102 protein-coding genes, 1 other RNA gene and 1 pseudogene (1 of these 104 running past the window's edge) are annotated in these 115,343 nt (G+C 50.9%); 96 read left to right on the top strand and 8 right to left on the bottom strand.

Translation table 11 applies throughout. The annotated features are described in order from the left end of the window. The 17 genes from BMW43_RS05075 to hpf all read left to right on the top strand — a co-directional run. On the top strand, positions 1-237 hold the 3' end of the coding sequence (locus tag BMW43_RS05075; RefSeq protein WP_091744432.1) for a UDP-3-O-(3-hydroxymyristoyl)glucosamine N-acyltransferase. It extends 621 nt beyond the left edge of the window; the window shows 237 of its 858 coding nt (coding positions 622-858); its start codon lies off the left edge, out of view; the stop codon is at positions 235-237. A 16-nt stretch (positions 238-253) separates the two neighbouring features. Further along, positions 254-466 carry a phosphopantetheine-binding protein gene (locus BMW43_RS05070; protein ID WP_091744430.1) on the top strand — a complete coding sequence of 71 codons (213 nt, stop codon included), beginning with the start codon at positions 254-256 and terminating at the stop codon, positions 464-466. 1 nt (position 467) lies between these two features. Then, positions 468-1,205, top strand: a complete 738-nt coding sequence (locus BMW43_RS05065) for an SDR family NAD(P)-dependent oxidoreductase (RefSeq protein WP_091744428.1) — start codon at positions 468-470, stop codon at positions 1,203-1,205. Between the two features lie 22 nt (positions 1,206-1,227). After that, positions 1,228-2,256, top strand: coding sequence for a 3-oxoacyl-ACP synthase III family protein (locus BMW43_RS05060; RefSeq protein WP_091744426.1), 1,029 nt, complete (start codon positions 1,228-1,230; stop codon positions 2,254-2,256). 67 nt (positions 2,257-2,323) lie between these two features. Then, on the top strand, positions 2,324-5,257 hold the full coding sequence (locus BMW43_RS05055) for a bifunctional diguanylate cyclase/phosphodiesterase (RefSeq protein ID WP_091744424.1): 2,934 nt from the start codon (positions 2,324-2,326) through the stop codon (positions 5,255-5,257). 196 nt (positions 5,258-5,453) lie between these two features. Next, on the top strand, positions 5,454-6,695 hold the full coding sequence (locus tag BMW43_RS05050; protein WP_091744664.1) for a DegT/DnrJ/EryC1/StrS family aminotransferase: 1,242 nt from the start codon (positions 5,454-5,456) through the stop codon (positions 6,693-6,695). A gap of 5 nt (positions 6,696-6,700) precedes the next feature. Then, entirely contained in the window at positions 6,701-7,279 is a 579-nt protein-coding gene (locus tag BMW43_RS05045) for an acyltransferase (protein WP_091744422.1), read from the top strand. After that, on the top strand, positions 7,276-8,586 hold the full coding sequence (locus BMW43_RS05040) for a nucleotide sugar dehydrogenase (RefSeq protein WP_091744420.1): 1,311 nt from the start codon (positions 7,276-7,278) through the stop codon (positions 8,584-8,586). The genes BMW43_RS05045 and BMW43_RS05040 overlap by 4 nt, the downstream gene beginning before the upstream one ends. A gap of 15 nt (positions 8,587-8,601) precedes the next feature. After that, positions 8,602-9,726 (top strand): Gfo/Idh/MocA family protein, encoded by a 1,125-nt coding sequence (locus BMW43_RS05035; RefSeq protein ID WP_091744418.1) that lies wholly within the window; start codon positions 8,602-8,604, stop codon positions 9,724-9,726. A gap of 400 nt (positions 9,727-10,126) precedes the next feature. Next, positions 10,127-10,423 carry a zinc-ribbon domain containing protein gene (locus BMW43_RS05030; RefSeq protein WP_091744416.1) on the top strand — a complete coding sequence of 99 codons (297 nt, stop codon included), beginning with the start codon at positions 10,127-10,129 and terminating at the stop codon, positions 10,421-10,423. Between the two features lie 320 nt (positions 10,424-10,743). After that, entirely contained in the window at positions 10,744-11,520 is a 777-nt protein-coding gene (locus tag BMW43_RS05025; RefSeq protein WP_091744662.1) for a basic amino acid ABC transporter substrate-binding protein, read from the top strand. A gap of 190 nt (positions 11,521-11,710) precedes the next feature. Continuing rightward, positions 11,711-12,490 (top strand): basic amino acid ABC transporter substrate-binding protein, encoded by a 780-nt coding sequence (locus BMW43_RS05020; protein WP_091744414.1) that lies wholly within the window; start codon positions 11,711-11,713, stop codon positions 12,488-12,490. A 174-nt stretch (positions 12,491-12,664) separates the two neighbouring features. After that, positions 12,665-13,330 carry an amino acid ABC transporter permease gene (locus BMW43_RS05015; protein ID WP_091744412.1) on the top strand — a complete coding sequence of 222 codons (666 nt, stop codon included), beginning with the start codon at positions 12,665-12,667 and terminating at the stop codon, positions 13,328-13,330. Continuing rightward, entirely contained in the window at positions 13,317-14,036 is a 720-nt protein-coding gene (locus BMW43_RS05010) for an amino acid ABC transporter ATP-binding protein (protein ID WP_091744411.1), read from the top strand. The genes BMW43_RS05015 and BMW43_RS05010 overlap by 14 nt, the downstream gene beginning before the upstream one ends. A gap of 114 nt (positions 14,037-14,150) precedes the next feature. Beyond that, positions 14,151-14,348, top strand: coding sequence for a cold shock domain-containing protein (locus BMW43_RS05005; protein WP_091744409.1), 198 nt, complete (start codon positions 14,151-14,153; stop codon positions 14,346-14,348). Between the two features lie 399 nt (positions 14,349-14,747). Next, on the top strand, positions 14,748-15,557 hold the full coding sequence (locus BMW43_RS05000) for a polysaccharide deacetylase family protein (protein ID WP_091744407.1): 810 nt from the start codon (positions 14,748-14,750) through the stop codon (positions 15,555-15,557). Between the two features lie 83 nt (positions 15,558-15,640). Next, on the top strand, positions 15,641-16,180 hold the full coding sequence (hpf, locus tag BMW43_RS04995) for a ribosome hibernation-promoting factor, HPF/YfiA family (protein WP_091744405.1): 540 nt from the start codon (positions 15,641-15,643) through the stop codon (positions 16,178-16,180). Positions 16,181-16,352: 172 nt separating this feature from the next. On the opposite strand, the gene BMW43_RS04990 is transcribed toward hpf, so the two are convergent. Then, positions 16,353-16,583, bottom strand: a complete 231-nt coding sequence (locus BMW43_RS04990; protein ID WP_091744403.1) for a hypothetical protein — start codon at positions 16,581-16,583, stop codon at positions 16,353-16,355. 176 nt (positions 16,584-16,759) lie between these two features. Between BMW43_RS04990 and BMW43_RS04985 the strand changes: the two genes are divergently transcribed. From BMW43_RS04985 to uvrA, 16 genes are all read left to right on the top strand, one after another. Continuing rightward, complete coding sequence (locus tag BMW43_RS04985) at positions 16,760-18,019, top strand: [FeFe] hydrogenase, group A (protein ID WP_091744401.1); 1,260 nt, start codon at positions 16,760-16,762, stop codon at positions 18,017-18,019. A 21-nt stretch (positions 18,020-18,040) separates the two neighbouring features. Beyond that, entirely contained in the window at positions 18,041-18,352 is a 312-nt protein-coding gene (locus tag BMW43_RS04980; RefSeq protein WP_091744399.1) for an iron hydrogenase small subunit, read from the top strand. A gap of 12 nt (positions 18,353-18,364) precedes the next feature. Beyond that, entirely contained in the window at positions 18,365-19,060 is a 696-nt protein-coding gene (locus tag BMW43_RS04975; protein WP_177173465.1) for a cytochrome b/b6 domain-containing protein, read from the top strand. A 478-nt stretch (positions 19,061-19,538) separates the two neighbouring features. Continuing rightward, positions 19,539-22,073, top strand: a complete 2,535-nt coding sequence (secA, locus tag BMW43_RS04970; RefSeq protein WP_091744395.1) for a preprotein translocase subunit SecA — start codon at positions 19,539-19,541, stop codon at positions 22,071-22,073. A 176-nt stretch (positions 22,074-22,249) separates the two neighbouring features. Beyond that, positions 22,250-23,348 (top strand): peptide chain release factor 2 gene (prfB, locus tag BMW43_RS04965; RefSeq protein WP_177173464.1). Its coding sequence is split into 2 segments (ribosomal slippage): positions 22,250-22,321 and positions 22,323-23,348, totalling 1,098 coding nucleotides; the frame shifts between segments, so codons are not numbered across the junction. A gap of 24 nt (positions 23,349-23,372) precedes the next feature. After that, complete coding sequence (locus tag BMW43_RS04960) at positions 23,373-24,068, top strand: LmeA family phospholipid-binding protein (RefSeq protein WP_091744391.1); 696 nt, start codon at positions 23,373-23,375, stop codon at positions 24,066-24,068. 115 nt (positions 24,069-24,183) lie between these two features. After that, a complete protein-coding gene (locus BMW43_RS04955; RefSeq protein ID WP_091744389.1) occupies positions 24,184-26,244 on the top strand; it encodes a DUF5693 family protein in 2,061 nt (686 codons plus the stop codon). Between the two features lies 1 nt (position 26,245). Next, the gene (gene csaB, locus BMW43_RS04950; RefSeq protein ID WP_091744660.1) at positions 26,246-27,346 is read left to right on the top strand and encodes a polysaccharide pyruvyl transferase CsaB; all 1,101 of its coding nucleotides are present in this window, start codon (positions 26,246-26,248) and stop codon (positions 27,344-27,346) included. A gap of 4 nt (positions 27,347-27,350) precedes the next feature. Further along, complete coding sequence (locus tag BMW43_RS04945; RefSeq protein WP_091744387.1) at positions 27,351-28,184, top strand: YitT family protein; 834 nt, start codon at positions 27,351-27,353, stop codon at positions 28,182-28,184. An 84-nt stretch (positions 28,185-28,268) separates the two neighbouring features. Next, positions 28,269-29,006 carry a site-2 protease family protein gene (locus tag BMW43_RS04940; RefSeq protein WP_091744385.1) on the top strand — a complete coding sequence of 246 codons (738 nt, stop codon included), beginning with the start codon at positions 28,269-28,271 and terminating at the stop codon, positions 29,004-29,006. A gap of 335 nt (positions 29,007-29,341) precedes the next feature. Beyond that, entirely contained in the window at positions 29,342-30,028 is a 687-nt protein-coding gene (ftsE, locus tag BMW43_RS04935) for a cell division ATP-binding protein FtsE (RefSeq protein ID WP_091744658.1), read from the top strand. Then, entirely contained in the window at positions 30,018-30,905 is an 888-nt protein-coding gene (gene ftsX, locus BMW43_RS04930; protein WP_091744383.1) for a permease-like cell division protein FtsX, read from the top strand. Before ftsE ends, ftsX begins: the two co-directional genes overlap by 11 nt. Before the next feature lie 90 nt (positions 30,906-30,995). Then, complete coding sequence (locus BMW43_RS04925) at positions 30,996-32,129, top strand: murein hydrolase activator EnvC family protein (protein WP_091744381.1); 1,134 nt, start codon at positions 30,996-30,998, stop codon at positions 32,127-32,129. A 144-nt stretch (positions 32,130-32,273) separates the two neighbouring features. Then, a complete protein-coding gene (locus BMW43_RS04920; RefSeq protein WP_091744379.1) occupies positions 32,274-33,416 on the top strand; it encodes a S41 family peptidase in 1,143 nt (380 codons plus the stop codon). A gap of 247 nt (positions 33,417-33,663) precedes the next feature. Next, on the top strand, positions 33,664-35,721 hold the full coding sequence (uvrB, locus tag BMW43_RS04915) for an excinuclease ABC subunit UvrB (RefSeq protein WP_091744377.1): 2,058 nt from the start codon (positions 33,664-33,666) through the stop codon (positions 35,719-35,721). Positions 35,722-35,848: 127 nt separating this feature from the next. Next, on the top strand, positions 35,849-38,695 hold the full coding sequence (uvrA, locus tag BMW43_RS04910) for an excinuclease ABC subunit UvrA (RefSeq protein WP_091744375.1): 2,847 nt from the start codon (positions 35,849-35,851) through the stop codon (positions 38,693-38,695). A 341-nt stretch (positions 38,696-39,036) separates the two neighbouring features. Here the strand turns inward: uvrA and BMW43_RS04905 are convergent, their stop codons facing one another. Continuing rightward, on the bottom strand, positions 39,037-40,374 hold the full coding sequence (locus BMW43_RS04905) for an acetyl-CoA carboxylase biotin carboxylase subunit (protein WP_091744373.1): 1,338 nt from the start codon (positions 40,372-40,374) through the stop codon (positions 39,037-39,039). Positions 40,375-40,617: 243 nt separating this feature from the next. Here BMW43_RS04905 and uvrC point away from each other — a divergent pair, with 243 nt between their 5' ends. The 5 genes from uvrC (at position 40,618) to rd (ending at position 45,054) form a co-directional block, all read left to right on the top strand. Further along, on the top strand, positions 40,618-42,432 hold the full coding sequence (gene uvrC / locus BMW43_RS04900; RefSeq protein ID WP_091744371.1) for an excinuclease ABC subunit UvrC: 1,815 nt from the start codon (positions 40,618-40,620) through the stop codon (positions 42,430-42,432). 288 nt (positions 42,433-42,720) lie between these two features. After that, positions 42,721-43,122 carry a hypothetical protein gene (locus tag BMW43_RS21470; RefSeq protein ID WP_245732229.1) on the top strand — a complete coding sequence of 134 codons (402 nt, stop codon included), beginning with the start codon at positions 42,721-42,723 and terminating at the stop codon, positions 43,120-43,122. 235 nt (positions 43,123-43,357) lie between these two features. Further along, the gene (locus tag BMW43_RS04890; protein ID WP_091744369.1) at positions 43,358-43,912 is read left to right on the top strand and encodes a LemA family protein; all 555 of its coding nucleotides are present in this window, start codon (positions 43,358-43,360) and stop codon (positions 43,910-43,912) included. 106 nt (positions 43,913-44,018) lie between these two features. After that, on the top strand, positions 44,019-44,792 hold the full coding sequence (locus BMW43_RS04885; RefSeq protein ID WP_091744367.1) for a TPM domain-containing protein: 774 nt from the start codon (positions 44,019-44,021) through the stop codon (positions 44,790-44,792). A 103-nt stretch (positions 44,793-44,895) separates the two neighbouring features. Then, positions 44,896-45,054 (top strand): rubredoxin, encoded by a 159-nt coding sequence (rd, locus tag BMW43_RS04880; RefSeq protein WP_091744365.1) that lies wholly within the window; start codon positions 44,896-44,898, stop codon positions 45,052-45,054. Between the two features lie 44 nt (positions 45,055-45,098). On the opposite strand, the gene BMW43_RS04875 is transcribed toward rd, so the two are convergent. Continuing rightward, complete coding sequence (locus BMW43_RS04875) at positions 45,099-45,638, bottom strand: DUF3231 family protein (RefSeq protein ID WP_091744363.1); 540 nt, start codon at positions 45,636-45,638, stop codon at positions 45,099-45,101. Positions 45,639-45,811: 173 nt separating this feature from the next. Here BMW43_RS04875 and BMW43_RS04870 point away from each other — a divergent pair, with 173 nt between their 5' ends. From BMW43_RS04870 to ilvB, 26 genes and pseudogenes are all read left to right on the top strand, one after another. Beyond that, positions 45,812-46,375 (top strand): methylated-DNA--[protein]-cysteine S-methyltransferase, encoded by a 564-nt coding sequence (locus BMW43_RS04870; protein WP_091744361.1) that lies wholly within the window; start codon positions 45,812-45,814, stop codon positions 46,373-46,375. Between the two features lie 81 nt (positions 46,376-46,456). After that, positions 46,457-46,840, top strand: coding sequence for a hypothetical protein (locus BMW43_RS04865; protein ID WP_091744359.1), 384 nt, complete (start codon positions 46,457-46,459; stop codon positions 46,838-46,840). A gap of 2 nt (positions 46,841-46,842) precedes the next feature. Next, positions 46,843-47,649 carry a Cof-type HAD-IIB family hydrolase gene (locus tag BMW43_RS04860; RefSeq protein WP_245732228.1) on the top strand — a complete coding sequence of 269 codons (807 nt, stop codon included), beginning with the start codon at positions 46,843-46,845 and terminating at the stop codon, positions 47,647-47,649. Between the two features lie 236 nt (positions 47,650-47,885). After that, positions 47,886-48,617, top strand: coding sequence for a phosphatase (locus tag BMW43_RS04855; RefSeq protein ID WP_091744357.1), 732 nt, complete (start codon positions 47,886-47,888; stop codon positions 48,615-48,617). A 44-nt stretch (positions 48,618-48,661) separates the two neighbouring features. Further along, on the top strand, positions 48,662-49,579 hold the full coding sequence (gene rapZ, locus BMW43_RS04850; RefSeq protein ID WP_091744355.1) for an RNase adapter RapZ: 918 nt from the start codon (positions 48,662-48,664) through the stop codon (positions 49,577-49,579). 34 nt (positions 49,580-49,613) lie between these two features. After that, positions 49,614-50,978 carry a gluconeogenesis morphogenetic factor MgfK gene (gene mgfK, locus BMW43_RS04845; protein ID WP_091744353.1) on the top strand — a complete coding sequence of 455 codons (1,365 nt, stop codon included), beginning with the start codon at positions 49,614-49,616 and terminating at the stop codon, positions 50,976-50,978. Between the two features lie 16 nt (positions 50,979-50,994). Then, the gene (whiA, locus tag BMW43_RS04840) at positions 50,995-51,957 is read left to right on the top strand and encodes a DNA-binding protein WhiA (RefSeq protein WP_091744351.1); all 963 of its coding nucleotides are present in this window, start codon (positions 50,995-50,997) and stop codon (positions 51,955-51,957) included. Continuing rightward, positions 51,941-52,702 carry a polysaccharide deacetylase family protein gene (locus BMW43_RS04835; RefSeq protein ID WP_091744349.1) on the top strand — a complete coding sequence of 254 codons (762 nt, stop codon included), beginning with the start codon at positions 51,941-51,943 and terminating at the stop codon, positions 52,700-52,702. The genes whiA and BMW43_RS04835 overlap by 17 nt, the downstream gene beginning before the upstream one ends. A gap of 101 nt (positions 52,703-52,803) precedes the next feature. Continuing rightward, entirely contained in the window at positions 52,804-54,075 is a 1,272-nt protein-coding gene (locus tag BMW43_RS04830) for a cytochrome c biogenesis ResB family protein (protein WP_091744347.1), read from the top strand. A gap of 4 nt (positions 54,076-54,079) precedes the next feature. Then, positions 54,080-54,907 carry a c-type cytochrome biogenesis protein CcsB gene (ccsB, locus tag BMW43_RS04825; protein ID WP_091744345.1) on the top strand — a complete coding sequence of 276 codons (828 nt, stop codon included), beginning with the start codon at positions 54,080-54,082 and terminating at the stop codon, positions 54,905-54,907. A gap of 53 nt (positions 54,908-54,960) precedes the next feature. Next, positions 54,961-55,431, top strand: a complete 471-nt coding sequence (locus BMW43_RS04820) for a cytochrome c3 family protein (RefSeq protein ID WP_091744343.1) — start codon at positions 54,961-54,963, stop codon at positions 55,429-55,431. Further along, the gene (locus tag BMW43_RS04815) at positions 55,428-56,711 is read left to right on the top strand and encodes an ammonia-forming cytochrome c nitrite reductase subunit c552 (RefSeq protein WP_091744341.1); all 1,284 of its coding nucleotides are present in this window, start codon (positions 55,428-55,430) and stop codon (positions 56,709-56,711) included. Before BMW43_RS04820 ends, BMW43_RS04815 begins: the two co-directional genes overlap by 4 nt. Before the next feature lie 237 nt (positions 56,712-56,948). Then, a complete protein-coding gene (locus BMW43_RS04810; protein WP_245732227.1) occupies positions 56,949-58,034 on the top strand; it encodes a copper amine oxidase in 1,086 nt (361 codons plus the stop codon). Positions 58,035-58,172: 138 nt separating this feature from the next. Then, positions 58,173-58,313: a six-cysteine ranthipeptide SCIFF gene (scfA, locus tag BMW43_RS04805; RefSeq protein WP_091744339.1), complete on the top strand. Its 141-nt coding sequence runs from the start codon at positions 58,173-58,175 to the stop codon at positions 58,311-58,313. 115 nt (positions 58,314-58,428) lie between these two features. After that, entirely contained in the window at positions 58,429-59,802 is a 1,374-nt protein-coding gene (scfB, locus tag BMW43_RS04800) for a thioether cross-link-forming SCIFF peptide maturase (protein WP_091744337.1), read from the top strand. A 452-nt stretch (positions 59,803-60,254) separates the two neighbouring features. After that, positions 60,255-61,682, top strand: a complete 1,428-nt coding sequence (rpoN, locus tag BMW43_RS04790; protein ID WP_091744333.1) for an RNA polymerase factor sigma-54 — start codon at positions 60,255-60,257, stop codon at positions 61,680-61,682. A gap of 439 nt (positions 61,683-62,121) precedes the next feature. Next, positions 62,122-62,742: a TetR/AcrR family transcriptional regulator gene (locus tag BMW43_RS04785; RefSeq protein WP_091744331.1), complete on the top strand. Its 621-nt coding sequence runs from the start codon at positions 62,122-62,124 to the stop codon at positions 62,740-62,742. A gap of 33 nt (positions 62,743-62,775) precedes the next feature. Beyond that, positions 62,776-63,834 carry an HlyD family secretion protein gene (locus BMW43_RS04780; protein WP_091744329.1) on the top strand — a complete coding sequence of 353 codons (1,059 nt, stop codon included), beginning with the start codon at positions 62,776-62,778 and terminating at the stop codon, positions 63,832-63,834. Beyond that, complete coding sequence (locus BMW43_RS04775) at positions 63,827-65,392, top strand: DHA2 family efflux MFS transporter permease subunit (protein ID WP_091744327.1); 1,566 nt, start codon at positions 63,827-63,829, stop codon at positions 65,390-65,392. Before BMW43_RS04780 ends, BMW43_RS04775 begins: the two co-directional genes overlap by 8 nt. Before the next feature lie 214 nt (positions 65,393-65,606). Then, entirely contained in the window at positions 65,607-68,102 is a 2,496-nt protein-coding gene (locus tag BMW43_RS04770; RefSeq protein ID WP_091744325.1) for an ATP-binding protein, read from the top strand. Continuing rightward, positions 68,077-68,418 (top strand): annotated as a pseudogene (locus tag BMW43_RS22000) (response regulator); the annotation flags it as partial. The gene BMW43_RS04770 and the pseudogene BMW43_RS22000, both read left to right, overlap by 26 nt. A 625-nt stretch (positions 68,419-69,043) precedes the next feature. Continuing rightward, the gene (locus BMW43_RS04760) at positions 69,044-69,730 is read left to right on the top strand and encodes an MgtC/SapB family protein (protein WP_091744652.1); all 687 of its coding nucleotides are present in this window, start codon (positions 69,044-69,046) and stop codon (positions 69,728-69,730) included. A 359-nt stretch (positions 69,731-70,089) separates the two neighbouring features. Beyond that, positions 70,090-70,614, top strand: coding sequence for an acetolactate synthase small subunit (gene ilvN / locus BMW43_RS04755; protein ID WP_091744321.1), 525 nt, complete (start codon positions 70,090-70,092; stop codon positions 70,612-70,614). Next, positions 70,595-71,587, top strand: a complete 993-nt coding sequence (gene ilvC / locus BMW43_RS04750) for a ketol-acid reductoisomerase (protein ID WP_091744319.1) — start codon at positions 70,595-70,597, stop codon at positions 71,585-71,587. The genes ilvN and ilvC overlap by 20 nt, the downstream gene beginning before the upstream one ends. 289 nt (positions 71,588-71,876) lie before the next feature. Continuing rightward, the gene (locus BMW43_RS04745; RefSeq protein ID WP_091744317.1) at positions 71,877-73,427 is read left to right on the top strand and encodes a 2-isopropylmalate synthase; all 1,551 of its coding nucleotides are present in this window, start codon (positions 71,877-71,879) and stop codon (positions 73,425-73,427) included. Between the two features lie 180 nt (positions 73,428-73,607). Further along, a complete protein-coding gene (gene ilvB / locus BMW43_RS04740) occupies positions 73,608-75,275 on the top strand; it encodes a biosynthetic-type acetolactate synthase large subunit (protein WP_245732226.1) in 1,668 nt (555 codons plus the stop codon). Between the two features lie 387 nt (positions 75,276-75,662). Here ilvB and dhaM read toward each other — a convergent pair whose 3' ends face one another. From dhaM to dhaK, 3 genes are read right to left on the bottom strand one after another with little or no spacing between them, the layout of a single operon-like run. Next, entirely contained in the window at positions 75,663-76,058 is a 396-nt protein-coding gene (dhaM, locus tag BMW43_RS04735) for a dihydroxyacetone kinase phosphoryl donor subunit DhaM (protein ID WP_091744314.1), read from the bottom strand. A 1-nt stretch (position 76,059) separates the two neighbouring features. After that, positions 76,060-76,701, bottom strand: coding sequence for a dihydroxyacetone kinase subunit DhaL (gene dhaL / locus BMW43_RS04730; RefSeq protein WP_091744312.1), 642 nt, complete (start codon positions 76,699-76,701; stop codon positions 76,060-76,062). Positions 76,702-76,717: 16 nt separating this feature from the next. Continuing rightward, a complete protein-coding gene (dhaK, locus tag BMW43_RS04725) occupies positions 76,718-77,713 on the bottom strand; it encodes a dihydroxyacetone kinase subunit DhaK (RefSeq protein WP_091744310.1) in 996 nt (331 codons plus the stop codon). 682 nt (positions 77,714-78,395) lie between these two features. On the opposite strand from dhaK, the gene BMW43_RS04720 reads away from it, so the two are divergent. The 25 genes from BMW43_RS04720 to manZ all read left to right on the top strand — a co-directional run bounded on the left by BMW43_RS04720 (position 78,396) and on the right by manZ (position 107,970). Then, positions 78,396-78,995: a glycerol-3-phosphate responsive antiterminator gene (locus BMW43_RS04720; RefSeq protein ID WP_091744308.1), complete on the top strand. Its 600-nt coding sequence runs from the start codon at positions 78,396-78,398 to the stop codon at positions 78,993-78,995. Between the two features lie 785 nt (positions 78,996-79,780). Beyond that, entirely contained in the window at positions 79,781-80,509 is a 729-nt protein-coding gene (locus BMW43_RS04710; RefSeq protein ID WP_091744304.1) for an MIP/aquaporin family protein, read from the top strand. Between the two features lie 92 nt (positions 80,510-80,601). Then, positions 80,602-82,104, top strand: a complete 1,503-nt coding sequence (gene glpK, locus BMW43_RS04705; protein WP_091744302.1) for a glycerol kinase GlpK — start codon at positions 80,602-80,604, stop codon at positions 82,102-82,104. 663 nt (positions 82,105-82,767) lie between these two features. Then, complete coding sequence (gene glpA, locus BMW43_RS04700; protein ID WP_091744300.1) at positions 82,768-84,372, top strand: anaerobic glycerol-3-phosphate dehydrogenase subunit GlpA; 1,605 nt, start codon at positions 82,768-82,770, stop codon at positions 84,370-84,372. Then, positions 84,369-85,616, top strand: a complete 1,248-nt coding sequence (glpB, locus tag BMW43_RS04695; protein WP_091744298.1) for an anaerobic glycerol-3-phosphate dehydrogenase subunit GlpB — start codon at positions 84,369-84,371, stop codon at positions 85,614-85,616. Before glpA ends, glpB begins: the two co-directional genes overlap by 4 nt. A 19-nt stretch (positions 85,617-85,635) precedes the next feature. Beyond that, positions 85,636-86,832 (top strand): anaerobic glycerol-3-phosphate dehydrogenase subunit C, encoded by a 1,197-nt coding sequence (locus tag BMW43_RS04690; protein ID WP_091744296.1) that lies wholly within the window; start codon positions 85,636-85,638, stop codon positions 86,830-86,832. A 302-nt stretch (positions 86,833-87,134) separates the two neighbouring features. After that, positions 87,135-88,160 carry a sugar-binding transcriptional regulator gene (locus tag BMW43_RS04685; RefSeq protein WP_143050567.1) on the top strand — a complete coding sequence of 342 codons (1,026 nt, stop codon included), beginning with the start codon at positions 87,135-87,137 and terminating at the stop codon, positions 88,158-88,160. Positions 88,161-88,225: 65 nt separating this feature from the next. Then, positions 88,226-89,239 (top strand): type I glyceraldehyde-3-phosphate dehydrogenase, encoded by a 1,014-nt coding sequence (gap, locus tag BMW43_RS04680; RefSeq protein WP_091744294.1) that lies wholly within the window; start codon positions 88,226-88,228, stop codon positions 89,237-89,239. A 110-nt stretch (positions 89,240-89,349) separates the two neighbouring features. Then, complete coding sequence (locus BMW43_RS04675) at positions 89,350-90,534, top strand: phosphoglycerate kinase (protein ID WP_091744292.1); 1,185 nt, start codon at positions 89,350-89,352, stop codon at positions 90,532-90,534. 69 nt (positions 90,535-90,603) lie between these two features. Then, positions 90,604-91,353, top strand: a complete 750-nt coding sequence (gene tpiA / locus BMW43_RS04670; RefSeq protein WP_091744648.1) for a triose-phosphate isomerase — start codon at positions 90,604-90,606, stop codon at positions 91,351-91,353. Positions 91,354-91,382: 29 nt separating this feature from the next. Beyond that, a complete protein-coding gene (gpmI, locus tag BMW43_RS04665; protein ID WP_091744290.1) occupies positions 91,383-92,921 on the top strand; it encodes a 2,3-bisphosphoglycerate-independent phosphoglycerate mutase in 1,539 nt (512 codons plus the stop codon). Positions 92,922-92,981: 60 nt separating this feature from the next. After that, complete coding sequence (gene eno / locus BMW43_RS04660) at positions 92,982-94,277, top strand: phosphopyruvate hydratase (protein ID WP_091744288.1); 1,296 nt, start codon at positions 92,982-92,984, stop codon at positions 94,275-94,277. 149 nt (positions 94,278-94,426) lie between these two features. After that, positions 94,427-94,654 carry a preprotein translocase subunit SecG gene (gene secG / locus BMW43_RS04655; RefSeq protein ID WP_091744646.1) on the top strand — a complete coding sequence of 76 codons (228 nt, stop codon included), beginning with the start codon at positions 94,427-94,429 and terminating at the stop codon, positions 94,652-94,654. A gap of 240 nt (positions 94,655-94,894) precedes the next feature. Further along, on the top strand, positions 94,895-95,617 hold the full coding sequence (locus tag BMW43_RS04650) for an alpha/beta hydrolase (RefSeq protein ID WP_439331448.1): 723 nt from the start codon (positions 94,895-94,897) through the stop codon (positions 95,615-95,617). A 48-nt stretch (positions 95,618-95,665) separates the two neighbouring features. After that, a complete protein-coding gene (locus BMW43_RS04645) occupies positions 95,666-96,073 on the top strand; it encodes a PaaI family thioesterase (RefSeq protein WP_091744284.1) in 408 nt (135 codons plus the stop codon). Positions 96,074-96,077: 4 nt separating this feature from the next. Continuing rightward, positions 96,078-98,372 carry a ribonuclease R gene (rnr, locus tag BMW43_RS04640; RefSeq protein WP_091744282.1) on the top strand — a complete coding sequence of 765 codons (2,295 nt, stop codon included), beginning with the start codon at positions 96,078-96,080 and terminating at the stop codon, positions 98,370-98,372. A gap of 188 nt (positions 98,373-98,560) precedes the next feature. Then, positions 98,561-99,337: a DeoR/GlpR family DNA-binding transcription regulator gene (locus BMW43_RS04635; protein ID WP_091744281.1), complete on the top strand. Its 777-nt coding sequence runs from the start codon at positions 98,561-98,563 to the stop codon at positions 99,335-99,337. Beyond that, the gene (gene pfkB, locus BMW43_RS04630) at positions 99,334-100,272 is read left to right on the top strand and encodes a 1-phosphofructokinase (protein ID WP_091744279.1); all 939 of its coding nucleotides are present in this window, start codon (positions 99,334-99,336) and stop codon (positions 100,270-100,272) included. The genes BMW43_RS04635 and pfkB overlap by 4 nt, the downstream gene beginning before the upstream one ends. A gap of 49 nt (positions 100,273-100,321) precedes the next feature. Then, positions 100,322-100,777: a PTS sugar transporter subunit IIA gene (locus BMW43_RS04625; RefSeq protein WP_091744277.1), complete on the top strand. Its 456-nt coding sequence runs from the start codon at positions 100,322-100,324 to the stop codon at positions 100,775-100,777. Positions 100,778-100,824: 47 nt separating this feature from the next. Further along, entirely contained in the window at positions 100,825-102,192 is a 1,368-nt protein-coding gene (locus BMW43_RS04620) for a PTS fructose transporter subunit IIC (RefSeq protein ID WP_091744275.1), read from the top strand. Positions 102,193-102,457: 265 nt separating this feature from the next. Then, positions 102,458-105,253, top strand: a complete 2,796-nt coding sequence (locus tag BMW43_RS04615) for a sigma-54-dependent transcriptional regulator (RefSeq protein WP_091744273.1) — start codon at positions 102,458-102,460, stop codon at positions 105,251-105,253. Positions 105,254-105,411: 158 nt separating this feature from the next. Next, the gene (locus BMW43_RS04610) at positions 105,412-105,834 is read left to right on the top strand and encodes a PTS sugar transporter subunit IIA (RefSeq protein WP_091744271.1); all 423 of its coding nucleotides are present in this window, start codon (positions 105,412-105,414) and stop codon (positions 105,832-105,834) included. Beyond that, a complete protein-coding gene (locus tag BMW43_RS04605; protein WP_091744269.1) occupies positions 105,834-106,325 on the top strand; it encodes a mannose/fructose/sorbose PTS transporter subunit IIB in 492 nt (163 codons plus the stop codon). Before BMW43_RS04610 ends, BMW43_RS04605 begins: the two co-directional genes overlap by 1 nt. 40 nt (positions 106,326-106,365) lie before the next feature. Then, positions 106,366-107,133 (top strand): PTS mannose/fructose/sorbose transporter subunit IIC, encoded by a 768-nt coding sequence (locus BMW43_RS04600; protein ID WP_091744267.1) that lies wholly within the window; start codon positions 106,366-106,368, stop codon positions 107,131-107,133. A gap of 15 nt (positions 107,134-107,148) precedes the next feature. Further along, positions 107,149-107,970 carry a PTS mannose transporter subunit IID gene (gene manZ / locus BMW43_RS04595; protein WP_091744265.1) on the top strand — a complete coding sequence of 274 codons (822 nt, stop codon included), beginning with the start codon at positions 107,149-107,151 and terminating at the stop codon, positions 107,968-107,970. A 264-nt stretch (positions 107,971-108,234) separates the two neighbouring features. Here manZ and BMW43_RS04590 read toward each other — a convergent pair whose 3' ends face one another. Then, positions 108,235-108,933, bottom strand: coding sequence for a DinB family protein (locus BMW43_RS04590; RefSeq protein ID WP_091744263.1), 699 nt, complete (start codon positions 108,931-108,933; stop codon positions 108,235-108,237). A 318-nt stretch (positions 108,934-109,251) separates the two neighbouring features. Here BMW43_RS04590 and mgrA point away from each other — a divergent pair, with 318 nt between their 5' ends. The 6 genes from mgrA to BMW43_RS21670 all read left to right on the top strand — a co-directional run bounded on the left by mgrA (position 109,252) and on the right by BMW43_RS21670 (position 112,983). Next, positions 109,252-110,259 carry an L-glyceraldehyde 3-phosphate reductase gene (gene mgrA, locus BMW43_RS04585; protein WP_091744262.1) on the top strand — a complete coding sequence of 336 codons (1,008 nt, stop codon included), beginning with the start codon at positions 109,252-109,254 and terminating at the stop codon, positions 110,257-110,259. Positions 110,260-110,541: 282 nt separating this feature from the next. Continuing rightward, positions 110,542-111,009: a PTS sugar transporter subunit IIA gene (locus tag BMW43_RS04580; protein ID WP_091744260.1), complete on the top strand. Its 468-nt coding sequence runs from the start codon at positions 110,542-110,544 to the stop codon at positions 111,007-111,009. A 77-nt stretch (positions 111,010-111,086) separates the two neighbouring features. Next, on the top strand, positions 111,087-111,560 hold the full coding sequence (gene smpB / locus BMW43_RS04575) for an SsrA-binding protein SmpB (RefSeq protein ID WP_091744258.1): 474 nt from the start codon (positions 111,087-111,089) through the stop codon (positions 111,558-111,560). 169 nt (positions 111,561-111,729) lie between these two features. Then, positions 111,730-112,077: a transfer-messenger RNA gene (ssrA, locus tag BMW43_RS04570) on the top strand. A 418-nt stretch (positions 112,078-112,495) separates the two neighbouring features. After that, positions 112,496-112,708, top strand: coding sequence for a Uma2 family endonuclease (locus BMW43_RS21795; protein ID WP_091744256.1), 213 nt, complete (start codon positions 112,496-112,498; stop codon positions 112,706-112,708). Between the two features lie 140 nt (positions 112,709-112,848). Further along, positions 112,849-112,983: a hypothetical protein gene (locus tag BMW43_RS21670; RefSeq protein WP_281246114.1), complete on the top strand. Its 135-nt coding sequence runs from the start codon at positions 112,849-112,851 to the stop codon at positions 112,981-112,983. A gap of 128 nt (positions 112,984-113,111) precedes the next feature. Here BMW43_RS21670 and BMW43_RS04560 read toward each other — a convergent pair whose 3' ends face one another. Continuing rightward, positions 113,112-114,446, bottom strand: coding sequence for a DUF6076 domain-containing protein (locus tag BMW43_RS04560; RefSeq protein WP_143050565.1), 1,335 nt, complete (start codon positions 114,444-114,446; stop codon positions 113,112-113,114). A 461-nt stretch (positions 114,447-114,907) separates the two neighbouring features. On the opposite strand from BMW43_RS04560, the gene BMW43_RS04555 reads away from it, so the two are divergent. After that, positions 114,908-115,093 (top strand): hypothetical protein, encoded by a 186-nt coding sequence (locus tag BMW43_RS04555; protein WP_091744252.1) that lies wholly within the window; start codon positions 114,908-114,910, stop codon positions 115,091-115,093. The last annotated feature ends 250 nt before the right edge of the window (positions 115,094-115,343 follow it).

The raw sequence follows: 115,343 nt of genomic DNA, 5'->3' as shown, positions 1-115,343 counted from the left end.
TTAGTGCATATTGCACATGCATGCAGAATCGGTAGAAGATGTCTTTTGGCTGCGGGTGTGATTGTTGCAGGATCTAGTATAGTCGGAGATGATGTTTGGATCGGTCCGGGTGCAATTATTTCTAATCAAATTTCAATAGGAAAAGAGAGTTTTGTCAGTTTAGGAAGTGTTGTTATAAAAAATATGCCGCAAAACTCTTATGGAATAGGTAATCCGTGTAGATTTGCGATAAAATGATCCTTGGAGGAATGTAATGGAAAAATTTCTAAACCATCTAGTAGGTATTTTAGATACTGAGATGGATATTAAAATGGAAACGCAGCTTAATGAAATTGAAGAGTGGGATTCTCTTAGCATAGTTAGTTTTGCTGCTATGGTAGATATTCAATACAATAAAAAGGTAACTGTATCTCAAATAAAACAGGCGAAAACGGTTTATAATTTAGCACAATTGGTATTTGAATAATATGGACGAAATAATATTTAATTTTAAAAATAAAAATTTTCTTGTTACAGGGGCATCTTCAGGAATTGGCAGGCAAATTACAAAAGAATTAGCGATGGCTGGAGCAAAGATTTTAGCTTTAGCAAGGGATGAGGGGAAACTAAAAGCATTACAAGAAGAAATATTTGGAGATATTTGTATTAATTCTGTTGATGTTACTAACTATGATAGGGTAGAAAAGTGCATAGATGTTTTTGTGACGCAACATGGCAAACTTCACGGCAGCGTACATGCAGCAGGGATTATAGATTTCACGCCTCTACGTGCTTTTAATATGGAGCAGGCCAAAAAAATTATGGATACGAGCTTTTGGGCTGGTATTAATGTACTGCAACTTGCAACAAAAAGGAAGTATGCGGAAGACTGCTCATCACATGTGCAAATATCTTCAGTTAATGCTTATCGAGGCCAAAGAGGATTAAGTGCATATGGGGCTGTTAAGGCTGCTACACCTGCTGCTATTAGAGCTATTGCCAAGGAAATTGCTTCTAGAGGGCATAGGGTAAATTCGGTGAGTCCAGGTTTGGTTAATACAGATATGACGCGACAAAATTTGCTCTCCGATAATCTATTGGAGAACTATCTTTTAGGTATGGGAAATCCAGAGGATGTTTCTGGTTTGGTACTATTTCTGCTCAGTAATCGAGCGCGATGGATTACTGGTGCTGATTTTATAGTTGATGGAGGGTATTTGGCCTAATTAACTAAAGGTGTGATAAATTATGAGTAATCAAGCGTATATTAAAGCTATAGCGAGTTACTTGCCAGAAAAAATAGAATTTAACAATCCTATTAGCCGGTTAACAAAAAAAACCGGGATATATGAGAGACATATTGCAAACATAGACGAATGCGCATCAGATATGGCTGTCAGAGCTGCTGAAAATTTATTTTCCCAGACAGATACTTCAAGGGATAACATCGATTTTATTATTTTGTGCACACAGTCACCTGACTATTTCTTACCGACGACTGCCTGCCTATTACAACATAGGCTAGGATTATCTAAGAAATGTGGTGCCTTCGACTTTAACCTGGGATGTTCAGGCTATATTTATGGTTTGTCTATTGCTAAAGGTCTTATAGAAACAGATCAAGCTAGGAATGTATTATTGTTAACAGCAGAAACTTACAGCAAGTTTATTCATCCGGAAGATTCGACTGTGCGCCCCTTATTTGGTGATGGTGCAACAGCTACACTTATCTCTACTGCACCGACCGTACAAACTGGATTACATTCCTTTGTGTTTGGTACAGATGGTGGTGGTGGGGAACATTTAATTGTTCCTGCTGGTGCTGTTAGAAATCCTGCTTTTAAGACACCTCAAATTAACCAGGTGGACGAGGCTGGAAATCAGAGAACTAACTACCATTTATTTATGAATGGTGGGGCAATTAGTAACTTTGCATTAGAAGTGGTACCGGATACTGTAGAAAAGATTTTGGAAAAAAGCCAATTAACTAAAAAAAATATTGATCTTTATATTTTTCATCAGGCAAATACCTTTATGCTGAAATTTCTTCAAGAAAAATGTGGTTTGGAGGATTCGTTTTATTGGAATGATCCTAAAAACTGTGGCAATACAGTTTCTTCATCTATTCCACTAGCTATTGATCAATTTCTTCATAGTAAACCAGAGCTTCCCATTTTGAAAAGAGTTATGTTGCTCGGATTTGGAGTTGGGCTTTCCTGGGGCGGTTGTATTGCTGATTTATCTGCTATGGCTAGCAGCAAGAATTTTAATGTCTGATTCTATAAGGGTACCCTTTTAGTTTTGTAAAAGTTAGTCTATTGAAGATAGAAACCGGAGAAAGTCTATGTTTCAAACGGTACGGGAAAAATTATTTTTAAGCTTTTTACTGATCGCCCTGGTACCCTTACTGATTTTTGGTGTCAGTACTTATTTGCATATTACCAAGTCTTTGGAAAATGAGCTGCAATTGACTACCGGCAAGGATGTGGACCAGGCCAATCAATTTATTGTAAATATGCTGCAAAGCGTGAAAGAGGATGCCCGGATGTTTGCTGCGAACCCATTGGTAAGACAGGGGGAGCATGAGTTGCCGGTTTTTTACGATAAACAGGAGGATGTCGTGCTTGGCTATAACAAGCCGAATGGGACGGTGGCCAGCCGGATTTTTGCCGAATTTGAGCGCTATGCCTGGACTCATCCGAATGTGGCCTATGTCTATCTGGGAACCGAAGATGGCGGGTATCTTCAGTGGCCTCAAAAGAAAGTGGGAAAAGCCGGCTATAATCCTAAGTACCGGCCCTGGTATAAGCAAGCGTTGCAGAACCCCGGACAGGTTATGCTTTCCGAGCCGTATCCTTCTTTTCTCGGTGACAATTTTATCATTAGCACCACCACGACCGTGAACAATGAACAGGGACAGCTTATTGGAGTTATGGGAATTGACATAAGTCTGACCCAGCTATCCGAATTTGTGGGAGAGTCCAACAAAAACAATCAAAACCCATTGTTTTTGTTTACTCAAGACGGAATTATCCTGACCCATCCTAATCCTGATATGCATTTTCAGCATATCTCGAAGCTGGATATTGGAACCCGTTTGGGTGAGGAAGACCGGGATTATGACTGGCACCGCCTGGTCAGAGACCGGGAGGGGTTCTTTGCAACAACCATGCAGGGTAGAGACGTGCTCATTCACTTCCAGACCTCCCCGGATACAGGGTGGAAGCTGGCGACCGTTACCGATAAAGCCGAGCTAATGGCTAAAAATCGGCAGGTTGCTATTAATATCAGTCTGGCTGTTTTGCTGTTGCTCATTTTAATGGTTTGGACGATCCCCTTCATTACCCGTTTCCTGACCAGGCCGTTGGATGAAATTGTGGCTCATTTGAAAGAATTACAGAAGGGTAATTTTATCGCAACACTGTCGTCGGTTATTCTGCGACGGGAGGATGAAATCGGTGAAGTGGCTCAGGCCATGGATGTCATGCAAAAAGAACGCTATCAGGCCGAAGAAGAGCTAAAGAAGAGCAACGAAGAGCTGGCTGGCTTATTTGAGCAGCTTACCAGCACGGAAGAGGAACTGCGGGCCCAGTTTGAAGAGTTGTGGGATAAACAAAAGAAAATTGAGAAAAGTGAAGAACGTTATCGTTTGGCTACGGAAGGTGCCAATGATGCGATTTGGGACTGGGATATCCGGACAAATCAGATGGTTATCTCCAAACGCTGGCTGGATCAATTGCCCTGGTCGGTTGAGGAGGATGTGGACGTGGCTAAGCTATGGTGGCAAAGCATTCATCCTAATGACCTGGCCCAGGCCGATGCCTGCTTACGGGAGCATCTAGCCGGGCAAACTGCCGTGTATCTTTGTGAATACCGGATTAAGGACAAACGGGGGCAGAATTTGTGGGTTATGGCCCGCGGTAAGGCCTTATTTGATGAGAACGGAACGGCTGTACGCATGGCGGGCTCGTTCACCAATATCACCGAGCACAAAATGCGGGAATTGCAGATTCAGCATATGGCCTATTATGATTCCTTGACCGGTTTGCCCAACCGGGTGGCTATTGTGGAGCAACTGGCGGCTGAGACAAAGCAGCAAGCAGCTCAAGGGGCCATCTTATTTATTGATTTAGATAACTTTAAATTGGTCAATGATTCCTTCGGCTATGCGCAAGGTGACCGGCTGCTGGTCGATGTGGCCCGGCAGCTCCAGGTGATTGCCGGGGAGCATTTTGTGGCCCGGCTGGGCGGCGATGAATTTATTATCTTGCTGAAAGGCATTGTGAAACCCGCCGTAGTGGAGTCGCTGGCCAAGCAGATAACCCAGGCAATTGATCAGCCTTTTGGTGCTGATGATAACTATTTTATGGTGACTTCCAGTGTCGGGATTGCCCTGTATCCTCAAGATGGCAATCAGCCTGATAAATTAATGCGAAGTGCCGATATCGCTCTCCATCAGGCTAAGCGGAAGGGGAAATCCTGCTATCAGTGGTTTCAGGAACGTTTTGAACAGCAGATGCTGGCCCGCTTATACATGGAAAAAGGTCTGCGCGAGGCAATTGCCAACAATCATCTGGTACTTCACTATCAGCCTATTGTTGATTTGGTGACAGGTACGGCGGTAGGCCTGGAAGCACTGGTTCGCTGGCAGCATCCTGAACGGGGACTTGCCTTTCCCGATCAGTTTATGTCGGTAGCCGAAGAGAGCGGGCTGATTGTCGATATGGGACAATGGGTGCTGCGCGCCGCCTGCCAGTTTGGCAAAGAGTTGCTGGACAATGGAAAGGAGCTTAACCTGGCGGTTAACGTATCGGTGAAGGAACTGCTGCAGGCTGATTTTGTTGATCAAGTAGCTCTGGTTTTATCCGAAACGGCTTTTCCCAGCCGTTATTTGGAATTGGAGATTGTGGAGACGCTATTAATTGAGAACTTTTCTGTGGCCATTCCTAAGCTGCGGGCGTTACGGTCGATAGGAGTACAAATTTCACTGGACGATTTTGGTACCGGCTATAGTTCGTTGCATTACTTAACGGAGTTACCGATTGATATCATTAAAATTGACCGTTCTTTTCTGGCCGGTGCTATGGAAAGCAATAAACAGGCCGCCATTGTGGAAACCATGGTAGCCTTGGCTCACCGGCTGCAGTTGACGGTGGTGGCTGAAGGCGTGGAAACCGAGGAGCAACGGCAATTTCTTAAACAGTTGTGCTGTGATAAGGTGCAGGGGTATCTGATCAGCAAACCCGTAGACCAGGCTAAAGTGTACGAACTGATTTGATGGGCAGCCGGAGGAAAGGAATGTACAGCAACCAACCGGGAGCGTGATGCTCCTGGTTTTGCCATTTAACAGGAAGGATAGATTGTTCGATATAATAAACGGGGGTATCAAGGAATTACCATAAAAAAGTCGAATTATGACTCAATAGGAAATGCTCGGCAGTATGGGCCGGTTAAATAAAGGAGCTTTTGATAAGATGCGCATACCGTTAGTGGATTTACAGCAGCAGACGCAGGCTATTAAACCGCAGGTACTGGACAAGATTGTGGCCTTGCTGGATAGCACGTCTTTTATCATGGGGAAGGAAGTGCAAAATCTGGAACAGCAGTTTGCCGGTCTGGCCGGTACGGAGCAGGCCATTGCCTGCAACAGCGGCACCGACGCGCTGGTGCTTATCTTGGAAGCGATGGGAATCGGAGCCGGCGATGAAGTGATTACGACGCCGTTTACCTTTTTTGCCACAGCCGAGAGTATTTCACGGGTAGGAGCTATCCCCGTTTTTGCCGATGTGGATCGTGAAACGTTTAACCTGGATACCAACCGGGTAGCGGAAAAAATAACAGCCAAGACAAAAGCCATTTTGCCGGTACATATTTTTGGTCAGCCTGTAGATATGGAACCGCTTCTGCAAATAGCCCGACAACATAAACTGAAAGTGATTGAGGATGCCTGTCAGGCGGTAGGTGCCAGCTACACGCTGGCGGACGGGACGGTAAAGGCCGTCGGTTCCTTGGGCGATGCGGCCGCCTTTTCCTTCTATCCCACCAAGAATTTAGGTGCCTTTGGCGATGGCGGCATGATGACAACGAATAATTCGGAGCTGGCCCAGATTGTAAGGGCTTTACGGGTACATGGCAGCGGGATGAGCGGTAAAGCGGCCTATGAACTTTTAACGGGTGAAACGGTTGACTTGGGACTTGAACGGCAAAATCAGACGGACGCTACCGTTTATGACCCGACTAAGTATTTTAATTTTCTGATCGGAATGAATAGCCGGTTGGATGCCTTGCAGGCAGCTATTCTGACTGTCAAGCTGGAAAAGCTGCGGCAATGGAACGACCGGCGGTGTCAGCTTAGCCGGCGCTATACTTCCTTGTTGGAAGACTGCGGGCTATTGGCTAAAGTCGTCCCCCAACAGAGCTTGCCGCAGGCAGAGTCAGTATATCACCTGTATGTGGTTGTCTGCGAGGAACGGGATGGTTTGGCGGCATTTTTACAAAGTAAAGGCATTGCTACAGGCATTTATTATCCGGTTCCTTTGCATCTGCAAAAGGTATACCAAATGGGGCGGTACAAGCTTGGCTACAAGCCAGGCGATCTGCCTGTCAGTGAGTGGCTTAGTCAGCGGACGATGGCGCTGCCCTTGTTCCCGGAAATGACAGTGGAGCAGCAAGACTACGTTATCGCGGCAATTAGACAATTTTATACGGAGAGGTAAAGAGAATGGAACAGAATTATTTTGTACATGAGTCCAGCTATGTAGATCAGCCCTGCCGGATCGGCAGTGGCACAAAGATATGGCATTTCACTCACGTCATGGCTAATTCGGTGATTGGTGAAAACTGCAATATTGGACAGAATGTGGTGATCTCGCCGGAAGTCGTATTGGGGAACAACGTAAAGATTCAAAATAATGTGTCGGTGTATACCGGGGTGGTTTGTGAAGATGATGTGTTCCTCGGGCCTTCCTGTGTGTTCACCAATGTGATTAACCCGCGCAGTCATGTCAGTCGTAGGGCTGAATATAAGGAAACTTTGCTTTGCCGCGGTGCCTCTATCGGAGCCAATGCGACCATTGTCTGTGGTCACCGGATCGGACGGTACGCCTTTATCGGCGCTGGTGCGGTAGTCACCAAAGATGTTCCCGACTATGCTCTCTTGGTTGGCAATCCGGCCAGGCAGCGAGGCTGGGTTTGCCAGTGTGGCGAAAAACTTTCCTTTCAAGAAACAACGGCAGTCTGCCAGGCTTGTGGTGCACAATATCACCTGGAAGCGGGCTGTGTGAAAGAAGTGAGTATATGAAAAAGCAAAGTATATTGACTAAAATTAAAGAAAAAACAGCTCATTTAGGGGTAATCGGCTTAGGCTATGTAGGACTGCCGTTGGCAGTGGAAAAGGCAAAGGCCGGCTATACTACCATTGGCTTCGATGTACAGGACCAGAAAGTGGACATGGTCAACCGGGGCGAAAACTATATTGGTGATATTGTGCCTGATGAGCTGCGCCAGGTGGTAAAGGCGGGCAAGCTGAAGGCCACCAGGGACTTTTCTTTTATCCGGGAAGTTGATTGTGTGGCTATTTGTGTCCCTACGCCGCTTGATATTTATCAGCAGCCCGACATTTCCTATGTGGTGCAGTCCACGGCGGCCTTGGCCGAATACCTGCATCCCGGCATGCTGATTGTTCTGGAAAGCACTACCTATCCCGGTACGACGGAGGAAGTGGTAAAGCCGCTGCTGGAGGAGTCCGGGTTGATTGTCGGGGAGGATATTTTTCTGGCCTTTTCGCCGGAACGGGTTGATCCGGGCAATCAATTCTATAATACCAAGAACACTCCGAAGGTGGTTGGCGGGATTACCCCAGCTTGCACCGAAGTGGCTGCGGCACTTTATGAAAGCATTTTGGAAGGGAAAGTCCACCGCGTTTCCAGTCCGGCCGTGGCGGAGATGGAAAAGATTCTGGAAAACACTTACCGGAATATCAATATCGGTTTAGCCAATGAAATGGCTATTCTCTGCCATAAGATGGGGATTGACGTTTGGGAGGTCATTGACGCCGCCAGAAGCAAACCCTACGGCTTTCAGGCCTTTTATCCGGGGCCGGGCGTCGGCGGGCACTGCATACCGATCGACCCGTTTTATCTGACCTGGAAGGCCCGGGAATACGGCTATCATACCCGCCTGATCGAAACGGCGGGAGAAATAAACAATTACATGCCGGAATTTGTGCTGGAGCGTAGCATGAAGCTGCTGAACCGCTCCGGCAAGGCTTTAAAGAATGCCCGTATTCTGGTATTAGGTGTGGCTTATAAGCAGGACATTGATGACTGCCGCCAGTCGCCGGCGCTGGATGTGATCGCTCTGCTGGAACGGTACGGGGCCAATGTCGTTTATCACGATCCTTATGTTGCCAGCTTTACTTACAAAGGGAAAGACTATCAATCTACGGAGCTGACGGCGAAGAATTTGCAAGCTGCCGATTTGGTGTTGCTTACTACCATGCATACCGGCTTTGATTATGACTTCATTCAGAGCCATGCTGCCCTGATCTTTGATACTAAAAATGCCTTTAAAGCTGTGATGGAACGGGACAATATTGAGAGATTATAGGATGGGAAGGATACTATGGAAAAGCTAAGCTTTGCCGTTGTTGGCTGTGGCCGGATTTCTTACAAGCATATTGAGGCATTGGTGAAGAATGAACTGCAGGCCGTACTGACCGCGGTGTGTGACGAACTGGTTGATCGGGCGGAAAACAAAGCCGGCGAGTATGTAACGGCCCTGCGACAGGAAGAAAAGCAGCCAGCCTTGCCTGCGGTATATACCGATTATCGGCAACTGTTGGCAGAGTGTCCGATGGATGTGGTGGTGATCGCCACCGAATCGGGGAAACACGCTGAGCAGGCGTTAGCCGCCCTGGAAGCAGGCAAGCATGTCATTGTGGAAAAACCGATGGCCCTGTCGGTGTCTGATGCCGACAGGATGATTGCCACTGCTGCCGCGAAAGGCGTCAAACTTTGCGTGTCCCATCAAAATCGCTTCAATCTGCCGGTGCAGAAGCTGCGTCAGGCGGTGGAAGCCGGCCGTTTTGGCCGGATTATCGCCGGCAATGCCCGGATATTGTGGAACCGCAACCAAGGCTATTACGAACAGGCACCCTGGCGGGGAACTTATGACCAGGACGGCGGTTGTCTGATGAACCAGTGCATCCATAATATTGATCTGCTGCAATGGATGCTGGGTGGTGATATGCAGGAAATACAGGCTATGCTCGGCAACTATATTCACCCCTATATTGAAGCTGAGGATTATGGCAGCATTCAGATCCGTTTTCAAAACGGCGCAATCGGCAATGTGGAGGGTACTGTCTGCGTGTATCCCCGCAATTTGGAAGAAACACTGACGGTGCTGGGAGAAAAAGGTACTGTCGTGATTGGTGGGGCGGCGCTTAATGAGGTGAAGGTCTGGCAGTTTGCCGATGGACTGGATGATTTGGCCCAGGTGCAGGCTGCGTGCAATAAACAGATTGAGAGTGTCTATGGCTGGGGCCATGCGCCGTTGTATGCCGATATGATCGACAGCATTCATACCGGCCGGGAGCCACTGGTTAATGGTGCGGAAGGTAAAAAAGGCATGGCCATTATCCTGCATGCTTATCGGGCAGCTCAGCAGGGAAGGGCCGTTACCTACGGTTCTCAGCGTGAACAACTGGTTTGTGCTGCCATGAAGGGAAGTTTGCCTAAACTTTAAGAATGTTCCTAAAATTTAGTTAGATTCAATATTTTCCCTTGCTTTTTTGCGCTATGGAATCTATAATCGTAGGTAAAGATCTCTTGCTTAGGTCTGTGGTTGAAAGTCGATGCCAGTCGCAGGCGAAACGATCCACGTAAGGAGTTTAAATAAGCTCTGAGCATGGTGCGGCTTAGGGGTAAGACCTGCCGGATGAAAGCTGGGAGGCAGGTGAGTACTCACTCTCACCGTTTCATGCTTTATCCGAGAGGAGTAGTAGTGAGGGGATTGAATTCCTAGTAGCGAACCTTCCGGCAGGCGAGTGTGGGGTCAAAGACCAGGTCGGCTAAGCAAGAGCTTTTTACAGAGCCTGCATAAGGTGTGCGGCTTTAAAAAACAAAAGGGTGAGGGGATATCTCTAATGGCGTTCCAGGACAAAACTCTAAAATGCAAGGACTGTGGGTGTGACTTTATCTTTACGACCGGTGAACAAGAGTTTTATGCAGAAAAAGGGTTTGAAAATGAACCGGCGCGTTGCCGCGATTGCCGCGATGCGAAGAAAAGAAGCCGCGAAGGCGGCGAAAGCCAAGGAGCTCAACGGGAAATGCATGAAGCCGTATGTGCAGAATGCGGTGTAACTACAAAAGTACCGTTTAAACCTCGCAATGATCGTCCTATTTACTGCCGCGATTGCTTTAACGCAAAGAAATCATATTAATCTAACGACATTACGCCCGGCTATAGCAGCCGGGCTTTTTATATTATGGCTTTTAGCCGGTGGGATTCGTGTTTGCCGATGTCCTATAAAAATCTTCTATTATGAAGGTGAAATATGGATGGTTAATTGTTAGAAAGAAACAAATTGACCTAGTTGATTTTGTGATAGTTGTAATGTTGTAAACCGGTATTCGAAATATAATGCCGGTTTATTCATTTTTTTCGTAAAAAGTGATTGCGTAATAATACGGACAAATGTATTATCATAGTATGCACTTGTGTGACAAGCAACAGGGCGCTAATTAGGGGGAGGGAATGGATTTGTCGAAGAAATTGATTGCAGGTTTGATGTTAGGAATGTTCGTACTGGCCTTAGGGCTTGCGGGCTGTGGCGGCCAGAAGCCGGCGGAACCGGCTAAGCAAACCGTGTTAAAGGTAGGCTCCGATACTGCTTACGCACCATTTGAGTTTCAGGATGAAAAGAGCAAGGAATATGTCGGCTTTGACATGGAATTAATCCAGGCTATTGGCAAACAGATTGGAGCCAAGGTAGAAGTGCAGAGCATGAACTTTGACGGTTTGATTCCGGCCTTGGAAGCAGGCAATATTGATGCCGCTATTTCCGCCATGACCATTACGGAAGAACGCGCCCAGAAGGTGAATTTCAGCAAACCCTATTATAAATCAGGGTTGACGATTGTTGTAAAGAGTGACAACAGTGCTATCAAAGGCTTTAAAGATCTGGAAGGCAAGAAGATTGCCGTACAAATCGGTACGACCGGTGCTGACGAAGCTAAGAAGGTAAAAGACGCTCAGATCCGCGAATTTAATACGGCGCCTGAAGCGTTCATGGAATTGAAAGCCGGCGGTGTAGATGCCGTAATCAATGACCGGCCGGTTAATGACTATTACATCAAGGAAGCCGGCGGTAAAGACGCCAAACAAGTGGGTGATCCACTGACTTCGGAAGACTATGGCATTGCCGTGGCCAAGAAGAACACCGAATTGGCTGAAAAAATCAATAAGGCTATTGATGAACTCAAGAAAAACGGCGAGTTTGATAAAATCTATCAAAAATGGTTTGGTACAAAATCCTAATATTTCGAGAGAGCCCGGCTACGTGCCGGGCTTTTTTTAATTAAAGGAGAAAAAAGGAAAAGTCCATTCTACAGAGAAAAGTAGCGTCTTTTTGCGGGAAAAGTCTTGCCTAAATATACATTAACCTGTATAATTATAACTATGTGGTGAGCGTTTAATTCTACATAATATTGAAACGGGAGGGACCAATGTGTCTAAAAAAACAATTGTATATTTAGTCGTGGCTGCTTTGGTGGCGCTGTTCGGTCTCGCTGGCTGCGGCGGACAGAAGCCGGCGGCCAACGAAGGCAAGGCTACTGTCTTAAAAGTGGGAACGGAGCCAAGTTTTGCACCGTTTGAGTTTCAGGATGAAAAGAGCAAGGACTATGTAGGTTTCGATATGGACCTGATCAGAGCGATCGGCAAACAAATGGGTGCGGAAGTGGAAATTCAGAGCATGGGCTTTGACGGTTTGATTCCGGCTTTGGAGGCAGGCAATATCGACGTGGCTGTTTCCGGTATGACGATCACCGAGGAACGGGCTCAAAAGGTGAATTTCTCCAAACCGTATTACAAATCCGGTTTGACCGTTGTGGTTAAAACAGGCAATAATACAATTAAAGGCTTTGGTGACCTGGAAGGTAAGAAGATTGGCGCTCAGATCGGTACGACCGGGGCGGAAGAAGCCAAGAAGATAAAAAATGCGCAGGTTCGTGAATTCAATACCCCCCCCGAAGCGTTTATGGAATTAAAAGCCGGCGGTGTGGATGCTGTGATCAATGATAAACCGGTCAATGATTATTTCATGAAAGAAACCGGCAGCAAGGATGCCCAACAGGTCGGTGAACCGCTGACTGCCGAGGATTATGGTATAGCCATGTCCAAGAAAAACACCGAGCTTGCTGATAAGATCAACAAAGCGTTGGATGAACTGAAACAGAATGGCGAGTATGACAAAATTTATGAAAAATGGTTTGGTAAAAAACCGTAATCATTGAAAAAAATACGAGCTGTTTATTGCAAAGGCGCAATTATTTCCATTGCGCCTTTTTGCGCGTTTTAGGGACAGAAAAGCATTGACACATTTTGACGGACATGTATATAATTTATTGCAGAATGTACATAAAGTACGGACTTTTATTATTGATGAGCAAGGGTGGAGAACATGAATTTTGATTTTAATTTGGTGGTAAACTCCTTTCCGCTGCTGTTGCTAGGGGCTGGCGTAACGCTGCAGATCAGCCTGCTCAGTGTCGGCTTTGGTTTTTTCATCGGGATGTTTGTCGGCATGGCCCGTCTGTCGAAAATTTGGGCGGTCAAGACGTTGTCCTTGATTTATGTTGACTTTATCAGAGGAACGCCGTTACTGGTTCAGATTTTTATTATTTATTTTGCACTGCCTATCGTGGCAGGGCAGCGGATTGACCCGTTTGTTGCGGCGATAACGGCCTGTAGTATCAACAGCGGGGCCTATGTGGCGGAAATATTCCGGGCCGGTATTCAGTCGATCGACCGTGGACAGATGGAAGCCGGTCGCTCGCTGGGCATGACCTGGGGTCAGACGATGCGTTACATTATCCTGCCGCAGGCTTTTAAGCGCATTATTCCGCCGTTGGGCAACGAGTTTATTGCCATGCTGAAAGACTCCTCCCTGGTCTCCGTAATCGGCTTTGAAGAATTAACCCGCCGCGGCCAGCTGATTATTGCCCGCACGTACGGTTCGTTTGAGATTTGGCTGACAGTGGCGTTTATTTATTTAATTATGACCCTGACGATTTCCCGCCTGGTGGATTATCTGGAGCGGAGGTATAAGATTGATGATAAACATTAAACAGGTGCATAAAAAATTCGGCAAGCTTCACGTTTTAAAGGGCATTGACGCCCACGTAAAAGAACGGGAAGTGGTTGTGATTATCGGACCCAGCGGTTCCGGTAAAAGCACGCTGCTGCGCTGCATTAATTATTTGGAACAGCCTACGGAAGGCGAAATTATCGTGGATAAAATCCCTTTGACCAATGAGGCTAACATCAACAAGGTGCGGGAAGAAGTGGGCATGGTGTTTCAGCGCTTCAACCTGTTTCCCCATATGACGGTGTTGGAAAATATTATGCTGGCGCCGGTTAAGGTACGTAAGACGGCCAAAGAAGATGCCCGGCAAATTGCGCTGGATCTCTTGGTTAAAGTGGGTCTGGCGGACAAAGCCGATGCCTATCCGGAGCAGCTTTCCGGCGGACAGCAGCAGCGGGTGGCGATTGCCCGAGCGCTGGCCATGCGCCCGAAGGTCATGCTATTCGACGAGCCGACCTCGGCGCTGGATCCGGAAATGATCAATGAGGTGCTGGACGTTATGAAGGCGCTGGCCCGTGAGGGAATGACTATGGTGGTGGTTACCCATGAAATGGGCTTTGCCCGTGAAGTCGGTGACCGGGTTATCTTCATGGACGAAGGCCGGATTGTGGAAGAAGGCACGCCGGAGGCCTTTTTTAACGGTGCTAAGGAAGAGCGTACTAAAACCTTTTTATCGAAGATTTTGTAATTTCTGAAAGAAATTGGCCTTATTGGCCTAGCTTATTGACAGATATAACCATCTATGTTATAATTCATCCTGTGGTCAAAGAGACCTGTAGTTTATTTTAGGAGGAGTTTCACAATGATTGGTAAAGTTAAATGGTTTAGTGCAGAAAAAGGCTATGGCTTCATCGAAAGAGAAGATGGCGGCGACGTTTTCGTTCATTTTTCTGCTATTCAAGACCAGGGCTTTAAAACCTTGGCCGAAGGTCAACAAGTTGAGTTTGATATTGTAGACGGAGCTCGCGGACCTCAAGCGGCTAACGTTCTTAAAGCATAATTTTCTTGTTAACCAATACCCGGCATGTTTTTACATGCCGGGTTTATTAATTTTTACTAGTAGTTTGTCAGCCTTAAAAACGGTGGAATAATGGCCAGGCTATTTTTCGCAGCACAAGGCGGAGAAAGAAGGTATACCGAGAGTATGCTGACTGACGACAACGAAGTGATGGGGAAAATATACCGTCAGTATTTACTGGATTAAGACTGATAAAGTACTGGTAGTTCGCCAACTTTAAAAGCGCAGGTTAAATTTACGGAGATTTTGCTCAAGGCAAGATGGTGAGACTCGGCTATCAATAGCGGTAAGCCGACGACACCAGAGCTTTGCGGCAAAAAATCCGTAAGGATATTGTAGCTTTAGAGTTTGTGGATCACTCGGATAAAGGAGCTGGAGAGATTGTTGAAGCGAACTTTGCAAATGGGTTTGTTGTTATGTGTAGCACTTATTTTTTTTACCGGTACGGCTCTGGCAGCGTACCAAAACGGTATTCCTATCCTGCTCTACCATCATATTGAACGCGTGCCCGGCGAGGATCCGGAACTGGGTGTTTCGCCTGCCGCGTTTGATGAGCAGTTGGCAAAGCTGAAAGCTGCCGGGTTTACCACCATCTCGCTGGATGCCTTCTACGCCTATATGCGGCACCAGCCGGTCAAGCTGCCGGAGAAGCCGCTGCTGATTACCTTCGATGACGGCTATGAGGATAACTACACCGAGGCGGCGCCACTGCTGCAGAAATATGGCTTTCAGGCCGTATTGTTTATGGTTGGCGTTAATGTTGACAAGCCTGACCGCTTGTCTGCCGTCCAAATTCGTGACATGAATAAGCAAGGCTGGAACATCGCCGCTCATACCATGACTCATCCTGACTTGACCAGACTGGACAAAAAGTCGCTGGCCCGGGAACTGGGCGGCAGTAAACGGACAATAGAACGGTTAACCCGTCAACCGGCCGGTTTTCTAGCCTACCCTGGCGGTTTTTACGATCTGCCTGTATACCAGGCGACTCAGGCGGCCGGCTATCAGGGGGCATTTACCGTACTGACCGGGCTGAATCACCCGGACCGGGATAACCTATACCTTTTGCGACGCATTCCTATTTTTAAGTCGACCGATTTTGACACCATTCTAGCCCGGTTGATTGCCAACCAGCCTAAAGCCTCCTTATTCGACTACAGTGAGGAGCTTCCCAAGGAACAACAAAAATAATGTGCAATCCAGAGTTTTCCGACAGGAATTTTTCCATCAATGGGGAATACTACTTATATGACTCAGGAAAGGGGATGGGGTAAATGGCAATAAATGTACGAGGTAAAAACATTGAAATTACGCCGGCCTTAAAAGAGTACGTAGCGAAACGTGTCGGTAAAGTGACGAAGTATTTTGAAACACTAGGTGAAATTACTGTTGTCCTCACTGTGGAAAAGGGACGTCATATCGTGGAAGTGACCGTGCCGATTAACGGCATGTTGCTCAGAGGAGAAGAAGCCACCGCCGATATGTATGCCTCGATTGATCTGGTAATTGAAAAATTAGAAAAACAAATTGAAAAATATAAAACTAAACTGGCCCGCAAACTGCGTGGCGGAATCTTCAAAGGCGAATTTGCAGCAGCAGCTCCGGCGGTACCGGACGCGGTGGAACACGAAGAACTTAAGGTAGTGAAAACCAAACGTTTTGCCGTGAAACCGATGAATGTGGAAGAAGCCATTCTGCAGATGAATCTGATTAATCACGACTTCTATGTGTTCAGCAATGCGCAGACCGAGGAAGTCAACGTTATCTACCGCCGCAAGGACGGAAGATACGGCTTGATTGAGCCGGAATTCTAAGAAATCAGCAGTTCTCAACTGAATCATATTATTGGAAGAGACTGTACCTTCTGGTAGTATAAAAAATCCCCGTCAGTTCCACTCGGAACCGGCGGGGATTTATCGCGTTTATTATGGAATTATCAGATAATTTGCAAATTTTTTTAGTCGTTCACCTATTGAAAAACACGCCCTAAGGATTTAGCGGTGACGGACTGCTGGTTACCGGTGTTTGACTGCGGCGGGATAAAATGATTTCCGCCAAAGTTGCGGCTTCCAGCTCCCGGGCCTTCTGGGCGAAGTCCTGGCGGGTGATTAGGTTCTTTTCGATCAGCAGCTCCAGCAGGACAGAGATGGACAGAGTGTTTTTATAGTCTATTTCTTTCAAATCCGCCAACTGACCGATCATCTCCAATTTTTTCATAAAACAGACCACCTTTATGCATTTTTTTCTTTATTGGGTGCGTCAAATTGTGATAAAATACATGTGTGTATATTGTATTCAAAATTTTGTTTTTACAATATGGAAAACGGGTCGCAATAATACAATTCTATACTAGTATAGCCAAATTTGGATGTATTTAAACGGGGGGCCTGCCAGTGACTGGATTTCAGAAAAGTGAACATACGGAGATCATTCAGATTGACCGTAAAAAATGTAAGGGATGCGATTCGTGCAAGCAGTTTTGCCCGACCAATTCCATTGAGGGTAAGTACGGCACGACGCATCATGTCAATAATGAAACCTGTATTTCCTGTGGACAATGTTTGATCAACTGTCCCTTCGGGGCCATCCAGGATCTGGTGGACCCGGTAGATACGGTCATCGCCAAGCTGAGGGACCCGGCGGTGACAGTGGTGGCCTCCAATGCGCCGTCGGTCAGAGTGGCTATCGGTGAGGAATTCGGAATGCCTCCCGGCACACTGGCGACGGAGAAACTTTATGGCGCTATGAAACAGGCCGGCTTCAAAGTGATTGACACCAACTTCGCTGCCGATAACACCATCATGGAAGAAGGCATGGAACTGGTGGCCAAGATTCGCCAACAGGTACTGGGCGAACCGTCGGAGCATCCCTTGGGGCCGCTGCCCCAGTTTACCTCCTGTTGTCCGGCCTGGGTGCGGTTTACCGAACTGAATTATCCTGAAATCTTACCGCACCTTTCGTCAGCCAAATCACCGCTGATGATGGCCGGGGCGGTCGCCAAAACCTACGGGGCCAGAGATATCTGGCAGGTTAAACCTGATAACATGTATGTAGTAGGCATCATGCCCTGTACGGCGAAAAAATTCGAAGCATCCCGTCCGGAATTTCACAGTGCCGCCGACTATTGGCAAACACAAGGCGCCACTTCAGAATATCCCGATGTTGATACCGTACTGACAACAAGGGATTTGGCACGGTTGTTCCGTAAATTGCATATTGACTTCGCGGCAATAACAGAGTGGTCCGATGAAGATAATCCCCTGGCACAGTATAGCGGCGCAGGTGCTATATTTGGTGTGACCGGGGGCGTTATGGAGGCGGCACTACGGACCGCCTCCTTTGTTATTACCGGCAAGGAAATGACCAATCTGGAGTATACGCCGGTCCGCGGCCTGCAGGGCGTCAAGGAGGCGGAAGTGGTACTGACTGATGCCAAGACCGGCAAGGACATCCATCTTAAGGTAGCTGTCGTCCATGGTATCAAAGCTAATCTTCGGCCGGTTGCCGAGGCGGTGGCGGCGGGAACCTCGCCTTACCATTTCATTGAGGTTATGAACTGTCCCGGCGGTTGCATCAATGGCGGCGGACAGCCGATCAACCCGATGGGAACTTCCTGGATAGACAAGTATCGGGCCTTGTTGCCCTGGACCTAAGCTGAAGGAGAAGGTGTTACGATGGCACGGTATGATTATGTGGAAAAAACGGTAAAAATAACGCGGCGGGAGTTTCTGGCCGCCACCGGTGTGGCCAGTGCATTTCTGTGGAGCGGTGCCTATGTGGTCACCGATTTGGTGCAGGACCGGAGCAAATATATCAAACTGCGCACCCAGGGACTGTATAAGGATGATGTAAAGGCCAAGGTACGGCAAAGCCATAACAACCAGGCGCTGACCAATATGTATGACAAGTTTGCCGGTAAGCCGCTGGGGCCTTTAGCGGAAGAACTCTTTCATACCCGGTATATTGACCGGGCTAAATTGGTATAGGGGGGAAGTGTGGTGAACCATCATAAGGAAGAACATGCCCGGGTATTAAAACATCGCTGGCCGTCGCGGCTGTTTCACTGGGGTCTGGTGATCGGTTTTTTGCCGGCAGCCATAACCGGCCTGATTATCTGGCAGAAGCCCGGCAGTGAGGAATTTGTCAATTTGGCCATGCGGATTCATATTGTCAGTGCGGCCATTCTGACTATATCGGCCTTTACGTTTATGTTTACCGGTTTTGACCGCATTGTGGCCTTTTTTCGGCTGGTCTTGTCCTGGAGCCGTCATGATCTGGAGTGGCTGAAAATTGGTGGCGGCTATCTTCACAAAATTCTACTCGGCCGGGAAGTACCGGTGATGCCGATGGATAAGCTGAATTCGGGTCAGAAGTTGATGGGAGTAATTATGCTGGTCGGTGGTGCCTTCCTGACGGCTAGCGGCTGGCTGCTGTACTCGTTTATTCCCTTTTTTCCCAAGCTGTTTGTCTATTGGGTCGAATTCGGTCATCTGTGGATCGGGTTGGCAATGACGGCCTGCCTGGTGGGGCATATGTTTCTGGGCATCTACAATCAGGGCGAATTTAAAGCTATGTTTGGCGACGGGACCCAGCCGCTTTCTGAAGTGAAACACCACAATCCTCTGTGGGTGGCTCACAAAATCGAACGGGTAACGGGCAAAACTACAGAGGAACCCATGGAAAAGGGAGCCTAATCTTCCTGGCGGTTTAGCGATAGCTAAGCTGCCTTTCTTATTGTTAGGGCTTGTCTGTAAAGCTGTAGTTTACCAATAAACATTAGTACCTTATCAACCCTAATCTGTGAATACTGACGGTCTATTTTCTGCAAGCCTTCGTTGTCGTCAGTCGGCATACTAACGTTATGCCCCCTTCCTCCGCCTTGTCTCGCGAAAAATAGCCGCGCCATTATTCTTACAGTTTTAGGATTGACAAGGTACTAGGCTAAATTATTTTCATCGGATGGCCTATAGCGGTATATAATAAGCATGAGGTTTATTAGAAAAAATAAATTAATGGATAGAAAACAGCCAGTCTGTTTTTGACAGAGTGTCAATAGTCTGGTAAAATTTTATAATAGCGTGTATTGTATAATAGACGCACTATGGCAATGAACAAATCACTGCCACTGTCATAAAAAGATAAGGGAAGCGCTGTATAAGGAGCTGGTAATAATTGTTTAAGTTTCTTAAGAATATCTTTGGTGATGATAACGAAAGAGAAATTAAGCGTATGACGAAATATGTGGAGCAGGTCAATGGTTTGGAAACCGGGCTGCAGAGCCTGAGTGATTCCTCACTGTCGGCGAAAACCGGCGAATTCAAACGGCGCCTGGAAGATGGCGAGAGCCTGGACGATCTGCTGCCAGAAGCCTTTGCCGTAGTGCGGGAAGCGTCCCGCCGGGTATTGGGTATGCGTCATTTCGACGTCCAGCTGTTGGGCGGCATTACGCTTCATGGCGGTAACATCGCTGAAATGCGTACCGGTGAAGGCAAGACGCTGGTGGCTACGCTGCCGGTGTATTTAAACGCGCTGACCGGTAAGGGTGTTCATGTTGTTACGGTCAATGATTATCTGGCCCGCCGCGACAGCGAGTGGATGGCCAAGGTCTATAATTTCCTGGGACTGTCGGTGGGACTCATCGTGCATGGACTGGATTTTGCCCAGCGCCGTGCTGCCTATGCCGCCGATATTACCTATGGTACCAATAATGAATTCGGTTTCGACTATTTGCGGGACAACATGGTTATCCATGCCGATCAAATGGTACAGCGGCCGCTCCATTACGCCATTGTCGACGAAGTGGACAGCATTTTGGTCGATGAGGCGCGGACGCCGCTGATTATTTCCGGACCGGGGGAAAAATCCACCGACCTTTACTATGTGCTGGCCAAGGTAGTGCCTAAATTAAAGGAAACGGAAGATTACACTGTTGACGAAAAGGCCCATACTGTGGCGCCGACCGAAAGCGGTATTGCCAAGGCGGAAAAGCTGTTAAACATTAAAAATATGTATGAAAGTGAAAACATTGAATACTCCCACCATTTCAACCAGGCCCTGAAGGCTCACGGCTTGATGAAGCGGGACCGCGATTATGTGGTCAAGGACGGGGAAGTGGTCATTGTTGACGAATTTACCGGACGGCTTATGTTCGGCCGCCGTTACTCCGACGGGCTGCACCAGGCCATTGAGGCCAAGGAGGGCGTGAAAATCGAGCGGGAAAGTCAGACGCTGGCCTCGATTACCTTCCAGAACTACTTCCGTATGTATGAAAAGCTGGCCGGCATGACCGGTACGGCCAAGACGGAGGAAACTGAGTTCCGTAAGATTTACCGGCTGGATGTGCTGGTTATTCCGACTAATAAGCCGGTCAGCCGGCAGGATTTGCCGGATGTGATCTATAAAACGAAACGGGCCAAGTATAAGGCCGTTATTGAAGAAATCGCCCAATTGAACGCGAAAGGACAGCCGGTGCTGGTCGGCACCACCTCCATTGAGCAATCGGAGGACTTAAGCCAGCAGCTTAAGCGGCGTGGCATCATCCATAATGTGCTGAATGCCAAATATCATGAGCTGGAAGCGCAGATCATTGTCCAGGCCGGACAGCGCAATGCCGTGACCATCGCCACCAATATGGCCGGCCGCGGTACCGATATCGTGCTGGGTGAGGGCGTTCCCGAGCTGGGCGGCCTACATATTATCGGTACTGAGCGCCATGAAAGCCGACGCATTGATAATCAGCTCCGCGGCCGGGCCGGTCGTCAGGGCGACCCCGGCTCATCCCGCTTCTACCTGTCCTTAGAGGACGATCTGATGCGGTTGTTCGGGGCCGATAACATCGCCGGTATCATGGATAAGCTTGGTATGGAAGAGGATGAGCCCATTGAGCATTCGCTGATCACCAGATCGATTGAGCAGGCCCAGAAGAAAGTGGAAGGCCGCAACTTCGATATCCGGAAACATGTGCTCGAATATGACGATGTCATGAATCAGCAGCGCGAAGTGATTTATGGTCAGCGCCGTTCGATTCTGACCGGTGAAAACATGCGGGAAAATATTTTCCACATGATTGAGAAGCTGGCCGACCGGGGCATGGAGCTATATGCCGACGAGAAGCTTTTCCCGGAAGAATGGGACTATGTCGGGTTGATTGAATATATGGAAGGTCTGTTTGCCCCGCCGGGAACTCTGACGGAAGAACATCTCGCCAAGTTTAGCCGGGATGAGCTGCGGGAAGAACTGCTCAAAACAGCCACCGATGCCTACAATGCCCGGGAAGCCCTGTTTGGCGAAGACAACATGCGGGAACTGGAAAAAGTGGTCATGCTGAAAGTGGTGGACAGCAAGTGGATGGAGCACCTGGACGCCATGGATATGCTGCGTGAGGGTATCGGACTCAGGGCTTACGGCCAGCGCGATCCGCTGATCGAATATAAGATTGAGGCCTATGATATGTTCCAGCAGATGATTGATAATATCCAGGAGGATATTGTGAAATACATCTATCGCGTGAATATTGTCACCCAGCCGGAGGACCATCTGCAGCAGGCTCATGAAAGCCACGAAGAAATCTCGGCTGTAAAATCGGCCGGTGAGTCAGCCGGTGAATCGGCCGGCCATGAACCGCAGGCTGTTAAGGACGCTGTGGGACGCAATGATCTGTGCCCCTGCGGTTCAGGCAAAAAATATAAAAAATGCTGCGGTAAATAACCGCTAAACGAAAAGCTCCCACTTAACTGTAGTGGGAGTCTGCGCTGCCGCCCGTCTTTTCCCGTTTGCGGGGAAAGGCGGTTGTGCCGCTTTTAAACGGAGTTGCCGAAAAACATAAATTATTATTAGCGGCCCTGCCCGGCTTGCCCGGCAGGCGCTACAGGAGTTGAGATAACTTGCTATTGGAAGATTTACGGGTACAGATACAGGATTTAGGCAAGAAACTGGATGAAATGAGGGCTTCTCTTTGACGTAGCCGGTAAACAGGACCGGATTGCCGAACTGGAGAATCAGATCAGCGCTCCCGGTTTTTGGGATACGCCGGAAAAGGCCCAGACGGTCATGCAGCAATTGACTGGCCTGAAAGACAGCGTGGGGCAGTATGAGAACTTGCAAAGCCGTTATAGCGACATGTCGGTTTTATGGCAGCTGGGCATGGAGGAACAGGACGAAAGTGTCTATCCCGATGTGGTAGAGACAATCAAAGCGCTGAATCGTGATATTGAACATTTGGAGCTTTCCCTGATGCTGTCCGGTGAATATGACGGCAACAATGCCATTTTGACACTCCATGCCGGAGCGGGTGGCACCGAGGCCCAGGACTGGGTGCAGATGCTGCTCAGAATGTATGTGCGTTGGGCCGAGAAGAATGGCTACAAAGTGGAAACTATGGATTTTCTGGCCGGCGATGAAGCGGGGGTTAAAAGCGTTACGCTGCTGATTTCCGGCCGCAACGCCTATGGTTATTTGAAAGCCGAAAAGGGCGTGCACCGGCTGGTACGGATCTCGCCGTTTGATGCCAGCGGCCGCCGCCATACTTCGTTCGCTGCTGCCGATGTCATGCCGGAAGTGGACGATACGGTAGAAATCAACATCAATCCGGTCGATCTGCGGGTGGATACCTTCCGGGCCGGCGGTGCCGGTGGCCAGCACATCAATAAAACCGACTCGGCCGTCCGGATGACTCATTTGCCGACAGGGGTTGTCGTGCAGTGCCAAAGCGAACGGTCCCAGATCCAGAACCGCGAACAGTGTATGCGCCTCTTGCGGGCTAAGCTGTTTGAGCTGGAACGGCAAAAGCAGAGCGTTAAGAAAGCGGAACTGGGTGGCGAATACCAGGCGATCGAATGGGGCAGCCAGATCAGATCCTATGTGTTCCATCCTTATAATCTGGTGAAAGACCACCGGACTAATACGGAAACAGGCAATACCCAGGCTGTCATGGACGGCGAGCTGGATTTGTTTATTGAAGCGTATTTACGGAGCGGTTTGTAAAGAATAACAAGGGGGCTTTTGTCTATGTCCAAGCGCCTTGCAGCGATAATTCTGAGCCTTTTGCTGGTGCTGGCTGTGACCGGTGAATGGCTGTTGCCTTCTCTTTTATCCCAGGCGGTTTCGCACGGCCTGATGGATGTACTTAACAGCAGCCAGGTGGTGGCCCGTTTAGAACGACGGCCGGCACTCTTGATGCTGGGCGGCGGATTTGATACAATTACGCTGGATGCGGTTCAGGCGAAAACCGACAAGCTAACCTTTAGCGAGCTGCATGCTGTACTGACCGATGTGCGGCTGGACATGGAGGCGCTGGTGAGCCGCCGGGCGGTCGTGCTGCAATCGGTGGGAACGGTCGACCTGTCGGCAGTGATTACGGCAGAAGAACTGGCCGCCTATCTGAATCAATCGGTTAAAGGCATAAAAAATGCCGTTGTTACCATCACGCCGGAAAAAGTCCAGGTAAGCAGCAGCTTTTCCATCGGCGGCTTTGCCAGCCTGGCCATCACCCTGGATGGAAAAATTGTCGGAGACGGACAGAAAATTAAGTTTGTTACCGAACGGTTTTTACTCAATAACAACCTGGTTGGAAACCTAGGCGGTGCGGTATTGGCGGAAATTCCGCTGGTGGATTTAAAGAAGCTTCCCTTCAATGTCGGTGTCCGTGATATTGTTATGGAGCATGGCAAAGTGACTCTCCACACGGATAATCGCCCTCGCTAGAACCTTATCGGCACGGATTAAGACTGACAAGGTACTGCAGGAGGGTTCCCCTGGACAGGAGACGAATTTTATATTATGTTTCTTTTGGAGTTATTTGATAAAGGTGGAGAGATTGTTGACGGAATACAGATATAATAAACTACTTATTTTATGCATAGCTGTCGGCTTCCTGGCAGCACTGGCCATCGGCTGGCAGCGTCACGGCCTGGAGGAGAACAACTCGCGGGTTGAGCTGGTCATGGATTATGAGGATATTACCGGGCTGGCGCAAATCGAAGGCGTTCCTGTGCCGGAGCTGATGCACCAGTTCAAGGATGCGGGGATTACCTCGCTGGCCGTATACGAGACCACGCTGGAAAAGCTGAATAAAAGCGGTAAAATCCTGGCTGTGCCCGGCTCTCAACTGCTCCAGCAGTACCGGACGGGCTCGATGAATGATCCGCGCTGGCGGAACTTTATTGAGGCGGGACGTATTTTACCGGAGGATGTGTACATTGTGGGTCAGGATCCCCTGACCTTTGCCGAGGTGAAGAGTGACCTCCTGCGCCGGCTGAGCCCGGAGCGGGTTGTTGTGCTGGAAGAGGGCACTGCCCCGGTACTAGCTGTCAAAGCCAGCTTTGAAAAACTGGAAAAGTGGAACTTAGGCCTGTCGACTGCCGAAATGAAAGAAGCGGCCGGCTATGGGTTTTATGTTGTGGCCCGGCCTACTAACTATAATAAGGTGACGGAAGACGACGTCGATGCCGTTTTTGACCGTCTCCGGGACATTCCCGGCGTCAGTTCGCTCATGTTTGTCGGCGATGAGGTACTGGGCTATCCGGATCTTCTGCCCCATACGGTAAAACGGATGCAGGAACAGCAGCTTACGCTGGACATGATTGAGCATCCGCTGCAGCTGCAGTTTCTAAAACAGGACGGGTTGTTGCCGTTGGCTGCCGCCAATCACTACCGGTCAGCCCGGGTATATGTCATTCCCAAGGACGAACAGCCCAAGTTAAAACCGGACGAAGCCATCCACCGCTGGGTATTGACCGACCAGGAGCGCAATATCCGGGTCAATCTGCTGCGAAATTATGAAAAGCCGGAGCTGGGTAAGACACTGGTGGAAACCAATCTGGACTATGTTGCCGGTGTCAGGGATGCCTTGCTGGAAAACAGCTTTACCATCGGGCCGGCTACTTATTTCCCCCCTTACTTCCCGTCAGCGTTGCTGTTAGCGTTGGTGATTTTCGGCACGACGGCGGCCGGGGTACTGTTTTTAACTTTGGTTTATCCTTTTAAGCCGCGGTATCAATATTTGCTGCTGGCGTTGCTTACCATTGGATTGAGCCTGCCGGTACTGGCTGGCGGTGGCACGTTGATCCGCCAGGCTACGGCCACTATGAGCGCCATTTTATTCCCTGTGCTGTCCATGACTTGGCAGCTTGACCGGTGGCGAGCCAACGAGAGTCTGGGTTCTAAAACAGGGCTGGGCCGCATGCTGGTACTGGGAACGGTGGGTCTGACTGTAACCGTGCTGCTATCCATTATGGGCGGTCTGTTTGTCGGTGCTGTGCTGGCCGATGTCCGCTTTTTATTGGAAATGGAGATTTTCCGGGGCGTTAAGCTGATTTTCGTGGCGCCGTTAGTGTTGATTACCTGGGTGTACCTGACCCGGTACAGCCTGTTTGAAGAGCAACTGCCGCTGGACCGGGCCGGCATCGGACGGCAAATCAGCAAAGTACTGAACTACCCTGTCTATTTAAAAACCTTACTGGGAGCGGCCTTTGTGGCGATTGCCGCCTGGGTGTATATCGGACGGTCGGGCCATACGGCCGGCGTACCGGTATCGGCACTGGAATTGAAGCTACGCTACTTTTTGGAGCAGGTCATGTATGCCCGGCCGCGGGGCAAGGAATTTGTGATTGGCCATCCGGCCTTTTACTTGCTGCTCATGGCTTTTTGCCGGCGTTGGCCGTCGACGCTGCGCTATTCTCTTGTCGTAGTGGCCACCATTGGCCAGGGCTCATTGGCTGAAACCTTCGCTCATATGCGGACGCCCATTTTCATGTCCTTTATCCGGGGACTGGATGGTTTGTTTATGGGAATTGTCTGCGGGATCGCCGCCTTAATCGGCGTACAGGTCCTTCACTATCTGCTGTTTGTGCTGGGAAGGAGACCTGCGGGACATGAGTAAGGTGCGTCAGATTGTTATATCCGGTTATTACGGCTTTGCCAATGCCGGCGATGAAGCCATGCTGGCGGCGATGATTGAAGCATTGACCGAGCTTGACCCGGCTATGAACATCATTGTCCTTTCCGGCAATCCTGCCGACACCCGGCAGCGGCATGGCGTAGAATCGGTATATCGCTTGAACTATCCCGAAATCATTCGCGTGCTGGCCAACAGCGATCTGTTGATTAGCGGTGGAGGCAGTCTGCTGCAGGATGTGACCAGTGATCGCAGTCTATATTACTATTTGAGTATTATGATGCTGGCCAAAAAGCTGAATACGCCGGTTATGCTCTATGCCCAGGGGATCGGCCCGGTTCGCGGCCGGCTGGCCCAGGCGGCTATGCGCTATATCGGCAACATGGTTGATATGATTACCGTACGGGATGAGGGGTCCCGCGAAGAATTGCGGCGCCTTAAGGTAACCCGGCCGCCGGTGCATGTTACCGCCGATCCGGTGCTGGCTATGCACCCGGTAGACCGGGAAATCGGCCGGGCTATTTTGCGCAAACATAATCTGGAGGGAGCGGCGCCGCTCATTGGCCTTTCAGTCCGGGAGTGGAAGGACTGGGAGCACTACAAGACGGTGATGGCCAAGGCGGCCGACGCGATTGTCGAGCAATTCGGGGCCCGGGTGGTGTTTATTCCCATGCAGTGCCCGGAGGACTTTGCCGCAGCAAAAAAAATCGTGGAACGCACTACCAGGGAAGTTCATGTTCTGACCGAAGAATATACCACATATGAATTACTGTCACTGGTTGGCAATCTGGATATGCTGATCGGTATCCGGCTGCATGCGCTGATCTTTGCTGCCGTTATGCATGTGCCCCTGGCGGGCATCTCCTATGATCCGAAAATCGACCGTTTTTTGGAATGTCTGGGTGAACAACCGGTAGGCACATTAAAATCCATTACAGTGGAGACACTAATAGCTACGGTGAGGGAACTGTGGGCGGAAAGACAGCGTCCTAACCGGCCTTGGGAAGAGCGAATGAATGGGCTCCATGAAAAAGCCTTCCGTAGTGCGGAACTGGCGTTGGAGTTAATCGGTAAACGACAGAGGTAGGAAGATGAACAGAGCGTTACTAAACTATCTGGGGATTGTCGTGGGGGCGGCTATTACCGCCTTAGGGCTGAATATGTTTTTGATTCCCAACAAGATCGCGGCAGGCGGTGTCAGCGGGTTAGCCACTGTGCTGCATCATCTGCTGGGCGTGCCGGTTGGATTGACCATGATCGCCTTCGATGTGCCTTTACTGCTCATCAGTCTAAAGGTGCTGGGGCCACGTTTTGGCGTGAACACATTGCTGGGCGCTGTGATTCTGGCCTTGTCTATCGACGTTAGCGCTCCCTATATTCCGGCCTTGACCCATGACTTGCTGCTCAGTGCCTTATATGGCGGTGTTATCAGCGGTTTGGGGCTGGGGATTGTTTTTCGCTCGCAGGGTACAACGGCTGGGACCGATCAGATTGCGGCTATTATTAATAAACTTTTTTCTATTCCGATTGGTCAGGCCCTGATGATGGTGGATTTTTTCGTCATTGCGTCCGCCGGCATTGTGTTTAAAAGTGCCGAACTGTCGCTATACGCTTTGATTTCCCTGTTTGTAACAAGCAAACTTATTGATCTGATCCAGGAAGGCCCCAGTTCCGCTAAGGTGTTTCTGATCGTGACGACCATACCGGAAACGATAGCGGACGCCATTTTGGCCGACTTGTCCCGCGGCGTCACGCTGTTTTCGGCCCGCGGCGGCTATACCAAACAGGCCGGTGAAATGGTCATGTGCGTAGTCAGCACCAGAGAGGTTACACAGCTAAAGCAACTGGTGTCCCAACTTGATGAAAAAGCCTTTGTGATTGTAGCCGACGCCCATGAGGTGCTTGGTGAGGGATTTAGCAAATAAAACGCCACTCTGCTGCATATGCATATAGAGGGCGTTTTTTTATGCCTGTGCCTCAATGTACAGGATGCTGCGGGAGGGGAAGACGTGAGACCATGGGGTACGGTGGTATATGTCGGCCGCCGTATGATCCGGCGGATGGCGGTAGCTGTAATCAGCCTGGCGGCTGTCGTCAAATTTGGTTCGCTGACCGGGATGGCCCTTTCCATGCTGGTCTCGCTGATTGCCTATGCGGCGGCCTTTGGCCTGGAATTTGCCGCGGGCTTTGTCCTACTATTGTTTGTCCATGAATGGGGTCATTTGCTGGCATCAAAAATTGTGGGACTCAGGGTATCCAATCCCCTGTTTATTCCTTTTATTGGCGCGGTCATCAGTCTGAAACAACGGCCGCAGACGGCTAAGATGGAAGCTAATATTGCAATTGGCGGGCCGGCGGCGGGAACGCTGAGCGCGCTCGTTTGTCTGGCCATTTACTTCTGGACTGACAGCACACTTATGCTGGTGATGGCCTATACGGCTTGCCTGCTCAATTTGTTCAACCTTATTCCCTGTGATCCGTTGGATGGCGGACGCATTGCTGCTGCCATTTCCCCCTTCATGTGGTGGCTTGGCAGCATCACTGTGGGCAGCTTGTTTCTTTATACCCAGAATTTTTTCCTGCTGCTCATTTTTATCGTATCCTTAATCCGGCTTTGGAAAAGTGAAACGGCCGGTTATTATTATGACATGCCGCCAGGTCAGCGGTTTCTGGTGCTGCTTTGGTATTTGGGGCTTTTGACGGTGTTGGGCGTGATGACACTGTATATTGCCGGTCTGCTGAAATAGGCCGAACCTGGTCAAGGGCTTTTTTCAAATTAGGCAAGAACTGTAGTGCGCTGCACATTCTGGAAAATTATCTTGCCGGGAACGTCCCGGCACCAGCAACAGACATAAGCTTGTAAGATTTTGGGTTTCTCTCAGGCGGCTTGAAGAGCCTGGGAGAAACACCTCACGGGAACCGTCCCCGGGATGTGGATAAGCTGCAGGATATTACCAGGAAATATCTGCAAATGCTACAGGAAAAGAAGGTTTTTTACCAAAAGCGTCAAATCATTAGAACAGTGTGGGCAAATTCGACGCTTTTTTGCGAAGCGTTTTTCAGGAGGAAGGGGGAGTGGCTATTGATACAAATGAACGGTGTTTCCAAAGTGTACAGCAACGGTTCTGTCGCCCTCTCAGATATTAATGTACAGATTGACAAAGGCGAGTTCGTGTTTGTCGTCGGGCCCAGCGGGGCAGGCAAATCCACCTTTATTAAACTGGTTTTCCGGGAAGAGCTTCCCACCCAGGGCGATCTGGTTGTCAACGGACGGAATGTCGGCGACCTGGAGCCGCAGGAAGTACCCTACTTACGGCGCGGCCTTGGCATTGTGTTTCAGGATTACCGCCTGTTGCCGAATCGGACTGCCTATGAGAACGTGGCTTTTGCCATGCAGGTGGTGGAGAGTTCTCACCGGGAAATTCAAAAACGGGTTCCCCATGTGCTGGACCTTGTCGGTTTACGCCAGAAGGCACGCCATTATCCGACGCAAATGTCGGGCGGTGAGCAACAGCGCATCGCTATTGCCCGGGCAATAGTGAACAATCCCGTTATTGTGATTGCCGATGAACCTACGGGAAATCTGGATCCGGAGACATCCTGGGAAATTATGAAAATCTTTGACCGGATTAATCAGAACGGCACGACCATTGTGATGGCCACCCACGATAAAACGGTGGTTGACGGCATGCGCAAGCGGGTCATTGCCATTGAAAAGAGCCGTATTGTCCGTGATGAAGCCAAGGGGGTATACGGCTATGAAGATTAGGACAATGGAGTATTTTATCCGTGAGGCTGTGATATCGCTGCGCCGGAACGGGCTGATGAGTTTTGCCTCGATCAGCACGGTGGCCTTGTCACTGCTGATTCTGGGTATGTTTCTGGTCATGGTACTCAATCTCAGCCATATGGCGTCCGCGCTGGAGTCACAGGTGGAAATCTCCGTCTATCTGGAGGATGGCTTGAACGATCTGGAAATCAGGGAAACAGGGACACGCATCACGAAAATTCCGGGGGTTTCCCAGGTGCTGTTTGTCAGCAAGGATGAAGCGCTGGAACGGTTTAAACAGCGGCTGGGAGATCAGCAGGGTATGCTAAGCGCCTTGGGCGACAGCAATCCGCTGCCTGATGCGTTTGAGGTCAAAGTGGACAAGCCCGAACAGGTGAAGCCGGCGGCCCAGGCCATTGCCAAGTTAAAAGGCGTGGAAAATGCCAAATTCGGTCAGGAAGTCGTCGAGCAGGTGTTTAATCTGGCGCGGATGATCCGGGTGCTGGGCGTCATTTTAATTGTTTTTTTGGCGCTGGCCGCCTTGTTTATTATTTCCAATACAATCAGGATTACCGTGTTTGCCCGGCGCAAGGAAATCGGCATTATGAAATATGTCGGTGCTACCGACTGGTTTATCCGCTGGCCGTTTTTAATTGAAGGAATGATTCTGGGCTTCGGCGGTGCTCTGGTGGCGGTATTGCTCCTCAGTCAAACCTACGGCGCCCTGGTATCGCAAATCTATCAGTCACTGGCGTTTTTGCCGGTCATTCCCCAATATCCGTTTATCAATCACATCAGCCTCTTCCTGCTGATAGTGGGAGCGGTAATCGGGGCCTTAGGCAGTACCATCTCACTGAAGAAGTTTATGAAAGTGTAGTCATTTGGCCGGGTTAAACAGTAGCGTTAGGTTCTTAAGCGAACCTAGCTTCTAATCCGGCCACGGTACTAATCGTGCGGGAGGGATTTCATGGTGACCATTCGCCGTTATCTGGCAGTGCTGCTGGTATTGCTTGTAGCCGTTCTTGCCGTTATGCCGGCTCTGGCTGACGAACTGGAGCAGAAGCAGCAGGAATTGCAAAGCATGCAGCAGCAGATGCAGCAGCAAAAGGAACGGGCTGCCAGAGCACAAACCCAAGTTAACAGTGTATCGGAAAGGCTTCGTTCGATACAGGGCGATCTCGATGTGGCACAGAAAGAGTATTCGGCCATTCAGGACCAATTAGAGGCAACGGAAAAAAAGATCGAAGTAAATGGTGAGATTTTGGCTAAGGCCGAGGATGATCTGGCCGATCGCAGCCAAGTTTTGAATAAAAGAATGCGCGACATTTATAAAAACGGTCAGGTTAATTATCTGGATGTATTGTTTGGTGCCAATGATTTTAATGATTTTGTGACCCGGATGGACATTTTGAAGCGAGTGGCCCGCCAGGATGTTGATCTGGTCAATAAGGTGAAGGCCGAACGTGAGCTGATCCTGGCTAAGAAGGCGGAACTGGAAACCGACCGTGCGAACATTGTGGACTTGAAAAAAGCGGCGGAGGAAAAGAAAGCTTTAATTAGCGCTCGCAAGCAGGAGCAGCAGAAAACGCTGGACAGCGCCATCAGTGAACGGGATCAGGCGGAAAGCGCTTACCAGGAACTGCAGGAAAATTCCCGTCAGATTGAGCAGATGATTCGTCGCATCCAGCCAGGCAATGCCGGTTCGGCTGGTGGATCAGGGGCTTTGATGTGGCCGGCCAGCGGACCGATTACTTCGCCTTTTGGCTGGCGGACGCATCCGATTTTCGGCACTGCCCGCTATCATAGCGGCATTGATATCGGCGCCGACTATGGTGACACGGTCGTAGCGGCCGACAGTGGCGTGGTAATTTTCGCCGATTGGATGGGCGGCTATGGCAAGGCGGTTGTTATCGACCATGGCGGTGGCGTTTCCACCTTGTATGGTCATAATTCCGAGCTGTTGGTGAGTGAAGGACAGCGCGTCAGCAAGGGACAGGCTATCTCCCGGGTAGGCGCCACCGGTTATGCCACCGGGCCGCACCTGCACTTTGAAGTGCGGGAAAACGGCAGTCCTGTTGACCCGATGAGTTATCTGCCGTAATACCTATGCGTTGAGCAGACGGTTGGGACGTATATTTTTATTGCATTGTGCATAAGATTGTTTACATGAAAGTTCGGGGCTGTTGTACCTTGTAGCAAGGGGCCGGTCTCGAACTTTCCTTGATGCGAATTGAGGTGTTGGTATTTGAGTCGGCGTAAGACGATTGCGGGAGCCGTATTATTGGTCGTATTGACCTTTTTTGCAACCACCGGAGGGTATTTGTATCTGCTGAATGTTAATGCAGCGGATCTGGCCGGTACCTGGCAGATATTTCATGCCATGCAAATTATCAAAAGCCGGTATGTGGAAGAGACGGGAACCGATACCCTGGTGGCCGGCGCCATCAAGGGGATGGTCGGTTCGCTGGGAGATCCCCATTCCATTTACATGGATCCCAAAATGTATAAGGAATTTATGATTGAAACGGAAGGTTCCTTCGGCGGCGTAGGTATTGTGGTCGGCATGAAGGATAAACAGTTGATGGTTGTATCGCCGATTGAAGGAACGCCGGGGGATCAGGCCGGCATTAAGAGCGGCGACCAGATTGTTAAAATTGACGGGCAGGACACGAAAGATATGCTGCTGGATGAAGCGGTCAATAAGATCAGAGGGCCGGAAGGTTCGCAAATTGTCCTGTCCATCAAGCGGGGCGCCGAGCCGGTGCTGGATTATACTGTAACCCGGTCCAGTATCCAGATTAAGACGGTGGCCGGGAAAATGCTGCCGGGACAGATTGGGTACATCCGTATTTCCATGTTTAATGAAAATACGGGCAACGACTTTGTGCAGAAGTATCAGGAACTGGAGCAACAGGGCATGAAGGCCATTGTTCTCGATTTGCGGGATAATCCGGGTGGGTTGTTGGAGGAAAGCGTGAAAGTGGCTTCCAAGTTTGTGCCCAAAGGACCGGTCGTGTCGGTTGTTGACCGTCAGGGGAACCGTGAGACGCACCAGTCTGATCTGGCGGCCGTAAAGTATCCGACAGTCGTGCTGGTTAATGGTGGCAGCGCCAGCGCCTCGGAGATTGTTGCCGGGGCCATTCAGGATACGGGAGCCGGTACGTTGGTCGGAACCAAGACTTACGGCAAAGGTTCGGTGCAGACGCTGATGCGCCTGAACGGCGGAGCGATCAAGCTGACTATTGCCAAGTACCTGACGCCCAATGACCGCTCGATTAACGGGATCGGCATTGAGCCCGACGTGAAGGTGGAATTGCCGCAGAATCAGCCGGTAACTACCGATATTCAACTGGATAAGGCTTTGGAAATTATTAAAAGCAAGCTATAAAAAAAGCGGCGGACCTGTTCCGCCGCTTTTGGCATAGACGGGAGCATTTCGGCGATTGAGCCAGCAAGAAGCTGTTTAGCTGGCAGGGAGGCATAGACCAAAATGGATTATTTTCTATTTTTTAGTGAAAGAGAGGATAAGGTGGAGCGGTTCTTGTTATCTTATTACCGCGGCTGTATAGAAAGTTTGTTCGATGCGTGATATAATAATTGTTAATTGATATTAATGCTTGTTAAGGATGATTACTATGGCCATAGTCCCTAAATTGAATAAACCCACCATAGATACTGAAGGCGGTATTCCCTTTAAAATTGAGGCTCCCTTTCAGCCGACCGGCGATCAGCCGGGGGCGATCGCGGCCCTGGTGAAGGGGATTGAACGGGGTGACCGGACGCAGGTCCTGTTAGGGGCGACCGGTACCGGGAAGACTTTTACTATTGCTCAGGTGATTGAAAAGGTACAGAAGCCGACTTTGGTGATTGCCCATAATAAGACACTGGCGGCTCAGCTTGCCAGCGAGTTTAAGGAATTTTTCCCCAACAATGCGGTGGAGTATTTTGTCAGTTACTACGACTACTACCAGCCCGAAGCCTACATTGCCCACACTGACACCTACATTGAGAAGGATGCTTCGATCAATGATGAGATCGACAAGCTGCGCCATTCGGCTACCAGCTCGCTGTTTGAGCGGCGGGACGTCATTATTGTGGCCAGCGTGTCCTGCATTTATGGTTTAGGTTCGCCCGATGAATACCGTGATCTGGTGCTGTCGTTGCGCCAGGGGCAAATCCGGGACCGTGATGATATTTTACGCAAGCTGGTAGACATCCAGTATGAACGGAACGATATTAATTTTGTCCGCGGCAAGTTTCGTGTCCGGGGTGATGTCATTGAGATTTTTCCTGCCGCCTACGGTGAGAAGGCTATCCGTGTTGAACTGTTCGGCGACGAGGTGGAGCGTATTCTGGAAATTGACACCCTCACCGGTGAGGTGCTGGCCGAACGTAAGCATATTGCCATCTATCCGGCTTCTCACTATGTTACTTCCCGTGAAACCATGCAACGGGCCATGGGGGATATTGAAGCCGAACTGGCCGGGCAACTGGCCTTGTTTAGGGCGCAGGGCAAACTGCTGGAAGCGCAGCGCCTGGAGCAGCGGACCAATTACGACCTGGAAATGATGCAGGAAATGGGCTATTGTTCAGGCATCGAAAATTATTCCCGCCATTTGACTGGCCGTAAACCGGGCGAATCACCGTTCACACTGATTGACTTTTTCCCCGACGATTTCCTGATCGTCATTGATGAGTCCCATGTGACGCTGCCACAGCTCAGGGCGATGTATGCCGGTGACCGATCCCGCAAACAATCGCTGGTGGAAAATGGCTTCCGCCTGCCGTCGGCTTTTGACAACCGGCCGCTGCAATTTAACGAGTTTGAAGAACGGATTCGTCAGATTGTGTATGTATCGGCCACCCCGGCCGCTTATGAAATGGAAGAGGCCAGCCAGGTGGCGCAGCAGGTTATCCGGCCTACCGGCCTGGTCGATCCGGAGATTGAGGTCCGTCCGATCAAAGGGCAGATGGACGATCTGCTGGGCGAGATCAAGCTGCGGGCCGCTGCCAATGAGCGGGTGCTGATTACCACGCTGACCAAGAAAATGGCGGAGGATTTGACGGAATTTTTAAAGGAAACCGGTATCCGGGTGCGGTATTTGCATTCCGACATTGCTACCATTGAACGGGGCGAGATTATCCGGGACCTACGGGCCGGTGTATTTGATGTGCTGATTGGCATCAATCTGCTGCGGGAAGGTCTGGATATGCCCGAGGTGTCTCTGGTCACCATTCTGGATGCCGACAAGGAAGGCTTTTTGCGGTCCGAGACCTCGCTGATCCAGACGATCGGTCGGGCGGCCCGCAATGTCAACGGCAAGGTTATTCTTTATGCCGACCGGATTACCGATTCCATGCGGCGGGCCATTGCCGAGACCAACCGCCGCCGCGATATTCAGGAGCAGTATAATACGATGTACGGCATTACGCCCCAGACGGTGCAAAAACGGGTTAAAGATCTGATTGAGACCACTAAGGTAGCCGAATTGCCGGCGGAATACAAGACCGACCGGATTGGCAACTTAAATAAAAAAGAGATGCTGGAACTGGTCGGCAAGCTGGAAAAGGAGATGCGCGAAGCCTCCAAGAAGCTGGAGTTCGAACGCGCCGCCGAACTGCGCGACATGATTGTCGAGTTGAAGGAACGGGCCGGGCAGCCTAAGCCGGTAAGCCGGAAGAAAGCAAAATAACGATCACAGGAAAACCGCTGATTACATGAGCCTGTGGGCCAGACGGAAAAAGATCTGTCAGGTTGCATAGGGTGAATTAATCAGTGGTTTCCGGCGGATTGATCAAATACAGGGAAGGAATGCGAAAGTGAAGGAAAAGATTATCATAAAAGGTGCGAGACAGCACAATTTAAAAAATATTGATATTGAATTGCCACGGGATCAACTGGTGGTGATTACCGGCCTGAGCGGGTCCGGCAAGTCCTCGCTGGCCTTTGATACCATTTATGCCGAAGGACAGCGGCGCTATGTCGAGTCCTTGTCGTCCTATGCCCGTCAGTTTCTCGGGCAGATGGACAAGCCGGATGTGGACTACATTGAAGGATTGTCGCCGGCCATTTCCATTGACCAGAAGACCACCAGCCGCAACCCCCGTTCCACCGTGGGGACGGTTACCGAAATCTACGACTATCTGCGGCTGTTGTTTGCCCGGGCCGGCCGGCCCCATTGTCCCAAATGCGGCCAGGCTATCAGTCAGCAGACGGTGGAGCAGATGGTCGATCAACTGACCGCGCTGCCGGAGGGAACCAAGCTGATTGTTATGGCTCCCGTAGTGCGTGGCAAAAAGGGCGAGCATCAAAAAATTCTCGACGATATCCGGAAAAACGGCTATGTCCGGGTGAGGATCGACGGTCAGGTACAGGATGTGACCGACGAAATCACGCTGGAAAAGAATAAGAAACATACCATTGAAGTGGTAATTGACCGCCTGGTGGTACGCGACGGAATCGGCCAGCGTATGGCCGACTCACTGGAAACGGCGCTGCAACTGGGCAAAGGTGTGGTGTTGGTTGACTTGGTGGGTGACAGGGAAGTGACGTTCAGCCAGAACTTTGCCTGCGTGGACTGTGGTATCAGTCTGCCGGAAATTGCGCCCCGCATGTTTTCCTTTAACAACCCCTTCGGCGCTTGCCCTGATTGCACCGGCTTGGGCAATAACATGGAAATCGACCCGTCGCTGGTCATTCCCGACGGCAGCAAGGCGTTTATTGACGGCGCGATCGCGGCGCTGAGCAAAAACCTGAATTCCTATTTTATGTGTCAGTTGGAAGCCGTGCTTACTCACTACGGCGCTTCGCTGTACAGTACCTGGGACAGTTTAAGTGAAGAGTTGAAGCAACTGATCATGAATGGGTCTCAGGAGGAGAAGTTCACTTTCACCTATGAGAATATGTACGGCGAGACCAAGCGTTACCATCTGCCTTTTGAAGGAGTCATTCCCCTCTTAAACCGCCGTTACCGGGAGACAGCTTCCGATTGGTCAAAGGAAGACATTGAGGAGTATATGAGCTCCAAGCCGTGCCCGACCTGTAAAGGAGCGCGGCTCAAGCCGGAAACGCTGGCTGTCCGGGTGGGCGGCAAGAATATTTATGAAGTGACTCGGCTGACCATCGTCGAATGCCGGGATTTTTTTGCCGGTTTGGTGCTGACAGAACGGGAAATGACGATTGCCCGTCAGATCCTGAAGGAAATTAATGCCCGGCTGGGCTTTTTAGTCAATGTGGGTCTTGATTATCTGACGCTGGATCGGGCGGCCGGGACGTTAAGCGGCGGCGAGGCGCAGCGTATTCGCCTGGCGACCCAGATCGGCTCCGGCCTGGTCGGGGTACTCTATATTCTGGACGAGCCCAGTATCGGACTGCATCAGCGGGATAATAACCGGCTGCTGGCCACGCTCAAGCATTTAAGGGATGTAGGCAATACCCTGCTGGTGGTTGAGCATGACGAAGATACCATGTATGCCGCCGACCATATTGTCGATATCGGTCCGGCCGCCGGCTCCGGTGGCGGGCAGATCATCGCCCAGGGTACGGTGGAAGAGATTAAAGCCTGCCGGGATTCGGTAACCGGCCAGTACCTGAGCGGCGCCAAATATATTCCCGTACCGGCTGTACGGCGCAAGCCTAACGGCAAGTGGCTGGAAGTAATCGGCGCCAGGGAAAATAACCTGAAAAAGATCAACGTCAAGTTTCCTCTGGGTGTGTTTACCGCCGTAACCGGTGTTTCCGGGTCAGGCAAGAGTACGCTGGTTAATGAAATTTTATATAAAGGGCTGGCTTCCCGGCTGTATGGCGGCAGCCGCCAGCGCCCGGGCGAGCATAACGAAATTCGTGGTATTGAGCATATTGATAAAATCATTGATATCGACCAGTCGCCGATCGGGCGGACGCCGCGCTCTAATCCGGCGACCTATACCAGCCTGTTTGACGTGATCCGCGACGTGTTCAGCCAGACGCCGGAAGCCAAGGTACGCGGCTACAAGCCGGGCCGCTTCAGCTTCAACGTAAAAGGCGGGCGATGCGAGGCCTGCCGCGGCGACGGAATTATTAAGATTGAAATGCATTTTCTGCCTGACGTTTATGTTCCCTGTGAAGTGTGCAAAGGGGCGCGTTATAACCGGGAAACGCTGGAGGTCAAGTACAAGGGCAAAAGCATTGCTCAGGTGCTGGATATGGTGGTTGACGAAGCGGTGGAGTTTTTTAAAAACATCCCGAAAATCCATCGCAAACTGCAAATTCTGCAGGATGTCGGTTTAGGCTATATTCAGTTGGGACAGCCGGCTACCACGCTGAGCGGCGGCGAGGCCCAGCGGGTCAAACTGGCTACCGAACTGGCCCGCCGCAGCACCGGCAAGACGCTGTATATTCTTGACGAGCCGACTACCGGTCTGCACACGGCTGATATTCACCGGCTGCTGGAGGTGCTGCAGCGCCTGGTGGATGGCGGTGACAGTGTGGTGGTGATTGAACACAATCTGGACGTGATTAAAACGGCCGATTATCTGATTGACCTGGGGCCGGAGGGCGGTTCCGGCGGCGGTACTATTGTCGCCAAGGGAACGCCGGAGGATATTGCCGCCACAGCGACATCCTATACCGGACAGTTTCTGGCACCGGTACTGGAACGGGGCATCAGAGAGGATCGGCAGGCATAAAAAAACAGGCTGTTCCAAATGACTTCATTTGGAACAGCCTGTTTATGTGGCGACAGAACTGATGTCCTTTTGGCATTGCCCCAAAAGGACCAAAAGGGCTAGGCCTGCCTCCAAAAGACTTGCCGGAAGAGTCAACTTCCTAAAATCCGAAACTCGCTTTGCTCAAACAGTTACCCAAAGGGCACAGGCGGATTTCTTAACGGAAGCTGACTCTTCCGGCATCCTGCGGACCGTCTTTTTCCGGAAAAGGCCAATGGGGAGAACGGAAGACCGAAATAAATTGTGATATAGACGCAAAAAAACGCAGGCAAGCTGGGATAGCTTGCCTGCGTTGGCTTATATTAATCTTCGGAGGAAGGCGTCATCCGCTTGGCGATAAACTGGGTGTCAATATCGCCGCTACAGAAGTAGGGATTATCCAGCAGCTTCCGGTGAAAATCAATGGTGGTTTTCACGCCGACAATCCGGAATTCGGACAAGGCCCGCCGCATGGTCTTAATGGCGTCGCCCCGGGTGCGACCGCAGGTAATGATCTTGGCGATCATCGAATCATAGTACGGCTGGACAATTGAGCCGGTGCAGACGCCGTCGTCCACCCGGACATTGGGACCGCCGGGCTGATGATAAAAAGTGATTTCACCAGGCGAAGGCAAGAAGGAATTATCAGGGTCTTCCGCGTTGATCCGGCATTCAATGGCATGACAGTTAAACTTCATGTATTCCTGACGGATGGGCAGCGGATCGCCGGAGGCGATGCGTAGCTGCGTCTTCACCAGGTCGACGCCGGTGGTGATTTCAGTAATGGCGTGTTCCACCTGAATGCGGGGATTGATTTCCATGAAATAAAATTCGCAGGTGTTTTTGTCCATTAGGAATTCCACAGTACCAATGTTGGTATAATTGGCGCTTTTAGCTGCCCGGATGGCCAAGGCACTCACTTTTTGACGCATTTCCGGCGTAATGACGCAGGAAGGCGCTTCTTCCAGGATTTTCTGATTGCGCCGCTGAATGGAGCATTCCCGTTCTCCCAGATGAATGACGTCGCCGTAGTTGTCGGCCACGATCTGAACTTCGATATGGCGGGCGTTGGCGATATATTTTTCTAAATAAAAGCCGGCTGTGGTAAAATCAATTTTAAGCGCCGCCGTGTGGATATCCGCTTCATTTTGAGCCACGAACATGGATTTGCCGCCGCCGCCGGCAATCGGCTTGATAATGATGGGATAGCCGATTTTGGCTGCCGTGCTGACTGCCTCTTCCAGGCTGTTGACAGGGTCGCTGCCAAGGGCCATCGGCAAGCCAGCCTGTTTCATCAGCTCGCGGGCCGCATCCTTGTTGCCCACTTTGCGGATAGTTTCCGGACGGGGACCGACAAACACAAAGCCGGCTTTGATGACAGCTTCGGCAAAGTCGGCATTTTCCGATAAAAAGCCATAACCGGGGTGAATGGCGTCTACTTCGGCCAGTTGAGCCGCATCTAAAATAGCGGCCATATTGAGATAACTGCGGGTGGCATCGGCCGGGCCAATATTGATGGCCTGATCTGCCAGCTTCACATGTACCGCATCGGCATCTGCACTGGAATAGACAGCGACTGTTTCAACTCCCAGCTCCTGGCAGGCCCGGATGATTCGTATCGCGATTTCACCGCGATTGGCAATTAATACACGCTTGAACATCGGTATAGACCTCCCATTTGCAGTCTTAGTATGCCCGGTTGTTACATTCGCAACCAGACTCTAACGGAGACATTATAGATGATTAGCGGCATTTATACAAGCAGTTTTACACATGTATACAATGAACTTATGGGATAATTTTATATAGAGGGCGAGCAACTGGCAAAACACGGCATTTGCTGGTACAATGACAATACAGGCGGCAGCGGTGCGAATGACTCAGTCCCTGCCGGGGAGGAATACATGCATACAGATTTAACGGAAAAGTTGGCCCATTTGCCTGATCAGCCGGGCGTTTATCTGATGAAGGACGCCCAGGGAAAGATTATTTATGTCGGCAAAGCGGTGGTACTGAAAAACCGGGTCCGCTCCTATTTTCAATCCAGCCGCAACCATTCGCCGAAAGTGCGGTCCATGGTGGCCCGTATTGCCGACTTAGAATATATTGTAACCGCTTCCGAGATGGAGGCGCTTATTTTAGAATGCAATCTGATCAAAAAACATCGTCCTAAATATAATATCAGCCTGCGGGACGACAAAAGTTTCCCTTATATTAAGGTCACTTTGAACGAACCATTTCCCAGAGTGTATGCCACCCGGAAGGTGGTTAAAGACGGCGCCCGCTATTTCGGTCCTTATACCAATGCGGGAGCGGTGCACGAAACGCTGAAGCTTTTGAAACGGCTGTTTCCGCTGCGGACCTGCCGGCGCTTGGATGCGCCGCGTCCCTGTCTGCAATATCATATCAAACGCTGTCTGGCGCCCTGCGCCGGCAAGGTGAATGAGGCCGAGTACGGCGATATGATCAAGGCAGTTTGCCTGTTCCTGGAGGGGCGCAGCGAGGATATGGTAAAAAGCCTGCGCCGGAAAATGGATCAGGCCGCGGAAAATCTGGAGTTTGAGCAGGCCGCCCGGTTGCGTGACCAGTTGCAGGCGGTGGAGAAAATTACGGAAAAACAAAATATCGTAACAGGCGCCGGTGACCAGGATGCGGTGGGACTGGCCCGGTCGGCCGCCGGTATCTGTGTCCAGGTCTTCTTTATTCGCAGCGGCAAAATGGTGGGCCGCGATCATTTTCTGCTCAGCGGCGGCGAGGAGGAAGAGGATGCCGATTTGTTGACGGCTTTTCTCAAGCAGTATTACAGTCAGTCTACTTTTATTCCCCGCGAAATCCTGCTGCCGCTGGAACTGGCCGAACAGGAACTGTTGACTGAGTGGCTGAGCGGTCTGCGGGGTGGCAAAGTATGGCTGGAGGTGCCTAAGCGGGGTACGAAGAAGGATCTGGTTCAGATGGCGGCAGGCAATGCCTTGCTGGTGCTTAATGAGCAGGCGCTTAAAATTCAGGATCAGGCCGACCGCACCGAGGGTGCCGTTCGTGAATTGGGCCGCTATCTGGCGATGGACGGTCTGCCGGAGCGTATCGAATGCTTCGACATTTCCCACATTCAGGGAGCGGAAACGGTGGCGTCCATGGTCGTTTTCGAAGGCGGCCTGCCCAAGAAGGAGGACTACCGGCGGTTTAAGCTGCGTACAGTGGAAGGCAAGCCGGACGATTTCAAATCCATGCAGGAAGTGGTAGGACGACGCTACAGGGACGGCAGCGCTCCCTTGCCCGACCTCATCATCATTGACGGCGGCAAGGGGCAGCTCAGTTCGGCTCTGGAGATTATCCGCGGCGCCGGTCTGCATGACGTGATGGTGGTCGGTTTGGCCAAGGAGTTTGAGCATATTTTCCGGGAAGGGATGAGCGAACCGCTGATTTTGCCGCGCCACTCCCAGTCGCTCTATTTAGTGCAGCGCATCCGGGATGAAGCCCATCGCTTTGCCATCACCTATCACCGGAAATTACGGTCGAAGCGGAACATGGTGTCGGTACTTGATCACATTCCGGGTATCGGGGAGAAACGCCGCAAGGCGCTGTGGCAGGAATTCGGCAGTCTGGCCAAGATCAAACAGGCCGCGGTGGAAGAGCTGGCGGCTGCACCGGGCATGACCCGGCCGGCGGCGGAGGCGGTCTATGCTTTTTTCCGCCGTGATCCGGCGGCGCCGAAGCTGTAAGAAAGGGTCTAGCGTGTATCGAGGCAAGCTGGAAGAAATAATGGCTCTTATTTTAACGAAGCGGGCACTAAAGGCACTGGTATGATAACTCTAAATTAAGCCATACTAGTAGTGAAAGGGGTTCGTCATGGTCGAGCCAAGAGCGGTGCCGGGTTTCAAAGGAAGCTCGGCACGGTTCGGCCAAAGATTGCTGTCGGGTCTGGCGGTTCGGCAGCAGTCGGCGGGAAGATCGTCAGCGGTTCCGTAAGGCTGTGCGGCAGCCCAACTGTTGTCGCGGGGTCGAAAGGGATGGCTGGCGGTCGAGTCAAGATCGTCCGGGGTGCCGGAGGGTCACCGGGACGACCGTTACGAAGGGTCTGTCGCAGTTTGGCGATTGCGGCAGGCTCGGCAGGTATTCCGGGCGGTCGGGCAAAGGCCGGTGGCAGTGGCAAAATGCTTGTGCGCGGTCGAAAGATTGCGTATAGGTGTGTAGCGATTGCCATCGACCGGCGCGCAGATCATGGCGGGCTCTTTTCGGGAAGCGGGAGACTGTTCTCCCGCTTCCCTTTTTGTCCTGTAGCTCTACTGATTGCCGCTTGCCGGCCGGGGAGAAAAGCAGCGGCGAAAGCCACGCGGTTCCGGCCGCATAGCGATCGGCAGGCGGGATACACTAGTACTGGTACCGGTCCGGCCTTAACCCGGTGGAATTGATGGTGGGAGATTTTCGTAACCCGAGGCGGCGGAAGACTCTGCCGGTTGTAGTAGGCTGCGGGACGGCAATGCGGCGGTTTACGGAAAATAGCCGGCCCTATTTCAGTGATTAGGACTGAGAGGGTAGCCGGTAGCGGTGGCAGAATCGGTTAAGCATTGTCAATCGGGCTGAAATAGTAGTAAAATAGAGAGGCAAAGGAAACATTGGAAAAAGGGAGGTTGACTTTACCGCATTATGAATAAAGCAGGATGGATTGTACTTGTAGTCATTGCCTTGGTGGTTGTCTGGGGCGTGAGTGCTTATAACGGCCTGATCAGTTTAAATGAGCAGGTTAACGGGAAATGGAGTCAGATTGATAACCAGTTACAACGGCGGACCGATTTGATTCCCAACTTGGTAAATACGGTCAAAGGCTATGCCGCCCATGAACAGGCCGCCATTCAGGCTGTGGCTGACGCCAGGGCCAAACTGGCCGGGGCGCAGGGACCTGCTGCCAAGGCGCAGGCCGATGCCGAGGTCAATAGTGCTTTAAGCCGTCTGTTGGTTGTTGCCGAAAATTATCCGAATCTAAAGGCTGACCGGAATTTTCTCGCCCTGCAGGACGAACTGAGCGGCACGGAGAACCGGATTGCAGTGGCCCGCAAGGATTATAACGACGCGGTGCAAGTGTACAATGTAAAAATCCGGTCGTTGCCGACCAGTATTTTTGCCGGCATCATCGGTTTTGGTCCCAAGGAATATTTTAAGGTGGAAGAAGGAGCGAAACAGGTGCCTTCGGTTCAGTTTTAGCGAGTACTCTGCCAACTTTGACGCATAAAGATGATGACGGGGAAAAATTTTGTCAGCTTCTATTTTCAAGGTTGGTGGAGTACTAGCGCGAAAGCGGAGGATTTTTATGAAAAAATGGCTGGCTTGTCTGTTGGCGAGTGCTTGGCTGGTCATCGCGGCCGTAGCCTGGGCACAGCCACAGATACCGCCTGCTCCCGCGAACAATGTATATGTGCAGGATAACGCCGGGGTGTTGAGCAGCGCTACCAAAAACCGCATTAACGAGGTCGGGAGCTACCTGCAGGAAAAGACCACGGCCAAACTGATGGCGGTGACGGTGAAGAGCTTTGGTGACGCCGCGCCGGAGGAATATGGACTGGCTATACTGCGCCAGTGGGGCGTAGGCGATAAGGAACGAAACAACGGCGTCGTCCTTGTGGTTGCCACCGAGGATCGCAAAGCGAGAATCGAAGTGGGCTATGGCCTGGAAGGGGCCCTGCCTGATGCGAAAACCGGGCGGATTCAGGATGAATACATGCTGCCTTTTTTTCGCCAGCAGGACTATGATAAGGGAATTTTGAATGGCTATCTGGCATTGGCCAGTGTTACGGCCGCCGAATACGGCCTGGAGCTTCCTACTGGCAGCAAAGGGGTGACTAAGAGCGGCGCCGTACACCAGGACTCTGCCTGGGCGGCACTGCCCTGGTGGATGAAAGCCGTGGCGGCAGGCTTGCTGCTGCTGCTGTTTATCTTCGACTGGGTGTTTCTGGGCGGCAGCATTACCTGGCTGCTGTTGTCGCTGCTGCGGTTCCGCGGCGGCGGTGGTGGTGGCGGTCCGGGTGGCCGCGGCGGATTTGGCGGCGGCTCGGGCGGCGGCGGCGGTTCCAGCCGAAACTGGTAAGGAACGGGACGCCCTTAGATGGTAGCAGGCGCGCTGCGGTGACCGGCTTGGCCGGGAACTGCGGTTTGTGCTCCTATATAAAATTGAGAAGGGGATGTTTACGATGGCAAAATGGGTATGTACAGTATGTAATTATGTGTATGATGAAGAGGTAGGCGATCCGGACGGCGGCATTGCGCCGGGAACTCGTTTTGAAGACATTCCGGACGATTGGGTTTGCCCCCTCTGTGGCGTGGGCAAGGATCAGTTCGAACAGCAATAAATACATACGATAAAAATTGCCGCTCCAGCAGGAGCGGCAATTTTTTAATGCGTGATCTTGGACAGGTGGGGCAGCCAACCGCGGTCCAGGGCCAGCTGCAGCAACCGGTAATCCCAGTCCAGACCGGCATCCAGTTTCTCGCGGTAGAGGAGAGCCACTTCGAGTTGGTACGACTGGTGCAGGGCCCCCAACAGTGCCGTTTGTGATGCTTTGGCGAGGGTTGCCAGATAGAGGGCGATTTCCCGGTCGGTGGCCCTTGCGTCCTGAGGAATGTCCAGCGGCGATTTATGGAGCGCCCGTCTAGTAAAGCTTAAGGTGGGCAGGGCGGCACCGTTTTCCTCCAGCAGTTCCTCCGACTGTTCGATTAAGTTGTCCGTGTCATACTCAAGAGCTTCTTTTATCAACGCCTTTAACTCGGAATCCTGGGCGTGATTATACATGATTTCCAGTATGGAGATGTTGAGCCGGCCCTGGGCGACGACCCCGTACAGGCTGGCAGCTTCTAAATAGTTGAGCGGCTCCTTGTCAAAGAACATGTTGACGAGATTGCGGGTTTCTGCGTTGACTTTATCGAGCAAAGACATATTCAGACCTCCCAGATAAATTTTGCCCGGCCACAGGGCGATTTTGTATAATGGGCTGTAATGCGGCTTTACTTATAGCATGAACCAATCGGATATTTTCATGCATGAAAGAGGATTTAAAAATCAATATGGCGAAAATTTTTTAATAAATAAGTGAAACGGAGTGGAAAGACATGCAGTATGATTTACTAGAAACAGCCTGGGGTTGGATGGCGGCGGTCTGGTCGGCAAAAGGCCTGTATGAGCTGAGTTTTCCTAAGCCGGATCAGGAAACGGCTATTTTGTCGATAGATAACTGCAAAGGAGAACGGGGCGAGGAACCGCATCCCTATACCGGCCAGCTACAGCAGGAGTTGAAGCTCTACTGGCAGGGCTTTCCCGTAGAGTTCACCGTGCCTGTCGACTGGAGCGGTTATACGCCGTTTCAGAAGGCTATTTTGTCGTATACGGCTACCATTCCCTATGGGGAAACCCGTACCTACCGGCAGGCTGCTGAGGCGGCAGGCTCGCCGAAGGCTGTCCGGGCCGCCGGCGGCGCCCTGCATATCAACCGTACGCCTATTGTAGTGCCCTGCCACCGAGTCATCGGCAGTCATGGCGGGTTAACCGGCTTTGGCGGCGGTTTGGAATTAAAACAGGCTTTGCTCTTGCTGGAGTCGCCTGATGAGACACCGCTCTTCCGAAGGGAAAATAAACTGGTTTTCAGCCAGTTGGCAGGATATAATAAATGGAGTTAATGAACTACTGCGGTTACGAGAAAATTAAAGGGGATTGCAGTGGTTTTGCAGTTTACTCGGTTTCCGGTGGGGAGGATGGTCATGAGCGGTTTTTTGCTGCGAACAGTTATGAACGCACTGCTGATTTACCTTATGTTGAGCCATCTGGCCGGTATTTTTGTCGACACTCTCGGCGGGATGCTGCTGGCGGCTTTGGCACTGGGAATGGCTAATGGCTTACTGAGAACCTTGTTGTTTCCAACCGGGCCGGTTTGGCACTGGCAAAAGCTGCTGCCGGCTACTTTCTGCTTAAATCTGGCCGGTCTGGGCTTAGTTGTCTATATTTTGCCCGGCTTTGAAATTTCCAGTTTGCCACTGGTGGGGCTGGGGATTTTTATTCTGTCGTTAGGCAGTTCGCTGCTGTCCAGAACCATTCGGGATAAAAAGTTGCAAGCCGAACGGGTGGAGCCGGCGAGGAAAGGATGATCATGATGAAGATTAAATTAGTCGCTTTGGATTTGGACGATACGCTGCTGGACTCGAAGCGGATCATTTCGCCGCGGACCAGGCAGGCCATACAGGATGCCGTGGCACAGGGGGTCATGGTGACAGTGGCTACCGGCCGGATGCATGTTTCGGCCCTGCCGTACGCTCAACAGTTGGGGCTGGATGTGCCGATTATTACTTATAACGGCGCGCTGATCAAGTCCAGTCTGTCCGGTGAGGTGCTGTCCAGCCGGCCGGTACCGCGGCCGGTGATGGACGAGGTGCTGGCGCTGTTTCGTGCCAATGGCTGGTATCTTCAGCTGCATATTGGCGATACGCTGTATGTGAAGGAGCGCAATGAGCGGGTCCGCCTCTATGAGGAGACGGCCGGCGTCAAAGCTGAAGTAGTAGGAGACGGGCTGTATTCGGTGCCGGGGGAAGCCAGCAAAATGCTGACCATTGCCGAGCCGGAGACCATTCAGGCAATCCGGCGGCAACTGCTGCAGGATGGTTTTGGCGAACGGCTGAGTATGGCCATATCCAAACCGCACTATCTGGAAATGACCTGCCTAGGCGTGAACAAAGGCTGGGCGCTGGATTTCCTGGCTAACAAGCTGCAAATCGGGCGGGATGCGGTCATGGCTGTCGGTGATTCGCAGAACGATCTGGACATGATTGAGTATGCCGGACTGGGTGTGGCCATGGGCAATGCTTCTGAGACAGTGAAAGCGGCGGCGCAGGCGGTCACGCGGGGTCATGACGAGGACGGCGTGGCCGAGGCGATTGAAAAATATGTCCTGGGCCGCTAGACGACCTAATAATAGCTGGTACGGACCGGAAGCAAGCCGGGCAAGTACCGGCTATTTTCTTCGGGCTTTTTCCAAAGCGCGACGGCGTTTCTTTGCATTTTTAGATACTTTGCCCTATAATTGTAGATAGCTTTTATTGGCAGGTTACGACAGGTCCTGCCCCACAGGTCCTGTCCGTTATAAAAGGCCGCCGGCTGTCTGGTGGTCTAATGTGTGTTTTAAAGGAGGAGAAGCTTATGTGTCTTGTTGCAGATTTGCATATTCATACCGTAGCCAGCGGTCATGCCTACAGCACGGTGCTGGAAAACGCCAAGGCGGCGGCCGACAGGAGACTGGCGCTGATCGGTATTACCGACCACGGACCCAATATGCCGGGCGGACCGCATGAATACCATTTTGCCAATCTTGTTGCCCTGCCGGAAGTTTTGTACGGTGTACGGGTATTAAGAGGCATTGAAGCCAATATCATTGACCAGAACGGCAGTCTGGACCTGCCGGACGAACGCTTATCCAAACTGGATGTCGTTATGGCCGGTTTCCACAGTGAAAGCTTTACGGCCGGTACGGTGGAGGAAAATACGGCGATGTTGATTAATACCATCAAAAATCCCTGGGTGGATGTCATCGTGCATCCTGGCAATCCGGCGTTGCAAATTGATGCCGAAGCCGTAGTTAAGGCCGCTGTGGAGTATGATGTCGCTCTGGAGGTCAACAACAGTTCGCTGGTGCGCTCCCGCAAGGGAAGCCGTCCCTACTGCGGCCGGATCATTCAACTGGCGAAGCAGTACGGCGCTAAGATGATTGTCGGCACCGACAGTCATTTTGCCCTGCATATTGGTGATTTCAGCGAGGCGCTCCAGCTCTTGGCTGAAAACGATGTGGCACCGGATGCCATGTTGAATTCGTCGGTTGAAAAACTCCTTGCCCATCTCAACCGGCGCACCAATCGCCTGAATCCGGTGGTCTAGAATACCGGGCGGCAGGAGTCATTAGGTTTGAAAGAGGTGATAGCATGCAAGATGTCCGTTTAGTCATTATTACAGGCATGTCCGGGGCGGGTAAGACACAGGTCGTCCGTACTATGGAAGATATCGGCTATTTTTGTGTGGATAATCTGCCGCCGGCGCTGATCCCCAAGTTTGCCGAACTGTGCACCCAGTCGGCGGGCCAGGTTAATAAAGTGGCGCTGGTAGTGGATATCCGGGGCCGTGAATTTTTCGGCACCCTGATCCAGGTGCTGGAGGAGATGGAAACCCAGGGTTACGTATATGAGATTTTATTTTTGGAGGCTTCTGATGAAACTCTGATCCGCCGCTACAAGGAAAGCCGGCGGCGGCACCCCATGGCACCGCATGGCCGCATCAGCGCCGGCATTGCCAGTGAGCGGGAGAAAGTGGAGTCGGTGCGGGGCCGGGCCAATCATATTATCGATACTTCGGTGACGACGACGGCTCAGCTGCGTGACAAGGTGATTTCGCTGTTTGCCTGCGAGTGTGCTCAGGAGCGGATGTCGATCACCGTAGTGTCCTTCGGCTTTAAGCATGGGATGCCGCTGGATGCCGATATGATGTTTGACGTGCGGTTCCTGCCCAATCCATTCTATGTGGAATCGCTGCGCCGCAAGAGTGGCACGGTGGAAATGGTGGGCGAATATATCTGGAAATGGCCGATTACACAGCAGTTTATGGAAAAACTGTCTGCTTTGCTGGAGTTTCTGGTACCTAACTATATCCAGGAGGGAAAAAATAATCTGGTGATTGCTATTGGCTGTACCGGTGGAATGCACCGTTCGGTGTTTGTGGCCCACAAGATTTATGAAAACCTCCGGAGCAAGGGGTATAAGGTGAATATCGAGCATCGCGATGTGCAGAAGAACGAGGTGGAGGAGCATAATGAGTCATATGCCGGGCCACCTGATAAAGATGGCTGAAGTATGCGATTAAAAGCAGAGGTGTAATGCAATTATGCATTTTTTGAAGTGGTTGTACCCTGGTATGAAATTGAAACGCTGGCTGCTGCTGTTCTCCCTGGGCGTTATTGCGGCGAGCATCGGTTTGGCCATTGTGTTTAACTATAAATATGTGGGTACGGTGGAAGAAGCCATTTTCCGGATGGTGTACCTGACGACGGGAAAATATTACTATGCCGTGACCACTATCGCCGGCATAGCGATTATTGCGCTGGGGCTGACGATTATGACGTTGGCCACGCGTCAGATTATTCATTCGGTCATCAGTGTGCTCATTCCCGACGGCCCTGACCGGCTGGTGGAAATTATCTTTCAGAAACGCAAGCTAAACAAGGGCCCGACCATTACGGTCATCGGCGGCGGCACGGGGTTATCGGTGCTGCTGCGCGGTATTAAAAGCGTGACCAGCAACATTACGGCTATTGTGACCGTCGCTGACGACGGCGGCTCTTCGGGGCGGCTGCGGGAGGATTTGGGGATGATTCCACCGGGTGATTTGCGCAATTGCCTGGTGGCGCTGGCTGATACCGAACCGTTGATGGAAAAACTGTTCCAGCACCGCTTCGGCGGTGACGGCAGTCTGGCGGGACACAGCTTTGGCAATTTGTTCATCGCCGCGATGACCGAAGTACTGGGCGATGTGGAACAGGCCTTAAAGGAGTCGAGTAAGGTTCTGGCCGTGCGCGGCAAGGTGCTGCCCGCCTCGGTGCAGACCGTCCGCTTGAAAGCCGAGATGGAGGACGGCAGTATTGTGGAGGGCGAATCGCAGATTCCGCTGGCCGGCAAGAAAATCAGGCGGATTTTTATCAATCCGGAGGATGCCGAACCGGTAGAGGGGGCACTGGAGGCGTTGCGCGAGGCCGACGCCGTGCTTTTGGGTCCCGGCAGCCTGTATACCAGCGTACTGCCCAATCTCCTGGTTCATGGAATCGCCGAGGCGCTGCGTAAAACGCCGGCGGTTAAAATATACATCTGCAATGTTATGACGCAGCCAGGGGAAACCGACGGATACTCAGCGGCCGATCATGTGCGGGCGTTACTCGACCATGTCGGACCCGGCGTTATTGACTATGTGGTGGTCAATTCCCAGGAAGTGGCGCCGGCCCTGCGGGAAGTTTATGCCAGCCAGGGAGCCTTCCCGGTGGTTGTCGATGCCGAGGCGATCGAGGCGATGGGGATTAAGGTGCTGAAAGCCAACATTATCAGTGAAACCAATTTGGTGCGCCATGACCCGCTGAAACTGTCGCGGGCGATTATTTCCATGGTGTATAAGCTGACCGTCAATTCGGAGCGGATGCGGCTCTTAGATTACTATCTGATCGGGGAAAATATCAAGGAGTTAAAAGATTTGGATGATTAGGCAGGTGTGACGGTAGGTGTCTTCTTTTTCTAGTGAAGTAAAAAACGAGCTGGCCCGGATCGCCGGCGAGGAAAACTGCTGCCACATTGCCGAGCTGGCTTCCCTGATGCGGATGGGCGGCACCATGCTGATTGGCGGCAACAGCAATCTTGGCATTACTTTTACGACCGAAAATGCGGCGGTGGCCCGCAAGGTGTTGACCTTGATCAAAAGCGGCTTTAACGTAAAGACCGAGGTGACGGTTACCCGCGGCCGCCGGCTGAAAAAAAATAATTCCTATCTGCTTAAGGTAGTTCCGTCGCCGGTTGTGACCGAGCTCTTAGCGGCGCTGGGCATTATGCGCGGCGACAATCTCAATGTGGGCCGCGACATCGGCCTGCTGCGTAAATCCTGCTGCCGCCGGGCTTATCTGCGCGGCGCTTTTTTAGGGGGCGGCTCGGTGAATAAGCCGGAGGGCGATTACCACCTGGAGCTGGTTACGGGCAATCTGGACTTTGCCAAAACGCTGGTCCGGCTGATGAAGAATTTCCATCTGCCGGTGCGCCTGACCGAACGGAAGAACGATCATATTGTCTACTTAAAGGACGGCGATGCTATCACTTCGCTGCTGCGAATTGTCGGTGCCCACAATGCCCTGCTGGCCTTTGAAAATGTCCGGGTGGTAAAAGACATGCGTAATCAGGTAAACCGGCTGGTTAACTGTGAAACGGCCAATTTGCAGAAAACCGTCAATGCCGCCGTCCGGCAGGTGGAAAATATTAGGCGTATTGACCAGGCTATCGGTCTGGCCAAACTGCCCCGCGGTTTACGCGAAATGGCCGAAGTCCGCCTGGAGCATCCTGACGCCACCCTGCAGGAGTTGGTGGCGATTATGGGTGGCCAGGTAGGTAAATCGGGCATTAATCACCGGCTGCGGAAGCTGGAAGAGATTGCTAGGGAGTGTTTGGAAACCGGAGGAAATCATGAAACGCACAAATAAACTGGCTATATGGGCGGCGGCGCTAGTAGTGGCAGGCCTTGTCTGGCTGCTGTATCCTGCCCAGGGGACGCTGATTCTGGAATACCATAAAATCTGTGAGGATACTTCGCCCTATGCGGTAGCGCCGGCTGAATTTGATAAACAGCTTCAATACCTGGCCGATGAAGGTTATACGACCATATCGATGAAAGAATATGCCGCCGCTGCGGCCGGCCAGGGAGTTTTGCCGGCCAAACCGGTGGTTATTACCTTTGACGACGGCTATGACAATAACTATACCGAAGCGTTACCCTTACTGGAGCGCCATGGGATGAAAGGCACGGTCTTTGTCGTCAGCGGCTATGTGGAACAGTATCCGGGTTATCTGTCGTGGCCTCAAATCCTGGAGATGCAGCGGCGGGGGATGGAGATCGGCTCCCATACTGCCAACCATGTGCAACTGGATACACTGAGTCCGGATGAACAGCGTAAGGAAATTACTGAGTCTAAGGCGGTACTGGAGCAGCATATCGGCCGGCCGGTGGAGTTTCTTGCCTATCCCTTTGGCGGCTATACGGCAGAAACGGAAAAGCTGCTGAAAGAGGCCGGTTATGCCGGCGCCTGCACGGGAGAAGCCGGTCTGAACCGGGGCGGGGACAAGCCCTATGCGCTCAAACGGGTATACATTCCCAACTCCCGGTGGGGCCTGTGGGAATTCAAACTGCGGCTCTGGCGAGCCATTGTGTTTACCAAACTGGGACTATAAAATATAGAAATTCTGATGCTTTGACGCTATGTCAAAGCATTTTTTATTGGAAAAAATTAAATACTAACAGGGAAGTAAATCGTAACAATAAGAGGTGCGCTATGTCATACCGGACGGTGATGAATGATCGGAGAAACTGGGAATGGAAACAGCTCTGGCTGTTTATGGGATCTATGCGGCTGGGACTGCTGCTGCTGTTGCTGTTAATCGGGGCAATGGCTGCCGGCACGGCACTGCCTGCTATTTACCGGAGTGGCTGGTATAGCGGACTGCTGGGACTGTTATGCCTGAATCTGGTATGTTGCAGCCTGCGCCGGCTGCCTGCCTGGCGCAGGCTGATCTGGGACGGGCCGCCGGCGGCAGCGCCGGAGCGGCTGGAGCAGCTGCCGGGCGGCTACCGGGTGTCGGTTACCGCTTCCCAGGCTGAGGTGGCGGAACGGTGTGGGTACTTTCTGCGCCGCCAGAACATGCGGCTGAAATGCCAGGCTGCCGGTCCGGTCAGGCAGCTTTGCGCCGATAAGGGAATTGCCGGCAGCTGGGGTATTCTGCTGGCTCATGTATCGGTGCTGCTCATTGCCTGTGGTGCGGTCTGGGGTAGTTGGTACGGTTATACCATGACCGTCAAGCTGCCGGTCGGCGGTGCTTACACCGTTACGGCCGGCCAGGAGCCTTTTGTTGTGCGGCTCCATCAGTTTTCCACCGAATATTATCCGGACGGTTCGGTTTCCGACTGGATTAGCGATATCGGCATTGAAGCCGGTGGCCGCGAAGTGCTCCGGCAGGCTGTGAAGGTCAATCATCCCCTGGACTATCACGGGATCAGGCTGTACCAGTCCTCTTACGGCACAGCCATCAAAACGGTCGTGGCCGATGCTGCCGGACAAGTGGTGCAACAGGCCGCTGTAGCGGAGCAGGAACTCCTTTCGCTTACCGGCAGTACGGATATGGCCATCCTGCCGGTGGGCTATATGCCGGACCGACGCCACCTTCGGGATCAGCTGCCGGTCATGGGGCAGGCAAAGAACCCTTATGTGCTGTATGTCCTCTATAACGGAGGAGAGGAGCAGTCCTGGGGCGCGGCGGCTTTGGGACAGCCGGTTGCGCTGGGGCCGGGGAGCGGTACGGTAACCTTTACCGGCACCGTGCCCTTTTCGGGAGTGCAGATTAAGCATGATCCCGGCATGCCGCTGGTTTGGCTGGGCTTTGCGCTAATGGCGGCCGGTTTTTTTCTGGGGCTCTATGTCCGTTACCGTTGTGTATGGCTGGCCATTGAGCCGGATCAGGGCGGCAGTTGCGTACGGTTTGGCGGGACAGGCGGGCAAGCGGAAGAGCTGGGTAAAAAACTGCATGCTATAATTATACAAGGGAGTTGAAACGATGGTTTGGTGGGAAACACAATTATTTATCCTGTCTTTTGCCGGTTACTTTTGTGCCGGCTGTTTATACCTGGGTAACCTGATCTGTCTTAAGGCCCGACTGGCCTACCGGGCAACACAGGTTACCGCCGCTGCCTTTTTGCTGACAACGGCGGCGCTGGTTATCCGGACAATCGGGAGCGGACATCTGCCGATGGCCAATATGTACGAGTTTGGCATGACTTTTGTCTGGGGCACTGTTCTACTGTATCTATATCTGGAGCACCGCTGCCAAAGCCGTGCGCTGGGCGCTTTTGTCCTGCCGGTGGTGTTTTTTCTGACCGCCTTGTTCGCTGTCTTTTATCAGGAGGGCAAACCGCTGATGCCGGCTTTAAAGAGCGGCTGGCTTACGGTGCACGTTCTGACGGCCGTCATTGCCTACGGTGCGCTGGCGTTATCCTTTGCCCTGGCACTGATGTACCGCTGGCGCTGCCGCCTGGAGACGGACAAGCAGGCCGGCGCCCTGCAGGAAATTCTGCCGGCCCTGGAGACGCTGGAGCGCCTGGCTAATCAGGCCATTGTTTTTGCCGTGCCTTTTCTTACCCTGCTGATTTTGACCGGTGCCGTATGGGCCGAATATGCCTGGGGCTCCTACTGGCGCTGGGACCCTAAGGAAACCTGGTCGCTGATTACCTGGTGTATCTATGCCGTATATCTTCATGGCCGGACCGTACTGGGCTGGCGGGGTAAACAGGCGATGAACTGGGCCATTGCCGGTTTTTTAGCCGTGCTGTTTACCTTTGTCGGCGTAAACCTGCTCCTGCCCGGTCTGCACAGCTATGCTTCCTAATCACGGCTTGGGCGCTGCCTGTGACGGTGTTATGAAAAGGAGGGGACAAGCGATTGAATTTTCAGCAATTCCCTGCCGGCGATACCATCAGACTGATTCTGTTTGGCGCGGCCGGAGCCGTAGTCGCGGTAACCATTGCCGGGGCGGGCTATGCCTGGGCCGATTCACCGCAATTTTGCGGCAGTTGCCATTCGATGATCGAACCGGCGGCTACCTGGCGTCAGTCCAATCACAAACAATTCACCTGTACCGAATGCCATCTCCCCCATGACAGCCTGGCGGAAAAGCTGGTGACCAAAATGAAAACAGGCAACCGCGACGTGTACCACGAAACGCTGCGCGACTATCCGGCAGCCCTGATTCTGACGCAGGAGGGCCGGTATATCATTGACCGGAACTGTTTACGCTGTCACAGTTCGACAGTGGAAAACACAGCTATGGGACAGGGCGGGCAGGACTGTATCAAGTGTCACCGGGCCCTGATCCATGGCCGGAATCACAGTGTGGGAGGGATGGAGCAGTGAATAAACCACAAAAGTTTCTCATCGCTTTTTTAACCACCATGGTCGTAGTGTTTGGTGCTGTGGTGATCCGGGTGTGGGCGCTGAAACCGCCGGTCGGCTTTAAAGTAGCAGCTATTCCAGCCGGCGAATATGATCCGGCCGTATGGGGGAAAAGCTATCCGCTCCAGTATAAAAGTTTTCAAAAAAATCTGGAATCCGCTCCTTCTCCCACCGGCTATGGCGGCAGTGTTAAAGAGCAGAAGGCCGACCGGCAGCCGGAAATTTACACCAACTTCAAAGGCAATCCTTTTAGCAAGGACTATACGGAGGACCGGGGGCACCCCTATTCGCTGGACGATCTGCGGGAATCAAAGCGCATTGGACCAACCAGCAAAGGGGCCTGCATTACCTGTAAAACACCGCAGTTGGAGGCTTTTTATAACGAAATGGGCTGGTCTTACGCCAATAAGCCGCTGGAGGAGCTGTTGAACCGGTCGCAGCATCCGGTTAGCTGTGCCAATTGTCATGATCCGGAAACTATGAACCTGCGGGTCATCAATCCGGCCTTTATCGAAGCCATGGCCCGGCGCGGCTATGATGTGACCAAGGCCAGCCAGGAGGAGATGCGCAGTTTTGTCTGCGGTCAGTGCCATGCGGAATATTATTTCGCTCCCGGTACCTCACAGGTTATTTTTCCCTGGGACAAAGGAGTAACACCGCAGGAGATGTATCAATATTATGCGGCAAAACCTCATGACTTTGGCCAGGACTTTTTTCAGCCCGACTCGCAGGTGCCTGTACTAAAAGCGCAGCATCCCGATTTTGAGGAATGGCAGAACGGCACCCACGGCAAGTTCGGCGTATCCTGTGCCGACTGTCACATGCCTTATATGCGGGAAAATGGCAGGAAATACTCATCCCACTGGATGACCAGTCCCCTGAGAACCATTGAGGATTCCTGTTTTCCCTGTCATACGGAAAACCGCGATCAATTGTATAATCAGGTAAAGGCCACCCAGGACAATGTATGGCAGCTACAGCATACGGCAGGCTTGCTGGTGGCCAGGGGACACACCGCCATTGCCAAGGCCGCGGCCATGCCGGGAGTCAACCGGGAGGAACTGGACAAGTCCCGTGAACTGCTACGCCGGGCCCAGTGGTATTGGGACTTTCTGGCCGCCTCGAACAGCATGGGCTTCCATAATTCGGTGCAGGGGTTGAACACGCTGGGACAGTCCATTGATTTGTCCAATCAGTCCATCGATGCCGCAAATCGTGCAGCAGGCGTAAATACGTTATAGAATTGCCGGTCAGGCTCTTTAGGAGAGCCTGACCGGCAATTTTACATAATTCTGAGGGTTTGCTATAATAGTGACGATACTAGTGGTCTGTCTATTTTGAAATCATAATTACTTCTTCAAAGTAGACAGACCACTAGTGCTGTACCAATCTTGAAACTGGAAGATGATGACGAAATTTTGGCCGTCAGCATTTCTGCTTTCAAGGTTGGAGTGCACTAAGGTAAAGGGAGGTACATAGTGAAGAGATTTACCAAAATAGCCCAAATTGTGGCAATGAGTATAATGTTGACAGGTGGATCGGCCATAGCGCTAGCCGCCGGCCAAACGGTCAGTTTGCCCCTGGACCCGCTGGGACAGCCGGAGTGGCAGGTTATGGCCTCCGGTTACGGCGGCAAGCTGCTCTTATCCGATAGTCCGGAAATGGTGCCGGCCGACGGCATTACATATCAGGATGTGGTTCAGGGCAATGCCCGTCTGTTTTTTCACCATGTTAATGACACCAAAATAGATAAACGGATTGCCGTGGTATTTAGAAATCAGGGCGATCAGCCGGCTAAAATCACCGTATATCAAAAAGGTATCAGCGGTCCCGGCTATAATTATCTGGATATCGGCAAGTCGGTGCAGACCCAGTATATGAAAGGGCTGGACATTCAGAATCTGACGGTGCCGGCTCACGGCCAGGTCAGCCTGGTAGATACGGTGGTAAAGCCTAATATGCTGTTAAACGGCATGTTTGATTTTACTTCCGACCAGCCGGTGCTGGTTAGCGTGATGATGCTGCCGAAGGATATGAGTATTAAACGCTTCCTTTCCCGGGCCAACGTGCTGCCGGCCGACCAATACCGGCTGCGGGGTACCTTTGATGGCCGGGACCGTCTGTTTATTCCCGGCAAAGTGTATGATGCGGCGACCGACGGACCGGTGGTTCTGACACTGGCCGACAATAAAATTGACCAGTATCTCTGGGGCATTGACGCCACCGATGGCTCACGGGTGCAGAATTACGGCAATTACGGCGTGGTGTATAAGCTGTTTTTGCCGTCGGAACATGCCGATAAGCTTTCGGTGTATCTCAATCCGCGGGGCGGCGAGTATGCCGGCGCTATGGGGGTTAAATACCGTCATGTAACGGAAAGCCCGGTTAATACGCCGGCTGACCGGCTGTGGATCGGCGGTCGCACCGAGGACGGCCAGGCTTCTTATGTGGGAACCTATGACGTGGGGCAGTCGCTATGGCTGACGTTCAGCCCGCCGGGCGCTTCCAATCTGCCGGTTAAGCTGCTGATCGTACCGGAACAGGAAACAAGTACAGCAAAATAATTAGATTATAGCCGGCCTGCTTGCCTGCATAGTTTACGGGGAGCGGGTCGGTATCATGATTATGCTTGCCTAACATTACAAAAGCGTATAAAATAAGTAAAGGAAGCATATTGTTCTTTTGGAGGAGGGATTTTTACAATGGCTAAACATATTTTTACCGCGAATACAGCTTCTTTAAAAAATACCGTACATACCGGTGGCTGTGGAGAATGTCAGACTTCCTGCCAGTCCGCTTGCAAAACGTCCTGCACGGTTGGCAATCAGGTCTGCCAGAAATAATTGGCGTTCCGGTCAGTCCCTTGCCGTTACGGTAAGGGACTTATTTTTACCCGGCCGGAAGGAAATAAGAATCCCGCTGGTAGGGTTTACTGTACTGGCGGGGAAAGGTGAAATAATGGAACATAATCAATTAATTCATAAATTTCATATCAATGGTGTGTATGTGCTGCTGGATATCAACAGCGGGGCCGTGCATATCGTTGATGAAGCGGTGTATCATATTTTGGATGTGTTTACCGGCGACAACGATGAGGCGGTAATAGCTACCTATGCGCTCACTTATGGTGTCGAAGCGGTGCGGGAAATTCTGGACGAATTGCACGAGTTGATCGAACAGGGGCTGTTATTTTCCTCTGAGCTGGAGGTACCGCCAACCTTTAGCGAAAAACCGATTGTTAAATCGCTGTGCCTTCATGTGGCCCATGACTGCAACCTGCGCTGTACCTACTGCTTTGCCGGCACCGGCGATTTTGGCCACGGCCGCAGCCTGATGCCCAAGGAGATCGGCGAACGGGCGGTAGACTTTATCATTGAGCACAGCGGCCCGCGCCGTCACTGTGAAATCGACTTTTTTGGCGGTGAACCGCTGCTGAATATGGAAACGGTCAGACATGTGGTGGACTATGTCCGCCGCCGCGAACAAGAGACCGGCAAGATTTTCAAGCTTACACTGACTACGAACGGAGTACTCTTGCGGGATGAGATCATTCAGTACCTGAACGACAATAATATCAGCCTGGTGCTGAGTCTGGACGGCCGGCGTGAGGTACACGACAGGATGCGTCCTTTTGCCGGCGGCCGGGGAAGCTTTGAGCCGGTGCTTAATAATGTACGCCGGGCTATTGAATCCCGCAACGGGGAAAACTATTTTCTCCGGGGAACCTTTACGGCCAACAATCTGGACTTTGCCGCCGATGTGCTGGCTATGGCCGACATGGGCTTTGATCAGTTGTCGGTCGAACCGGTAGTTGGCAAGGATGTCGATTATGCGTTGACTGAGGAGCATCTGCCGGTGCTGTTTGAACAGTATGAACTGCTGGCGGAGGAATATATCCGCCGTATGCTGGACGGTAAGGGCTTTAACTTCTTTCACTTCAACATGGATATCCATCATGGGCCCTGTGTGGCCAAACGGCTCTCCGGCTGCGGCGCCGGCCACGAATACTTCGCGGTAACTCCCGACGGGGATTTGTACCCCTGTCATCAGTTTGTCGGCCGCGAGGATTATCTGCTGGGCAACGTATTTGACGGCGTGCAGAACAAGGAACTGCCGGACCAGTTCCGCCAGATGCATGTGCTGAACAAAGAGGCCTGCCGTAATTGCTGGGCCAGATTTTACTGCAGTGGCGGCTGTCATGCCAATGCGCAGTTGTTTCATGACCGGATTGACCAGCCTTATGAACTGGGCTGCGAGCTGCAGAAAAAACGGGTTGAGTGTGCGTTGATGATTCAGGCCAGGCTGGCTATGCTTAAACGATTTGACGTATAGCCTTTAGCGTATTACAATACAGGGTGTCACCACCTGGAGGGGGTGCTTTTAAACTACCGTTAGGAGACATTACGGATAGTTTGAAATTACTCCCTGGGTAAGTACTGATTAAATGAGCCTATCGGCTTGGCGGCAGATCTTTTTGTCCGGCAAGGAAGCAAAACTGCAGGAATAGTACTGCTATTTCAAGGTTTTGCTGACGCAGTCAGACGGAAAAAAATCCGTCAAGACGCGCAGGGTGAATTAATCAGCGGTTACCTAGGCAGGAGGGGCGGAATTTCCGCCCCTTTGTTGCGTGGCTGGAGGTCTAAGCCTAAAAAGGATCGGCAAATTTAATTTGCAGCTTCCAAGTTGGCGGAGCACTAGCAGAAATCGGCATTTTGGGCGGCAGGTAAAATACCTGGCGTTGTCGAAACAGAATAAGCAAGTAGACAGGTAAAGGGGGGAAGGATATGCACTTAGATTTTGGACTTAAACTGGAGCAGAGCCAGAAGTTAATTATGACGCCCCAATTAAGGCAAGCGATAGAGATTTTGCAGCTTTCCTCGCAGGATTTATCCACTATGGTTGAACAGGCCATCCTGGAAAACCCCATGTTAGAAACTGAGGCCCGTTCGCCGGCGGAACAGGAACTGGAGGACTATGGGCAGGCCGAGAAAAACACCGACACTGATACCACCTTGAGCGACTATTTCGACTGGGCGGAGTTTTTCAATGACGGTACTGACCCGGGTTACAACTCACCGGGAGCAAAGGAAAAACCGTCGCTCGAATTCTTTGTGGCTAATACCGTTTCGTTGCAGGAGCATTTGGAACTGCAGCTTCATCTGTCATTGCGCCGTCCGGAACTCTTAGCGGTGGGAAGATATTTGATCGGCTGCATTGACAGCAACGGCTATTTAAGCTGCACCATAAAAGAAGCCGCTCAGGCCACCGGCATGAAACCACCCATTGTGGAGCAGGTGCTGGCCCTAATCCAGAGTTTTGATCCCCCCGGCATCGGCGCCAGGGATTTGCGGGAGTGTCTGACTATTCAGCTGGAGCAGCGGAATATTAATTATAGTTTTCAAAATATTGCAACGCCGGTCGATAGCCACCTAATCCGCCGGATTATTGAAGACCATCTCGACGAGGTGGCAGCCGGCAAGTTTAAGCTGATTGCCGAAAAGACCGGCTCCATCGTGCAGGCGGTGCAGCAGGCCGTTGACGTCATCCGCTCGTTCGACCCCAAGCCGGGGCGGGCTTTTGGCGGTGCGCCGGCCAGCTATATTGTGCCTGATGTAACAGTGGAGAAGGTGAACGGTGAATATGTCATTTTGCTGAATGACGATCTGCCTCATCTGACCATCAGTCCGTATTATCGCCGGGCGGTGCGGGATGCCGACGATACGACCAAGAAGTTCGTTGAGAACCGGGTCAATGCGGCGGTATGGCTGATCAAGAGCATCGAGCAGCGCCGCAGTACGCTGCTGCATGTTATGGAAGCGATCATTCATTTTCAGCGGGACTTTTTTGATCAGGGTCCCCAGGCCTTAAAGACTTTAACGATGAAAAAGGTGGCCGATCGGGTGGAAGTCCATGAGTCCACCGTAAGCCGGGCTACGGCCAACAAATACGTGGATACGCCGTATGGGGTGTTTAGCCTCCGGTCCTTTTTTACCGCCGGTGTGCAAGGTTCGGACGGCGATGATGTGGCCTCGGCCAATGTGAAACGGGAAATCAAGGAACTGATTGGCAAGGAGGACGCGACGCGGCCGTTAAGTGACCAAGCTCTGGCCGATATATTGAAGGAGAAGGGGATTACCGTATCGCGCCGCACAGTGGCCAAATACCGGGAAGAAATGAATATTGCGGCTTCCAGCAAGCGCAAACGCTACTAAATGGCGTGATTGCCTGCCGGTGGTCGAAGAAAACATGGACTTATCCATATTAAGTGTCACGGCGAAGCTGGGTCAGCAAAACCTTGCAAGAGTGGGGTTATTCCTACAGTTTCGCTTACCAGGTAAAAAATTTTTATCATGCCGATGGGTTCAGTAAATCAGTGGCCCCTAAAGAAAAACCGGTGGTAACAGACGGTAGTCTGAGCGCCGGTTTTTGCCTGTCTATGGCGGTGGTTTCAAATTTTTTATAAAAATTTTAAAAACTTTTTATAACGATTTTATCTTATCCCGCTATAATCAGTTTGTAATACTGGGACATTTAGTAGAAAAAGCCGCGGCTTTGCCGGGCGGAAAGAAAAATCTTGACAAGGGCTGACAAATAGTGCTACATTAAAACAAACGTTTGTTTTAATGCTGTAAACTATAAGGAGTAGATTTGATGCGAAGCGAATGCAAATGTAAATTGATTGAAATAGCTACGCCGCTGTTTGCCACCAAGGGCTTTGCCGGGGTTTCCGTCCGGGATGTAACCGATGCGGCGGCAATGAACGTGTCGGCCGTTTCCTATCATTTTAACGGTAAGGGCGGCCTGTACCAGGCGGTGTTGGAGGAACAGTTTGTTCCCATCCGGCAGGCTCTTGATTTGGCGCAGAGTGAGGAACTGACTTCGCCGATCGAACGGCTCAGTTTTTATGCCGAGCAGGTCTTTCATATCCACGCTGCACGGCCGTTTTTGGTCCGGTTTATGATGGCTGAAGTGAATAATCCGACCGATTATGGCAGCGAGGTAATTGAAAAACATCTTTCCCAGGTGTATCAGTTTGTGCTGGCAACGCTGCAAGAGGGAATAGACGGTGGCAGTTTGCGGTCGGAGGTGGATATTACCTATGCCGCCATAGCGTTCGTGGGCATTTTGAATTTCTACTTTATTAGCAAACCCCTGGTCAGTAAGCTGACTCCCTTGCCGGCCGGGATCAACAGCGAGTATGTCAAACAAGCCTTGCAGATTTATCTGTACGGTATTGCTCACAACCGGCCGGAACCCGTGCCGGCTCTGTGAGTCGTTAATTTGATAGATAAAGGTGAAGTGTATATGAAAATAAGTGCTAAAATGGTAAAAATTTGTATTGTACTATTGATTTTGCTTGGCGGAGTAGGGACTTATTATTATCTGCAGCGTGGTGAAGTTTCCACCGACAACGCTACCATTGAGGGGCGAACGGTGGTGCTCAGCCCGAAGGTGCAGGGCTATGTAAAAGCGCTCTATATGACGGATAACCAATTGGTTAAAGCCGGTGATGTGTTACTGGAAATTGATCCCACCGACTATATCATTAAACGGGATCGCGCCAAGGCAGCATTAGCCGCAGCGCAGGCGGCAGCCAATGCGTCCCGCAGCCAGTTGGCGACGACGTCCGTATCGGCGCCTTCCTCCATCGAGGGGGCCCAGGCGCAGGTCGCCTCGGCACAAGCCGCCTGGGATAAAGCTTATAGCGATCGCGGGCGGATGGAGGCGCTGTTTAACAGTGGCGCCTGCTCGCGGCAGCAGCTTGACGCCGCCGTAGAAACGGAAAAGGCTGCCCGTTCGGCCCTGGACAAAGCTCAGGCCGATCTTCGTTCGGCCAGCACCGCTCCCAATGTGATTGACGCTGCTAAACAAACCAGTGAGCAGCTTCAGGCTCAGGTGAAACAGGCTGAAGTCGATTTGGCCCAGGCCGAAAGCGATCTGGCCAATACGAAGATTATCGCGCCCATTGACGGACGCATTACCAAACGCAGTGTGGAACTGGGTAACTATGTGCAGGCTGGACAACAGCTTTCCTCATTGGTTGGGACCGAGCTGTGGGTGGTGGCCAACTATAAGGAAACCCAGCTCGAACACATGGTGCCGGGCCAAAAGGTAGAAATCCGGATTGATGCTTTCCCCAATGTAAAGCTGACCGGGACAGTGGACAGCTTGCAGGCCGGAACAGGCGCTCATTTCTCCCTGTTCCCGGCAGAAAATGCCACAGGCAATTTTGTTAAAATCGTGCAGCGGGTTCCTGTGAAAATTACCTTTGACAATCCGCCGGACGAAGCGCTCCATCTGGGACCGGGCATGTCGGTCATCCCTACCGTGCACACGGAAGGCGCAGGCCCTGAGCATGGCTGATACGTCGGTAAAACAACACCATCCGCTGCTGGTGTCCATGGCGGTCAGTCTGGCGGCCTTCATGGAAGTTTTGGATACCACCATCGCCAATGTGGCCTTGTCGCAGATTGCGGGTTCCATTGGCGCCAGTTCGGATGAAAGTACTTGGGTACTCACTTCCTATCTGGTGGCCAACGGCATTGTTTTGCCCCTTTCCGGCTGGTTGTCTGATCTGATGGGGCGTAAGAACTTTTTTCTGGTCTGTATTCTGGGCTTTACCTTGACCTCGTTTTTGTGCGGTATCGCTTCGTCCTTGCCGATGCTGATTGTTTTTCGTCTGTTGCAAGGCCTGGCGGGGGGCGGCTTGCAGCCGACCCAGCAGGCGATCATTAAAGACAGCTTTCCGCCGGAGAAACTGGGTATGGCCTTTGCCATTACCGGAATTACCACCGTGCTGGCGCCCATTTTGGGACCGACGCTGGGCGGTTATATTACCGACAATTTTAACTGGCGCTGGATTTTCTTTATGAATGTGCCTGTCGGTCTGCTGGCGGTGTCTCTTGTTAAGATGCTGGTGGTCGATCCACCCAGCGCCCGCCGGAAAAAGACGGGGTCGATTGATTACATTGGCCTCAGTCTGGTTGCTTTGGGGCTGGGGGCTTTGCAGATCGTGCTGGACAAGGGACAACAGGAAGACTGGTTTGACAGTTCCTTCATCATCATTTTTGCCTGCATTACCGTTGTTGCCTTGGCTTTAGCCGTATTCTGGCTGCTGCAGCAGAAGAAACCGATTGTCGATTTAAGACTGTTTTCCCTTCGCAGCTTTTCCATGCCCTGTTTAATGATCTTTTTTGTCGGGTTTGCGCTTTATTCTTCATCGACCTTGCTGCCCATGCTGCTGCAGAGCAATTTTGGCTACAACGCCACTTTGTCCGGCATGGTTATTTCACCCAGCGGTATTGCCGTCCTGTGCATGATGCCTTTTGCCGGCCGGCTGGTGAACAAGATAAAGGCCCGCTATCTGGTTTCCTTCGGTATGCTGACAACGGCGGCCGGCTTGTGGGCCACCAGTTTGCTTACGCCGCAGACTGATTATACCACTTTCGTTGCCGTCCGTATTTTACAAATGGTCGGGCTGCCATTTCTCTTCGTGCCCGCCAGCACGCTGGCCTTTTCTGAGATTCCGCCGGAGAAGAGCAGTAATGCCTCGGCCATTGTCTCCCTGATGCGCAATCTGGGCGGCAGTATCGGCATTTCGCTGGTGACCAGCATGCTGGCCCACCGGCAGCAAATCGAGCAGTCCAATCTGGTGCAGCATTTGACCAGTGCCGATCCGGCCTATGTGCAGTCGTTGGCCTCTTATACCCAGACGGTCGAGAATCTTGGCGTGCCTGCTTCGCAGGCTTCCAGTTCGGCCATGGGGCAGATTTATCAGCAACTCCTGCATCAGGCCAGTATTCTGGCGTATCGTGACGTGTACCAAATCATTGTGGCTGTGTTGGTAGTGCTGGCCGTCATCGCGCTATTCATGCCGGACACTCAGTCGCGAAAAAAAGCGCCTGCCGTGGAAACACATTGACACGAGTCTGGCAAGACAATAATTGAATTATCTCAGAGAGCCGTTTTCCTCTATGGCAGGAAGACGGCTCTCTTTTGTTATCCCTGTTTTACGGGAATTTTATGTCAAAAGGCTTGACATAATGCGGTTTATTTGTGAGAATATAAGGGTGATTTTGATAATGATAATTATTATCATAAAAAGAAAATAGAATCGCCGGAAAGGTGGGGATAGGGTGCAAATCCGCAGTAAGCTTATGGTGGTCGTCTTTTTCTTTGGCTTCATGCCATTGGTCAGTTTGTTCTGGTTTGTCGGCCGGACTGGTCTGGAAGCTCATAACGGCTTCCAATATGCCATGACGATGACGTTAATCGGGACTATTCTTGTGGGCTTATTTACCCCGGGGCTGGTCAAACGATGGATTTTCGGCAGCAAACTGGAAAATATGCAGCAATTCTGCCAGGCAGTAAAGGAAGGACGGTACGATGTGCATCTGCCGGTGGGTAACTCCACCAATGACCAGCAGGATGAAAATGAGTGGCAGGTCTTGATGCGCCATATGAACTGGATGGCCCACTGCATCAAGGTCAATGCCGCCGATCTGCAGCAGGCCGTCGATCATTTGCGGGAATCGCAGCAGGAAATCCGTCAACAAAGGGACGAACTGAAACAGGCCCAGGTCAGACAACTGGCCGTGCAGGCCCAGCTTGAGCGAAAGACCCAGGATTTATCCGAGGTGGTCGGTAAAATCCGCAATCTGCTGGATAACGCCGGACAGGGCTTTTTGACCTTTGCCGGTGATTTGAAAGTGGCCGGCGAGTACAGCGCGGAATGCGTCATGCTGTTCAACCGGGAAATCGGCGGTGAGTTTGTGCCGGCCCTGTTTTATCCCGGCGACGAACAGCAGCAGAATTTTCTCAAAGCACTGTTTAATAAAATTTTTAAAGAAGAGGATACCTTTTTACGGGACAATTATATTTCCCTGCTGCCGGAGGAAATCCTGCTGGGCGATACATATATCAAGGCGGCCTATAAGCTGATTCAGTCGCCGCTGGAGCCCTATGGCCGGCAAATCCTGCTGATTCTGACCGATGTTACCGAGCAGCGCTGCATGGCGGAACAGATTGAGCAGGAACGGAATATCCTTTCCATGGTGGTTCATGCCGTAACCGGCTACCACGAGTTTTCCAAGGCGAGACAGGATTACGGCGCTTTTTGCCGGGAGGAGCTGCCGGCGATGCTGGCGTCCAGCCGGACGGCAGCAGAGCGGGTGGATATGATTTTCCGGGCGGTGCATACCTGGAAGGGAATTTTTGCTCAACTGGATATGCAGACACTGGCCGCCAGACTGCATGAGCTGGAGTCGCAGCTGGAAAAACTGCGCAACCTGTTGGAAGACGATCTGGCTGAGTTTGAACTTACCCGGCTCTTTACCCGTTATTCCCAACTGGTTTTGTACGGCTGGCTGGAAGACGAGATCAGGCTGCTGACCAATGTCTTGGGCGAGCGGTTTTTCCAGGAGGAGGACAAAATTATTATCGAGGCCGGCCGCTTAAAGCAACTGGAGGAAAGGGTGCTGCAAATCCTGCCGGCCGGCCAGGCCAAACGGCTGCTGTCGGAGCTGCGCCGCCTTCGCTATAAACCGTTTACCGATTTACTGCAAAGATATCCGGAATACACACTGTCGCTGGCGGAACGGTATGATAAGCTGCTGCGACCGGTGATTATTCAGGGGCAGCCGGTTTGGCTCGACCCGGACCGTTATTACGATTTTGCCAAGACGCTGATTCACGTATTTCGCAATGCCGTTGCCCACGGTCTGGAAACACCGGAGGAACGTTTGGCGATGGGCAAGGAGGAGTGGGGGCGGATTAGCTGCAGCATCAGAGAGGAGGACGGCCGTCTGGTGGTTGCCATTAGCGATGATGGCCGGGGGATGGATGAGCTGGCCATTAAGGAAGTCGCCATTCAAAAAGGCGTGGCCAGGCCGGAGCAGCTACAGGGTCTATCCCGGGAGGAAACGCTGCGGTTGGTGCTGGCCGACCGGTTTTCCAGCGCGGCGACCGTGGATGAGTTGGCCGGACGTGGGGTAGGGCTGTCCGCCGTATTGGAAGAGGTCAATCGCCTGGGCGGGCAGATTCATATTGTCAGCGAAGAGAAAAAAGGTACGACCTTCACGTTTGTCCTGCCATTGGAACCGTTGGAACCGCCGGAAGGCTTTGACGTAGCGTTTTTTGCCGAACAACTGCAGCACCAGACCGGCAGGTACTTGTCTGAGGAATACCGGATACAGGTGGAAGCAGTACAGGAGTTGGCCGCGGAGTGCAATATGATTCCCATGCAGGAGCTCAGCTCGTTTATCGACTTTCAGGGCGCCTGGCCTGGTCGGGTGATGTTTAGCAGCAGCGCCGGTTTTGCCCGGCAACTGGCCGGCGATTTTTTGCCTGACGGCATGGCTGCCGAAGAGCAGCAGATGCTGGTGGAAAGCGTATTTTCCGAAGTCTGCAATACGATTGCCGGCAATACGCTGCAGCTTTTGCCCGGCGGTCAGGTGCCGCTCAGTATGGGAACTCCTGTTACCATCTGGGCGGAGGGTGCTTCGGCCAAGTATGCCGCTGCGGCCGTTCGTCTGTGGCAAATACGGACAGACGCGGGACCGATTGCATTGAGTTTAATATCCTTAGCCAAGGAGAGGGAGGACGCATATGGCGCAAGTACTGGTGGTAGATGACGCATTGATCATGCGTAGAACGATTGGTGGCATGTTAGAAAAAAACGGGCATACCGTAGCGGCGGAAGCCGGTAATGGTGTACAGGCTGTGGAAGCCTACCGGCAGCATCGGCCGGATTTGGTAACTATGGATATTACCATGCCCGGGATGGACGGCATTGAAGCGCTAAAGCAGATTGTCGCCCTGGACCCGGCAGCGCGGGTGATGATTGTCAGTGCGCTGGGACAGCAGCACAAGGTGTTTGACGCCTTGCAATACGGGGCTAAAAGCTACATTCTTAAACCCTTTAAAGAAGAACGGCTGATTAGTGTAATCAATGATATTTTGGAAAACCGGACTTGCGGTGATTTTGTTTCCGAACGCCTGGGCAACCGGATGGCTGAGCCGGAGGACAAGCTGCCGCCCGGCGTGGATCTAGCGGCGATTTCCCTGCCCCATACAGCTGCCTTTGCCTCGGAAGAGGCCGGCGAGAGCTTGAAAGTCACGGTAGTCCGGCAGTTTATGCAGCGGGATTTTGCCGAGTTGTCCCGGTTGATGGCGGAGCGGGCCGCCAGCGGCGTCGGGCAGTTCAGCCTCGATCTTACAAAGTGCCAGGCCGTTAATGACGGCGTGGCGCCGGGTTTTGCCGACCTGCTGGAAAAGCTTGTGCTGGCAGGTCGGCAAGTGCAGGTCAGTTGCCACACTCAGGACTATTTGCGTTTTTTCCGGAATGTGCCTGCTCTGGGACCGGTTGAGTTTACCTTGCTGAAAAAGTGAGAATAATAAAAAACAACAGGGGATGCGTAGACGATGGACGTTTATGTATACCCTGTTGTTTTTGTATATCTGCATAAAAACTTGTATTTTCGCTTAGTATTTGGTATATAGTAACAGAAAAGCAAAATAGCCGGTTCTATCGCCGCAATGGGGATATGGCCGGTGGGGGAGGCGGGTTGGTGTGATTACAGATGGTGAAATCGCCTTACGGCTGCTGGTGGCCGGCATCTTGGGAGGAATTATCGGCTATGAACGGCAGGCCAAGCATAAGGCGGCCGGGCTTAGAACACACACGCTGGTTAGTATCGGGTCCTGCCTGATTATGATCCTGTCCATCAGTCTTTACGAAATGGTCCAGGGAAAAACCAATGCCGATCCGGCCCGGCTGGCGGCCCAGGTAGTGAGCGGCATCGGTTTTCTGGGAGCCGGCAGTATTATGAAAGAGGGACTTACCGTCAAAGGATTAACCACGGCGGCCAGTTTATGGGTTGTTTCCGGCGTGGGACTGGCGGCGGGAGGCGGTTTTTATGTCAGCGCATTGATGACTACCGTATTGGTGTTCAGTATTTTGGTTATTTTGACCCGCATGGAGGCAAGACTATACAGTAAGCAGTTTATCAACATAGTTGTCACCAGCGAGGACCGGCCGGAGCAGATCGGTGCTATCGGGGCCTGTCTTGGCTGCCATGGGGTCAGCATCCGTGACATAAAGATCGAAGAAAACAATCATCATCTGCTGTTTCATCTGTTGCTGCAATTGCCGGATAAACACAATATGAACTGTATACTGGCTAATTTGGCGGCGATACCCGGTGTAAAATCGGTGGCCTGCGATTCGGCGGGAATGGTGCGGGAGCATGAACTACAGTAAAATTTTTGTAAAATGTATTGACAAATGACACATGTCCTGGGATAATGTATTCAATGTTACAAACTTGCCTAACAGGTAGGCAGGTTTGGCGAAAAGTGATGACTGGGATAAATCAACAAAGCTTGCTGCAGAGAGCCGGTGGCTGCTGTGAACCGGTGCAACCTGTTGAGATAGCTCACCCACGAACTCCTTTATTGAGGCCGCATTGCGGTTAGATAAAGGCGCCTGCCGGGCGTTGACCGGAAGTTGGCTTGTAAGAGCCGGCGTTTGAGTACAGTGTAGGGTGGTACCGCGGTTTAGCCGCCCCTATTGACGAAAGTCAATAGGGGCGGTTTTTTAATTGGAAAAGGAGGGATACGGTGAGGCAGGTGTTATCCATTCTGGTGCAGAATCAGCCCGGCGTGCTGGTCAGGGTTGCCGGCATGTTTTCCCGGCGGGGGTTCAATATTGACAGCCTCACGGTCGGTGTAACCCAGGACCCGGAGTACTCACGCATTACGGCGGCCGTTTGCGGCGATCAGTCCGTAGTGGACCAGGTGACCAAGCAACTGGAAAAGCTGGTGGAAGTGGTGGCTGTGCAAAGTCTGTCACAGACTTCTTCTGTCACCAGGGGAATGGCCTTATTAAAGGTCCGGGCCGGCGACAAGCGTACCGAGGTACTGAAGCTTGCCGAGGTATTCCGGGCTAATGTGGTGGATGTGCAGGAAACGACCCTGACCCTGGAGATTACCGGCGATGAGGATAAAATCAATGCACTGGCGGATCTTCTTGTGCCATACGGATTGTTGGAAATGATCCGTACCGGTCTTATCGGTTTGGCACGGGGTGAAAATACAATATATCAATACGAGGAGAGATATACTCATGACGAAAATGTACTATGATCAAGATGCAAACTGGGAAATGATTCAACATAAGACGGTAGCGGTTATCGGTTACGGCAGTCAGGGCCATGCCCATGCGCTTAACCTGAAAGACAGCGGCGTCAATGTGGTCATTGGTCTATATAAAGGCAGCAAATCCTGGACCAAGGCCGAACAGGAGGGACTGAAAGTGGCGCCGGTTGCCGAAGCCGTGGCTTCCGCCGATATCACTATGATTCTGATTCCCGATGAACGGCAGGCTCAGGTATACCGCACCGAAATCGCCCCCAACCTGAAGGAAGGTTCGGCTCTGGTATTTGCCCATGGCTTTAACATTCATTTCAACCAAATCGTGCCTCCCGCTAATGTGGACGTGTTTATGGTAGCACCGAAAGGCCCCGGCCATTTAGTACGCCGCGTATATCAGGAAGGCAAAGGCGTGCCCTGTCTGATGGCTGTGCATCAGGATTATACCGGTAATGCCCAGGAAACCGCGTTGGCCTATGCCCGTGGTATTGGCGGTACCCGCGCCGGTGTTCTGGTTACCACGTTTAAGGAAGAAACCGAAACCGACCTGTTTGGTGAACAGGCCGTACTGTGCGGCGGCGCCAGCGAATTGGTGAAGGCTGGTTTTGAAACGCTGGTGGAAGCCGGTTATCAGCCGGAAATTGCCTATTTTGAGTGTCTCCATGAACTGAAGCTGATTGTTGACCTGATGTATGAAGGCGGCTTGGCGGCTATGCGCTACTCAATCAGCGACACAGCCGAGTATGGTGATTACATGATCGGTAAACGCATTGTAACTCAGGAAACCCGGGCGGAGATGAAAAAAGTTCTGTCCGAAATTCAAACCGGCGTATTTGCCAAGAATTGGATTTTGGAGAATCAGGCAAACCGGCCGGAATTCTCGGCCACTCGGCGCAAAGAAGCGGAACAGCAAATTGAAGTGGTTGGTAAAAAACTACGGTCCATGATGTCCTGGCTGAAAAAGTAAGATTAGGGAACCGCTGATTTAATGAGCCTGCCAGCCTGGCGAGAGATTTTTTCGGCTGACAAGGAACTAAACCGCAGGAATAGCGGTCACTATTTCAAGGTTTTGCTGACGCAGTCAGGCGGAAAAAGATCCGCCAGGATGCGCGGTGTGAATAAATCAGTGGTTCCCTAGTACGGATAGGACGGTATAGCGCCATGACGGTATGAATGCTGCGAAGCTTTGCTGACTTTTCGTTCATATCGTCTGGCGCTTTCCATTTTTGAATATATTAACGAAGAGAGGGATGCAGATGGATATACCCGTGATAAAAATATTTGATACCACGTTGCGTGATGGGGAACAGACGCCGGGTGTCTGCCTGGAAGTGGATGAAAAGTTGGAGATTGCTCAGGCTCTCGCCAAACTGCGGGTGGATGTTATTGAAGCGGGCTTTCCTATCGCTTCCCCCGGTGATTTTGCCGCAGTCAGTCAGGTTGCCGCCAAAATAAAAGGCGGACCGACGATTGCCGGACTGGCCCGGGCCGGGCAGAAAGACATTGATGCCGCGGTGAACGCACTGAAGCAGGCTGAACGGCCCCGGATTCATACCTTTATTGCCACCAGCGACATTCACATGGAGTATAAATTAAAGATGAGCCGGGAACAGGTATTGGCCAGAGCCGAAGAGGCTGTACGCTATGCCCGGAAGTTTGTGGAGGATGTTGAGTTTTCGGCAGAAGACGCTTCCCGTTCCGATTGGGACTTTTTGTGCCAAATTTATACGGCGGTCATCGACGCCGGCGCCAGCACCATCAATGTTCCCGATACAGTGGGCTACACTTCGCCCAGCGAATTCGGCGCGCTCATAAAATACATCCGCGACCATGTCCCCAATATTCACCGGGCAGCCATCAGTGTTCACTGTCATGATGATTTAGGCATGTCAGTAGCCAATTCACTGGCGGCCATCGAAAATGGCGCTACCCAGGTGGAATGTGCCATGAACGGACTGGGCGAACGGGCCGGCAATGCCTCGCTGGAGGAAATTGTGATGGCCCTGCACACCCGCAAGGAATTTTACAAGGCCGAGACGCGGATCGACACAACGCAGATTTACCGCACCTCACGGTTGGTCAGCACCCTGGCGGGTATTTCCGTGCCGCCCAATAAGGCGGTTGTCGGCGAAAACGCTTTTGCCCATGAATCGGGGATTCATCAGCATGGCGTGCTCAACAATTCGCTTACTTATGAAATCATGCGACCTGAAACGGTCGGTATCAGCCGTAACGCCATTGTGCTGGGCAAGCATTCGGGCCGTCACGCCTTTGAGGACCGGTTGAAAGAATTGGGCTTTGAACTGGACAGTGATACCGTCAATATGCTGTTCGTCCGTTTCAAAGAGCTGGCCGACCGCAAAAAGATGGTGTTTGACCGTGATATTGAAGCGCTGGTCAATGAAAAAGTGAGCTTAAAACCCGAATGGTACCGCCTGTCTTATCACCATGTGGTCAGCGGCAATCAGATGCTGGCTACGGCAACGGTGCGGCTGGAAACCAGCAATGGTGTGGTCGAACACGCCAGTTGCGGTGATGGACCGGTCGATGCGACGTTTAAAGCTATCGAGGCAGCCGTAGGTTTTAAGGTAAGCCTGCAGGACTATACTATTAAAGCCGTTACTTCCGGCGAAGATGCCCTGGGCGAAGCTATTGTCTGGGTGGAATGCGATGGCCGTTCATTCAGCGGCCGGGGTTTAAGCACGGATGTCATTGAGGCCAGCGCCAAGGCTTATGTCGGTGCCATCAACAAAATGCTGGCTGTTTGCGGTGTGCCGGAGACAAGTAACGAAACCGGTATACGGTAGTCACTGACAGCAAACGAGACAAAAACAACGCAACGCCGCGTTTGGTCTGACCGGACAGCTATCCGGCTAGAAATAAGAACGACAACAGCTTGCCGATGGCGCCGTAAGGGCCGGATGCAAGTTGAAAAAGAGGCGGTTGGAAAACCGTCTCTTGCTGTAAACGGGCAAGGGGGGATTGGCATGAAAATATCCGGTGCAGAGGCAGTTATTAGATGCTTATTGGAACAAGGGGTGGATACGGTATTCGGTTATCCGGGAGGAACGGTGCTCCCGCTGTATGACGCTCTCTGCGATACTCCTGCCCTGAAACATGTGCTTACCGTTCATGAACAGGGAGCCGCCCATGCTGCCGACGGGTATGCACGGGCCAGCGGCCGGGTGGGTGTATGTATTGCCACCTCCGGGCCGGGGGCGACCAATTTGATTACCGGTCTGGCCGCAGCCTATATGGACTCGATTCCGGTAGTAGCCATCACCGGTCAGGTGGCGACCGGCGTGATCGGCCAGGATGCCTTTCAGGAAATTGATATTGTTGGTATGACCATGGCGATAACCAAGCATAATTTTCAGGTCAAAGACGTGCAGAAGCTGCCGGAGATCATCCGGTACGCTTTCCATATCGCCCGCGGCGGCCGGCCGGGTCCCGTGCTGGTTGATATTCCCCGCGACATCCAGAGCGCCAAACTGGATTTTTACGAAGCCCCGCCGTCCCCTGGCCGTGAGTGGCAGGTTCCCGGCGGGATGGAAAGAGAGTTCCGGGAAGCCGGTGACATCATTCAGGAGGCCCGGCGGCCGGTTATTATTGTCGGCGGCGGCGTCATCCAGGCAGAAGCGGGCGCCGAAGTGCTGGCACTGGCGGAAAAGTGTCGGTTGCCGGTGGTAAGCACCTTAATGGGCTTGGGTGCTTTTCCGGCTTCCCATCCACGCTTTTTGGGGCTGACCGGGCTCCATGGCCATAAGGCGGCCAATAGTACCATCCATTATGCCGATACCATTCTGGCTGTCGGCTGTCGTTTCAGCGACCGGGTGACCGGTGATCGCCGGCGGTACGGTGAGCAGAAAAGCGTAATTCACATTGACGTGGATCCGGCGGAAATTGATAAAAATGTCATGACCCATATCGGCCTGCCAGGCGATCTGAAAAAAATACTAAGCTGTATTACCGAGTATGCCCAGCCGGGACCGGTGGATAAATGGCTCAATACCATCCGGTCCTGGCAGGAGGAATTTGCTCCCGTGTATTCCGAAGCCAGTCTGAATGCGCCCTGGATTATGCAGCATATGGCGGAAGAAACGGCCGGTCAGGAATTTGTCTTTGCCACCGATGTAGGACAGCATCAGATGTGGGCGGCGCAGCACCTGAAACTGGAAAAGCCGCGGACCTGGCTGACCTCGGGCGGACTGGGTGCTATGGGCTACGGTTTGCCTGCCGCCATGGGGGCCCAGTTTGCTGCTCCCGGCAAGCGGGTTATCCATATTGCCGGCGACGGTGGAATGAAGATGACCGGCAATGAACTGTATACTATTGCCGCCCACTGTTTGCCGATTATTTCCGTCATTATCAATAATAGCGGGCTGGGAATGATCCGTCAGATGCAGCATGCGCTGTATAATAAGCGGTATTCTGCCTGCTGTTTGCCGCCCACAGTCGATTTTACGCTGTATGCCAAAAGCTTTGGCGTCGACAGTGTGGCGGTCAATACGGCGCAGGAATTTAAAGGAGCCTTTGCCCAGGCGCTGGCTTCCCAGCGGCCCCATGTCATCGTGGCTAATGTAGCAAAGACAGATTTCGTCACCCCCATGGCCATGCCGGGTTCAACGTTGAATAATTATATTGAGTTAGAATAAGAGTTTACTAAATTTGCTAGGGAAATAAATGAGGAACTGTCATGATAGGAAATGGTGGGAGGATCTTTCGTTTCCCCGTTCGGCCTTTTCCGGAAACATACGTTCCGTAGGATGAAAAACTGCCAGCTTCCGTTAAGAAATCCGTTTGTTTGAGCGAAGCGAGTTTACGGATTTTAGGAAGATGGCAATTTTTCAAGTATGTTGGAGGACAGGCCTAGCCCTTTTGCTCCTTTTGGGGCAATGCCAAAAGGAGGTCAGGTTATTGCCGCTAGACATACAAAAAATGAGATATGTGGCAGACTCTCTTTCAAAAGCCTGGGATACATGGAATAAAAACAACAAAGGCCTCGCCGGTTAGGCGAAGCCTTTGTTGTTTTTATTGAATCATTAGGAAAACTTTTGCAATTGGCGGGCGTCTTCGGCTGTTTGGCATACCTCTTCCAGCGATACACCCAGCGAGGCCTGAATGGCGGCGGTGATTGACCCTTCCACGAGCGGGGCGTTGGCAATTTTAACCCGCGCCTTAATCTCTTCGGGAATGAGTTCCAGGGCTGTTTCTGCCGATAAGACGGCGCTGCCCAGGTCAACGGTAATCAAAACGCCGCTGCCATCGTCGGCAGCTTCAATGGCGGCAGCGATTTTTACAGCATCGGTGCCGATGCCATCGTCGGCCGTACCGCCGGCGGCGATGATTTTTTGCTCGGGATTAGCCATCTGATAGGCCATTTCACAAGTTCCCGCCGCAATTTTACTGCTATGTGACACGATTACTAACCCTACCAAATTATTTTACCTCCTGCCGGTTTACAAAGTCGGACAGTGTTTCCAGGAGCAGGCAGAGGGAGGTGGCTCCCGGATCCTGATGTCCCAGGCTGCGTTCGCCAAGATAGCTGGCCCGTCCTTTAGTGGCAATGATGGTTTTGGTGTACTCCACGCCCTGGCGGGCGGCCTCGCAAGCCATTTCCAGGCAAACAGGCAGAGTTTTCCCTTCGGTCAGGCCTCTGTCGTAGGCCACGCAGGCCGGCTCCAGCGCATCGACCATTGTCTTTTCGCCGGTTGTGGCCTTGCCGCGGTCCTTGATTCCCTGCAGTGCCCCGGCTAATATATTGCCGAGGAGAGCAGCGGCGGGCAGGCCGGCGCTTTTGGATGCCTGATCGGCCGCCCGTAAAAAGGCTGTGCCGTACAGCGGGCCGGATGCGCCGCCTACGGTGGAAATTAGCGTCATTCCTACCGTTTTTAAGATAGCCGGCAGTTCGGCTTCCGGTGGCAAAGTCCGGACTTTGGTTGCTACCGCTTCAAAGCCGCGGGCCATATTGATGCCGTGATCGCCGTCGCCGATGGCGGCGTCCAGCGAGGTCAGCCATTCCTTTTGCGCAAGTATTTTTTCTTTTGCTGCGTCGATGAGCGTTAGCATAGCAGTATTCATGTACCTTGGGCCTCCTTTAGATTTGAACAAGAGCGGGGGTGTCGGCCGTAGCCAGCAGCAGCTCTTTTAATTCGCTATCCAGTTTGAGCAGGGAAATCGAAAAGCCGGCCATTTCCAGGGATGTCATATAATTGCCGACATAGGTTTTGACGGCTTTAATGCCCTGGTCTTTGAGAATTTCGGATACTTTTTTGTTTACGATGTATAATTCCATGGCCGGTGTGCCGCCTAGCCCGTTGATGAGTACGGCAACTTCCTCACCGTCTTTGACAGGCATGTCCTGCAGAATTTTATCTACCAAATAGGTAGCAGTTTCATCAGCCGTACGAAGCGTTTCGCGGTGTGTGCCCGGTTCGCCGTGAATGCCCATGCCTACTTCGACTTCGTTGTCGGCCAGGGTAAAGCTCGGTTTTCCCGCAGCCGGAACGGTGCAGCTTGACAAGGCAATGCCAAAGGAGCGCACATTGGCGATGGCTTTTTCGGCAATCCGTTTTACTTCGGCCAGATCGGCGCCTGTTTCGGCTTTGGCACCGGTCAGTTTGTGAACCAAAATCGTGCCGGCAATGCCGCGACGGCCAATCGTCCAGGTGCTATTTTCCACAGCGACATCATCATTTACGATGACTTTTTCCACCTGAATGCCGTCAGCCTGAGCCATTTCGGCGGCCATTTCGAAGTTCATGACGTCGCCGGTATAGTTCTTGATGATTAGGAGAACACCCTTGCCGGTATCGACGGCTTTGACGGCTTCATATACCTGGTCAGGAGTGGGAGAAGTGAATACGGCACCGGCAACAGCGCCGTCCAGCATCCCTTTGCCAACAAACCCGCCATGGGCCGGCTCATGACCGCTGCCGCCGCCGCTTACCAAAGCGACCTTATTCTCCGGTTTTACCGCGCGGACCAATACACTGGTTCCTTCCACTTGCTTGACATATTGCGGATGAGCGGCTGTGATACCTTGCAGCATGTCCTGTACTACTTCTTCCGGAACATTAATGATTTTTTTCATGCGAACGGCCTCCTCGTACTTTGTGTTATGCTCTAATTAAAGTGCCGGCGTACCGGCACCAAACCAGACAAAAATAAATTGCAGGGGAAAACCTTCGGCAGCCAGTCCTAGGGAACCGCTGATTTAATGAGTCTGCCGGCCTGGCGAGAGATTCTTTCGCCTGGCAAGGAAGTAAAAACGCAGGAATAGCGGTCTCTATTTCAAGGTTTTGCTGACGCAGCCAGCCGGATCTGTCAGGATGGCTGCGTGAATAAATCAGTGGTTCCCCGGTATGATCCAGCTTAGACTACAAAATCCAAGCTCCTCCTACTAACGGGCTATATGCCGGACTAAGAACGGGAGCCTGGATTATCTCTGTTTTGCCAGGTAGTTATTTTTTTGTGTGGTATCCAGGCTATAGTTTTGGAAAATTAGGAATATTTGCATAGCATAGTCGCTATTAATTAGATAATATTATCTAACATATAAGGTGTCAAGACGTTTTATCAAAGAACTTTTCCTTTATATGTAATCATTCTCAGTTATTTATCAGTATATTCACTCAATTGAGGGCAGAAAATGAAAAATAGAAATACTGACGGCAGGAAAAATGTGCACCTTTGGAGAAAGGGTGTAATAACGTCATAATAATCATATTTATTATTGTCACATTATGTTATTACAAAAGAAGGAATGTGAGGGGATGGGATTGCAGGTTCCTGGAATTTTAAAGACGATTGTCAATGGACCTATTATTCCGGCAGTTCGTACAATTCAGGATTTTAAGTACGCCATGTCAAATACCGCAGCTCCGGGAGTTATTGTACTGTTCGGGGATATTAATACGGTGTCAAGTCTATTGGAACAGGCTAAACAGTACAAAAAACGGTTGATCTTACACCTGGATTTACTGGAGGGAATTGGGAGAGATAAACCGGGTATTAATTTTTTGGCCCGTCAGGGAGTCTCGGCTGTTATCACCACCAAAACGCAAATTGGCAAAATGGCTCATGAAGACGGTATGATTGTTATTCAGCGGCTGTTTTTGATGGACTCCGAGGCTGTACGTACAGGAATACAAGCGGCGAAGGCCCTTAAACCGGATGCCATTGAAGTATTGCCGGGAATGGTGCCACGCGTGGTTGTCCAACGCTTGTTGTCTGAAGTTGGTCGGCCTATTTTGGCCGGTGGGCTTATGCAAACCGAAGAGGAAGTCATTGGAGCGATTAATAATGGTGTCTATGCTGTCAGCACAAGTAAACGGGAGTTGTGGAACTTCACTTACCCTGACAGGGGCCTATAAGACGTTGCCCGGTCATCTGGAATCATTAATTTATACATAACAATAAGATAAATATATATTGTGTACGTTTACGCACTAGGAGACACTTCTTAAAACGCTTAAGATAGTTAGCTGTTTTAAAGAGTGTCTCCCTTGTTTTTTGTGGGCATTTACCGCAGGAAGAGAAGCGGGGAGGACAGCGACAAGTCTCTGGAATTACCTTTTTCCGGGACTTTTTTGTAAGGAAATAAAAAAATTATAATTTTTTTAAAATTCAAGCAGGAATTTAAAAGTGTATACAGAATAATCTTAGTATTGAAAAAATGCTTTCTCCCAAAATAAAAAATAGTCATTGGAACGTTTGTTCAAAAGAAATCTGTGAAAAATGAAGCAGAATGGACATTTTTAAGTAGAAAAATGTCATTTGTGTATTTTGATGTGTTCAGGAGAAAAGCAGGACCGGAAGGCTGAACGTTTGTTCAGCGTATGAACCAATATTAATATCTGGGACGCTAGAGTGCTAGAGAAGTCCGAAAAATAGTTTGGTTATGCCATGCTTATTTTTCGGATTTCTTTTTTCAAAAAGCTGGTAAATTAAGTATTTAAAAAGTTTTACTAAGGATTTAAAAAATATCTAGCTGAATTGGTTAAGATAAATTTGAGAAGGATATGAAGGTTGCATGTAATCAGGTAACAAGAAGCGGCTTTGTGTAGAGCTTCTTTGATACAAATTTACGGGAAGGGAGGGCAGTTAGTTATAACGGTTTGGAAGTCGGAATTATAAAAATTATTGAGGAGGAAATACGATGACTAACTTGTTAGGCGAATTCCTTGGAACTGCAGTGCTGATTGTTTTTGGTGCAGGCGTTGTTGCAAATGTGTTACTCAAAGACTCCAAAGGTCAAGGCAGCGGGTGGATTGTTATAACCACAGGCTGGGCTCTTGCTGTATTTGCTGGTGTTTTCACTGCTGTATCCCTTGGTGCTCCGCAAGCGGACTTAAACTGCGCGGTTACGTTGGCTAAATATCTGAGAGGCGGAATTTATACCCTGGATCAGGCGATCATGACGATGGTAGTACAGACGGTTGGCGCTATTGCCGGATCGGTTGTTGTTTGGCTGGCTTACCTGCCGCACTGGGAAATTACTGAAGATCCCGGTCTCAAATTAGGCGTATTTGCTACTGGCCCGGCTGTTCGGGACTTGAAAGCAAATCTTCTCACAGAAATTATTGCTACCTTTATGTTGATGTTCAGCTTCTTTGCTCTGTTCTCTCCGGCAGTGGGAGCTATCCCTCCGGGAGTTGGACCTTACCTGGCAGGCATGGTAATCTTTGCTCTTGGCTTGAGCCTCGGCGGACCTACCGGTTATGCTATGAACCCTGCCCGTGACCTGGGACCTCGTATTGCCCATGCTATTTTGCCGATTGCCGGTAAAGGTTCTTCCGATTGGGGTTATGCCTGGGTACCGGTTGTAGGACCGTTCGTTGGTGCTGCAATTGCCTATGTATTTGCTAAGGCCATTGGTCTTATCTAAAAAGTAATTTATACAAATGTAACACCCTTATGATGCTGGTTTATAATCTTTAGTTCAAACTAAAAATATAAATACAAGGGAGTAGATGAACAGTGGGTAAAAAGTACGTTATGGCGTTGGACCAGGGAACAACTAGCTCGAGAGCAATTATATTCGACCATGATTCCAATATAATTGCAGTATCGCAGAAAGAATTTACTCAGATCTTCCCTAAACCGGGCTGGGTTGAACACAATGCGGAAGAAATCTGGAGCACACAGATTGGCGTGGCTGCCGAAGCCGTTGCTAAAGCCGGCCTGCAGCCTACTGATATTGCCGCTATTGGTATCACCAACCAACGGGAAACAACCGTTATCTGGGACAAAGCCACTGGCAAACCGGTATATAACGCGATTGTATGGCAATCCCGTCAGACCGCTTCCATCTGCGACGACTTAAAGGCGAAAGGTCTGGAACAGACTTTCCGCGATAAAACCGGTCTGGTTGTTGACGCTTACTTCTCCGGTACGAAAGTAAAATGGATTCTGGACAATGTGCCCGGCGTACGGGAAAGAGCCGAAAAATGCGAATTGCTGTTCGGTACCATGGATACCTGGTTAATCTGGAAATTAACCGGCGGTAAAGTACATGTAACTGACTACTCCAATGCATCCCGTACCTTGATGTATAATATTAAGGAATTAAAATGGGACGAAGAACTGCTGTCGGCTCTTACCGTTCCTGCCTGCTTGCTGCCGGAAGTTCGTCCTTCCAGTGAAGTATATGGCAAAACCGATCCCAGCGTATTCCTTGGTGCGGAAGTGCCCATTTCCGGTGCGGCCGGCGACCAACAGGCTGCTCTCTTTGGTCAGACCTGTTTCGAAGAAGGCATGGCTAAGAATACCTATGGCACAGGTTGCTTCATGCTGATGAATACCGGCGATAAACTGTTCAAATCGAACAACGGCCTGGTTACCACCATCGCCTGGGGTCTTGACGGCAAAGTAGAATATGCGCTGGAAGGCAGTATCTTCGTAGCCGGTTCGGCTATTCAATGGCTGCGTGACGGCTTACGGATGATTGAAGACGCTCCGGATTCCGAATATGTAGCCGCCAAAGTAAAAGATGATGCTGAAGGCGTTTATGTAGTACCGGCCTTTGTTGGTTTGGGTGCTCCGTACTGGGACATGAAAGCCAGAGGCGCTATCCTTGGTTTAACCCGCGGTGTAAAACGGGCTCATATCGTTCGCGCTACTTTGAATTCACTGGCTTACCAGACGAAAGACGTATTAAGCGCCATGGAAGCCGATTCGGGTATCAAACTGCAGGCTTTGAAGGTAGACGGTGGTGCCGTTGCCAACAATATCCTGATGCAGTTCCAGGCTGACGTTCTGGCTGTGCCGGTTGACCGTCCGCAAATCATTGAAACCACCGCTCTGGGCGCCGCTTATCTGGCCGGTTTGGCTGTTGGCGTTTGGCAAAGCAAACAGGATCTGGTGAAGACCTGGAAACTGGATAGATCCTTCGCTCCGGCTATGGATGTCAGAGAAGCTAAAAAGCTCTATAGTGGCTGGCAAAAAGCAGTAAAACGTTCAATGGATTGGGACGAAGAATAAAAAACCTTCCTATATTAATAGAAACCCTTCTAAGTAATTTGTAACAGCTAAAAGGTATAAGGCGGTCCCGATACATGTGGAGTGAGGGGCTGCCTTATACCTCTAAAATTTGTTACAAGTTTTCTGAAGGTTGACACTTGTTAAAAATATTATATTGCAGGATGGCGAATTTTATTATATTATGTTTATAGAAACGGGTACTACAATAAGCAACAATTATTGCTATAATATATTGAGGACAAGAGAGCTGAAGAGAAGTCCAGGAGATACACTATGGAGGCATAGTTTCTTTTGGGACTTTTTTTTGTTGTGAAATCACCATGTCCATAAACAGGGGAAAGCTGGAGAACCGGTTATTATTCTCAGACAAGTTTATACTATACTATATGGAAATAAAGATTATTGAGTCATGACACTAGTACCTTGCGTGACTTAAAGCAGGAGAAAAGCGTGTAAGGATTTTTTCGACATCCAAGGTGGAGGAGTCGCGCATATGAGACATATGTAAGACGACAACAACAAAAGGGGAAGAAAAAAGACTGCAAGATCCTCTATGTATTTAAGTGACGCAAGGTACTAGGCTAGTGCTATGGCTGAAAATCTTTTTTTATAAATCATATCATATTATTAATGTTTGTCAGACAGACGAAAGGAGTCTTATTAATGCAGCAGACGACAGTTGTGGTTATTGGCGGCGGCGCTACCGGTGTGGGTGTGTTACGCGACTTATCGATGCGCGGTGTAAAAGCCATTTTGCTGGAGCAACGCGATTTAGTTTATGGAACCAGTTCGCGGTTCCATGGCCTGCTTCACAGTGGCGGCCGTTATGCCGTAAAGGATGCCGAGTCGGCACAAGAATGTATTGAAGAAAATATGATTCTGCGCAAAATTGGCCGGCACTGTGTGGAGGAAACGGAGGGCTTCTTCGTTCGCCTGCCGGAAGATGATGCAAGCTTTGAAGCAAAATGGGTGGAATCCTGTAATAAAGTAGGTATCTCTACCATTCAAATCAGTCCGGAGGAAGCGGTTCGCCTCGAACCCAACTTAACCAGTCGGGCTTTGTCGGTATACCGGGTGCCTGATTCGGCGGTTGACGGTTTCCGTCTGGCCTGGCAAAATGTCATGTCGGCTAAACGGTATGGCGGTCAGGTGATGACTTATACCGAAGTCATCGGTATTGAACAGGAGAATGGCCGGGTTACCGGGGTGAAAATCCGCAATACCAGGACCGGCGAAGAAGATAAGATTGCCTGCGAATGTATTGTGAATGCAGCCGGTTCCTGGGTAGAAAGAATTGTGGCCATGGCTGGACTGCATGTTAATGTAAAACCGGACCGCGGTACGTTGGTTGCTTTTAACCATCGTTTCACCAGCCGGGTGGTTAATCGTCTGCGTCCTCCTTCGGATGGCGACATTTTTGTGCCCCATGGTTCCATTACTATTTTGGGGACAACTTCCGAAGCGGCTGAACGTCCTGACGACACCATTCCACGGACCGAAGATGTTATCAAATTATTGAAAATTGGCGAAGGCCTGTTTGAAGATATCTATCATTACCGTATTTTACGTGCCTTCTCCGGTACCCGGCCGTTGTACAGCGCCAATCCGGAAGCGGCCGGCCGGAACGCTTCCCGTAACTTCACCATTATTGACCACGCCAAAGAAGGTATGGAAGGCCTTGTTACCATTGTGGGCGGCAAGCTGACTACCTATCGTCTGATGGCGGAGAGAATGACCGATGTGGTCTGTAAGAAGCTGAACGTGACAGCCCAGTGTCGTACGGCGGTAGAACCGCTGGTGGAAGATCAGCCGGCGGAAAAAATTGCCGAGGCTAAGAAGTATTTCCCTTCCTATGGCACCAAAGTGGCTATGTCCCGTTTGGGAACCAAGTTCGACAATGTGGTTAACCGTATGAAAGCGAAACCGGAAACCCGCCAATTGGTTTGTGAATGTGAAATGGTTACACTGGCCGAAGTGGAAGAAATGGCGGCAGAAGATACCAGCTATGATTTGGATGATATTCGCCGTAAGACCCGTATGGGTATGGGAACCTGCCAGGGTTCATTCTGCGGCTTCCGCAGTGTTGGTGTCGTAGTTACCAATAATCTTTTGGACAATGATAATTCTTCCGAATTGCTGCAGGGCTTTTTGCAATCCCGCTGGAGCGGCATCCGGGCTGCGCTGTGGGGCAATCAACTGCGGGAAATGGAATTGATGCGCGGGATTTATCAAGCGACTTTAAACATAGATGGGGAGATTTCATCATGAAAGAATATGATGTAATTGTTATGGGAGCCGGCATGTCCGGTCTTGTAGCCGCAGCAGCCGCCGTTAAACGGGGTAAAAAGGTTATGCTGATGGCTAAAGGTACAGGCGCTGTTGCTTTTGGTAGCGGCACTGTCGATTTGCTAGGATATTTGCCTGATAAAACGATGGTAACTGATTTTAATTCCGGACTGGCTCAATTGCCGAAGACACATCCGTATGCCCGTTTGGGAGCGGAAAAAGTGGCGGCTGCCGCACAGTTCCTGTCCGATATCTGTAAAGAAGAAGGTTTTGAATATGCCGGCGGTCTGGATAAAAACTCCTTCTTGCCGACAGCCGCCGGAACGTTAAAACCGACCGGTCTGATTCCGAAAACCATGGATGCTTCGGTGATTGAACAGGCCGAGCAGGTTGTGGTGGTAGGTTTCGAAAAACTGAAAGATTATTATCCGCAGGTCATTGCCAAAGGCTTGGCCCGCATTCCCGGTTATGATAAAAAGTATGAAGTAGTCATGGTTGACATTAAACAGGACGAACAAGGACGGGACTTCAACGCCCTTGACGTAGCTCGCTGGATGGATTCGCCGGCCGGCCGGAGTCAGTTTGTCAGCCAGCTCAGAGGTGTGGTGAAACCGGGTGCGGTTGTTCTGGTGCCGCCGGTTCTGGGCAGCAAACCAACCTATGCCGTTCGTGATGAACTGGAAGGACTTTTAAAATGCAAGCTCGTGGAACTCTTAGGCATGCCGCCGGGAGTAACCGGCTACCGTCTGCGCAGCCTGTTAATGAGTTATATTAAGAAAATGGGTGTTGCCGTGGCCGAACAAGTGAATATCACCGGTTCGGTCGTGGAAAATGGTGTATGCAAAGGGGTTATCGTCAGTTCGGCAGCCCGGGAGCATACCTTCTATGCCAAAAGCTTTATTCTGGCCACAGGCGGGTTCTTTGGCGGCGGCTTGATTTCCGAGCCTGGCACGGCTTATGAGCCTATCTTTAAATTGCCGCTGGCCGGCGATATGGACCAGGGCAACTGGGGCGATCTGAAGCTGTTTGCCGCCCACGGTCAGCCCTTTGCTCAGATCGGTATTCAAGTGAATGATAATTTGCAACCGGCAGATAATAACGGAAACGTGCTTGTGAGCAATCTCTTTGTGGCAGGACGTAATCTGCCAGGCTATGATTATTGCCTTGAAAAATCCGGCAACGGTGTGGCAATGGCATCAGGCTACCACGCCGGCATGTCGGTCTAAAAATTAAGGAGAGAATATCATGAAAAAAAATCAACATGTACCTGACGAGTGCATTTCATGTACTTCTTGTGTCGCGCATTGTCCGGTAACGGCCGCTACTAATAAATTTCGTGGGCCGAAATTGGTTGGCCCTGCCCTGCAAAGATTCCGTTACACCGGTGACGAGACAGATATGGAACCTTCCCTGGACTATTGCTCCAACTGTAAGAACTGTGATATCAGTTGCCCCAGCGGTGTACCGATTTCTACGCTGAACGTATTGGCTAAAGCGGAATACTATAAGACCCATAAACACAGCCTGCGTGACTGGATGCTGGCTCATGGGGAATTGATGGGCAAACTGGCGACGCCTTTTGCTTCCATGACCAACTTTGCCTTGGCCAATCCGATTAACAAAGCGCTGATGAAACGGATCGGTATTAGCGACCAGCGGTCCCTGCCGGCTTATGCCAGCAAGAGCTTTTACAAACAGTTTAAAAATCTGAAGCAGAAACCGAGCGATAAGAAAGTCGTCTTTTATCCTGGCTGTTTCATAAACTATAATGATCCTCAGGTCGGTATGGATTTTGTGGCCGTTATGCAGGCTGCCGGCTATGAAGTCATCGTACCGGAAGAATTTGTCTGCTGTGGTACGCCGATGGTAGCCAGCGGGTTCCTGGCTGAAGCGGAGAAAAATGCCCATGTCAATGTTAATGAATTAAAGAAATGGGCTGAACGTAAGATTCCGGTGGTTACCTGCTGCACAAGCTGTCATTTGATGCTGCAACAGGAATATCAGGAGCTGTTCGATATCCCGGGTACGGAAGAAGTTGCCAAATATCTGTACAATGCTACTGAATTTTTGCTGGATCTATATAATCAAGGAAAATTAAATCTGAAATTCAAACCGATCAAGGAACGGATTGTCTATCATGCGCCGTGCCATTTGCGGGCCCAGGGAATTGGCCGGCCGAGCATTGATCTGATGGAAATTGTTCCCGGTCTGGAAGTCATTGATGCCGATGCCGGCTGCTGCGGTATTTCCGGCAGCTATGGCATGAAGGAAGAAAAATACGACATTTCCATGAAGGTCGGCAGCGCTTTATTTGAGAAGATCAAAGAAAGCAAAGTCAACCTGTTGGCTTCCGACTGCGGCACCTGCCGGATGCAGCTTACCCATGGCTCCGGACTGAAAGCCGTCCATCCGATTACACTCATCAAACAGGCAATCGCTTAAAAGTTATAAAGTCATAAAGAACAATGCCGTTATCCGGTTGAGGTTCAGCCGGACCTCACGGATGGCGGCATTGCTTTTGTTGCAGTTTGCTTGCATAAAGCCAGGAAATCCAGGAAAAAATAGTAGCGATTCCTCATAAAATTTTGTTTAAACAAGAAGGATTTGCTAAGTTTATGGCGAAATGATCATAAGTGAAGAGAAAAAGTTATACTATGGAAAATGTGGTTGGATAAATTTTTTTGATAATGATGGGACGCATTATTCCCCTATGGGACACAAAACGTCCCGGAGGGGACATGGCCTTGGAAAAAATTGTGCAACTGCATCGCAAATTTGCTCCTGATTTAATACATACGATGGAAGATCGGTACAACATTCTGCGTAACATCCGCTATAATGAGCCGATTGGCCGTCGGGCGCTGGCCGGTATACTGGGCATTGGCGAACGGGCGGTCCGGGTCCAGGTGGATTTTCTTAAAGAAGCAGGAATGGTTGAATTTTCGCTGATGGGCATGCGGGTGACGCCGGAAGGGGAAGCCAGCCTGCAGGACATTGGCGAATATGTGCGTCTGTTGCACGGATTCTCTTCGCTGGAACAGGAATTATCGCAAAAGCTGGGTATCAAACGAGTGATCGTCATCCCCGGTGACAGTGACACCGAACCGATGGTGCAGCGTGAGCTGGGCCGGGTGGCAGCCGGTGTGCTGGCAGAATATCTGAAAGATCACATAACCATTGCGGTTAGTGGTGGTTCAACCATGGCGATGATTGCCGAAGGCATTTACGTCAAGCAGCCGACGACAACGGTAGTGGCGGCCCGGGGCGGTCTGGGTGAAAAAATGGAGTACCAGGCTAATACCATCGCAGCCAGAATGGCTGCCAAACTGGGCGGCAGTTACCGCTTGTTGCATGTGCCGGAAGTGGTCAGCGAACAGGTGGCGGAAGCTATCCTAACCAGTGACTCCAATTTGCCGGCGGTAGCGCAGATGATTAAAAAAGCGGATATTCTGGTCCATAGTATTGGCCGGGCGGAAAAAATGGCCCTGCGCCGCGGACTGGATAAACAGACCGTGCAGGAAATCTTACGCCGCGGTGCTGTTGGCGAAACGTTGGGGCATTATTGCACGCTGGAGGGCAAACCGGTCTATGTGACTAACAGTGTCGGTCTCCGGTTGGAGGATTTATCGGGAGTTGGTACGGTGATTGCCGTTGCCGGCGGCCGGGATAAGGCCGAGGCGATTGTGGCGGTAGTCCGGGCCGGACGGCAGGATGTACTGGTACTGGATGAAGCGGCGGCTCTGGCAATCCGCGATCTATGTCGGTGTTAGCGGTTTCTAATAAAAACCGTTAAGTATAAATAAAAAAATAAAAAAAATATGGGGGTATTTTTACAATGGCAGTAAAAGTAGCGATCAATGGTTTTGGACGTATTGGACGTCTGGCATTTCGGCAAATGTTCGGAGCGGAAGGATATGAAGTTGTTGCAATCAATGACTTGACCAGCCCTAAAGTTCTTGCACACCTGTTAAAATATGATTCCACTCAAGGTACTTACGCATTTGCTGACAAAGTAACTGCAGGTGAAGACTCCATCACTGTTAACGGCAAAACCATCAAAATTTATGCAAAAGCAAAAGCTGACGAATTGCCTTGGGGCGAAATCGGCGTAGACGTTGTACTTGAGTGCACCGGTTTCTACACTTCCAAAGAAAAAGCTTCCGCTCACGTTAAAGCAGGCGCTAAGAAAGTTGTTATCTCCGCTCCGGCCGGTAACGACCTGCCTACTATCGTTTACAATGTAAACCATGACACTTTGAAAGCCAGCGACACTGTTATTTCGGCAGCTTCCTGCACCACCAACTGCCTGGCTCCGATGGCTTTGGCACTGCACAAATTGGCACCGATTAAGAGCGGTATCATGTCCACTATCCATGCTTACACTGGCGACCAGATGACTCTGGACGGCCCGCAGAGAAATGGCGACCTGAGAAGATCCCGTGCCGCTGCAATCAACATCGTTCCTAACTCCACCGGCGCTGCAAAAGCTATCGGCTTGGTTATTCCTGAATTGAACGGTAAACTGATCGGTTCCGCTCAACGCGTTCCGACTCCTACCGGTTCCACCACCATCCTGATTGCCGTAGTAGAAGGCGCTGTTACCAAGGACCAGATTAATGCCGCTATGAAAGCAGCTGCGACTGAATCTTATGGTTACACTGAAGACGAACTGGTATCCAGCGATATCGTTGGTATCAGATTCGGTTCGCTGTTCGACGCTACTCAAACCATGGTTGCTCCGCTGGACAATGGCACTACCCAGGTTCAGGTTGTATCCTGGTATGACAACGAAAATAGCTATGTGAGCCAAATGGTTCGCACCATTAAATACTTCGCAGAAATTAAATAAGTTGCAGCAAAACAATATCCCGCTTAAGGGATAGGGCGACAATTAATAGTATTAATTAACCAAAGGAAGGGTCACACTATATGCTGTGACCCTTTTTAGGAGGTAAGAACGTGAATAAAAAGTCTATCCGCGATATTGATGTAGCCGGCAAACGGGTATTCATCCGTGTTGACTACAACGTTCCCATGGACAAAGAAGGCAATATCACCAACGATACTCGCATTACGGCTACGCTGCCGACGCTGAACTATCTGTTGGAAAAAGGTGCATCCCTGGTAATCGGCTGCCATCTGGGCCGTCCGAAAGGACAGCCGGTGCCTGAATTTACCGTAGCGCCTGTGGCTAAGCGCCTGGCTGAGCTGCTCGGCCGCGAAGTCAAATTCGCTCCCGACTGCGTGGGCGAACAAGCCGAAAAGATGTCTGCCGCGTTAAAACCCGGCGAAGTATTGCTGCTGGAAAACCTCAGATATCACAAGGAAGAAGAAAAGAACGGCGCCGAGTTTGCTGAGAAATTGGCCAAACTGGCTGATGTCGGTGTAAATGATGCGTTCGGTGTGTCCCATCGCGCCCATGCCTCGGTAGAAGGTGTAACTAAGCATTTGCCGATGGTTGCCGGCTTCCTGATGGAAAAAGAAATTAAGTTCGTTGGTCAGGCGGTTGCCAACCCTGTCCGTCCGTTTGTCGCTATTATTGGCGGTGCTAAAGTATCCGATAAAATCGGCGTAATCGAAAATCTGCTGAAAAAAGTGGATACTTTGATTATCGGCGGCGGGATGGCCAATACCTTCGTAGCGGCTCAGGGCTATTCGACCGGTAAATCCTTAGTGGAAACAGAAAAGCTGGACCTGGCTAAATCTCTGATCGTTCAGGCTAAAGAACAGGACGTCAATCTGTTGCTGCCGACCGACATGGTCGTAGCCGACAAGTTTGCCGCCGATGCCGAACATAAAGTAGTCGGCCTTGACGCCATTCCGGACGAATGGATGGCCTTGGATATCGGACCGAAATCGGCCGAAGCCTTTGCCAAAGCCTTGGAAGGTGCTAAGACGGTTGTTTGGAACGGACCGATGGGCGTATTTGAAATGGATGCCTTTGCTGCCGGTACCAAAGCGGTAGCCAAAGCAGTAGCCGATTCAGATGCCACCAGCATTGTCGGCGGCGGCGACTCGATCGCAGCGCTGCAAAAAGTAGGTCTTTCCGATAAAATCACCCATATTTCCACAGGCGGCGGCGCCTCGCTGGAATATCTGGAAGGCAAAGTACTTCCCGGTATTGCCGCACTGCAGGATAAATAAGACTGTCATGGTGCTTGTGCCCCGCCTGGCGGCGGGGTGCAGCTTACTAAATTTGGAGGTGGAATGATTATGCGTAAACCGATCATTGCCGGCAACTGGAAAATGAATAAAACCACGGCGGAAGGTGTTGCTCTGGCTAAAGAACTGAGCGCTCTGGTAAGCGATGCGAAAGATGTAGACATCGTGGTTTGCCCTGTATTCACCATTTTGGCTTCGGTAAAAGAAGCTTTGGCCGGAACCAATATCAAATTAGGCGCGCAAAATATTCACTGGGAAGCAAAAGGTGCTTTTACCGGTGAAATCTCCCCGGCTATGCTAAAAGACGTTGGAGCTGAATATACCCTGATCGGCCACTCGGAACGCCGTCAGTATTTCGGTGAAACCGATGAAGGCGTCAATAAACGTACCAAAGCTGCTTTGGCTAACGGTATTGTGCCGATCGTTTGTGTTGGCGAATCGCTGGAAGAGCGGGAAGCCGGCATTACGGAAAAAGTGGTTGGCGGCCAGGTAGTAGCAGGTCTTGACGGATTAACTGGCGAACAGGTAGCCGGACTGGTTATCGCTTACGAACCGGTATGGGCGATCGGTACAGGCCGTACGGCTTCTTCCGATGATGCCAATGCCGTATGCACCTTTATCCGTAAAACGGTAGCCGAAAAATTTGGCGCCGACAGCGCAGCTAAGGTCAGAATTCAGTACGGCGGCAGTGTAAAAGCCGATAACATTGCTGAATTGATGGCCAAGAGCGATATCGACGGTGCTCTGGTAGGCGGCGCAGCTTTGGATGCAGCCGGCTTCAGCAAAATTGTTAAATTTTAAGTAAAACATATGGAAATGGGAGTGACGGCGTGAGCAAGTTACAATCACCTATCGCACTTGTTATTATGGACGGGTGGGGTTTAGGTTGTGCCAACGACTCTTCAAATGCTATTGTTCAAGCCAAAACACCGCATTTGAGCCTTTTAAACGAAACATATCCTTCCACGACTTTGGCATGCTCCGGTGAAGCGGTAGGCTTGCCGGAGGGTCAGATGGGCAATTCGGAAGTGGGCCATTTGAATATTGGCGCCGGCCGGGTTGTTTATCAGGAACTGACCCGCATTACCAAAGCCATTCGTGATAAAGACTTTTTCACCAATCCGGTACTGTGCGACATTATTGAGAAAACCAAAGCGGCCGGCGGTGCCCTGCACCTGATGGGACTGTTGTCCGATGGCGGTGTGCACAGCCATAATACGCATTTGTATGCGCTATTGGAGCTGGCGAAAAAGTACCAATTGACCGAAGTATACGTACATACTTTCCTGGATGGCCGCGACGTTCCTCCTTCCAGTGCTCTTGGGTTTATCGACGAATTGGAAGCCAAGCTGGCCGAAATCGGCGTAGGCAAAATTGCTACTGTTTCGGGACGCTACTATGCTATGGACCGTGATAAACGTTGGGAACGGGTGGAAAAGGCTTATGCCGCGCTTGTATACGGCGAAGGCGAAAAAGCCGCCACCGCCAGAGAAGCGGTTGAGCTTTCCTACAAACGGGAGCAGACCGACGAATTCGTATTGCCGACAGTCATTACTGCCTCTGGCAACAGCCAGGTGAAAGCCAACGACGGAGCGATTTTTTTCAACTTCCGTCCCGACCGGGGCCGGGAACTGACCCGCACCTTTGTCGATCCGGCTTTTGACGGGTTTACCCGCCGTAACGGCTTTATGCCGCTCTATTTTGCTACTATGACGCAATACGATGAAACGTTGCCGGTGGAAGTGGCTTATAAACCGCAGCAATTGAAAAATACCTTAGGCGAAGTGTTTGCCGCTGCCGGCCTGAAACAGCTGCGCATTGCGGAAACCGAAAAATACGCCCATGTTACTTTCTTCTTTAACGGCGGCGAAGAAAAACCGAGTGAAGGGGAAGAACGCATTCTGATTCCTTCGCCGAAAGTGGCTACCTATGATTTGAAACCGGACATGAGTGCCTTGGAAGTTACCGATAAAGTGGTAGCGGAAATCAAATCCGGTAAGCATGACCTGATTATTCTAAACTTTGCCAATGGCGATATGGTTGGCCATACCGGTGTGTTTGAAGCAGCCGTGAAAGCGGTGGAAACGGTTGACGCCTGCGTGGGCCGCGTGGCGGAAGCTATGAAGGAGCAGGGTGGCATTACCTGCATTACCGCCGACCATGGCAATGCAGAAATGATGGTTGACCCTCAAACGGGCGCGCCCTTTACCGCCCATACGACCAATCCGGTGCCGTTTATTCTGGTTTCGGAAAAGCATCGTCAGGTGACTTTGCGGGAAGGCAGCCTGGCGGATATTGCGCCGACCATGCTGAACTTGGTAGGCATCAGCGTGCCTGCCGATATGACCGGCAAAAACCTGGTAAAATAATGCTGTCTACTATGGCTTACTGCCATATAGCTTTATGAAAAATAAGGAGGCTACTCATCTATGTCAACAATTATTACCGATATTTTAGCTCGTGAAATTCTGGACTCCCGCGGTAACCCGACTGTTGAAGTCGACGTATATTTGGAAGACGGCACCTTAGGCCGTGCTGCTGTTCCCTCCGGAGCTTCCACCGGTATTTATGAAGCCGTTGAACTTCGTGACGGCGACAAAGGCCGCTACCTGGGCAAAGGTGTTACCAAAGCCGTAGAAAACGTAAACGATGTGATCGCACCGGAAATCATTGGCTTCGATGCTCTTGATCAAGTCGGTATTGACAACGCGATGATCGAGCTTGACGGAACTCCGAATAAAGCAAAACTTGGTGCCAACGCTATTCTTGGCGTGTCCATGGCTGTAGCGAAAGCAGCAGCAGCTTCCCTGGGCCTGCCGCTCTATCAATATCTTGGCGGCTTCAACGGCAAACAATTGCCGGTGCCGATGATGAACATCTTAAATGGCGGTGCACACGCAACCAACAATGTGGAGATTCAGGAATTCATGGTTATGCCGGTTGCCGCTACGTCTTTCCGTGAAGCACTGCGTTGCTGCGCAGAAGTATTCCATACCCTGAAAAAGACTCTAAAAGAGAATGGCACACCGGCTGCCGGTGTAGGCGACGAAGGCGGTTATGCACCTAACCTTGGTGCCGATGAAGATGCGCTTAAGGTTATTGTTAAAGCGATTACCGACGCAGGCTACAAGCCGGGCGAAGACTTCATGATCGCCATTGACGCAGCTTCTTCCGAGTGGTGGAATGAGAAAGAACAGTGCTATATTCAACCGAAGTCCGGTACTAAGATGAGCCGCGCTCAATTAGTGGATATGTGGAAAGGCTTTGTTGAAAAGTATCCGATCATCTCCCTGGAAGACGGCATGGCTGAGGAAGATTGGGAAGGCTGGAAAATGCTGACTGATGCACTTGGTGACAAGATTCAGTTGGTTGGCGATGATCTCTTTGTAACTAATGTCGTTCGTTTGAAGAGGGGCATTGAAACGGGTACTGCCAACTCCATCCTGATCAAGGTTAATCAGATCGGTTCGCTGACTGAAACCTTGGATGCGATCCAGATGGCAAACCGTGCCGGTTACACTGCTGTTGTATCCCACCGTTCCGGTGAAACCGAGGATGCAACCATTGCTGATCTTGCCGTTGCGTTGAATGCCGGTCAGATCAAAACCGGTGCCCCGAGCCGTACCGACCGTGTGGCAAAATACAACCAATTGCTCCGCATTGAGGAACAACTTGGTTCCACTGCACAATACTTAGGCCGCGACGTATTTTACAACCTGAAATAAGCGCGCTGATAAAAAGCTGCCGGATATTCCGGCGGCTTTTTGCTTATACTAATCGTGTGACTACTATTAAGTTGCCAAGGGTATTTTATTTGTGATACAATGAAATACAGTGATATAGAGTGCGAATGTTAGAGAGGTGCAGGTTGATTATGGTTACAGCATTAATGATCCTGGAAGCGATCATTTCTATTGCGTTAATTATTTCCGTCGTGTTACAGTCCGGTAAAAGCGCCGGTTTGTCCGGTTCGATTGCCGGTGGCGCCGAGTCTTTTTTTGGCGGTCGCCGCAAGGGACTTGATGAACAATTGGCCAGAGTAACGATGGTGCTGGGCTGTTTGTTCGGCATTGTTACTTTGATTTTAGCTAGGATTTCCTGATACTAGCTTTGCAAAAAGTTTTATCCTGTAATACTAACGCCAGACATTAACCGGTCTGGCGTTTTTTCTTCATAAAAATTCCTGTAAATGGTATAATGAGAACAAAATATACCGGACAGGCTATAAGTAAGATACCGGTTATAGATAAGCACTGCGCAGCTAACGGTCCGGCTCACTATGGTAATAACACCGGGGAGTCCGGCCGGACACTGCGTACTGGGTGGAGGGATGGTTTTGATTATGAAGGGGGCTGAGCCGTTTCTTCTGCCGGGCGGGGAGCATGGAGTGCTGGTCATCCATGGCTTTACCGGATCACCTTCGGAGATGCGGCTGTTGGGAGAAGCGCTGCAGCAGGCCGGTTATACCGTGCTGGGACCGCGGCTCTGCGGGCATGGGACCAGTGCGGAGGAAATGTCCCGGACTTTTTGGGATTTGTGGTACGGCAGTGCGCTGGACGCCTACCATCTGCTGCGGCAGACTTGCCGGACCGTATCGGTCGTGGGCCTGTCGATGGGCGGCCTGCTGGCACTTAAGCTGGCGGCCGAGCAACCTGTACATAAAGTGGCGGCCTTATGCGCTCCTATTTATATTGCCGAGAAGCGGCTGCAATTTTTACCTGTATATCGTGTGTTCCGTTCTTACCATGCCAAACGGCGGCGCAAGCTGCCCGGCATTCAGGAGGAACTGTCGGTCTGCTATGATAAGACGCCCTTACGGAGTCTGTCCAGCCTGTTGGCGCTGATTAAGCATGTCGACAGACTGCTGCCGGCAGTGACGGTTCCGGCACTCATTATGCAGGCCCGCCATGAGCATACGGTGGAGCCGCACAGTGCCCGGCATATTTATGAGCATATCGGCAGCCGCGACAAACGGCTGATTTGGCTGGAGAAATCAGGGCATATTATTACCCTGGATGTAGAAAAAGAAACGGTCTTTGACGAGATCAAAGATTTTTTGAAGTGACAATGGTTATAACCCCTTTTGATACGACTGATAAGTGAGGTGGAGAATATGGCAGAATGGGAAGCCCGCGATGATGACTGGTGCTTTGCCTGTGGCCGGAAAAATCCGATTGGCCTGAAGCTAAATTTCCGGGAGGAAAATGGCATCTATATCACCGAGTTTAAACCCGGCCCGGAGCATCAAAGCTATAACGGCATTGTCCATGGCGGTATTATCAGCACCTTGCTGGATGAGGTGATGGTTCGGTATTTATACAGTCTGGGGCATCACGCGGTAACGGCCAGACTGGAGGTCCGCTACCGCCGGCCGACACCGGTGGACCGGACGCTTACTGTTACTGGATGGATTGTGAAAGAGCGGGGCAAATTATATGAAATGACCGGTAAAGTTGTCTTGCCTGACGGCAGTGTAACGGCTGAAGGCAAAGCAACGGTAGCCGTAATCGAAGAAAGGTGATTCTATGGAATTGAAGGACAAAATTGCCGCCTTTATGCGTACGGAAGCCTATAAGCCGCTCACCGTGGAAGAATTGGCCGGCGCAATGGAATTGGAAGGGGAAGAACTGTCTGATTTTTGGCAAGTACTGCGGCAGATGGAGGAAGACGCCCTGATTATCCGTACCCGGTATGGCAAGTACGGGGTGCCGGAACGGATGAATCTGGTGGTAGGCCGCCTTTCGCTGAACAGCAAGGGTTTTGGTTTTGTGATTCCGGAGACACCGGGGGATGCACCGGAAGCGATGAGTGATGTATTTATTCCCCCCGATGGCCTTTTGACTGCTATGCACCGTGACCGGGTTGTGGCCCGGCTGCACCAGGGCAAGACACAGGACGGTAAACGGCAAGAGGGAGAGATTATCCGTGTAGTCGAACGGGCTAATGCCCGTATTGTAGGGACTTTCGAGGCCAACCGGAGCTATGGCTTTCTGGTGCCTGACGATATGCGCATCAAACAGGATGTATTTATTGCCCAGCAGCATTTCGGCGGTGCCAAAACCGGCAATAAGGTCGTGGTGGAAATCATCAAATGGCCGGAAAAAAAGCGCAGCGCCGAGGGTAAAGTGGTGGAAATCCTGGGCGATAAGGGTGATACAGGCATCGAGATATTGTCGATCATCAAGAGCCACAACCTGCCGACCGAGTTTCCGCCGGAAGTGCTGGCGGCGGCCGAGCAGGTACCGTCCGTTATTAGTGAGGCGGAAATTGCCGGACGGCGCGATCTGCGGCACCTGCCGATCGTTACGATTGACGGCGAAGATGCCAAGGATCTGGATGACGGAGTCCATGTCGAACGGCTGAATAACGGCCATTATCTGCTGGGAGTTCATATTGCCGATGTCAGCTACTATGTCCGGGAAAATAGTCCGCTGGACAAAGAAGCACGGGAACGGGGTACCAGTGTCTATCTGGCTGACCGGGTGCTGCCCATGCTGCCCCAGCGTCTGTCCAACGGAATTTGCAGCTTGAATGCCAATGAGGACCGGCTGGCTATGTCGGCTCATATGGAGATTGACCGGCGGGGCCAGGTTGTCGCCTACGATATTTTCCCCAGCGTCATCCGGGTGAAACGGCGTTTGTCCTATACGATTGTCCGGAAGATATTGGAGGAGGAAGACGAAGCCCTGCGGGAAGAATTCCGTGAGTTTTTGCTTACCTTTAGCGATATGGAAGAGTTGTGCCGGATTTTGCGCAACCGTCGTTTGCGACGCGGCGCCATTGATTTTGAGTTTTCGGAAATTAAGGTGAAGCTGGATGAGGCTGGCCGGCCGGTGGATATAGTCAAACGAGTCCGCAGTATTGCCGAGTCGATTATCGAGGAATTCATGCTGGTGGCCAATGAAACGGTGGCTGAGCATATGTATCGCCGCAACAACCCTTCGCTGTACCGGATTCACGAAGAACCGGAACAGGAGAAGATGGTTAAGCTGAATACCCTGTTGCAGACTTTCGGGCTGAGCTTACGCAAAATGGACGAAATCAAGCCGATGGTGCTGCAACGGGTGCTGAGCCGCGTTGCCGGCCGGCCGGAGGAACGGATCATCAGTACGGTTATGCTCCGTTCTCTGAAGCAGGCCCGCTATGACGCCGTGCAGGGTCCGCATTTTGGTTTGGCTGCCGAGTTTTACAGTCATTTTACCTCGCCGATTCGCCGTTATCCCGACCTGGTGCTGCATCGCCTGCTGCGGGACTCTTTCCTGACCGGCGGCAAGATTACCGGCAAGCGCCGGGATAAGCTGGCGGCTATCCTGCCGGGCATTGCCGCTCATTCGTCCGAACGGGAGCGGGCGGCAGCCGATGCCGAACGGGAAACGGTCGATTTGAAAAAGGCGGAATACATGACCCGCTTTGTCGATCAGGAGTTTGACGGTATCATCAGCAGTGTTACGGCCTTTGGCATTTTTGTCGAACTGGATAACGGCGTGGAGGGTCTGGTCCATGTCTCGACCATGGATGACGACTATTATCAGTATGTGGAGGAACAATATGCGCTCATTGGCGAGCATACCCGTAAAGTATACCGCTTGGGTGATTCTGTTTCAGTTGTGCTGGTCAAAGTCAACCTGGACAGCCGGACACTGGATTTTTGCCTGACCGGTACAACCCACAGGGTGGTGGAACGCCGGCAGCCCCGCCAGGAAAAAGAAGGACGGCCGAAACGGAAACGGGAAGAAAAAGCCAAGACGCCTGTCAAGAATAAGAAAAAAAGGAACCCTCGTACCGGAGTCCGACGGAAGAAGAAACCGGCGAAAGAATAAAGAGTACCCCCTGCCTGCTGGCAGGGGGTATTACTTTGTCGGGAAGTCTTCGAAAAAGTGAGAAAATTTGAAATAAATATGCTCATTTAGTATTGACTTGGGAGATTTAACCCCGTATAATGAACTTAAATCAATCATAAACGAGCATTTATCATCCAAAAACGATCATTCGATATAGGAGACAGCATATGTTTGCAGAAGAGCGAAAAACAGAAATTTTGCAGTTGCTGCAATCGGGCAAAAAGGCTAAGGTCGGAGAATTAAGCAAGCGGTTTGCCGTTTCAGAATCGACCATCCGGCGGGATTTGCAGGAGATGGAGGATTCCGGCCTGATTCAGCGTACCCATGGCGGCGCGATTTCGCCCCAAACCGGCCTGGAGTTAAGTTTTAAAGAAAAGGAAATACGCAATTTAGAGGCTAAAAGCCAGATTGCCGCTGCTGCTGCCGCCCTGGTCCAGGATGGCGAGGCATTGCTGCTTGATGCGGGAACTACGACGCTGCAGATTGCCAAGGCGCTTAGAGGACGGCCGGTAACGGTTGCCACCACCAGTATGGATGTAGCCCAGGTGTTCACCGACGATCCGGTGGTGGAGGTTTGGGTGCTGGGCGGGACCTTCCGCAAGACAACTCACTCCCTGGTAGGTTTTATTACCAATACGGTGTTGGCCAATCTGCACTTTGATAAAATTTTTCTCGGGGCCAATGGCGTTTCAGTGGAAACGGCGGTCACCACTCCGTTTCTGGTGGAAGCGGAAACCAAACGGCATATGCTGAAGGCGGCCAGCGAAGTGATTGTAGTGACCGACAGCTCTAAGCTGGGAATTAAGGGTCTATGCCGCATTTGTTCCCTCGACGAAGTGGATTTATTGATTACCGATGATCAGGGCGATGACGACGCTTTACGGAGCATTCGTGAGTTTGTCCGGGTGCAGGTTGTGCCCGGTGGGAAAGGAGGACCAGTATGAAACCTGTCATATCCACAGTCACTCTCAACGCGGCACTGGATCACACCATTTATTTTTCCCGGTTTTTTCCCGGCCAGCTTAACCGGGTGGAACAGGACCGGCTTGATCCGGCCGGTAAAGGCATTAATGTGGCTAAGGTGTTGAAAGCACTGGGCCATGAAGTGACAGTAACAGGGTTTTTGGGCAAAAACAATTTGATACATTTTGAGAAATGTTTTGCCGCTAACGATATTACCGACCGTTTCATCAAAGTGGAAGGATCCACACGGGTCAATATGAAGGTGGTGGACGGTTCCAACGGCGAAGTGACGGAAATCAATTTCAGCGGTGTCACCTGCCGGCCGGAAGATCTGGCTGCTCTAGAGCAGGAGATAGCACTGCTGGCCGGACAGCAGGGAGTATTTGTTTTTGCCGGCAGTTTGCCCCAGGGCGTACCGGCCGACATTTACGGGAAGTATATAACGAAACTCCGGCAAGCCGGCTGCAAGGTCTTTTTGGATACCAGCGGCCAGGCTATGGAGGAAGGCATCAAAGCCAAACCGTATGCCATAAAACCGAACATTCATGAACTGAGCCAAATGGCCGGACGGTCACTCGACAGCAAGGAAGCCCTCCAACAGGTAATCAACGAGCTGTTGGCCGGTGGCATTGAGCAAGTGACGGTGTCCTTGGGGTCGAAAGGGGCTATGATCGCCAGCCGGGAAGGCATGTGGCTGGCCGAACCGCCCCAGGTGGAAGTCAAGAGTACGGTGGGTGCCGGTGATTCGATGGTAGCCGGTCTGGTTAGCGGTGAGGTGCGCGGCCTGCCCTTGCCGGACCGTATCCGGCTGGCAACCGCCACGGCGGTAGCCGCGGTGATGCAGCCGGGGACGCAGGCCTGTTCGATGACCGATGTGGAAAAGGTCATGGCGGCGGTAAAAGTTACGCGCCAATAAAGCGCAGATCATTATAGTTGATGAAAAGAGAGCAAGGAGGTTTTAACTTATGAAAATTACGGAATTATTGTTACCGGAATGTATCGTGTTAGGTCTGGAGGCAGCCAGCAAGGAGGATGTGTGGCAGGCGCTGGCCGGCAAACTGGCGGCAGCCGGAGCGGTTACCGATGTAAAACAGTATCTGGCCGATATTGCCACCCGGGAAAGCCACGGTACCACCGGTGTTGGCTTTGGTGTAGCTATTCCCCACGCTAAATCGGCGGCGGTAGCCAAGCCGGCACTGGCCATGGCCCGGCTGACTGACGGGGTGGATGTAGCCTCGCTGGACGGCTCGAAAGCCGATCTGTTTTTCCTGATCGCATCACCGGTCAGCGGCGGCGACTTGCACCTGCAGGCTCTGTCCCGGCTGGCCCGGATGCTGATGCACGATTCATTCCTGTCCTCGCTGCGGGCGGCGAAGGATTCGGCCGACGTACTGGCGGTCATCAGTGAACGGGAAGGATAATCTTTTTCATAGATAAATAAAAAATAACATGGGGGAGGAAAGGACTTATGAGTAAGATTGTGGCGGTTACAGCTTGCCCGACAGGAATTGCCCATACCTTTATGGCGGCGGAGGGATTAGCCAAAGCAGCTAAGGAAATGGGACACGACATCAAGGTGGAAACGGCCGGTTCGGTAGGGGTGGAAAATGAACTGACACCGGAGGAAATCAAGGCGGCCGATGTGGTCGTCATTGCGGCCGATACCAATCTCTCCACCGAGCGGTTTGCCGGTAAACGGCTGTATACCACTTCCACGGCGGCGGCAATTAAAAGCGGCCAGGAAGTGATCACGGCGGCTCTGCAAACGGCCAAGGTGGTTGGCGGAGCTACTCCGGCGGCACAGCCGGCAGGGGTTAAAAAAGAACGGACCGGGGCCTACAAGCATTTGATGACAGGCGTGTCCTACATGCTGCCCCTGGTCGTAGCCGGTGGTCTGTTGATTGCCATTTCATTCGTGTTTGGTATTGAAGCGTTTAAACAGCAGGGTACGCTGGCAGCAGCCCTTATGGATATCGGCGGCGGTGCGGCCTTTGCCTTGATGGTGCCTGTACTGGCCGGTTTCATTGCCTTCTCGATTGCCGATCGTCCGGGCCTGGCGCCGGGCTTGATCGGCGGTATGCTGGCCTCCAAGCTGGGAGCAGGCTTTTTAGGCGGTATCATTGCCGGTTTTATCGCCGGGTATACGGCGGAATTCCTGAAAAAAAATATTCAATTGCCTAAGACACTGGAAGGTTTGAAACCCGTTCTTATTCTTCCCTTACTCTCCAGTGCTGTGGTCGGTCTGTTGATGGTTTATGTAATTGGCACACCGATGAAAGCCATTATGGATACTATGACCGATGCTTTAAAAGGTATGGGAACCACCAACGCTGCGGTGTTGGGGCTGGTGCTGGGCGCGATGATGGCCTTTGATATGGGCGGTCCGATCAATAAGGCCGCGTATACCTTCGGCGTAGGTTTGCTGGGCAGCAACGTATTTGAACCGATGGCCGCCGTTATGGCTGCCGGCATGGTGCCGCCGCTGGGGATTGCCTTAGCAACCTACCTGGGTAAAGACAAATGGACGGTGGAAGAACGCGAAGCCGGCAAGGCGGCCGGTGTGCTGGGTATCTCGTTTATTACCGAAGGTGCCATTCCTTTTGCCGCCGGTGACCCGTTCAAGGTCATTCCCTCGATCATGGCCGGTTCGGCTCTGACCGGTGCCCTTTCGATGCTGTTTGGCTGCACGCTGCGGGCACCCCATGGTGGAATCTTCGTTCTACCCATTCCCAATGCCGTTGGTAATCTGCCAATGTACATTGTGTCCATTTTGGCCGGCACAGTGCTTAGCGCGCTGCTGCTCAATATCCTCAAGAAAAGCCCGTCCGCGAAATAAGAAAAAGCGGACAGCATTCAGAAAAAGCGTTGTCCTGGTAAGACAGGACCATATGAAAAAGACCAGGCACTTTTCGGTGCCTGGTCTTTTTTGAAAGTTCTTACATGTAGTAGTGTATGTAAAGCAAGATTAGTGTATGAAAAGCGCGATGGCCGGCCGGGGGTGTCCCGGTTCGTCCAATCACCGGTTTGATACACTAAGCTGGAATGATTTTTGCTACTAATGAAAGATGAGAAATAAAGTCTGTTAGTGTGAGGGTCTGATTATGAAAAGAATGGATTTGGTATACGAGTTCGTCAAAGAGCATACAGCCAGGTTTTCCCCCGATGAGCTGCTGGGGGGACAAGGGCTGGAGACCAATGAGATAGCCGATCAATTGGGGATGCTGCGCAATAATGTCAGCAAGGAGCTGAATGAGCTGCTCCGGCTGGATAAGATCATCAAGCTGAAAGGCCGGCCGGTTCGCTTTTTGGATAAGGCCGGCGTCCAGACCTTGCTTAATCTGCCGTTGGCCGAGTCCTGTCTGGAGGTGGACAGCATCCGGGAACTCGTCGCCGCCCAGGCGGAGCAGGACCCATTCAGCCTGCTTATCGGTTCGGGTAAGAGCTTGAAGAATCAGGTGGAACAGGCCAAGGCGGCCATGGTGTACCCGCCGGTGGGACTCCATACGTTGATCCTGGGCAATACGGGAGTGGGGAAAACCCTGTTTGCCCGGATGATGTACAACTATGGCAAGTACTGCAAGCGATTTTCCGAAAAGTCGCCGTTTATTATTTTTAACTGCGCTGATTACTACCATAATCCGCAGCTCTTGCTGTCCCATCTATTTGGCTACGTCAAAGGCGCCTTTACCGGCGCCGATCAGGACCGCGACGGTTTGGTGGAAAAAGCCGACGGCGGAGTGCTGTTTTTGGATGAAATTCACCGTCTGCCGCCGGAAGGGCAGGAAATGCTCTTTTATTTCATTGATACAGGCACCTACAACAAGCTGGGTGAGACGGAACGCAAGCGCAAAGCCGGTGTGCTGATTATTGGGGCCACGACCGAAGAGCCCAGTTCTCACCTGCTGACCACCTTTATCCGCCGGATACCGGTGATTATTCGCATCCCGTCGTTGCAGGAACGGACAGTAAGCGAAAAGATCGATATGATCCGGCACTTGTTTGCCAATGAGGCCCACCGGGTGAATAAATCGATCAAAGTATCGCCGGAAGTGGTGAAGGCGCTGATCGGCAGTGTTTCCTACGGCAATATCGGCCAGTTGAAATCCAATATCCAGATTACCTGCGCCAAGGGTTTTTTAAACAGCTTAAACAGCAGCCAGGAATGCATTGAGCTGGAATTCAGCCTGCTGTCGTCCGATATCAAGGACGGTTTATTTGCCATCGGCCGCAATCACCGGGAGTTTGAGGAGTTGGGACAGCGGCTGGCGGCGCCGCTGGTTATCGGACCGGAGGGCCACAAGCCGCTGGTCGAGGACAGCTACGACATGCCTTTTAACCTGTACCGGCTGATGGAGGACAAGATTACCCTGCTGCGCCAGGAAGGCATTGACGACAGTTATATCAACAATTTTATCGCCAACGATGTTCATATCAATATCAAGAAACTGTATAACCGTCTGGCCAAGGATAAGGAAAACCGGGAACGCATGCTGAAGGTCATCGATAAGGAAATTCTGGAGTTTGCCGAAAAAATGAAGATCCTGGCCGAGCAGAATCTGGGGCGGGCTTACAGTGAACGCTTTACTTATGCCCTTAGCTTTCACTTAAGCGCCTTCTTCAAGCGGATTAAGGAAAAGGAGTACAAGCATGCGGTGTATCGTGACCCCTCGCTGCAGATCGAGGAGGCTGAGCTGGCGGTAGCGCTGCAAATTAAGCAGGCCATCAGTCAGACCTTCCACATAGAGGTGCCTGCCGCCGAAGTGACCTATATTGCCATTTTGCTTAAATCGGTGGAATTGGAACGGCAGGGACAGGTGGGCATTATTGTCGCCGCCCATGGCAACAGTACGGCCAGCAGCATGGTTGCCGTAGTGGAGCGGCTGTTAGGCGAGGTGACCAGCCTGTGTGCCGTCGATATGCCGCTCGATGTCAGCCCGAAGGAGATTCTGGAAGTCATGACGGAAAAGGTTAGGATCATGGATAAGGGCAAAGGGGTCTTGCTGCTGGTCGATATGGGGTCGCTGTTCAAGTTTGAAACGACACTGGTCGAACGGACCGGCAGCGCCGTTAGGACGATTGACATGGTCTCCACGCCGCTCATTTTGGAGGCTGTCCGCAAGACTAATGTGTTCGATATGGAGCTGGAGGATGTATATGCCGCACTCAGAGCATTCCGGGGCTACAACAATGATTTTAAGGAGCAGGAAAAGCACCCCGGCCGGTTGATCATCACGGTGTGCGCTTCCGGCAGCGGCACGGCGGTAAAGCTAAAGGAAATGGTGGAGAGCATCCTGACGGAGGCGGGAGAGAAAGGCGTGCAGGTGGTACCTGCCGGGGTCCGGGAGCTTGACCGCAAGCTAAAGGAATTACAGGCCAATCACGCCATTTTGGCCGTAGTGGGTGTTAAGCGGCCCAAGGCTGCCATACCGTTTATCCCGTTGGAAAAGCTGATTGACGGCAGCGGCGAGCGGTTGCTGCAGGAGCTGCTGGGCGGTAAGGAGCTTAGCGTCGGCCAGGCCCAGCCTAGTGCGGTGGTGCGGGATTTGTGCGAGAAGAACCTGCAGCAGTTTCTCACTTTTTTAAACCCGGCCAAAGTGATCGGTATGCTGCTTGAATTTGTCGCTCAGTTGGAGGGGGAATTGGGTTATCAACTGGAAAATGTCGTAAAGATCCGGCTGGTAGTCCATGTCGGTTATGCCCTGGAGCGGATGCTGCTGCAGGAGGGGCTGCGGTATGTGGAGGATGCTTCGCAACTGGAGCCTGGTCTGGTCGCGGCAGTCGACCGGGCTTGCCGGCTTTTTACAGCGTCGCTGCGCATCAGTCTGACGGAGGATGAAAAATATTATATCTGCGAATTGCTGCAACTGCCTGTTGCCAGTGAGGAAGAAGGGCTTTAACGTATCAAAAGACAGGGCGCTTTCCGGGCTAGTGTATGAAACGGGCGGCCTGTGTATGAAACGGGACGGTTTTACGGCGGATAATCGGGTTGTTGGCCGTTCATACGCTGTTTGGCACGGTTCTTGCTTATTTATAAGGGCAAGAGGAGGTGATAGCAATGATCGGTTTGATCGTATGCACCCATGGCAAATTTTCGGAAGAGCTGGTCAGAGCATCGGAGATGATGTTCGGCAGGCAGGACAATCTGCAGTACCTGACTTTTGAACCGGGGGAGAGCGCGGAAGACCTGGTGGACAGGTATAAGGCGGCACTCAACAAGCTGGAGGATAAGCAGGCGGTGCTTTTCCTGGTGGATCTCTTTGGCGGCAGCCCCTACAACGCCGCCGGCCGTGTAGCCGCAGAAAATCAAAACAGCATGGACGTGGTAACCGGTGTCAACCTGCCTATGCTGCTGGAAATCTACGGGACACGGAAGTTTTCCAGTCTACCGGAACTAGTGGATATCGCAATGAGCGCAGGAAGCAGTGCGATAAAATCGTTTAGGGCAAATTTTGATACCAATGCGGGAGAGGATTTATAATGCATATTTGTTTAGCACGGATTGATGATCGTTTAATTCACGGGCAGGTAGCCACGACCTGGGTCAAAGCGGTAGGCTGCAACAAGATCATTGCCTGCAGTGACGAAGTGGCTGCCGACCAGTTGCGCAAGACACTGGTGCTGCAGGTGGCGCCGCCGGGTATCAAAGCCTATGTGCTGCCCATAGCCAAGGCGGTGGAAGCCTATAAGAATCCCAAATACAACGATTTTAAGACGCTGTTTTTGTTCACTAATCCCACCGATGTCGTCCGGATGGTGGAGGGCGGCGTCGATATCAAATCAGTTAATGTGGGCGGCATGAACTACCGCGAGGGTAAGGTGCTGATTACCGGCGCGGTGGCCGTAGGCAAGGAGGATGTGGCGGCCTTTCGCAAACTCCACGCTTTGGGCATCGAACTGGAAGTAAGAAAGGTATCGGCCGACAACCGGGAAGATCTGATGGGCAAAATTGAAGGACTATTTACCGAATAAAGAACTAAGATTGCCTGATAAATAAGGAGGAGGTACTGTCATGAGTGAAATACAAATGATTTTGTTGATCCTTGTTGCGGCATACGCCGGGATGGAGAGCGTTGTCGATGAGGGACAGGGGCATCGGCCGCTGATTGCCTGCACGCTGGTCGGTTTGGTGCTGGGAGATTTGAAAACCGGGGTTATCCTGGGCGGTACGCTGGAGTTGATGGCGCTGGGCTGGATGAATATCGGTGCGTCCATGGCGCCTGATTCGGCCCTGGCCAGTGTTATCGCATCCATTTTGGTTATTGTCGGCAAGCAGTCGATCGGCGCCGGTATTGCGGTGGCCATTCCGATTGCGGCGGCAGGACAGGTGCTTACTATTTTTGTCCGGTCTATTACTACTTTCTTTCAGCATCTGGCCGATAAATATGCCGATGAGGGCAGTCTGCGGGGCATTGAAATGTGCCATTTCCTGGCCTGGATGCTGCAAGCTATCCGGGTAGCCGTACCCACCGCGCTGGTAGCGGCTGTTGCCGGTACACACGGTGTAGAAGCCATGCTGGCATCCATACCGGAGGTTATTACCAGAGGCCTGCAGGTGGCCGGCGGTTTTATCGTAGTTGTCGGGTATGCCATGGTTATTAATATGATGGAAGCCAAATATCTCATGCCGTTCTTCTTCCTGGGTTTTGTTATGGCGGCATTTACTAATCTCAATCTGGTCGGCTTTGGTATCGTCGGGGCGATTCTGGCCATTTTGTATATCCAGCTTCATCCGCGTTACAACCAGACAAATTCCGATGTCGACGAATTGGATCTATAGGGAGGATGTGCAGACATGAGCGAAAAGAAACTGACTAAAAGCGATTTATTCAACATGTTTATCCGTTCCAACTTTTTGCTGGCTTCATTTAACTTTGAAAGAATGCAGTCCATGGGCTTTTGCGTGTCCCTGATTCCGGCCATCAAGCGATTGTATGAAGGCGAAGAGCGGAAAGCGGCCTTAAAACGGCATCTGGAGTTTTTCAACACCCAGCCCTTTGTTGCCAACGCTATCATGGGCATTACGGCGGCCATGGAAGAAAAAAGAGCTAACGGCGCGCCCATTGACGACGGCACGCTAAATGGGGTAAAGATCGGTTTGATGGGGCCGTTGGCCGGTGTCGGCGATCCAATCTACTGGGGAACACTGCGGCCGGTTACGGCAGCTCTCGGCGCCTCGCTGGCTTTAGGCGGCAGCATCTTAGGCCCGCTGCTCTTCTTTGTGGTATTCAACATTCTTCGCCTGGCCACCAAATGGTATGGCATTCAATACGGCTATGAAAAAGGAACAGACATCGTTGCCGACATGTCAGGCAACCGGCTGCAGAAAATTACCGAAGGCGCTTCCATTTTAGGGCTGTTCGTCATGGGGTCGCTGGTGTGCAAATGGACCAGTGTGAACGTGCCGCTGGTGGTTTCCACCGTAACCGGCCAGGACGGCAAGACGGTCGTCACTACGGTACAGGGCATTCTCGACCAGCTCATGCCCGGCCTGCTGCCGCTGCTCTTAACCTTCGCCTGCATGTATCTCCTAAAACGGAAAGTCAATGCCATTGCCATCATCTTTGGCTTATTCGCCATCGGCATCTTAGGCTATGCCGGCGGTATTCTCAAATAAATAAGAAAAATTCCTGTGCAGAAGTATAGGATGCATAGGAAAGCAAGGTCATAAGGCATGGTAGTACTAGTTCTGCTCCAGCGTTTTCGCGCGGGGCGGAGGAGGACGCAAACAAACAGCCGGAGTGTGTACCCACGCTCCGGCTGTTTACTGTCGTTGGCTTCTATGAATATACTTTCCACGGAATTCCGCCGCTAGACAACGGTAACCATACAATCGCATTTCAGGATCAACTTGGTCTAAAGTTGAAATTGCTTTATTGTGTTAAGTTGAGTGAAAGTACTTTTTTCTTTCCCGTATTTGTTGTTTCCATTTGCAACAGTCATTTAAGTGGAGCATGACATGGCGTGTCGGTGGCATCAGCAATATGCCGGCAACATCCTTTTTGCTCCAGAAATCAAGAAGCCAAAGCGAATCTTTCTGATCGGTCACACCACCTATCTGTCTGATTGTAGCAAGACCAAGCGAAGTAACTCTGCGCTTCATATCCGTAGCAGTAAGTGTCTTTACAATATCGCATGTTCGTTGGCCGACGGCATTTCGATATGCAATTAACTTATCAATGTTAATCTGCTTACTGAATTCCATAATTTCATCATCTGTCAGAGCATTCCCTGTATCTGAAATAGGAGTATTAAGCTGTTTTCTCCATTCATCATTAAATAGCTGTTCCCTATCAGCTACTAAAATACCCATTGTCAAGTCTTCGATCCTGGCAATATGCCATAAAACCCAGGCTATTGTTTCATCTTTAGCAGTTGGCATAATTCTGTATTCATGAGGCGATAAATCGCATAAAAGCTGATCCACTTCATTTTTCGCCCTGCCGGAGATAGCGGATAGGTGTAAGGCAGCGTGCAAGTCTAAAAACAATCGCTTTGCATATTCCACTTTATCCTGTTTTCTGATGATTGTATTTAATTCCTTGTGTAACTCACTTAATCCGGCACCAAAGTGTTTCATATAAAACCTCTTTACTCGTTTTGTATTATTTACCTAATTATACCACATGGCAGAACATAACCATATAATACCGAAGCCCTAGTAAGTCCTGAATAACACGGGAAGTTTCTCTTTTAGTTACAGAATGCAAACAATTCGGATGGATTAGGATAAAACGGAGTAAGCGGAAACGAGGAATTCCTGGCGGACTTTTGTAAGCATTTTCTTTGAAGAAGTAAGAAAGTTCACTCTTTTTACTACAATTTATTTTCAAAACTATGGCAGCCATCTATCCGGTGTATTAGAATAGAAGAAGGAAGGTTAGGAGGGGGATAAAGTATGACATACACAGCCAGCAAGGAACGGTATGCTTCGATGCAATACAACCGCTGCGGCCGGAGCGGGTTGATGCTGCCGGCCATTTCACTGGGCTTGTGGCATAATTTTGGCGGCACCGACTGCTTTGAAAATGGACGGGCCCTGGTGCAACGGGCGTTTGATCTGGGCATTACCCATTTTGATTTAGCCAATAATTACGGTCCACCGCCCGGTTCGGCGGAAATTAACTTCGGACGGATTTTGAAAGAAGATTTGGCGCCCTACCGGGATGAACTGATCATATCAACCAAAGCGGGTTATACCATGTGGCCGGGACCCTACGGTGACTGGGGTTCGAAGAAATATCTGGTGTCCAGCCTTGATCAAAGCCTGCGGCGCATGGGCCTTGACTATGTCGATATCTTTTATCATCACCGCCCCGACCCGCGGACGCCGCTGGAGGAGACGATGGCAGCGCTGGACTTGCTGGTGCGTCAGGGCAAGGCTCTCTATGTGGGCCTTTCCAATTACAAAGCGGAGCAGGCGAAGGCGGCCATTCAAATCCTGAAGGAACTGGGCACGCCCTGCCTGATTCATCAGCCCCGGTATTCCATGCTGGACCGCTGGGTAGAAGACGGTCTGCTGGAAGTACTGGAAGAGGAAGGCGTCGGCAGCATTGCCTTTTCGCCATTGGCCAAGGGCTTGCTGACTAGTAAGTACCTGAAGGGCATTCCCGCCGACTCACGGGCAGCCGGACCGAGTGTTTTTCTAAAGGCCGAGGATATTAATGAGCCGCTGCTGATTAAACTGCGGGCACTGCAGGATCTGGCGCTGGAACGGGGGCAGACGCTGGCCCAGATGGCACTGGCCTGGGTTTTACGGGGCGACAGGATTACTTCAGTGCTTATAGGCGCCAGCAAAGTTTCGCAAATTGATGATTGTGTGGGTGCTTTAAAAAGATCGAAGTTCTCGCCGGAAGAATTGGAATTGATTGAAATCATTCTGAGCGGTTCCGAGCAGGACGAGTAGAGCGGGCATTTTTTCGCGGCAACCGGACAGGCAAAAAAGTACAACTTCCTGTAACGGAGGCTGCTTTTTTGCCTGGTTGGGTTAGTTGACGGAGTTTGATATATACTATAGAATAGAAGAAATACAAATATAGCTATATTATGCTAATTTGCTAAAGTGAAAATGCGCCAGATGTCGAAATATATACTATGGCAGAGAATGTGTAACCGTTTTTTGCCGGAAGGTAACTGAATATTTGAAACATATTGCATTTTACCAATTTTTAGTGTAGGAGGAATTGACTTGAAAACCAGAGAGCTCTTGGCCTTGGACTGTATCGTATTACATGTGGAAGCAAAGCATAAAGAGGAAGTATGGGAGGTACTGGCTGACAGATTGCAGCACTCCGGAGTCATCAGCACAGCCGAACAATTCGTGGAGGATGTGGCGGCCCGTGAGAGCATGGGAACAACCGGTGTTGGTCATGGCGTGTCGATTCCCCATGCCAAATCGGCGGCGGTGGATCGGGCCGGGTTGGCGATTGCCCGTCTGGCTACGCCGGTAGATGTCAACTCTCTGGACGGCACGAAAGCCGATCTGTTTTTTATGGTAGCCGCACCGCTTGACGGCATCGACCTGAACTTACAAATGCTGTCGACCATTGCCCGGATGATCCGGCATGATTCTTTCCTGGCCGCTCTGCGCACAGCTCCCACGGCGGAAGAAGTGCTGCGGATTATCGGTGAACAGGAAGAGCAATTGCCTAAATAGAGACTTTATTGACTCTGGCGGGCATATGCTTTACAATGAAGAAATGGATATAGGCTTGATAGATGAGGTGACCCACCATGAGCAAGGAACCCGGCAGCAAAATAGCAACTGAAAATCGTAAAGCCCGCCATGATTATCATATTCATGAAACCTATGAGGTCGGGCTGGTGCTTACCGGTACGGAGGTTAAATCACTGCGCGCCGGCAAAGCCAATTTGAAGGATGCCTATGCCCGGATTGACAATCATGGCGAAGTCATGCTGCACAATATGCATATTAGCCCCTACGATCAGGGGAACCGGTTTAATCATGAACCGTTGCGTACCCGCAAGCTATTGATGCACCGCTACGAAATTATCAAGCTGATAGGCAAGACCAAGGAAAAAGGCTATACGCTGGTGCCTCTGAAAGTATATTTTACGCGAGGCAAGGCTAAGCTGGAACTGGGACTGGCAACCGGTAAGAAGCTATATGACAAGCGCCAGGACCTGGCGGCCAAGGATGCTAAACGGGAAATGGACAGAGCCTTTAAGGATAAGCAAAGAGAGTAGCAGGCAGCGGCCTGCTTTATCTTTGGCAAAATTTGCGAAGAAGCCAGTATGTCAGATCTATCCACTTGGCGTATCTTGTAAACTGTGATATAATAAACTTTACGAAATTAAGAAGCGTAGTCGGATTGCAGCTCTTTAAAAGTCATGAACAATACCTAAATACCAATACGGGGGCGTAATGGTTTCGACAGGGGTAGTTGTAGCATGGGTAGCGAGCCGGGGTTCCATCAGCCCGTCAATACGGTGGACTTAAAGTAAAAGCAAACAACGAATACGCTTTAGCAGCTTAATGCTAACGTCCTACTCTCCTTCTTCCCGTGAGGCGGGATAGGGCGTCACTTAGCGGGATACCTGAGGTCTAATTCTCCGCGGACCGACTGGGAAATTTTAACGAGATAGCACCGGCGAAGCTTGTCTGTAGGCGTCAATGGAGCGAAGCTTAAATTGCAGACTGCGCTCGGAGAAGCCTGTGTAGCGGCACCTTTGGACAGGAGTTCGATTCTCCTCGCCTCCACCAAATTTTGGGAATTACTAAAACCCGCGGTGTTTCGCGGGTTTTTTGCTGTATATTTTGGGAGTAGGTAGTGGAGGTGAGCGGGATGATTGATAATAAGGAAAGCACGGGGACGGTTCTCTTGCTTCCGTGATTAGCGAGAGTAACAGGCATTAATCAAAACACTATGTTTAAAGCAGAGAAGCAATAGAATCGTCTCTGTGCTTATGTATGTGGCTTTAGAAAATGATGTGAATAAATTGGCGCCTTTTACAGTTAGGCTACCGCTTGATGGCGAAATAGATGAAAGAAGAATAAAAACGTAGTTGAGCCTGATTTGGCTGTAGTTTGTGATAAAAGTAAATTAGATAAAAGTGGCTATTTCGGCGCGCCAACGTTGGTAATTGAGGTTGTCTCAAAAAGCTCAATTTAGCGTGATAACCTGGTAAAGAGAAATAAGTATGAAAAGGCTGGTGTACAGGAATACTGGATTGTTACACCGGAAACAGAGACTATTGTAAGTTATGTACTAAATGAACAAGGGCATTATGACATGCCGGATGTGCTTGTTCTTGGTGAAGATGAAAATATTCAATTAAAGGTATTTGAGGAGTTGGCAATAGAATTGAAAGAAATTTTTGTTGCTTGGGGTTAATGTGAATATGTCGATATTTTTCACCGGCTTGTTAGCAGGTGTTTTTTATATAGTGAATTCCTAGTAATATTGTGAAGTTGGCAAGATTTGTTAATGCCGATTGTGCCGCTAAGAATCAGGAAATCAGGGGGAGAGATCGAGTGTTTCATGGTAAAATTGGAATGAAACGCCTGACCTGTCCCCTGTTTCATATAGACAAAGAAAGTTGGGAATTTTTTCGTCTCGGCACCATGCAGCTGATCGTCGCTCTGGTGCTCTCGTTTTTGCCTTGGTAAGGATCACGGCGCGACGCGCGCCTACACCCTCCGGGGGACAAACCGCCACATGGTCGGCCGTCATGGAAACTTTGGCCCTTTTTATGTTATAAGAATTCGGGAGAAGGATAACGGGACAGGCTTCACCCTTAGGTGGGGCTTGCCCGTAATATATTTTTGGGTTTATTTTTAGCTTTCCACTCACTTATGATTCTCGAATATTCTTCCTGGCCCAGTATGCTAATCATATTAATTTCGTATTCTTTAATCTCATCATTTGTCATAGCTAACCATTTAAAAAAGCTCTCGCTGCTTTTTTCTGCATCTTTTCTAACATCGGTCAGTTTTCTATCACCTTCTATGCGCCAGCAAATAAATGAGTCTTCAGAGATTGAGTTTGATTTGGATGTTATTCGAGCCCTATTCCTACAAATAGCTGTGCGCCATGCCTTATAATAGACGTCATTTTTTTTCAACTCATAAAAACGGTGGTTCGAACCTACATCCAAACAGGTTTTATTACCTTTAAACTTTCTGCCGCAATAATTATTTTTGGCGTCTTTGACGAGAAAATATCTATTGCAGCAGGCACACTTCTTTATCCTCACACCTGCCTGGACCATTTTAATAAACTCCCATTCCAACAGCTGTTCCAAGGATTCAACTTGTAACTTTTCATACATCTTGTTTTCGGTCTCAAATATTGAAATCTTAATGTTACCTTCAGGAGCAAAGTCATAATGAAGACTGTTATGAAGGGGATGTGCGGTTATGAAATCCGATAATTCCTTCGGCAGCTTTTGAATATCTGCGTTGCTAAATGGCATAGATTGGATTTTTTTATAAAGCGAAATCCTTTCGAATATACTCAGCCTGTTAATAATAGGAACAGAAATATCCAAGATGCGAAAAAGCAACTCCTTCATTTTCTGTTGGAAAGTGATTATATTTAAGGAATACTTCGCATCAAGTTCCCTGCCTTTTGCTATTTTGCGGCGAATAGAGGATGATTGCCGGTAGCATTTTATATATACTTGATACAACTGATCTAAGCGGTTTTTTGGGAAAAACCCTTTCGGAATTGATAATAAATCCGAAACCTTTTCTTTATAATCATCTTCAAAGAGCAACCTCTCATTGAGTGAAGAATGGAAATGAAAATAGTCGATTACGATGTTTTTAACAATATTCCTTGCGTTTTCACCAATTTTGTAATAAGGATGGCTGAATTTCAAAATACTTACCATCTCTTCAAAATATACATTAGGCACATAGAAATCCGCTTCTACAACAGCAAAATTCGACTGCAATGCTTTTTCATAGTCACTGTTAAATTCCTTGCGAAGTCCGTCCTGTGTTAATTCAAGTTTTACAAAATCGAACATTGTTGAAAAGAATTTATCCAGCAATACTTCAAATTTCGATAGCTCCGCAGCAACAAAATCAAATAGATACCGATGACCTTGGTCATCGAAATTCGGCATATGATGCTCATCGTAGAAATTATAGCCATCGTTGCTAAACATTACATATAAAATAAAAAGCGCCCCCCCTGAATTTTTTCAGTTATAATAACATTGATAGAGCTGATTATAGCTGATTGATGGAAAGTAGTTGATTCTGCTAATTTTGAGTGGTATCATTTATTACAGAAGCTAGTTTAAGAATAAAATAATTAAATTTTTAAGTCAATATCGAAGTGTAAATACTGAAAATTTATAAGAAGAAGGGATTTTTGATGTCGTCTGAATTTAAAGAAGTAGATTGTTCACGGTGTAAAGGTGAACGGGTCATCCCATGCCCAATGGCACCTTCTGGTCTAACCTTGTGTGAACCCGATTGTCCGCAATGTACAGGCCAATCTTATATCCCGTGCCCATCCTGTGACGGAAAAGGCATTGTCACAATATTTAAGTAACGACAATAAAAATGAAAAGGTGATTTTATGGCAAATAAAAATAAGAAAGTTAAGTTATTGAATGAAATGAGCGATGTGGAACGAGCGCAACGAACCTGGTCTAAAAAAGAATGGAATGATATGCCCGAATCGGAACGTAACCGACTTATAGATCTTGAACGTATAGATCGTGAAGAGATAGGTAAATTTCTTAAGGGACTTTCAGATAAATAATTGAATGCTTTAAATAATTAGAAGGCAGGATAACACTATTTATTGTCCAGACCGTAGACAAAAAGGCACTTTACACAAAGCGTAAGGTGTCCTTTTTCTTGTAGACGGTAAAATATTCAAGAAAAGTGACAGTTGGGGACGAGTGACAGTTGGGGACGTCAGACTGTGCGAAAATCTCCTCTTTTATCTCACGGATAAGCTCCTAAATGGGATTGCCACAAAAAGAGCGGCAATCCGGCTATAGGAAAGT

Origin of the sequence: Propionispora vibrioides (assembly GCF_900110485.1) — a bacterium.
GTDB classification, from domain to species: Bacteria; Bacillota; Negativicutes; order Propionisporales; family Propionisporaceae; genus Propionispora; species Propionispora vibrioides.
The sequence above is the reverse complement of the archived record's forward strand: the minus strand, read 5'-3'. Positions and strand labels throughout refer to the sequence as shown.

Coding starts and splice junctions, on each gene's coding strand:
- mgfK (WP_091744353.1), top strand. CDS start 49,614: ATGCATTTTTTGAAGTGGTTGTACCCTGGTATGAAATTGAAACGCTGG.
- BMW43_RS04560 (WP_143050565.1), bottom strand. CDS start 114,446: ATGCCGAATTTCGATGACCAAGGTCATCGGTATCTATTTGATTTTGTT.
- BMW43_RS05050 (WP_091744664.1), top strand. CDS start 5,454: ATGCGCATACCGTTAGTGGATTTACAGCAGCAGACGCAGGCTATTAAA.
- BMW43_RS04620 (WP_091744275.1), top strand. CDS start 100,825: ATGAGTAAGATTGTGGCGGTTACAGCTTGCCCGACAGGAATTGCCCAT.
- BMW43_RS05040 (WP_091744420.1), top strand. CDS start 7,276: ATGAAAAAGCAAAGTATATTGACTAAAATTAAAGAAAAAACAGCTCAT.
- BMW43_RS04785 (WP_091744331.1), top strand. CDS start 62,122: ATGCGAAGCGAATGCAAATGTAAATTGATTGAAATAGCTACGCCGCTG.
- eno (WP_091744288.1), top strand. CDS start 92,982: ATGTCAACAATTATTACCGATATTTTAGCTCGTGAAATTCTGGACTCC.
- rpoN (WP_091744333.1), top strand. CDS start 60,255: ATGCACTTAGATTTTGGACTTAAACTGGAGCAGAGCCAGAAGTTAATT.
- BMW43_RS04980 (WP_091744399.1), top strand. CDS start 18,041: ATGGCACGGTATGATTATGTGGAAAAAACGGTAAAAATAACGCGGCGG.
- BMW43_RS04600 (WP_091744267.1), top strand. CDS start 106,366: ATGAGTGAAATACAAATGATTTTGTTGATCCTTGTTGCGGCATACGCC.
- BMW43_RS04870 (WP_091744361.1), top strand. CDS start 45,812: ATGCAGTATGATTTACTAGAAACAGCCTGGGGTTGGATGGCGGCGGTC.
- BMW43_RS04635 (WP_091744281.1), top strand. CDS start 98,561: ATGTTTGCAGAAGAGCGAAAAACAGAAATTTTGCAGTTGCTGCAATCG.
- ilvB (WP_245732226.1), top strand. CDS start 73,608: ATGAAAATATCCGGTGCAGAGGCAGTTATTAGATGCTTATTGGAACAA.
- BMW43_RS04905 (WP_091744373.1), bottom strand. CDS start 40,374: ATGTTCAAGCGTGTATTAATTGCCAATCGCGGTGAAATCGCGATACGA.
- ftsX (WP_091744383.1), top strand. CDS start 30,018: ATGAAGATTAGGACAATGGAGTATTTTATCCGTGAGGCTGTGATATCG.
- pfkB (WP_091744279.1), top strand. CDS start 99,334: ATGAAACCTGTCATATCCACAGTCACTCTCAACGCGGCACTGGATCAC.
- BMW43_RS04555 (WP_091744252.1), top strand. CDS start 114,908: ATGGCAAATAAAAATAAGAAAGTTAAGTTATTGAATGAAATGAGCGAT.
- BMW43_RS04885 (WP_091744367.1), top strand. CDS start 44,019: ATGAAAAAATGGCTGGCTTGTCTGTTGGCGAGTGCTTGGCTGGTCATC.
- manZ (WP_091744265.1), top strand. CDS start 107,149: ATGAGCGAAAAGAAACTGACTAAAAGCGATTTATTCAACATGTTTATC.
- gap (WP_091744294.1), top strand. CDS start 88,226: ATGGCAGTAAAAGTAGCGATCAATGGTTTTGGACGTATTGGACGTCTG.
- BMW43_RS04690 (WP_091744296.1), top strand. CDS start 85,636: ATGAAAAAAAATCAACATGTACCTGACGAGTGCATTTCATGTACTTCT.
- BMW43_RS04780 (WP_091744329.1), top strand. CDS start 62,776: ATGAAAATAAGTGCTAAAATGGTAAAAATTTGTATTGTACTATTGATT.
- BMW43_RS04990 (WP_091744403.1), bottom strand. CDS start 16,583: ATGAAAAAATTGGAGATGATCGGTCAGTTGGCGGATTTGAAAGAAATA.
- tpiA (WP_091744648.1), top strand. CDS start 90,604: ATGCGTAAACCGATCATTGCCGGCAACTGGAAAATGAATAAAACCACG.
- hpf (WP_091744405.1), top strand. CDS start 15,641: ATGGCAATAAATGTACGAGGTAAAAACATTGAAATTACGCCGGCCTTA.
- BMW43_RS04605 (WP_091744269.1), top strand. CDS start 105,834: ATGCATATTTGTTTAGCACGGATTGATGATCGTTTAATTCACGGGCAG.
- mgrA (WP_091744262.1), top strand. CDS start 109,252: ATGACATACACAGCCAGCAAGGAACGGTATGCTTCGATGCAATACAAC.
- BMW43_RS04650 (WP_439331448.1), top strand. CDS start 94,895: ATGAAGGGGGCTGAGCCGTTTCTTCTGCCGGGCGGGGAGCATGGAGTG.
- BMW43_RS05015 (WP_091744412.1), top strand. CDS start 12,665: ATGAATTTTGATTTTAATTTGGTGGTAAACTCCTTTCCGCTGCTGTTG.
- BMW43_RS04960 (WP_091744391.1), top strand. CDS start 23,373: ATGTCCAAGCGCCTTGCAGCGATAATTCTGAGCCTTTTGCTGGTGCTG.
- scfB (WP_091744337.1), top strand. CDS start 58,429: ATGGAACATAATCAATTAATTCATAAATTTCATATCAATGGTGTGTAT.
- secG (WP_091744646.1), top strand. CDS start 94,427: ATGGTTACAGCATTAATGATCCTGGAAGCGATCATTTCTATTGCGTTA.
- ilvC (WP_091744319.1), top strand. CDS start 70,595: ATGACGAAAATGTACTATGATCAAGATGCAAACTGGGAAATGATTCAA.
- BMW43_RS05070 (WP_091744430.1), top strand. CDS start 254: ATGGAAAAATTTCTAAACCATCTAGTAGGTATTTTAGATACTGAGATG.
- BMW43_RS04835 (WP_091744349.1), top strand. CDS start 51,941: ATGAAACGCACAAATAAACTGGCTATATGGGCGGCGGCGCTAGTAGTG.
- BMW43_RS04890 (WP_091744369.1), top strand. CDS start 43,358: ATGAATAAAGCAGGATGGATTGTACTTGTAGTCATTGCCTTGGTGGTT.
- BMW43_RS05045 (WP_091744422.1), top strand. CDS start 6,701: ATGGAACAGAATTATTTTGTACATGAGTCCAGCTATGTAGATCAGCCC.
- BMW43_RS04945 (WP_091744387.1), top strand. CDS start 27,351: ATGAACAGAGCGTTACTAAACTATCTGGGGATTGTCGTGGGGGCGGCT.
- dhaL (WP_091744312.1), bottom strand. CDS start 76,701: ATGAATACTGCTATGCTAACGCTCATCGACGCAGCAAAAGAAAAAATA.
- BMW43_RS05055 (WP_091744424.1), top strand. CDS start 2,324: ATGTTTCAAACGGTACGGGAAAAATTATTTTTAAGCTTTTTACTGATC.
- BMW43_RS04925 (WP_091744381.1), top strand. CDS start 30,996: ATGGTGACCATTCGCCGTTATCTGGCAGTGCTGCTGGTATTGCTTGTA.
- rnr (WP_091744282.1), top strand. CDS start 96,078: ATGGAATTGAAGGACAAAATTGCCGCCTTTATGCGTACGGAAGCCTAT.
- BMW43_RS04830 (WP_091744347.1), top strand. CDS start 52,804: ATGTCATACCGGACGGTGATGAATGATCGGAGAAACTGGGAATGGAAA.
- BMW43_RS04615 (WP_091744273.1), top strand. CDS start 102,458: ATGAAAAGAATGGATTTGGTATACGAGTTCGTCAAAGAGCATACAGCC.
- BMW43_RS04590 (WP_091744263.1), bottom strand. CDS start 108,933: ATGAAACACTTTGGTGCCGGATTAAGTGAGTTACACAAGGAATTAAAT.
- BMW43_RS04610 (WP_091744271.1), top strand. CDS start 105,412: ATGATCGGTTTGATCGTATGCACCCATGGCAAATTTTCGGAAGAGCTG.
- BMW43_RS05035 (WP_091744418.1), top strand. CDS start 8,602: ATGGAAAAGCTAAGCTTTGCCGTTGTTGGCTGTGGCCGGATTTCTTAC.
- BMW43_RS04855 (WP_091744357.1), top strand. CDS start 47,886: ATGTGTCTTGTTGCAGATTTGCATATTCATACCGTAGCCAGCGGTCAT.
- BMW43_RS04645 (WP_091744284.1), top strand. CDS start 95,666: ATGGCAGAATGGGAAGCCCGCGATGATGACTGGTGCTTTGCCTGTGGC.
- scfA (WP_091744339.1), top strand. CDS start 58,173: ATGGCTAAACATATTTTTACCGCGAATACAGCTTCTTTAAAAAATACC.
- BMW43_RS05010 (WP_091744411.1), top strand. CDS start 13,317: ATGATAAACATTAAACAGGTGCATAAAAAATTCGGCAAGCTTCACGTT.
- rd (WP_091744365.1), top strand. CDS start 44,896: ATGGCAAAATGGGTATGTACAGTATGTAATTATGTGTATGATGAAGAG.
- BMW43_RS05005 (WP_091744409.1), top strand. CDS start 14,151: ATGATTGGTAAAGTTAAATGGTTTAGTGCAGAAAAAGGCTATGGCTTC.
- BMW43_RS04745 (WP_091744317.1), top strand. CDS start 71,877: ATGGATATACCCGTGATAAAAATATTTGATACCACGTTGCGTGATGGG.
- BMW43_RS04775 (WP_091744327.1), top strand. CDS start 63,827: ATGGCTGATACGTCGGTAAAACAACACCATCCGCTGCTGGTGTCCATG.
- ccsB (WP_091744345.1), top strand. CDS start 54,080: ATGGTTTGGTGGGAAACACAATTATTTATCCTGTCTTTTGCCGGTTAC.
- glpA (WP_091744300.1), top strand. CDS start 82,768: ATGCAGCAGACGACAGTTGTGGTTATTGGCGGCGGCGCTACCGGTGTG.
- BMW43_RS05030 (WP_091744416.1), top strand. CDS start 10,127: ATGGCGTTCCAGGACAAAACTCTAAAATGCAAGGACTGTGGGTGTGAC.
- BMW43_RS05065 (WP_091744428.1), top strand. CDS start 468: ATGGACGAAATAATATTTAATTTTAAAAATAAAAATTTTCTTGTTACA.
- BMW43_RS04710 (WP_091744304.1), top strand. CDS start 79,781: ATGACTAACTTGTTAGGCGAATTCCTTGGAACTGCAGTGCTGATTGTT.
- BMW43_RS04865 (WP_091744359.1), top strand. CDS start 46,457: ATGAGCGGTTTTTTGCTGCGAACAGTTATGAACGCACTGCTGATTTAC.
- BMW43_RS04625 (WP_091744277.1), top strand. CDS start 100,322: ATGAAAATTACGGAATTATTGTTACCGGAATGTATCGTGTTAGGTCTG.
- smpB (WP_091744258.1), top strand. CDS start 111,087: ATGAGCAAGGAACCCGGCAGCAAAATAGCAACTGAAAATCGTAAAGCC.
- BMW43_RS04875 (WP_091744363.1), bottom strand. CDS start 45,638: ATGTCTTTGCTCGATAAAGTCAACGCAGAAACCCGCAATCTCGTCAAC.
- uvrB (WP_091744377.1), top strand. CDS start 33,664: ATGGCCATAGTCCCTAAATTGAATAAACCCACCATAGATACTGAAGGC.
- uvrC (WP_091744371.1), top strand. CDS start 40,618: ATGCATACAGATTTAACGGAAAAGTTGGCCCATTTGCCTGATCAGCCG.
- glpB (WP_091744298.1), top strand. CDS start 84,369: ATGAAAGAATATGATGTAATTGTTATGGGAGCCGGCATGTCCGGTCTT.
- BMW43_RS04860 (WP_245732228.1), top strand. CDS start 46,843: ATGATGAAGATTAAATTAGTCGCTTTGGATTTGGACGATACGCTGCTG.
- BMW43_RS05060 (WP_091744426.1), top strand. CDS start 1,228: ATGAGTAATCAAGCGTATATTAAAGCTATAGCGAGTTACTTGCCAGAA.
- rapZ (WP_091744355.1), top strand. CDS start 48,662: ATGCAAGATGTCCGTTTAGTCATTATTACAGGCATGTCCGGGGCGGGT.
- BMW43_RS21470 (WP_245732229.1), top strand. CDS start 42,721: ATGGCTGGCGGTCGAGTCAAGATCGTCCGGGGTGCCGGAGGGTCACCG.
- BMW43_RS04720 (WP_091744308.1), top strand. CDS start 78,396: ATGGGATTGCAGGTTCCTGGAATTTTAAAGACGATTGTCAATGGACCT.
- dhaK (WP_091744310.1), bottom strand. CDS start 77,713: ATGAAAAAAATCATTAATGTTCCGGAAGAAGTAGTACAGGACATGCTG.